General features: G+C 73.0%; 109 protein-coding genes and 1 pseudogene. 44 read left to right on the top strand and 66 right to left on the bottom strand.

Annotation, left to right across the window (positions count from 1 at the left end; all coding sequences use genetic code 11):
- The first annotated feature begins 1,379 nt into the window (after positions 1-1,379).
- Together ABT093_RS24430 and ABT093_RS24425 are read left to right on the top strand one after the other, a co-directional pair.
- Positions 1,380-2,024: a helix-turn-helix domain-containing protein gene (locus ABT093_RS24430; RefSeq protein WP_350567934.1), complete on the top strand. Its 645-nt coding sequence runs from the start codon at positions 1,380-1,382 to the stop codon at positions 2,022-2,024.
- Positions 2,021-2,506, top strand: coding sequence for a hypothetical protein (locus ABT093_RS24425; RefSeq protein ID WP_350567931.1), 486 nt, complete (start codon positions 2,021-2,023; stop codon positions 2,504-2,506). Before ABT093_RS24430 ends, ABT093_RS24425 begins: the two co-directional genes overlap by 4 nt.
- 125 nt (positions 2,507-2,631) lie before the next feature.
- On the opposite strand, the gene ABT093_RS24420 is transcribed toward ABT093_RS24425, so the two are convergent.
- From ABT093_RS24420 to ABT093_RS24395, 6 genes are all read right to left on the bottom strand, one after another.
- Complete coding sequence (locus ABT093_RS24420; RefSeq protein WP_350567929.1) at positions 2,632-3,894, bottom strand: AlbA family DNA-binding domain-containing protein; 1,263 nt, start codon at positions 3,892-3,894, stop codon at positions 2,632-2,634.
- A 405-nt stretch (positions 3,895-4,299) separates the two neighbouring features.
- A complete protein-coding gene (locus ABT093_RS24415; RefSeq protein WP_350567926.1) occupies positions 4,300-5,301 on the bottom strand; it encodes a hypothetical protein in 1,002 nt (333 codons plus the stop codon).
- An 80-nt stretch (positions 5,302-5,381) separates the two neighbouring features.
- Positions 5,382-5,639: a hypothetical protein gene (locus ABT093_RS24410; RefSeq protein WP_350567924.1), complete on the bottom strand. Its 258-nt coding sequence runs from the start codon at positions 5,637-5,639 to the stop codon at positions 5,382-5,384.
- A gap of 288 nt (positions 5,640-5,927) precedes the next feature.
- Positions 5,928-6,476 carry a hypothetical protein gene (locus ABT093_RS24405; RefSeq protein ID WP_350567922.1) on the bottom strand — a complete coding sequence of 183 codons (549 nt, stop codon included), beginning with the start codon at positions 6,474-6,476 and terminating at the stop codon, positions 5,928-5,930.
- Positions 6,476-8,923, bottom strand: coding sequence for a helix-turn-helix domain-containing protein (locus ABT093_RS24400; protein WP_350567920.1), 2,448 nt, complete (start codon positions 8,921-8,923; stop codon positions 6,476-6,478). Before ABT093_RS24400 ends, ABT093_RS24405 begins: the two co-directional genes overlap by 1 nt.
- 13 nt (positions 8,924-8,936) lie before the next feature.
- On the bottom strand, positions 8,937-9,575 hold the full coding sequence (locus tag ABT093_RS24395; protein ID WP_350567918.1) for a hypothetical protein: 639 nt from the start codon (positions 9,573-9,575) through the stop codon (positions 8,937-8,939).
- A gap of 302 nt (positions 9,576-9,877) precedes the next feature.
- On the opposite strand from ABT093_RS24395, the gene ABT093_RS24390 reads away from it, so the two are divergent.
- A complete protein-coding gene (locus ABT093_RS24390; protein WP_350567915.1) occupies positions 9,878-10,615 on the top strand; it encodes a TIGR02391 family protein in 738 nt (245 codons plus the stop codon).
- Positions 10,616-10,701: 86 nt separating this feature from the next.
- On the opposite strand, the gene ABT093_RS24385 is transcribed toward ABT093_RS24390, so the two are convergent.
- The 4 genes from ABT093_RS24385 to ABT093_RS24370 are packed head-to-tail and all read right to left on the bottom strand — an operon-like array spanning position 10,702 to position 12,348.
- Positions 10,702-10,869 (bottom strand): hypothetical protein, encoded by a 168-nt coding sequence (locus tag ABT093_RS24385; RefSeq protein ID WP_350567912.1) that lies wholly within the window; start codon positions 10,867-10,869, stop codon positions 10,702-10,704.
- 39 nt (positions 10,870-10,908) lie between these two features.
- Positions 10,909-11,643, bottom strand: a complete 735-nt coding sequence (locus tag ABT093_RS24380; RefSeq protein WP_350567909.1) for a hypothetical protein — start codon at positions 11,641-11,643, stop codon at positions 10,909-10,911.
- A gap of 4 nt (positions 11,644-11,647) precedes the next feature.
- Complete coding sequence (locus ABT093_RS24375) at positions 11,648-12,217, bottom strand: RNA polymerase sigma factor (RefSeq protein WP_350567907.1); 570 nt, start codon at positions 12,215-12,217, stop codon at positions 11,648-11,650.
- A complete protein-coding gene (locus tag ABT093_RS24370) occupies positions 12,214-12,348 on the bottom strand; it encodes a hypothetical protein (RefSeq protein ID WP_350567904.1) in 135 nt (44 codons plus the stop codon). The genes ABT093_RS24375 and ABT093_RS24370 overlap by 4 nt, the downstream gene beginning before the upstream one ends.
- A 311-nt stretch (positions 12,349-12,659) precedes the next feature.
- Between ABT093_RS24370 and ABT093_RS24365 the strand changes: the two genes are divergently transcribed.
- Positions 12,660-13,349, top strand: a complete 690-nt coding sequence (locus ABT093_RS24365; protein WP_350567902.1) for an HNH endonuclease family protein — start codon at positions 12,660-12,662, stop codon at positions 13,347-13,349.
- A 120-nt stretch (positions 13,350-13,469) separates the two neighbouring features.
- Here ABT093_RS24365 and imuA' read toward each other — a convergent pair whose 3' ends face one another.
- The 3 genes from imuA' to ABT093_RS24350 form a co-directional block, all read right to left on the bottom strand.
- A complete protein-coding gene (gene imuA' / locus ABT093_RS24360; protein ID WP_350567899.1) occupies positions 13,470-14,192 on the bottom strand; it encodes a DnaE2-dependent mutagenesis accessory factor ImuA' in 723 nt (240 codons plus the stop codon).
- Complete coding sequence (locus ABT093_RS24355; RefSeq protein WP_350567896.1) at positions 14,189-14,800, bottom strand: hypothetical protein; 612 nt, start codon at positions 14,798-14,800, stop codon at positions 14,189-14,191. The genes imuA' and ABT093_RS24355 overlap by 4 nt, the downstream gene beginning before the upstream one ends.
- A gap of 286 nt (positions 14,801-15,086) precedes the next feature.
- Complete coding sequence (locus tag ABT093_RS24350; protein WP_350567893.1) at positions 15,087-15,359, bottom strand: hypothetical protein; 273 nt, start codon at positions 15,357-15,359, stop codon at positions 15,087-15,089.
- Positions 15,360-15,536: 177 nt separating this feature from the next.
- Between ABT093_RS24350 and ABT093_RS24345 the strand changes: the two genes are divergently transcribed.
- From ABT093_RS24345 to ABT093_RS24325, 5 genes are all read left to right on the top strand, one after another.
- A complete protein-coding gene (locus ABT093_RS24345; protein WP_350567890.1) occupies positions 15,537-16,421 on the top strand; it encodes a hypothetical protein in 885 nt (294 codons plus the stop codon).
- Positions 16,422-16,646: 225 nt separating this feature from the next.
- On the top strand, positions 16,647-17,732 hold the full coding sequence (gene ku / locus ABT093_RS24340; RefSeq protein WP_350567887.1) for a non-homologous end joining protein Ku: 1,086 nt from the start codon (positions 16,647-16,649) through the stop codon (positions 17,730-17,732).
- A gap of 612 nt (positions 17,733-18,344) precedes the next feature.
- Positions 18,345-19,037: a hypothetical protein gene (locus tag ABT093_RS24335; RefSeq protein ID WP_350567884.1), complete on the top strand. Its 693-nt coding sequence runs from the start codon at positions 18,345-18,347 to the stop codon at positions 19,035-19,037.
- Between the two features lie 103 nt (positions 19,038-19,140).
- A complete protein-coding gene (locus ABT093_RS24330) occupies positions 19,141-19,941 on the top strand; it encodes a ParA family protein (RefSeq protein ID WP_350567881.1) in 801 nt (266 codons plus the stop codon).
- Positions 19,941-20,906: a hypothetical protein gene (locus ABT093_RS24325; protein WP_350567878.1), complete on the top strand. Its 966-nt coding sequence runs from the start codon at positions 19,941-19,943 to the stop codon at positions 20,904-20,906. Before ABT093_RS24330 ends, ABT093_RS24325 begins: the two co-directional genes overlap by 1 nt.
- A gap of 80 nt (positions 20,907-20,986) precedes the next feature.
- Here ABT093_RS24325 and ABT093_RS24320 read toward each other — a convergent pair whose 3' ends face one another.
- The 16 genes from ABT093_RS24320 to ABT093_RS24245 all read right to left on the bottom strand — a co-directional run bounded on the left by ABT093_RS24320 (position 20,987) and on the right by ABT093_RS24245 (position 31,984).
- On the bottom strand, positions 20,987-21,334 hold the full coding sequence (locus tag ABT093_RS24320) for a hypothetical protein (RefSeq protein WP_350567875.1): 348 nt from the start codon (positions 21,332-21,334) through the stop codon (positions 20,987-20,989).
- Positions 21,335-22,108: 774 nt separating this feature from the next.
- Positions 22,109-22,855, bottom strand: a complete 747-nt coding sequence (locus ABT093_RS24315) for a hypothetical protein (protein ID WP_350567872.1) — start codon at positions 22,853-22,855, stop codon at positions 22,109-22,111.
- 126 nt (positions 22,856-22,981) lie between these two features.
- Positions 22,982-23,449 carry a transcriptional regulator gene (locus ABT093_RS24310; RefSeq protein WP_350567870.1) on the bottom strand — a complete coding sequence of 156 codons (468 nt, stop codon included), beginning with the start codon at positions 23,447-23,449 and terminating at the stop codon, positions 22,982-22,984.
- Positions 23,450-23,605: 156 nt separating this feature from the next.
- Complete coding sequence (locus ABT093_RS24305; protein WP_350567867.1) at positions 23,606-24,262, bottom strand: hypothetical protein; 657 nt, start codon at positions 24,260-24,262, stop codon at positions 23,606-23,608.
- A gap of 305 nt (positions 24,263-24,567) precedes the next feature.
- Positions 24,568-25,068 carry an AAA family ATPase gene (locus ABT093_RS24300; protein ID WP_350567864.1) on the bottom strand — a complete coding sequence of 167 codons (501 nt, stop codon included), beginning with the start codon at positions 25,066-25,068 and terminating at the stop codon, positions 24,568-24,570.
- A 33-nt stretch (positions 25,069-25,101) separates the two neighbouring features.
- Positions 25,102-25,608, bottom strand: coding sequence for a hypothetical protein (locus ABT093_RS24295; protein WP_350567862.1), 507 nt, complete (start codon positions 25,606-25,608; stop codon positions 25,102-25,104).
- Positions 25,609-25,755: 147 nt separating this feature from the next.
- A complete protein-coding gene (locus tag ABT093_RS24290; protein WP_350567859.1) occupies positions 25,756-25,932 on the bottom strand; it encodes a hypothetical protein in 177 nt (58 codons plus the stop codon).
- 117 nt (positions 25,933-26,049) lie between these two features.
- Positions 26,050-26,520 (bottom strand): NUDIX domain-containing protein, encoded by a 471-nt coding sequence (locus ABT093_RS24285; RefSeq protein ID WP_350567856.1) that lies wholly within the window; start codon positions 26,518-26,520, stop codon positions 26,050-26,052.
- A 129-nt stretch (positions 26,521-26,649) separates the two neighbouring features.
- Positions 26,650-26,889: a hypothetical protein gene (locus tag ABT093_RS24280; protein ID WP_350567853.1), complete on the bottom strand. Its 240-nt coding sequence runs from the start codon at positions 26,887-26,889 to the stop codon at positions 26,650-26,652.
- Between the two features lie 81 nt (positions 26,890-26,970).
- Positions 26,971-27,708, bottom strand: a complete 738-nt coding sequence (locus tag ABT093_RS24275; RefSeq protein WP_350567851.1) for a hypothetical protein — start codon at positions 27,706-27,708, stop codon at positions 26,971-26,973.
- Positions 27,709-27,795: 87 nt separating this feature from the next.
- Complete coding sequence (gene dnaN, locus ABT093_RS24270; protein ID WP_350567848.1) at positions 27,796-29,004, bottom strand: DNA polymerase III subunit beta; 1,209 nt, start codon at positions 29,002-29,004, stop codon at positions 27,796-27,798.
- A gap of 46 nt (positions 29,005-29,050) precedes the next feature.
- Entirely contained in the window at positions 29,051-29,668 is a 618-nt protein-coding gene (locus ABT093_RS24265) for a hypothetical protein (protein ID WP_350567846.1), read from the bottom strand.
- Between the two features lie 126 nt (positions 29,669-29,794).
- Entirely contained in the window at positions 29,795-30,436 is a 642-nt protein-coding gene (locus ABT093_RS24260) for a hypothetical protein (protein ID WP_350567844.1), read from the bottom strand.
- A gap of 133 nt (positions 30,437-30,569) precedes the next feature.
- Positions 30,570-31,304 (bottom strand): hypothetical protein, encoded by a 735-nt coding sequence (locus tag ABT093_RS24255; protein WP_350567842.1) that lies wholly within the window; start codon positions 31,302-31,304, stop codon positions 30,570-30,572.
- An 80-nt stretch (positions 31,305-31,384) separates the two neighbouring features.
- Complete coding sequence (locus tag ABT093_RS24250; RefSeq protein ID WP_350567839.1) at positions 31,385-31,744, bottom strand: hypothetical protein; 360 nt, start codon at positions 31,742-31,744, stop codon at positions 31,385-31,387.
- A 45-nt stretch (positions 31,745-31,789) separates the two neighbouring features.
- A complete protein-coding gene (locus tag ABT093_RS24245) occupies positions 31,790-31,984 on the bottom strand; it encodes a hypothetical protein (RefSeq protein WP_350567837.1) in 195 nt (64 codons plus the stop codon).
- A 54-nt stretch (positions 31,985-32,038) separates the two neighbouring features.
- Between ABT093_RS24245 and ABT093_RS24240 the strand changes: the two genes are divergently transcribed.
- Positions 32,039-32,272 carry a hypothetical protein gene (locus ABT093_RS24240; protein ID WP_350567834.1) on the top strand — a complete coding sequence of 78 codons (234 nt, stop codon included), beginning with the start codon at positions 32,039-32,041 and terminating at the stop codon, positions 32,270-32,272.
- A gap of 15 nt (positions 32,273-32,287) precedes the next feature.
- On the opposite strand, the gene ABT093_RS24235 is transcribed toward ABT093_RS24240, so the two are convergent.
- The 16 genes from ABT093_RS24235 to ABT093_RS24160 form a co-directional block, all read right to left on the bottom strand.
- Positions 32,288-33,718: an ATP-binding protein gene (locus ABT093_RS24235; protein WP_350567832.1), complete on the bottom strand. Its 1,431-nt coding sequence runs from the start codon at positions 33,716-33,718 to the stop codon at positions 32,288-32,290.
- Between the two features lies 1 nt (position 33,719).
- Positions 33,720-34,553: a hypothetical protein gene (locus ABT093_RS24230; RefSeq protein WP_350567829.1), complete on the bottom strand. Its 834-nt coding sequence runs from the start codon at positions 34,551-34,553 to the stop codon at positions 33,720-33,722.
- Between the two features lie 119 nt (positions 34,554-34,672).
- The gene (locus ABT093_RS24225; protein WP_350567826.1) at positions 34,673-35,164 is read right to left on the bottom strand and encodes a hypothetical protein; all 492 of its coding nucleotides are present in this window, start codon (positions 35,162-35,164) and stop codon (positions 34,673-34,675) included.
- A gap of 14 nt (positions 35,165-35,178) precedes the next feature.
- On the bottom strand, positions 35,179-37,365 hold the full coding sequence (locus tag ABT093_RS24220; protein WP_350567824.1) for a hypothetical protein: 2,187 nt from the start codon (positions 37,363-37,365) through the stop codon (positions 35,179-35,181).
- 144 nt (positions 37,366-37,509) lie between these two features.
- Positions 37,510-37,692, bottom strand: coding sequence for a hypothetical protein (locus tag ABT093_RS24215; RefSeq protein WP_350567822.1), 183 nt, complete (start codon positions 37,690-37,692; stop codon positions 37,510-37,512).
- A 4-nt stretch (positions 37,693-37,696) separates the two neighbouring features.
- Positions 37,697-38,212 carry a hypothetical protein gene (locus tag ABT093_RS24210; protein ID WP_350567820.1) on the bottom strand — a complete coding sequence of 172 codons (516 nt, stop codon included), beginning with the start codon at positions 38,210-38,212 and terminating at the stop codon, positions 37,697-37,699.
- Positions 38,213-38,386: 174 nt separating this feature from the next.
- Positions 38,387-38,536 (bottom strand): hypothetical protein, encoded by a 150-nt coding sequence (locus tag ABT093_RS24205; protein ID WP_350567817.1) that lies wholly within the window; start codon positions 38,534-38,536, stop codon positions 38,387-38,389.
- Positions 38,537-38,656: 120 nt separating this feature from the next.
- Entirely contained in the window at positions 38,657-40,231 is a 1,575-nt protein-coding gene (locus ABT093_RS24200) for a coiled-coil domain-containing protein (protein ID WP_350567814.1), read from the bottom strand.
- A 104-nt stretch (positions 40,232-40,335) separates the two neighbouring features.
- Positions 40,336-40,971, bottom strand: coding sequence for a hypothetical protein (locus tag ABT093_RS24195; RefSeq protein ID WP_350567811.1), 636 nt, complete (start codon positions 40,969-40,971; stop codon positions 40,336-40,338).
- A 45-nt stretch (positions 40,972-41,016) separates the two neighbouring features.
- Complete coding sequence (locus ABT093_RS24190) at positions 41,017-41,277, bottom strand: hypothetical protein (RefSeq protein ID WP_350567808.1); 261 nt, start codon at positions 41,275-41,277, stop codon at positions 41,017-41,019.
- Between the two features lie 111 nt (positions 41,278-41,388).
- Positions 41,389-41,574, bottom strand: coding sequence for a hypothetical protein (locus ABT093_RS24185; protein WP_350567805.1), 186 nt, complete (start codon positions 41,572-41,574; stop codon positions 41,389-41,391).
- A gap of 138 nt (positions 41,575-41,712) precedes the next feature.
- The gene (locus ABT093_RS24180) at positions 41,713-41,976 is read right to left on the bottom strand and encodes a hypothetical protein (RefSeq protein ID WP_350567802.1); all 264 of its coding nucleotides are present in this window, start codon (positions 41,974-41,976) and stop codon (positions 41,713-41,715) included.
- Positions 41,977-42,227: 251 nt separating this feature from the next.
- Positions 42,228-42,359 carry a hypothetical protein gene (locus ABT093_RS24175; protein WP_350567799.1) on the bottom strand — a complete coding sequence of 44 codons (132 nt, stop codon included), beginning with the start codon at positions 42,357-42,359 and terminating at the stop codon, positions 42,228-42,230.
- A gap of 5 nt (positions 42,360-42,364) precedes the next feature.
- Positions 42,365-42,784 (bottom strand): hypothetical protein, encoded by a 420-nt coding sequence (locus tag ABT093_RS24170; protein WP_350567796.1) that lies wholly within the window; start codon positions 42,782-42,784, stop codon positions 42,365-42,367.
- Positions 42,785-43,156: 372 nt separating this feature from the next.
- A complete protein-coding gene (locus tag ABT093_RS24165; RefSeq protein ID WP_350567793.1) occupies positions 43,157-43,582 on the bottom strand; it encodes a hypothetical protein in 426 nt (141 codons plus the stop codon).
- A gap of 123 nt (positions 43,583-43,705) precedes the next feature.
- Positions 43,706-44,521 carry a hypothetical protein gene (locus tag ABT093_RS24160; RefSeq protein WP_350567791.1) on the bottom strand — a complete coding sequence of 272 codons (816 nt, stop codon included), beginning with the start codon at positions 44,519-44,521 and terminating at the stop codon, positions 43,706-43,708.
- Between the two features lie 435 nt (positions 44,522-44,956).
- Between ABT093_RS24160 and ABT093_RS24155 the strand changes: the two genes are divergently transcribed.
- The 14 genes from ABT093_RS24155 (at position 44,957) to ABT093_RS24090 (ending at position 66,408) form a co-directional block, all read left to right on the top strand.
- Entirely contained in the window at positions 44,957-45,703 is a 747-nt protein-coding gene (locus tag ABT093_RS24155) for a GntR family transcriptional regulator (RefSeq protein ID WP_350567788.1), read from the top strand.
- A 289-nt stretch (positions 45,704-45,992) separates the two neighbouring features.
- Positions 45,993-47,006, top strand: a complete 1,014-nt coding sequence (locus ABT093_RS24150) for a P-loop nucleotide/nucleoside kinase family protein (protein WP_502884306.1) — start codon at positions 45,993-45,995, stop codon at positions 47,004-47,006.
- Entirely contained in the window at positions 47,003-48,205 is a 1,203-nt protein-coding gene (locus tag ABT093_RS24145; RefSeq protein ID WP_350567782.1) for an HAD family hydrolase, read from the top strand. The genes ABT093_RS24150 and ABT093_RS24145 overlap by 4 nt, the downstream gene beginning before the upstream one ends.
- A complete protein-coding gene (locus tag ABT093_RS24140) occupies positions 48,202-49,056 on the top strand; it encodes an NAD(P)-dependent oxidoreductase (protein ID WP_350567779.1) in 855 nt (284 codons plus the stop codon). Before ABT093_RS24145 ends, ABT093_RS24140 begins: the two co-directional genes overlap by 4 nt.
- 823 nt (positions 49,057-49,879) lie before the next feature.
- On the top strand, positions 49,880-51,229 hold the full coding sequence (locus ABT093_RS24135) for a MarR family winged helix-turn-helix transcriptional regulator (RefSeq protein WP_350567777.1): 1,350 nt from the start codon (positions 49,880-49,882) through the stop codon (positions 51,227-51,229).
- Entirely contained in the window at positions 51,229-52,056 is an 828-nt protein-coding gene (locus ABT093_RS24130; RefSeq protein WP_350567774.1) for a DciA family protein, read from the top strand. The genes ABT093_RS24135 and ABT093_RS24130 overlap by 1 nt, the downstream gene beginning before the upstream one ends.
- A 43-nt stretch (positions 52,057-52,099) precedes the next feature.
- A complete protein-coding gene (locus ABT093_RS24125) occupies positions 52,100-52,429 on the top strand; it encodes a hypothetical protein (protein WP_350567771.1) in 330 nt (109 codons plus the stop codon).
- Between the two features lie 319 nt (positions 52,430-52,748).
- Entirely contained in the window at positions 52,749-52,928 is a 180-nt protein-coding gene (locus tag ABT093_RS24120; protein WP_350567769.1) for a DnaB-like helicase N-terminal domain-containing protein, read from the top strand.
- Positions 52,929-53,006: 78 nt separating this feature from the next.
- Entirely contained in the window at positions 53,007-54,821 is a 1,815-nt protein-coding gene (locus ABT093_RS24115) for a hypothetical protein (RefSeq protein WP_350567766.1), read from the top strand.
- A gap of 284 nt (positions 54,822-55,105) precedes the next feature.
- Positions 55,106-55,741 (top strand): hypothetical protein, encoded by a 636-nt coding sequence (locus tag ABT093_RS24110; RefSeq protein WP_350567763.1) that lies wholly within the window; start codon positions 55,106-55,108, stop codon positions 55,739-55,741.
- Positions 55,738-56,463: a DciA family protein gene (locus ABT093_RS24105; RefSeq protein WP_350567760.1), complete on the top strand. Its 726-nt coding sequence runs from the start codon at positions 55,738-55,740 to the stop codon at positions 56,461-56,463. Before ABT093_RS24110 ends, ABT093_RS24105 begins: the two co-directional genes overlap by 4 nt.
- A gap of 1,004 nt (positions 56,464-57,467) precedes the next feature.
- Positions 57,468-58,541, top strand: coding sequence for an L-type lectin family protein (locus tag ABT093_RS24100; protein ID WP_350567757.1), 1,074 nt, complete (start codon positions 57,468-57,470; stop codon positions 58,539-58,541).
- Between the two features lie 292 nt (positions 58,542-58,833).
- Positions 58,834-65,403: a hypothetical protein gene (locus tag ABT093_RS24095; protein WP_350567755.1), complete on the top strand. Its 6,570-nt coding sequence runs from the start codon at positions 58,834-58,836 to the stop codon at positions 65,401-65,403.
- Between the two features lie 165 nt (positions 65,404-65,568).
- On the top strand, positions 65,569-66,408 hold the full coding sequence (locus ABT093_RS24090; RefSeq protein WP_350567753.1) for a DNA/RNA non-specific endonuclease: 840 nt from the start codon (positions 65,569-65,571) through the stop codon (positions 66,406-66,408).
- Positions 66,409-66,698: 290 nt separating this feature from the next.
- On the opposite strand, the gene ABT093_RS24085 is transcribed toward ABT093_RS24090, so the two are convergent.
- A complete protein-coding gene (locus ABT093_RS24085; protein ID WP_350567751.1) occupies positions 66,699-67,103 on the bottom strand; it encodes a hypothetical protein in 405 nt (134 codons plus the stop codon).
- Positions 67,100-67,684: a hypothetical protein gene (locus ABT093_RS24080; protein ID WP_350567748.1), complete on the bottom strand. Its 585-nt coding sequence runs from the start codon at positions 67,682-67,684 to the stop codon at positions 67,100-67,102. Before ABT093_RS24080 ends, ABT093_RS24085 begins: the two co-directional genes overlap by 4 nt.
- Between ABT093_RS24080 and ABT093_RS24075 the strand changes: the two genes are divergently transcribed.
- Entirely contained in the window at positions 67,671-68,294 is a 624-nt protein-coding gene (locus ABT093_RS24075) for a hypothetical protein (RefSeq protein WP_350567746.1), read from the top strand. The genes ABT093_RS24080 and ABT093_RS24075 overlap by 14 nt on opposite strands.
- Before the next feature lie 324 nt (positions 68,295-68,618).
- On the opposite strand, the gene ABT093_RS24070 is transcribed toward ABT093_RS24075, so the two are convergent.
- The gene (locus ABT093_RS24070; RefSeq protein WP_350567744.1) at positions 68,619-69,899 is read right to left on the bottom strand and encodes an LPXTG cell wall anchor domain-containing protein; all 1,281 of its coding nucleotides are present in this window, start codon (positions 69,897-69,899) and stop codon (positions 68,619-68,621) included.
- A 229-nt stretch (positions 69,900-70,128) separates the two neighbouring features.
- Positions 70,129-70,389: pseudogene (locus tag ABT093_RS24065) on the bottom strand (glycerate kinase); the annotation flags it as partial.
- Positions 70,390-70,886: 497 nt separating this feature from the next.
- Between ABT093_RS24065 and ABT093_RS24060 the strand changes: the two are divergent.
- Both ABT093_RS24060 and ABT093_RS24055 read left to right on the top strand, forming a co-directional pair.
- On the top strand, positions 70,887-71,237 hold the full coding sequence (locus tag ABT093_RS24060; protein ID WP_350567742.1) for a hypothetical protein: 351 nt from the start codon (positions 70,887-70,889) through the stop codon (positions 71,235-71,237).
- A complete protein-coding gene (locus tag ABT093_RS24055) occupies positions 71,234-71,494 on the top strand; it encodes a hypothetical protein (protein ID WP_350567739.1) in 261 nt (86 codons plus the stop codon). The genes ABT093_RS24060 and ABT093_RS24055 overlap by 4 nt, the downstream gene beginning before the upstream one ends.
- Before the next feature lie 940 nt (positions 71,495-72,434).
- Here ABT093_RS24055 and ABT093_RS24050 read toward each other — a convergent pair.
- From ABT093_RS24050 to ABT093_RS24040, 3 genes are read right to left on the bottom strand one after another with little or no spacing between them, the layout of a single operon-like run.
- Positions 72,435-73,823, bottom strand: a complete 1,389-nt coding sequence (locus ABT093_RS24050; protein ID WP_350567736.1) for a tryptophanase — start codon at positions 73,821-73,823, stop codon at positions 72,435-72,437.
- Positions 73,824-73,883: 60 nt separating this feature from the next.
- Positions 73,884-74,936, bottom strand: a complete 1,053-nt coding sequence (locus ABT093_RS24045) for a methyltransferase (protein ID WP_350567734.1) — start codon at positions 74,934-74,936, stop codon at positions 73,884-73,886.
- A 43-nt stretch (positions 74,937-74,979) separates the two neighbouring features.
- Positions 74,980-76,005: a methyltransferase gene (locus ABT093_RS24040; protein WP_350567732.1), complete on the bottom strand. Its 1,026-nt coding sequence runs from the start codon at positions 76,003-76,005 to the stop codon at positions 74,980-74,982.
- A gap of 238 nt (positions 76,006-76,243) precedes the next feature.
- Here ABT093_RS24040 and ABT093_RS24035 point away from each other — a divergent pair, with 238 nt between their 5' ends.
- Together ABT093_RS24035 and ABT093_RS41015 are read left to right on the top strand one after the other, a co-directional pair.
- Positions 76,244-76,666, top strand: coding sequence for an NsdA family TPR-like regulatory protein (locus ABT093_RS24035; RefSeq protein ID WP_350567729.1), 423 nt, complete (start codon positions 76,244-76,246; stop codon positions 76,664-76,666).
- Positions 76,623-77,504: an NsdA family TPR-like regulatory protein gene (locus tag ABT093_RS41015; protein ID WP_502884305.1), complete on the top strand. Its 882-nt coding sequence runs from the start codon at positions 76,623-76,625 to the stop codon at positions 77,502-77,504. The genes ABT093_RS24035 and ABT093_RS41015 overlap by 44 nt, the downstream gene beginning before the upstream one ends.
- Positions 77,505-77,607: 103 nt before the next feature.
- On the opposite strand, the gene ABT093_RS24020 is transcribed toward ABT093_RS41015, so the two are convergent.
- The 4 genes from ABT093_RS24020 to ABT093_RS24005 form a co-directional block, all read right to left on the bottom strand.
- On the bottom strand, positions 77,608-77,883 hold the full coding sequence (locus tag ABT093_RS24020; RefSeq protein WP_350567722.1) for a hypothetical protein: 276 nt from the start codon (positions 77,881-77,883) through the stop codon (positions 77,608-77,610).
- Entirely contained in the window at positions 77,876-78,172 is a 297-nt protein-coding gene (locus ABT093_RS24015) for a hypothetical protein (protein WP_350567720.1), read from the bottom strand. Before ABT093_RS24015 ends, ABT093_RS24020 begins: the two co-directional genes overlap by 8 nt.
- Positions 78,169-78,546 carry a hypothetical protein gene (locus tag ABT093_RS24010; RefSeq protein WP_350567717.1) on the bottom strand — a complete coding sequence of 126 codons (378 nt, stop codon included), beginning with the start codon at positions 78,544-78,546 and terminating at the stop codon, positions 78,169-78,171. The genes ABT093_RS24015 and ABT093_RS24010 overlap by 4 nt, the downstream gene beginning before the upstream one ends.
- A 125-nt stretch (positions 78,547-78,671) precedes the next feature.
- Entirely contained in the window at positions 78,672-81,446 is a 2,775-nt protein-coding gene (locus ABT093_RS24005) for an ATP/GTP-binding protein (RefSeq protein WP_350567715.1), read from the bottom strand.
- 223 nt (positions 81,447-81,669) lie between these two features.
- Here ABT093_RS24005 and ABT093_RS24000 point away from each other — a divergent pair, with 223 nt between their 5' ends.
- Entirely contained in the window at positions 81,670-81,993 is a 324-nt protein-coding gene (locus tag ABT093_RS24000) for a hypothetical protein (protein WP_350567713.1), read from the top strand.
- Between the two features lie 7 nt (positions 81,994-82,000).
- On the opposite strand, the gene ABT093_RS23995 is transcribed toward ABT093_RS24000, so the two are convergent.
- Entirely contained in the window at positions 82,001-83,767 is a 1,767-nt protein-coding gene (locus ABT093_RS23995; protein WP_350567710.1) for a zeta toxin family protein, read from the bottom strand.
- Positions 83,768-83,831: 64 nt separating this feature from the next.
- Positions 83,832-84,257 (bottom strand): restriction system modified-DNA reader domain-containing protein, encoded by a 426-nt coding sequence (locus ABT093_RS23990; protein WP_350567707.1) that lies wholly within the window; start codon positions 84,255-84,257, stop codon positions 83,832-83,834.
- A gap of 203 nt (positions 84,258-84,460) precedes the next feature.
- Between ABT093_RS23990 and ABT093_RS23985 the strand changes: the two genes are divergently transcribed.
- The 6 genes from ABT093_RS23985 to ABT093_RS23960 all read left to right on the top strand — a co-directional run bounded on the left by ABT093_RS23985 (position 84,461) and on the right by ABT093_RS23960 (position 89,821).
- On the top strand, positions 84,461-85,213 hold the full coding sequence (locus ABT093_RS23985) for a hypothetical protein (protein WP_350567705.1): 753 nt from the start codon (positions 84,461-84,463) through the stop codon (positions 85,211-85,213).
- A gap of 374 nt (positions 85,214-85,587) precedes the next feature.
- Positions 85,588-85,896 carry a hypothetical protein gene (locus ABT093_RS23980; protein WP_350567703.1) on the top strand — a complete coding sequence of 103 codons (309 nt, stop codon included), beginning with the start codon at positions 85,588-85,590 and terminating at the stop codon, positions 85,894-85,896.
- A complete protein-coding gene (locus ABT093_RS23975) occupies positions 85,893-87,536 on the top strand; it encodes an alpha/beta hydrolase (RefSeq protein WP_350567700.1) in 1,644 nt (547 codons plus the stop codon). The genes ABT093_RS23980 and ABT093_RS23975 overlap by 4 nt, the downstream gene beginning before the upstream one ends.
- 105 nt (positions 87,537-87,641) lie before the next feature.
- Positions 87,642-88,106, top strand: a complete 465-nt coding sequence (locus ABT093_RS23970; RefSeq protein WP_350567697.1) for a hypothetical protein — start codon at positions 87,642-87,644, stop codon at positions 88,104-88,106.
- A 404-nt stretch (positions 88,107-88,510) separates the two neighbouring features.
- Positions 88,511-89,143, top strand: coding sequence for a hypothetical protein (locus ABT093_RS23965; RefSeq protein WP_350567695.1), 633 nt, complete (start codon positions 88,511-88,513; stop codon positions 89,141-89,143).
- Between the two features lie 114 nt (positions 89,144-89,257).
- Complete coding sequence (locus ABT093_RS23960) at positions 89,258-89,821, top strand: hypothetical protein (protein WP_350567692.1); 564 nt, start codon at positions 89,258-89,260, stop codon at positions 89,819-89,821.
- 134 nt (positions 89,822-89,955) lie between these two features.
- On the opposite strand, the gene ABT093_RS23955 is transcribed toward ABT093_RS23960, so the two are convergent.
- Positions 89,956-90,738 (bottom strand): hypothetical protein, encoded by a 783-nt coding sequence (locus tag ABT093_RS23955; protein WP_350567690.1) that lies wholly within the window; start codon positions 90,736-90,738, stop codon positions 89,956-89,958.
- Positions 90,739-91,050: 312 nt separating this feature from the next.
- Between ABT093_RS23955 and ABT093_RS23950 the strand changes: the two genes are divergently transcribed.
- Positions 91,051-91,344, top strand: coding sequence for a hypothetical protein (locus ABT093_RS23950; RefSeq protein WP_350567688.1), 294 nt, complete (start codon positions 91,051-91,053; stop codon positions 91,342-91,344).
- A gap of 181 nt (positions 91,345-91,525) precedes the next feature.
- Here ABT093_RS23950 and ABT093_RS23945 read toward each other — a convergent pair whose 3' ends face one another.
- Together ABT093_RS23945 and ABT093_RS23940 are read right to left on the bottom strand one after the other, a co-directional pair.
- Positions 91,526-91,783: a hypothetical protein gene (locus ABT093_RS23945; protein WP_350567686.1), complete on the bottom strand. Its 258-nt coding sequence runs from the start codon at positions 91,781-91,783 to the stop codon at positions 91,526-91,528.
- A 34-nt stretch (positions 91,784-91,817) separates the two neighbouring features.
- Entirely contained in the window at positions 91,818-92,441 is a 624-nt protein-coding gene (locus ABT093_RS23940) for a hypothetical protein (RefSeq protein WP_350567683.1), read from the bottom strand.
- Positions 92,442-92,531: 90 nt separating this feature from the next.
- Between ABT093_RS23940 and ABT093_RS23935 the strand changes: the two genes are divergently transcribed.
- From ABT093_RS23935 to ABT093_RS23920, 4 genes are all read left to right on the top strand, one after another.
- Entirely contained in the window at positions 92,532-92,681 is a 150-nt protein-coding gene (locus ABT093_RS23935) for a hypothetical protein (protein WP_350567680.1), read from the top strand.
- Between the two features lie 88 nt (positions 92,682-92,769).
- Entirely contained in the window at positions 92,770-94,152 is a 1,383-nt protein-coding gene (locus ABT093_RS23930) for a hypothetical protein (protein WP_350567678.1), read from the top strand.
- Positions 94,153-94,644: 492 nt separating this feature from the next.
- Positions 94,645-95,931, top strand: coding sequence for a replication-relaxation family protein (locus ABT093_RS23925; protein WP_350567676.1), 1,287 nt, complete (start codon positions 94,645-94,647; stop codon positions 95,929-95,931).
- Between the two features lie 114 nt (positions 95,932-96,045).
- Positions 96,046-96,675 (top strand): NUDIX domain-containing protein, encoded by a 630-nt coding sequence (locus ABT093_RS23920; RefSeq protein WP_350567674.1) that lies wholly within the window; start codon positions 96,046-96,048, stop codon positions 96,673-96,675.
- 34 nt (positions 96,676-96,709) lie between these two features.
- Here ABT093_RS23920 and ABT093_RS23915 read toward each other — a convergent pair whose 3' ends face one another.
- Positions 96,710-97,024, bottom strand: coding sequence for a DUF8825 domain-containing protein (locus ABT093_RS23915; RefSeq protein WP_350567671.1), 315 nt, complete (start codon positions 97,022-97,024; stop codon positions 96,710-96,712).
- 406 nt (positions 97,025-97,430) lie between these two features.
- Between ABT093_RS23915 and ABT093_RS23910 the strand changes: the two genes are divergently transcribed.
- The gene (locus tag ABT093_RS23910; RefSeq protein ID WP_350567669.1) at positions 97,431-97,610 is read left to right on the top strand and encodes a hypothetical protein; all 180 of its coding nucleotides are present in this window, start codon (positions 97,431-97,433) and stop codon (positions 97,608-97,610) included.
- 259 nt (positions 97,611-97,869) lie between these two features.
- On the opposite strand, the gene ABT093_RS23905 is transcribed toward ABT093_RS23910, so the two are convergent.
- Entirely contained in the window at positions 97,870-98,838 is a 969-nt protein-coding gene (locus ABT093_RS23905; protein WP_350567667.1) for a replication-relaxation family protein, read from the bottom strand.
- Positions 98,839-99,079: 241 nt separating this feature from the next.
- A complete protein-coding gene (locus tag ABT093_RS23900; RefSeq protein ID WP_350567665.1) occupies positions 99,080-99,967 on the bottom strand; it encodes a replication-relaxation family protein in 888 nt (295 codons plus the stop codon).
- Positions 99,968-100,338: 371 nt separating this feature from the next.
- Between ABT093_RS23900 and ABT093_RS23895 the strand changes: the two genes are divergently transcribed.
- Both ABT093_RS23895 and ABT093_RS23890 read left to right on the top strand, forming a co-directional pair.
- A complete protein-coding gene (locus ABT093_RS23895) occupies positions 100,339-100,500 on the top strand; it encodes a hypothetical protein (protein ID WP_350567663.1) in 162 nt (53 codons plus the stop codon).
- 37 nt (positions 100,501-100,537) lie between these two features.
- The gene (locus ABT093_RS23890; protein WP_350567660.1) at positions 100,538-101,215 is read left to right on the top strand and encodes a hypothetical protein; all 678 of its coding nucleotides are present in this window, start codon (positions 100,538-100,540) and stop codon (positions 101,213-101,215) included.
- Between the two features lie 179 nt (positions 101,216-101,394).
- On the opposite strand, the gene ABT093_RS23885 is transcribed toward ABT093_RS23890, so the two are convergent.
- Entirely contained in the window at positions 101,395-103,866 is a 2,472-nt protein-coding gene (locus ABT093_RS23885) for a Helicase associated domain protein (RefSeq protein ID WP_350567658.1), read from the bottom strand.
- A 118-nt stretch (positions 103,867-103,984) separates the two neighbouring features.
- The gene (locus tag ABT093_RS23880; RefSeq protein WP_350567655.1) at positions 103,985-104,251 is read right to left on the bottom strand and encodes a hypothetical protein; all 267 of its coding nucleotides are present in this window, start codon (positions 104,249-104,251) and stop codon (positions 103,985-103,987) included.
- Positions 104,252-104,656: the final 405 nt, after the last annotated feature.

Raw genomic sequence — 104,656 nt, 5'->3', positions numbered from 1 at the left:
CCCGACGCACACGCCGCGCTGCGCGACCACGCCGATGATCACCTCCCAGTTCGTGAGTGTTTTGACTGGTGTTCAGAGGTGTGCTATTCCGTTCTGTTGCTTGCGCCTTCGGCGCTGCGCGGCGCCTTTGGCGCCGGTACTGCCCCGGCCTTCGGCCGGGGGCCTCGGGCTCCGCCCGAGGCTGGCCCGCGCTGCGCGCGGGCAGTGGGCCGGCTGCGCCGGCCGGATCGGGCTGCGCCCGATCGGCGGGGGTGGCGGGCGCTGCGCGCGCGTGGTTGCGGTGAGTCAACTCCGCGCTTCGCTGCGGAGTTGGGTGGGTGTCAGGGTAGGGCCTTCGGCCCTTGGCGGGGTGGGGTGGGGTTCGGGCTTCGCCCGGGCTAACTGGGATGGTGGGTGGGGTGCTTCGCACCTTGGGGGGCGGGTTGGTGAGGGATGGTCGGGTAGTGGGGTCACTCGTTGGAGTGGCGCCGGGGGTGGGCTTCACAGGTCCCCGTGCATCAAAGCGAGTCGCCCGCTAAGCTCTGGAGATGCGGCAGGGTTCCGGGGCACCTAATAAATGCCCAGTGAATTCGGATTTTAACGCCGATTCATTGCAATTTCTTGCACGGTGAAGAATGGACCTAATGGCTCCTGACAGCCTATTTCGTGCGGGAGGACACGAAGGGAGCGCGAAATGTGAAGGCGTAAGATCGGCGAACGTGAATTCCGTGGGCTGGTTCTCAGCCACCAGCTGCGGTCCGTCCAGGAACAGAGCCTGCTTCTGGACGATGGTGGCCAGCGGGTGTGCGGATCCGGCGGGGGCGGGGTCCGGAGGAGCCCCTGCCGGGGCTTCCGCGCGGCTGGAAGCCCAGCACGTCGGGCGGAAGGGCAGTCCAGCCGCCGTTCGGCAGGGCGCAGCGTAGCGGGCGCGGCGACTACCGGATCGGCCGCAGGCCGATGCTGCGGCACGGGTTGGAGGCCGACGAGGGTGGTCTCCAACCCGGGTGAGGTGATGGTGTGTCGGTTCTTGTGCCGACGGCTGATCAGCGGTATCACGCGCGCGCACGTTCTGAGAGTTGGGGTGCTGCATCGTTGCAGGTCAGGGCGTTGTGTGGTGGTTTGAATGTCAGCCCAGGGCTGACATATCCGCGGCTCCTAGGTCAGGCAGTGCTGACGGATCGCAGGTGTTTGGTGGCAGTACTGCTACGGAACTGGTCGCGGGGGTCCGCGGGACTTATCCACCGGCGCTGCGGGTGATCGTGTCCCTCGGCACCGTCGTTCGGTCAGTCCTGGGCTGACATTGCGGTGACTTCCGTGCGTGTCCTGCCACGAATGCGTGGCTGTACTGCCACGTTCGTGTCAGGATGCTGACGTTCAACCCGATCAAGGAGAGCTACCGCATGAGCGCAGGGTCCACGGACGGCAGCTCGGCTGCCGAGCTGCCGGAGCCGAAGCCGGCGCGCGGCCGGCGGCGGCGTCCGAAGCCGCCGGCCACCTCGTACAACCGGATCCCGAGCTCCAGCACCGTCGAGCTGCCGCCCGGCCACGCCGCACAGGTCTTCCCGCTGCCCACCAGCACCGGGTTCGTGGGCGAGGCGTTCTCCATGGACTCGCTGGAGTTCATGCGGTGGGCCGCCAAGCGCTACGACAGCGACCGGTTCGTCCTAGTCGTGCTCCTCACCCTGATGGGCAGCCAGGAGCCCGGCGGCCTGGTGGACACCACGCACGGCCGGGTCGCCGAGTACCTCGAGTACAGCCGACCGCACATCACCCGCGTCTTCCACGTCCTGGAGGCCGACGGGGCCATCAGGAGCGTCCGCAGGGGCCTCTACCAGCTCAACCCCGCCGCTAGCCTGCGCGGGGGCCTGAAAGCCCCCCAGAAGGGCAAGCGGGCCGCCGTGGCGGGTAAGGGTGAGCGCGTGGAGCAGCTCGACCTGCTGCGCGAGATCATGGAGGACCCGGACGCCCCCGACGCCTTCAAGGCAATGGCGCAGCCGGGTGCTTCGCTGGAACCGCGGAAGCTCAAGGAAGGGACGACGTCATGACCGTCACCACCATCGGAGACGCGTGGGCACCGCGCCGGCCGCTGTGGGGCAGCTTCAACGGTCTGGCCTACGTACCGCGGCTCCCTCCCACCGCCTACACCCTGCTGCTCCACCTCCTGACCGAGCAGGAGCCCGGCGGCCTGGTGGCGGCCACCCACGACGAGCTCGGCAACGGGCTGGCCATGGGGCGCGACCAGATCAGCCGAGCCATGCCCTACCTTGTGGCCGCCCGGCTGGTCACCGTCGTTCGCCGCGGCCGCTTCCAGCTCCACCCCGCCATCGCGGCCTTCAACACGCCCAAGGAGCAGCAGCAGGCCATGCGGGCGCTGCCGCCGGAGATGCGGCTCGACGAAGGCGACTTCGAGGAGGAGTACGAGCGCCGGCTCGCCCAGCACCAGGAGGAGAAGGCACGCAAGGCCGAACAGCGCTCCAATAGGGTCTCCGACATCAGCCAGCGCCCCCGGCTCAAGGCTGTGAGGTAGCTCCCGGGAGGGGATCTGCACCCGTGGGGTGAGCGGCAGGCCGGAACGTCGGAACAGGGCCAGGACCATGGTCAGCTCCGTTCGACGTTCGGGCCCGCCGCTGCACACCCTTCCCCAGGAGGGAATCATTCCTGGTCGGTCAGGGCCTTGGCGAAGGTGTCCTCCGAGCCGAGCGAGCGGAGCAGGGGGCCGAGGAGCCTTCCCGTCACCGCACCTGGTGCGTCGCGCAGCTCCGCCAGGGTCGCACCGGTGCTCTCCTCGTACGTGTCCTCGCTGTACCTGTCGTTGCTGGAGAACCCCCACTGCTCGGCGTGCCTGCGGCGGCCGCGGAGTCGATTTGCTCCGACCGCAACAGCCCAGTTCCCGTGGTAGCCCCTGTCGTCGGAGATCAGGCGCATCAGCTCCAGCATGTGCCGGGTGAGGACGACAGCGCCCACGTCGAGGAGAACCTGCTCCTCATCCTTCGAATTCCGCTCGGACCCGTCGGACAGGCGGGACATGAACAGCCGTAGCCCTCCATCCTCGAAGAGCTGGACTTCGATCACGTCCTCGTCGCCCCACCTGCCCTCAGGGGCATGCGTGCGGTCTGACTTGAGGTTCGAAGAACTGAGAGCCACACCCCTTGCCCGCCGGCGTCCCCGGTGGGCAGCGCCCAAGTCCGGGCTGAAGCCCCGATTGGAGAGTGCGGTCCGTAGGGTCTGGTCTTCCCTGACACGGCGGATTAGCGCCTGGAGGAGCGTGTTCCAGTCCTGGGCACCGGTGATGGGCAGACACATGTCCCGTCGTCCGGCCGTGGGCCGGGCAACCAGGAAGAAGTGGGACTGGGCTCCGACGTCGCGCAGCGGGTCCTCGTCCATCTCCTTGCGCAGCAGCTTGACCGTGTCGGCTTCGGCGTCGCGCCGTCGTGCGTGGAGGGCGACGACTTCGGCGTCACCCATCTGGTACTTGGTCTTGTCGCCCCGGCCGAAGTAGCGGTTGTCGACCATGTGCGGTGCTACGGGGCTGGCAGGGATATGCACGACGAGATAGCCGGTCCCGTCGTCGGCCGCCGAGCTGATCTCCTCGGTGAGGACGGTGAGAGGCGGGTCGGGGATGGTCCGGGCCACCTGTTCGATCTTCTCCGGCAGCCCGTTCAGGGGCTGCGGGGCGAGTTCGAAGGTGCGGCTGTCCTTGTTCTCCTGCACGCCGATGATCAGGGTGCCGCCGTCGACGGCGAACGAGGACAGGTCCCGAGCGAGTTCCTTGTTGTCGCCCTTGTTGTTCGGAGCCTTCTTGAGGTCCAGATGGTGGCTTTCCTCGAACAGACCGCCGTCGATGGCGGCCTGAAGATCGGCCTCTGTCTTAGGTGTCCACCGGGGGTTGTCGGAGGAGAGGTAGATCGAAGTCACTGAGGTCCTGCTTCCGTGATCCAGAGCCGTCCCTGGCCGTAGCCCAAAAGGCTGAAGGCCAGGGTACGGAGCAGGGGCGACAAGGGGACTTCCGTTTACGGGAACGCTGCAAGCGCCCGTTACCCAGCCAGCGACACCGGCCGGTACATCGTCTGCGACGGCCACGCCCGCGCGGCCCGTATCCACGTCGTCGGCGGCCACATCGACCCCGGCCTCCCGAACGCCTCCTGACGCCCTGCAAGGCCGCTGACGGCCCTGCGCGGCAAGCGGCGCCCCACGGCCCGGATCAGGCCGCGTGAGCCCGGCAGAGGGCCCTGGAGGCCCTCGCCGAGCCCGGCTCCGCTCTCTCCGCAGGAACAGCGCGAGGCACCGACCACCACCAGGTGACCGGCGCCTCGCGGCTTGTCAGAGCCGGCTTCGCCGAACGACGGACCGGCCGGGCGGGACCTGCTCGGCCCCGCGCAGGGCCAGGGCCGCGGTGCGGGTGCGCTCCAACCAGTCCATGACCTGGCGCACCGTGGCGGCATCAAGGGCGCGGGTGAGGTCGCGGACGGCCCGGTGGTCGTCGTCGGTCAGGAAGTGGAGGCCGGCGCGCTCCAGGGCGGTATAGAGGGGCTGGGCGGCGGCGCCGGCGAGGCCTCGGTGGGCGGCATCGGTGGTCTGCCGGGCCTGGTAGGCAGCCTCGGCGGCACGGTCCGCGATGTCGCGGCGGTGGTGCTCGGCGCGCAGCGCCTGCTGGAGAACGGTGTCCAGGTCGGGATCGTAGCGCTCGGCGCCGGTCCGGGCGGTGTGGTCGTGCACGCGCTGCCACTCGGCCAGGGCGTCGGCCGCGGTGGCGAACGCGGCCTCGTAGCCGGCGTCGGCGTACCGATCGGCGGCGCGCTCGTCCTCCCGGGCCCGCTGCAGGGCCTGCTGGATGCTCTCCAGGGTCATCCCGGCCGCCCGCCGGCGGACCCGGCGGCGGACGTCGCCGAGCAGCCCGTGCTCCTGGCCGTCGTCCTCGTACTCGTCATGGTCGTTGGCGGCGGGGTGCTGGGCGAGGGCGGCGTGCAGGGTCGACCCGGCCTGCCAGGCCTCGGCGTGCACGACGGGTGCCGGTTGGCCGTCCGGCCCCGGGCCGAGGACGATCCGGCCGTCGATCAGGGCCGCCCAGCCGTCCAGGCCGTCGACATCGCGCTCGGTCCAGCCGCGGGCCAGGCCGGCGCCGTGGTGGAGGGTGCGGATGCCGTCGTCGCCGGACCAGCGCAGCCAGATCGCGCCGCGCACCAGCGGCGAGTCCAGAAGCGGGCGGCCCAGGTCCCGGTCCGCGGGCGCGGGCCGGCTCCGGGAGGCGGACAGCTCCAACCGCCCGGGCGCGGCGGGGTCGGGGCCGGTGGTGTTCGGGACCGGCTTCACGGAGTCCGGCATGGAGATGCCTCCCCTTCTCTGGGCTGTGCGTGTGGTTCAACGGCGGCCGCCACCGGACGGTGACGGCCGGACGGCTTCGCCTACCGGACGGCCATCGGCGGCTGGCCGCCGGCGATGCGGCAGGCGTCGCGGTCGATGTGGAAGCGCGGCCCGGCGTCGCGGTCCTGACCCGGCTCCGGGAGAGGGCCGAACCAGGTGATGCCCTCCCCGGTGATCCGGTCGCCGCAGTGGGCGCAGCGCCACCGCGCCGGCGTCAGCGCCCACGCCGCCTCGAGGTCCGCCAGCTCCTGGTCGGCGTCACCGCGGCCGTGGTCGTTTTGGTGGTCGTCGGTCGTCATCAGGCCTTGTCCCCTCCTTGGAATTCCTGGCGGATTTCGCGGTCGAACGCTTCCGGAGAATTAGGGTGCAAACCCGGCATCGGGGCGCCGGGAATGCGGTTCGGAATTTCCTCCTGCTCCGCCGCCGTGTCCGGATTCCCTGGATTCTCGCCTGCCGTAGCCGTGTCTGGCCGGTCGCGGCGGGCCGGTGGCCGCGATGCTCCCGGTGCGGGGCGCGGCCACCGGCCGGTGATCGTCCTGCATGAACTCGCGGTGTAAATAGGCGAGTTGGCCGATGGTGCTGTTCGGTCAGTTGAGGTCGAAGTCGTTGGGGTCGAACTCGAAGTCGTCGGGTCCGAATCCGCCGTAGCCGGCGCCGCCGTTGAAGTAGTCGGCGAGGGCCTGGCCGATCACGGCGCGCACGTCGCCCTCGTCCTCGGCGACGGCCAGGGCGGCGGCCTGCTCGCCCGTCAGGTTCAGGTGGATGTCGCGGGCTCGGACGGCGTCGGAGCCGCGGATCTCGAAACTGACGGCGCGGCCGACCCGGGCGCCGATCCCGGAGATCGTGCCGCGCTGGGCGAGCTGCTTGGCCTTGCGCTCCCGGCCGCGCTCGGTGGTCTGCACCTCGACGGCCTCGCGCTGGAGCTGGTCGACGTTCTGCTGCTTGGTGGGGTGGCGGGTGCCGTCGATCCAGCGCAGCACGGTGCGCGGCGCGACGCCGTAGGCGGCGGCCATCGCCTTGGTGTTCCCGCCGTACTTGCGCTCGCGCACCTGGCCGGCCTGCGTGGTGGACTGCACCGGCGCCTTCCGGGAGGGGAACAGCGCCTCGCGCACCCGGCCGAACAATCCGCCCGCCATCAGTTCCCGCCTTCCTCATCGTCGCCGCCGGTACCGGCGGCCCCGTCGTCGGTTCCGGTCTGCTCGGGGCCGATCGCCATGCCGTCGGTGGTGTAGTGGTGGACCAGCTTGGAGGGGTGCTCCCGGCGCTCCATCGCCTCGACCACGACCCCCAGCGGGATCGAGGCCTCGTGCTTGTGGCTGCCCGGGGCGATGCCCAGGCGCAGCGCCCCGGGGACCGGTGTGCCGTCGTCCTTGACCGGCAGCAGCTCCAGCGGTGAGGGGGCGTCGGTGGCGTAGAGGTAGGAGTCGACGTTGACGGCGAAGGGGGCGCGGCCGGTGAGTTGGAGGGTCTTGCGCAGGCGGCGGTGGGCGGCGATGCGGGCGGCGGCGATGATGTGGAAGCGGATCTCGGGGCGGTAGGACCAGGCGGCGGCGACCTTCTCCAGCCACGCCTGGTCGTCGAGGTGGCGGGCGGAGTCGGCCCACTTGCCGATGCCGCCCTTGTAGATGTTCTTGTACAGGCCGGCGAGGACCAGGGCGTCCGTACGGACCGGGTCGGTGCCGGTGTCCTTGTGAACGGCGTAGGCGGCGAGGAACTCCTCCGGGCCTTGGCCGTCGACCAGGCCGAGGCCGGCGTAGGCGCGCTTGTAGCCGGCCCGCAGGTGCCCGGTCCACTCCTTGAGCAACGGGACCGTGTGCGGGGACAGGTACGCCTGGGTAATGGTGGCGGGGTCGAAGCCGTAGGTGGTGGCCATGTAGGCCACCGTCGGGGTGGCGTACCAACCGGGCCCGGTCGGCGGGCGGCCGTGGAAGGTCGCCGGGTGCGGCAGCAGCTCGTCGACCGCCGTGGTGGTGAAGTCGCACCACCACAGGCCGGCGGTCTTCCCACCGTTCCAGTCCGGGCTCTGCACCAGCTCCAGCGGGCTGGCGGGCAGGCGCAGGGAGTCGGTGACGGACAGGTAGGAGGCGCAGACGTCGACCGCCACCGCCCACGGGCGCACGGACTCCTCGGCGGTGAGCTCGCGGGCCCACCACTTGTAGTCCTCCTCCTCGCACACCGCCTCACCTTTGCTGAGCAGCTCGCGGGTGAGCGGGTGGCGGGCCCCGGCGGCCGGTGGCACGCACAGGTCCCCCGTCGGGAGCGCGCCCTCGCGCAGGTGCGAGAACCACTCCCCCGTCGCCGGGTCCTTCACCCACTCCACGCGCGGGCGCACCGCCTCCAGCAGGGCCATCCCGGTGGTGGCGGTGGTCGCGCCGGGGGCGACGCCGAGGTCGGTGGTGAAGGCCCGGAAGCGGCGGGCGAACGTTGCCCCGTCGACGGTGCCGTCGGGCGCGGTGGCGAGCGGCAGGGCGAGGGCGCTGGTGGCCTGCTGGCGGGCGTCGCCCTGCCCGAGCCACGGCGCCACGACGACCCGGACCGACGTCTTCTGCCCGCCGGCCGAACCCGCGCGGCGGAAGGCGTGGAAGGTCGGCCCGACGTGCTCGGAGACCTCCATCCCGACCGCGGCGGCGGCCTTCGCCAGCTTCGCCTGCAGCGAGGCCAGGGCCTTCTCCGTACCGGGCAGGGCGGCGGGCAGGCCGAGCTGCTTGAGCGCGCCGGCGGTCAGGCAGACCGTGCCGTCACCGCCTCGCCCGGACGGATGGGCCCGCTCGATCCGCAGCGGCAGGCCGGTTCCCAGCCACGCGAACCAGTCGCCCAGCTTCATCCCGGCCGGCACCGGGAAGCCCGGGACGTCCAGCGCCCAGGTGCCGTCCTCGGCCACGTCCAGCGCGACCATCGGCCACCAGCGCGCAGCGGCAGCCGGAGCGGCCGGACGCGGCGCAGCCGGACGGGAGGCGGGACGGGACGTCGCCCGGCGCGCCTTGGCCGCGGCCGGGGCCGCGGTGGGCGTGGGCCGGACCGGCACCGAGGCGACAGGAGCAGGAGCAGTTGCGGGTGCGACCGGGACGGACGGGGCGGGGACCGGCTGCTCGGCCTGGGTGGTCGGGGCAGCGGGCGCAGCGGCGGGACGGCAGAAGCCGCCCAGGTGCATCGGGCGGCCCTGGGCCCGGTAGACGGACGGCTGCCCGCACTGCACGCACGGCGCGGCCGGGCCCATCACCAGTGAGCCGTCCGGGTGCTGGTCCAGCATCACCTGCTGCGGCGCCGGGGCGGCCTGCTGCTCGGGCGTGGCCGGGCCCTGCACCGGGGCGGGCGCGGAGGCGGCCTGCTGCCCGGGCGCGGGGAAGCGCGCGGCGAGGCCGTCGAGGAGGCGGGCGTAGGCCGGGGCGATGTCCGGGCCCGGGACGGCGCTGCCGTCCTCCCAACCCTGGACCAGGGCCGAGTTCACCCGCAGGGCCGCGGCGATCTGCGCCGGGGTGAGCCCGGCCGCCAGGCGCAGCCGCTTGCGCTCCGCCGGGACCGGCAGGCCGGTGCTCACGGCGGCGAGCAGCTCGTCGACGGAGTGGAACAGCTCGTCGGACATCGGGGTGTTCTCCTCAGCGTCCGTTGGGTCGGGTCGGGTCGAGGCGCGGGTCACCGAACAGGGCGTCGAAGACCGGCTCGGCGACACAGGCGATCAGGCCCCGCTCGGCGTGCCGCAGGGTGTAGCCGGCGCTGCGGCCGAGGCCGGCCGCGGCGAGCGGGACCTGCGGGCGGTAGTAGAAGGTGAGCTCCCGGCCGGAGTACTCGGTCGGTTCGGTCGCCCGCTCCGCCGGGGCGAACGGCAGGGTGAACGACGGCAGGGCGGCTACGTCGTCCTCGGAGGCCAGGCGCAGGACGCCGTCGTCGGTGGTCCGGAACGCGACGACCAGGTTGACGCCGTCGGCGCGCCGGTCGCGCGGCAGGCCGTGGCCCTCGAGGACCCGGCCCAGCTGCGTGGGGGACATGCCGGCCGCGATGCCCAGCGCGCGGCGATTGGAGTAGCCGCTGGTGGCGTCCGCCCGGGACAGCGTCAGCTCCTTGAACACGGCCAGGTGCTGGATGACGTGGCTGGTCCGGGCGACCAGAGCGGTGAGGTCGTCGAAGCCGGAGGCCCGCGGCGGCTCCACCAGCCTCCCCTCCCGCAGCGCGGCGAGCAGCGCCCGGCCCAGGTCGTCGGGCACCTCGACCTGCTCGCCGTCGAAACTGATCCTCACGACACCACTCCCAAACAGTAGAACCTAAACAAATAGTACGGCTGTACATTCTGGACGTCAAACAGGAAGGGGTGCACGCCGATGCCGCACGCCGGAGTCCGCCAGGAATCCGAAGCCGCGAGCTGGGGACGGGCGGCCAGGCGAGGCGTGGGCGAGCCGCCTCCGGGCCTCATGGACGGCCGTCTGTCCATCCCTCTGGCTCGCGGCATGCCGGGGTCTGCCCCACCGGGGCCCTCTGCCGTGACAACGGGAGGCGCCAAAAGTCGGGACGGGCTGTCGGTCCGAAGCCATACTGTGCGGCCATGAACATCACGCACTCCTCCCCGGTACCGGTAGAACAGATCCGCCAACTGCCCACCAGGGACGTCGCGCTGCTCCTGCTGCGTTACTACGTCGACAGCGGTCATCAGCACCTGCAGTTCGTCGGCCTCATCAACTCGATGCGGCAGGCGTTCCGCGATGAACGGGATGCCGATGCACTGCTCCATCGGCTGGCCGACGCCTGGAGCTGGTTGGAGTCGCGTGCCCTGCTGTCCCGGGACCACACACAGTCGGACGCCTTCCGACGCGTGTCCCGGGAGGCCCGGGAGCTGATACAGGCACCGGACGGCATGGCGCGGTTCGAAGCGGGCGAACGCCTCTCCGGGCCTCTACACCCCCGTCTTGAGGGCACGGTCCGCACGAACTTCAACCTCGGCGACTACGAGACCGCCTGCTTCGCCGCGATGAAGGCGGTCGAGGTGGCGGTCCGCGAGGCGTCCGGGCTCGACAACTCCCTCGTCGGAGTCAGGCTGATGCGTGCCGCGTTCCAGCCGCACCAGCACGGCAAGCCCGGCGGCCCGCTCGCCGACCCCGAAGCAGAAGGCGGCGAGCAGGAGGCGGCATCGGCCCTGTTCGCCGGCGCCATGGGTGCCTACAAGAACCCGACCAGCCACCGCACCGTCGACTTCGACGACCCGATCGAGGCAGCCGAGGTGATCCAGTTCGCAGACCTGCTCCTGCGACAGGTCGACCGGGCCGGGCGCCGCCGCACCCAGTAGCCGGGCGTGCCGCCAACCCGGTCCGGCCCGGTCACCCTCGCGGTGGCCGGGCCGGGCCGGACCGGACCGCGTCCCGCCCTGCGGGGTCAGCGGGCGTTGCGTCGCACGAGAACCTTGAGGACCTCGCGAGCGTCGCGGCGGCGGTCGGCGTTGCGGGCGGCGACGGCGGTGACGGCCGCGGCGGTGATCGCCACCGCGTACCAGGCGGTGCTCGCGGCGGTGATGAGGGCGGCGTGGTGCAGGGCGGGGGACACGGCTGTCTCCTGGTGGTGGGCTCGGTGTCGGCGGGCGGGTTACTGGCAGACGAGGTCGTGCAGCTGCTCGGTGATGGTCTCGGTGGGCAGGACGAAGGTGCCGAAGCGGTCGTCCTCGCGCACGGTGTCGAGGTCGTCGACGGTGCTGCGCAGTTTCGGGTCGGGCCGTACGAGGTCGGTGGTGTCCTCGGGCAGGTACTGGCTGTGCCAGGGGATGTTGAAGAGGTAGAGGTCGACCGGCGGCAGGCTGGGCGCCGGCGTGGCCGGGCGGGCGCGGTGGGGCTGGTCCATGAGCCGGGCGGTCTCGCGGTACCAGTGCTCGGCGTCCCGGAGCTCGCCGAGCGCGGCGTGGTGCAGGTAGAGGGCGTAGCCGGCGTTGCTCTCCCCGCCGCCGGCGGCGAACTGGAACCAGAACTGGGCGTTGACGGGGTGTCCGCTGAGGTGGAGGAGGGCGGCGAAGACCAGGGCCCCCCTGGGGTCCCCGCTGAGGCGCAGCGCGTCGAGGTGGTCGGGGGCGTCGTCCTCGTTGATGATGCAGGTGGCGAGGGTGCGCAGGTCGCGCTCGGCGTGCTGCTGGAAGGTCAGGTACTGCTCGTGCGGGCGGCCGGCCGGAGCGGGCGTGGCCGCGGTCTCGGGTTCGGGGGCGGGCGCGGCCTGCTGCTTGAGGGCGGCGATCTTCGCCGCGATGCGCCGGCGGCCGGCCTTCGGGTCGTAGCCGGTGAAGCGGGCGTAGGGGGCGGCGGTGTGGGTCAGGTGGTCGAGTTCGGTGTGCACCGGTCTACTCCTCGTCGGACTCGGCGGCGGCGAGCAGCGTGAGCTTGCGGAGCTTGCTGTGGGCCTGGTGGACGAGCACGCGCACGGTGCTCGGGTTGATGCCCATGACGGCGGCGGTGTCGGCGGTGCTGTACTCGAGGAAGCGGTTGAACAGCAGCGCGTCGTACTGGCGCTCGGGCAGGCGGCTGATGGCGTGGTAGATCCCGAGCCCGTCCTCCAGCGCCTCGAAAACGGGGCGGGTGGCGCGGTTGGCGGCGTCCATGAAGACGCTCTGCTCGACCAGCATGAGGACCTCGCCGCGCTGGCGGCGCTCGTTCTCGACCGCGAAGCGCAGCAGGCCCCAGGCGTGGCCGACGGGGTTGGGGTGGGCCAGGACCTGGTCCCAGTCGGCGCCGAGGTGGGCGAAGACGTCCTCGACCAGGTCCTGGATCTGCTCCGGCTCGCTCAGGGTGAGCTGGGCGCGGGCGTAGTCGAGGTAGCGCTGGTGGTAGTGCTCGAAGAAGGCGTCGAACTCTATCGACACCAGCGGCCGGTCATCGTCGCCGTGGTCGCCGCCGTGCACGTCCTGGTTCACGCGGCGGCCGCCCGGTCGAGCGCGCCGCGGTGCCGCTCGGCGGAGCCGGGGTGGTCGGCGACCGGCCGCACCCAGGCCTGGCCGGGTGTGGCGGCGGGCTGGGGGCTGACTCGACGGATGAAGGTGTTCACTTGCAGGACCTCTCATGCTCGGGTGCTGTCATTCCGTGGGGGCGGCGTGACGTCAAGTGACAGCTTTCCGGCATGCGGCCCGTTTCGTTTAGCCCCGGCACGAAGAAAATTGCGGAGCGTGTCAATCCGCCTACTGAGTGATCGCATTTGGGCGGGCACCTCCGGCTGCGGACGCACCGACGGCAGGTCGGCCGACGGAAGCGCGCAGACGTTCGGAGAGCGGCAGACCGCGCGTCAACCGAGAACCGCGGCGCGCCGCGCACGAGGTGACGGACCGCCGCCGTCCCGCAGCCGGCTGCTAGCCGTAGACCATGATCACCACGAACTGGTGGCGCCGCGGCGCCACCGCGCTGACCGCCGCAGCCCTCGCCCTGCTCGCCGTCCCGGCCCAGGCCGCCCCCGTACCCACCGCAGCGCACCGCGCCGGCGAGACGCTGACTGTGCCCTTGCTGGAGGCGATCGAGGCGCTGCCCGTCGCCGACGAGGACCGCACTGGCTACGTCCGGACCGCCTTCCGGCACTGGATTGACGCGGACAAGGACGGCTGCAACACCAGGAAGGAGGTCATCCTGCGTGAAGCCGTCGAGGCGCCGCAGATCGGCCCCGGCTGCTCGCTGACCGGCGGGACCTGGTACTCGATCTACGACGGCGTGGTGGTCACCGACGCCTCCGCCCTCGATGTCGACCATGTGGTGCCGCTCGCCGAGGCCTGGGACAGTGGGGCCTCGGCCTGGAGCGCGGCCGAGCGCCAGGCCTACGCCAACGACCTGGACGAGCCCCGTGACCTGGTCGCCGTCACCGCCCGCTCGAACCGCAGCAAGAGCGACAAGGACATCGCCGAGTGGCGCCCGATCGAGGAGGAGACGTGCGACTACCTCACCCGGTGGACCGTCTCCAAGACCCGCTGGCGCCAGAGCGTCGACACCAAGGAGAAGACCGTCCTGCGCGACCTGGGCGCCACCTGCCCCAACGAGCCCCTGACCATCACCCTCGCCCGCTGACCCCCAACCCGACACCCACACCCAGTAGGCCGTAGACCGGCACCACCGACACCGAAGCGGGGCGGCCGCCGCACCCCCCAGGGCGGCGGCCGCCAGCCGTGCGGCGGGTCCCCCCTACCGCTACCCGAAGGCGACAACGACGTCCGGCTTCTCCCCGCCGACGACGGTCTCGGGCACAGCGGTGGTGACGGTGCCGTCCCCGGCGGGCAGCCACAGTTCGGCGGCGCGGGGGCGGTGCGCGCCGCCGCGCCCGGTCGCGCGGACCTCGGCCCGACGACCGGTGAGCTGACCGAACCCGTCCCCGAGGCCGGACCACCGGGACGCGGTGACCTCCAGGCGCAGGTGGGCGCCGGGCCAGGGGCCGGGGGTGAGCAGGACGGTGCCAGTGCGCCGCAAGTGCGCGACGAGGCGGTCCAGGGCTCGCGGCGGCACGCCGGTGGGGGTGGCGGCGAGGACGACGGGGCAGGCGGCGGCGAGCGCGGTGATGACCTCGGCGGCGTGCTCGCCAGGGTGGTCGGCGACGACCAGGCGGCGCAGGTCGATGCCATAGCCGGCCGCCGCGGCCAGCCCGAGGTCGGGCAGGCCGACGGCTGCGGTCCAGGCGTGCGGGTCGGCGGTCGCCGGACCGGCGGCGAGCGCGAGCAGCAGCCCCGTGTCGGTGGCCTCGGTGATGGTGCCCTTCGCCAGGCCGCCGTGCGGCAGGAGGCCGGCGAGCGCGGCCAGGACCGGCAGCACGGCGGCCCGCGCCTCGCGGGCCCGGGCGGCCGGTGACGTCGCCTCGAGGAGGTCTGCCAGCTGCGGCCGACCGGCCAGCGGCGCGGCTTGCGCCGCCGCGGTGGTCACCCCGTCTCCGAAGTGGTGGTGTCTTCGGCGGTCGGCGCGGCAGCCGCCGGGGCGGTGCCACCGATGGGCGGGAGCGGCTGGACTGCGGTGCCGTCGGCGATCAGCCAGGCCGCCGCCTTGTCCTCGCCCCAGCGGGCGTGGGTGATCCACGGCCCGGGGCCGAGCCTGCGCCGGACCGTGAGCAGCGCCGAGCGCCACCCGCCTTCGGCGCGCACCCACGCCAGGCGCCAGGCCTGCTCGGCCGGATCCGTGGCGGCCGGGCCGGCGAGTTCGGGCGGCACGACGACCGCATCCCGCCAGACGCCGTAGTACGGCGCCCCCGCGGGCGGCCGGCCGGTGGGCTCGGGCAGGGGACGGATGCGGTCCTTATCGAACAGGAACCAGCCCCACCCCTCCGGCTCCTGGCCGTCGGGTGCCCAGCGGACATGCACCACCCACAGCGCGCTTCCCGGCGGGCGCCGCCACACCGTGAGCATCCCCGGACGCCACCGGCCCCCGTGGCGGATCTCCACCAGCCGCCACCGGCGCACATCCCGGTAGTACCCGGGCAGCGACATCAGCTCCCGCGGCGCCCGCTCGGCATCGCCCGGCGCGGGCTCGGGGCGCACGGGGCGAGAGAAGGGGACAGCCGACGTCATAGAACTATTGTTCGATAACTTCCTAGAGTGATCAAACGTCAGCTCCGACCCTCGCCGACCCGGCCCGCCGTGAAAAGGAGCAGCATCGGCAGGGAGAGGCGATCACGCAGCTTCGAACGGGTCTTCGCCCCCCAGACCGACCAGCGGCTGCCATACACCGGGAGGACCCCTGAGCACCACCGGCTGGCACCTGCCTGCTGCGCACCGGCTGCGACCGAGCCGTCCAGGCACGCCGGGCAGGCCTGGGGGCGGCCGGTCAACGAGTGTCGCCGGCCCAGTCCCAGCGGAGCGGGTCCGCAACGCGCGGCTCGTAGTGCGCCCGGCCGCCGGCGCCGTATCGGCCGATCTCCGTCAGCAGCGCGGCGCCGTCGGCGAGCTGCTCGGCGCTCCAGCCGGTCACATCCAGCAGCAGACCGTCCAGGGGCCCTCCGCACAGCTCCCGGTACGCGCGCCCCGGCCGCGGGCCGCAGTCCTCGCCGTGGTCCGCCCCGTACACCCGCCCCCGCATCAGCACCTCGTCGTCGTCCATGCCCGCCAGCATCGCAACCACCACCGACACACCATCGGCCACCGCCTGCCCGCGCGGCCCGCCCGCCGTAGAGTCCGAGACGATGACCGACCAGAGCGACTTCGACCGGATCGCCGACGAGCTCTACACCCTCGCCCCGGCGACTTCACCGCCACCCGCAACCAGCACGCCGACCGGTTGAAGAAGACCGACCGACCCCTCGCCGCACGCATCCGCGCGCTGCACCGCCCTACCCGGGCCGCATGGGCCGTCAACCAGCTCGCCCACCACCACGAAGACCTTGTCGCCAACCTCCTCGGCCTCGGGCAGGAGCTACGCGACGCCCAGGAGCAGCTCGCCGGCGACTGGCTCCGCGCGCTCGGCGAGCGGCGCCGGCAGCTGGTGCGGAAGCTACTCGGCCAGGCGCGGCGGGCAGCAGAGGACGCCGGGTACCCGCTGGGCCCGGAGGCCGCAGACGAGGTCGAGCAGACAGTGAACGCGGCGCTCGCGGATCCGGACGCCGCCGAGGCCTTCGCCGCGGGCCGCCTCGCTGCCGCCTTGGAGCCGGTGGCCTGGCCCGGCACCGCAGATGGCGGGCCGGGTACCGACGTGGCAGAGGCAGCGCCCAGGCCGGCTTCCCCGCGACGGGGGAGACCGACGCCCGCGCGCGACCCCCGGCCGTCGCCGGATGCCAAGCCGACGCCGGCGCGCCGGGCGGCCGATGGAGGGGATGGCGCGGGGAAGCGGGCCGAGGCCGAGCAGGCCCGACGCAACCGGGAACGCGAGCGTGTGCTGGAGCAGGCGCGCAAAGAGGCAGAGGCGAAGGAGCGGGCCGGGCGGGAAGCAGCCGACCGGCGCGACGGCGCCGAGCGAGTGCTCGCCCAGGCCGAGTCCGCCCGGCAGACGGCGCGCGACGAGGCCGAGCAGGCCCGGGAGGCACTCGCCCAGGCCGAGGAGCGCGTGCTGGCCGCACAGAAGGATGCCGGGCAGGCCCGGGACCTTGCGGATCGGGCGAGCCGGGCCGCCCTGGCCGCGGCCGAGAAGGTGCGCGCGCTGGAGTCCGGCGGCCGGCGGGATCGGTAGGAGTCGGCCGGGGGCCTGGCCCCAGGGTTGCGGTTGGTTTGGTGGCCGGCTGGTGGTGCAGGCGCCCGGTAAGGCGTCGTCGCTGCCTCCGAGCGGGGCCCAGCAGGGCGGCGACGCCCGTCGGCCCAGTCCCGCGTGCGCGTCACCGGGCGTGCGGTGACGCTGGCGGTGAGCCGTCTGCAGCCGACCGCAGGCGCGCGGTGCGGTGCGAGGAAGGAGGCCGTGATGGCCCGACCCGTGTGGACCGGAGTGCTGAGCTTCGGGCTGGTGACCGTCCCGGTCGCCCTGTACACCGCGACGTCCTCGCACGACGTGCGCTTCCACCAGCTGCAGCGCGGGACCTCCGACCGGGTCCGCAACAAGCGGGTCAACGAGCGCACCGGCAAGGAGGTCGAGTTCTCGGACATCGTGAAGGGCTACGAGGTCGCCGAGGGCGAGTACGTGATCGTCGAGCCGGAGGAGCTGGAGCAGATCTCCCCCGGGCGCTCGCGCACCATCGACATCGCCGGCTTCGTCGACCTCGCCGACGTCGACCCGATCTTCTTCGACAAGACGTACTACCTCGGCCCCCGCGGAAAGGAATACCAGAAGGTGTACGCCCTTCTCGTCGAAGCGCTCGACCACGCGGGGAAGGTCGGGCTGGCGATGTTCGCGATGCGCGGCAAGGAGTACCTGACCGCCGTGCGCTCTGAGAACGGCCTGCTGGAGCTGCACACCATGCACTTCGCCGACGAGGTCCGCGACGCCCGCACCGAGGTCGGCGACCTGCCGGAGAAGACCAAGCTCTCCGCCCAGGAGATCAAGACGGCCGAGCAGCTGATCGGCATGCTCGCGATCGACTGGAAGCCGGAGGAGTGGCACGACACCTACGAGGAGCAGGTGAAGAAGCTGGTGGAGGACAAGCTCGCCGGCCGCGAGATCGCCGTCTCCGCTGGCCCCGCCCCAGAGGCCACCAACGTCATCGACCTCATGGACGTTCTGCGCCGCAGCCTCGAAGGCGCCCGCAAACCCGCCGCCGAAGGGCCAGCCGGGCAGCCGAAGAAGACCGCCGGCCGGACCAGGACCGCCCGCACCGGCCACTCCCCTAAGGCGGCCGGCGGCAAGAAGAGCACCTCCACCAGGGCCTCCACCGGCAAGAGCACCTCAAAGCGCACCAGCGCCACGGGCAAGCGCCAGCTGTCCCAGCTCACCAAGACCGAGCTCTACCAGCGCGCCACCGACCTCGACATCCAGGGCCGCTCCACCATGACCCGCGACCAACTCCAGCACGCCCTCGAACAGACCAGCCACCGCCACCGCGCCGCCTCCTGAACCGAGGCGGGGAATGGAGACCAGGGTGAGCAGCAGGGAATCTCGGAAGAGGCGAGACGTCCCGGCCGAGGCCGCCGGGGGTGTCCAGCGCCAGGAATCGGGCGATCGCTCGTTCGGGGATCGCGCCGCCGGGGCACCCCGCAAGCACGGACCCGGCACAGCGGACGACCAGGACGTCGTGGTGCGCGAGACCTACGACGCCGCCACGGAGGCAGCCGGTACGGACACGACTCCTCGAAAGCGGCGGAACGCCGACAAGCGCGCCGAAGCGCCCACCGATGATCAGCAGGACACCAGGAGCCAGGCCGGGCATCGACGGTGATCGCGGATCCGGGCGGGTCCGCCTGTCGTCTTGTGCCGGCGGCTCGCCGGTTCCGATCTCCTCGGACGCCGTCAACAGCCCGAGGCGGGGCCGTACCCAAGGGGTAGACGTGGCCCGGCCGGGCCGGGTCGTCGTGGTCCGCCCCGGCACCAACGCCTCCTCGTCCCTGCCCGCCAGCATCGCAACCGGCACTGACCTTCGAGCGGCTCCGGTTCCAGCACCGGAGCCGGGACGTCGTTCTGCGGCGGCGGCCGCGGGCTGTTCCCGGGGCAGGACTGGTAGCCTCCGCCATGCCCATTCCTTGGAACGACGTCCTCTCAACCACCGGCACGGTCGCCAGCGCTTGTGCCGCCGGATTCGCGCTGCTGACAGCACGCAGGGCGAACCAGACCGCGAAGTCCGCGCACCGGACCGCCCAGACTGTGGCCGCCATCGAGGTGCAGCGCTGGCACAGCGAGCTGACCCCCCGTCTCAGCGTCACGTTGCTGGGCCGTCATGGGCAGTACGCGCTTCACGTCGGTCTGGACGGGCCGACGGGGCTGGACCGCCTGGACAGCATCACAGTCGTCATGGAGGACGAGACGGGCGTTGACCGAACCGGGCACGCTCTTCTTGGTGGCTCTGTCCCGTTGGAAGAGCTGCAGGCGGTCGTGTGGAGTCCGTTCCGGTTTCGGCCCCATACCGACGGAACCGACGAACACGGACGTTCCCCGGCGCCATTTCCTCTCCGACGTGGCGAGTGGAGGCCTCTCGCCGTCGAAGTTCCCCCGCCGCCACGCCACTACAACTCACCGCAGCTGTGGGAGTCGCAGTACGAGGACAAGCCGATCCGACTCCGCTTCGAGTGCCAGCGCGAGGGCCGCGACCCGTGGACCGTTCCGTACGAGATACCCGCCCACACCTGGCGCCAGCAGCTGCCCGGCACCGCGGGCGACGGCCTCGGCCTGGAAGAAGACCTCGGCCAGGCTCAGCCCGACCAGTGAAGACCTCCGAGCGCGCCTGGGCACCGCGGGTTCCGGTCCGGCCCGCCGCTCCGGATAGCCTGCCTTCCGTGTATCGGATTTTTGACGGTCAGAAGGGCCGGGCATGAGCAGAGTGATCGCGGTCTACAGCGAGAAGGGCGGCGTCGGCAAGAGCGCCCTGGCGGCCGGGCTGACAGCCGCGGCCCGCAAGCGGGCGTTGGATGTGGTCGCCGGGGACCTCGATCCCCGGGCCACGTTTACCTCCGAGCTGGGCATCTCCGAGGAGGAGGCGCCGGCCTTCACGATGAACGACCTGCTCGCGCTCGACCCGAAGGGTGAGACCGGGCTGGCGGCCGAGGCGTTCGCGCCGGCGTCCGACGCGTGGCCGGGGGTTCAGGTGATCGCGGCGGAGCGCGCTCTGGCGAACCGCGAGACGGATAACGTCGCCGTGGGGCTCGAGTTCCGGCTGCGGCTCGCCCTGAAGGGCGCCATAAAGCCTGGGTCGGTCGGCATTCTGGACCTGCCGCCGCGCGCCGGCGGCAAGCTCGTCACCTCGGCTCTCGTCGCGGCGACGGACGTCGTCATCCCGGCGACCCTCGACGAGGACGGCCGGATCGGCGCCAAGGAGGCCCTCGCGACCATCAAGCTGGTCAAGGATCTCGGCATGAACCCGGACCTTCGGGTGGTGGGCATCGTCCCCTCCATCGTCCCCGGCGGGCGGAGCACTCTGAAGGACGCCATAGGGGAGTATCTGGCGGAGACGTACGGGGAGCTGTACCGCGACGATCTCGCGATTCCCCGGCATGCGGTGCGCCAGCAGACGCGGTTCGCCTGTGTGCCGATCACCGCGACCTCCGGCAAGGAGGCCCAGGCCCTGGCGGATGCCTATGACCGAATCCTCACCGCATCGGGAGTGACCCTCTGATGGCCAACAAACTGATCGCCGCCGGCACAAGCCGACTGAAGAAGGCACCGGACTCCACCGTGGATCCCGCAGTGCCGGCCGAACTGCAGCAGCAGGCCGCGCCCTCCGCGCTCCCAGCGATCGTGGACACCCAGGGCGCGCCGAGCGTGTTCGCCGGCGGCCGGGTGCTCACCGCGGAGGACATCACTGGCACTCCGGAGGAGCAGCTCGCCTACGTCACCGAGCGGCTGGTCGAGATCGACGGTCTCGGGCGGCGGGCCGAGGACTTCGTGATGCTCAACAAGGGCGTCTTGCTGGAGGTCGCCCAGCAGCGGGAGCTGCACGTGGTCGCCGGCCACACGAACTTCGCAGTGTGGGCTTCCGGCGTTCTGGACGTCGACGAGAAATACGTCTTCGAGCTGATGCAGGACGCCGCCCGGACGCGGGCCGTAGCGGAACTGGGACCGGACCTCGCCCAGCATCTGAGCCGGGCCTCGGCTCGTAAGGCGGTGGCTTCGGTCATCACCTCGCACGACCTGAAGACGGCCCGCACGGTGGTCGAGCTGGGTGTCGCTGAAGCGGTCGAGCAGGGCAAGAAGCGCCCCACTGCGGCCCGGCTGGTCGAGCTCGCCGAGGAGTTGACAGCGGCGTCCATCCCCGGCCAGCACACGGGGTCAGAAATTTCTGACCCCGCCCCCAGTGAGCAGAGGTCAGAAATTTCTGACCCCCGATCCGAGGAGCAGCCGGGCGCGGCACAGCTTCGCGACTTGAGTCGCTCCGCGGCTGTGCTGCGGGAGCGGGTGGCTTCACTCATCGCTCCTCGCGCACTGAAGCCCGCAGTGGAGGCCGACCCGGTCGCGACTCACCGGCACCTGGAGGATCTCGAAACTGAGCTGCAGCGCCTCGCCAAGCGCCTGACGGCCGCCAAGAAAGCGGCGGCAGCGGCAGTCGCGGCGGCTCCGGTGGACGCGGAGATCGTGAGCTGACCGTCAGCGGCGTCTAGAAGCACGAAGGGCCCGCCTCCCCCGACAGTGTCGGGGGAGGCGGGCCCTTCGATTTGGTCCGGTCAAACCTGAACGAGAATCCCCGCGCGGTCGAGGCCGATCGCGCGAGCGACGGCGGCGAAGGTCGCCCCCCAGTCGCCCGCGTGGTGGACGGCGCGGTCGTCGATGTAGCAGGCCGCGCCGAGCTTGGTGCTGGTGACCAGGACCGGGCCGCCGACTGCCGTGTAGTACGCCCGCTCGGGGTTGGGGTCGACGAAGGCGTGGATCCCGCTGTACCAGGTGATCCAGTCGGCGACGTCCGGCAAAAAGCATCGCGGCCTTGCCGTGTAGACAAAGACCGCGCGGTGCCGGGCGAGCAGCCGCAGCGCTTCGATCGCGCCCGGCAGGGGCAGGCCGATGCGACCGCCCATCCAGCCGGCCGAGGCGTCGGCGAGCGTGCCGTCCAGGTCTACGCCGACGGGCCTGACTGGCGGGGCTGTCGGGGGTGGGTGCGATGACGGGCCGGTGCATGTGGTCCTCCGTCAGGTCAGCGGGCTAGAGGAAGGTGAGCTGGCTCTCGTCCGGCTCGGGGGTGTCCTCGGTGCGGGCCTGGGCGCGCGCTTCGCCGTGGGCTTCGTCGGCGCGGTCGCACACCAGCCGGCCGTCGGGAAGCTCGTCCCAGCCTCGGCCGACGGCGTCATCGGCGGCGGCCTCGGGGGAGTCGTGGTGGGGGATGAACTCGTCCTCGACGACGTCGCCGCAGACGCTGCATTTGGCGGTCCAGCACAGCGACGGGACCGCGATGCCGGCACCTGAGCGAGCCGCACCCTCGCGGCGCCAGGCGTAGCCGTGGTGGAGGACCAGGGCGTGGGTGGCGGGCTGGAGGGGGAGCCGTCGTCGAGGTCGGCGGAGACCGCGTTGTGCTTGGTGGCGGCCATCAGCGCGGTGACGAGGTCGGGCATCGGCAGCAGGGTGTCGGGGCCGGTGAGCCAGAGCTCCCAGGCCTGCTCCGGGGAGCCGGGGCGCAGCCTGTCGGCGGGGTCGGTGGTGAAGAGGCCTCGGCGGGCGGCCGGGGTGAGGGCGGGGGTGGTGGTCATGTCGGGGTGTCTCCTTCGACGGGTCGGCCCCGGCTCGCTGGGGTGCGGGCCGGGGCCGGGGTGGTGGCGAGTGGTCGGGTGGGGCGGGTGGCGGCGGGCTGCGGTCGGCTACAGCAGGCCGGCGGCGTGGGCCTCGGCCTCCTGGTCGATGTCCTCGTCCTCGTTGTCCTCGTCGGCCTGGTCGTCGGCGGTGGCCGGGCCGCGGAGTTCGGCGATGGCGAGGTCCCGGCCGATGGCCTGCCACGGGTCGCCGTCCTCCTCCTCGTTGTCGGCGGGCTGCGCCGTGTGCGCGGCGGGGGCGTCCAGGAGGGCGGTCAGTTCGCCGAGGGTGTGCACCGGGACCGGCCGCTGGTCGTCCTGGGCGAGCAGGTAGGTGCGGCTGTTGTAGCCGTCGCGGTCGGTCGGGCGGGGGACGGCCAGCAGGCGCGCGGTGGGCGTGATCTCGCACGTCGCGCTGCCGTCCTCCAGGCCGGTCCAGTTCTCGGTCTTGGTGAGGGCGCCGTGGCTGTAGTCGAGCCGGCTGGCGCCGGAGGCGGCTCGGTGCGCGGCGTCGGCGCAGGCGTCGGCGGCCAGCTGCTCCCGGGTCGGCGCCGGGGCCGCCTGACGGGCCGGGGTGTGGTGCTCGGCGCCGAGGCGGCGGCGCAGGGGGGTGAGGGCCTTGTGGGCGTGGTGGTCGGTGAGGATGGCGGCGAGGGTGCCGGTGGCGAGGGCGAGGGTGATGCGGATCTCGGTCGGGCGGGTGGTGAGGGTGCGGTAGGTGGTGAGGCCGGTGGCGGCGCCGGCGGTGACGGTGGCGATGCTGTCGGCGGTGTCGAGGGCGGTGCGGGCCAGGCGGGTGCGCAGGGTGTCGGTCACGGGTTTCTCCGCAGGGGAGTGGGGTGGGTGCCGGCCGGGCGGCCGCGCCGCGCACCACGGCGCCCCGCCTCCCGGGCCTGGCTGGCGCGGGGGCGGGGCGTGGTGGTGGGCGGCGTCAGTGCCCGGTCAGAGGGCCGCGATGATGAGGGCCGCGACGAAGAGCCACAGGACGTGGAAACTCTGGTCCAGCGCATAGCTGCCTCGGCCCAGGTGCCGGCCGGTGATGCCGTCCTCGGCGGTGGAGGTGTCGATGACGTCCGCGCCGAGGTCGTAGAACTCGCTCTTCCCCGTCACCTTCGCCAGCCAGGCCAGGGTGGTCCGCCTGTCGGCCCACCAGTGGGTTCCGGCATCGACGGCCAGGCCGAGCAGCAGGCCCGCCGCGGTGAGGTGGAGGTCGAGGACCAGGGCGGCCGGGAGTAGCAGCAGGGCTTTGGTCAGGGTGAGCGCGACCACGTGTTTGGTGCAGGCCCAGCGACCAGCGCGGCCGGGCATCCCCTTGCGGGCGTTCTGACACGAACTCTGGATCCAGTGATCGCCGACCTGGTGGCCGACGAACAGGGCGACGAAGACGGCGGCGAACGTGGCCGAGGGCATACTGGCGGTCTCCTTCTCGTGCGCGGGACGGGAGTCGGGGCGGCTGGTCGGGCTCCCGGCGGCCCGACTCGCCCGGCGAAGAGCTTCGCCGCCGGCTGAGCCCCGGCTAGTGCGACGCCCGCCGCTGCTGCGGCGGATCGCGGTTTGCGGTGCGGGCTACGCCTGGCCGAGGAGGAAGGTGATGGTCGAGGTGCCCTCGGTCCGGGTGGTGAGCGCGGCATGTGCGCGGTCGTACGGGACGTCGATGCCGAATGCCGTGTGGGCGGCGCGGCGGAGGTCGACCAGCGAGGCGCTGAAGCCGTGCTCCGCGACGGCCAGGTCGGCGGCGGCGAGGGCGAGCAGGTCCTCGCGCGTCGGGCCGGTCGGGGCCGCATTGGTGAGCCGGTCGAACGCGGCCGTCCACTGCCTGTCCGCTCGCTCGCGTACGGGGGTGGGCTGTAGGTGGCTCTCGCTGATCCGGCCGTGCCCGGCCAGCCAGTAGCAGACGGGGATCTCGAGGGCTTCGGCGAAGAGGATTTCGCGGCGGGTCGACTCGCCGAGGTAGAGCTGGTCGTCGGTGACGACCAGGACCTCGTCGGCGGTGGAGATCTTCGCCAGGTGCAGGGCGTCGAGCCGGGCCTTCAGCTTCTCGGCGTCTGCGGGGGCGGCCCACAGGGGGTGCTGCTGGCGCATGTCGATGGCGGGGGCGAGGACCATGCGGCCGGCGGCGGTCTCCTGGAGCGCGGCCTCGGCCATGTGCGGCCAGAAACGGGTGCTGCCGCAGATGGTGACGGTCGGCGGCAGGATGTCGCCGGGCTCGGGGGAGTAGGGCATCGGTGGGGCCTTTCCGGTGGAGTGGTCGGTGCGGAGGTCGGCGGGCGGCAGCTCGTGCGCCGCCTGCCCCCGGCCCGTCGGCTTGTCGGGCGCCAGGGGGGCTTGGGGCTGTGAGCGGCATACCCGGGCGAAGGGGAACGGGCGGAGCCCACGCCGGGTACCGGGCGGCGGTGACCAGAGTGAGGCCGCGGTGGCGGTGGTGCGGGCCTTGTCGAGCGCGGCCTGCTCGGGGGCAGCGCCCGCCAGCACGTCCCGCCCCCCGCGGCCTGGCCGGCTGGGGAAGCGGGGCGTGGTGGTGGGCAGCGTCAGCGTCCGGTGCGGTGGTGGTGGATCTCGTCGAAGCCCTCACGGGGGAGGAGTTCGCGGGCGGAGCGGGCCATGCGGTGCTGGTAGCGCAGGACGTCCTCCGGCACGCGCTGGTGGCCGGGCCTGCTCGAGTTCCGTGCAAGGCAGAGGTCGAGCGGGGCGTCGGTGAGGACCGCGATTGCGCGGCGGCCGTGGGCGTGGGCGAGGTCGACCAACTGGAGGCGGTGGTGGCTCTCACAGCTGACGTTGTCCACGAAAGTCGTCAGCCCGCGGCGCAGTCGCATGCTCAGGATCTGGTGCTGGAGGAGGAGGGCGTCGGCCGTCGCGCTCTGGTCGCCGGGTTCGGAGGCGACGGCGCGCAGCTGGTCAAGGCTGACGATCTGGTGCGGCGGCACGGTGAACAGCAGCGTGGACTTGCCCGAGCCGCTGGCGCCGATCATGACGACGACGTCACCGGGTTCGACGGGGGCGAGGGTGAGGGCGGTGGGGATGGTGGTCACGGTGGTCAGCTCCGGGGGTGGGGTGGTGGATGGTCAGCCGGCGGTGGTCGGGCGGCCGGGCCGGTTCAGGGGCGAGAGGGCCTGCGGCCTACGGGACCAGCGGACGTAGTCGACGCTGCTCGCCGCGTAGGTGTTGCTCAGGAGGCTGCCGGAGTCGTCGAGGCAATCGTGCAGGCGGTCCAGGCGGTCCCAGGCCAGCCGCAGCTGGCCGATGAGCCAGTCCCGGTCCTCGCCGGTGAGCGCCTGGTCGTCGGCGGCGATGGCGTCCAGGCGGCCGGTGTCCTGGAGGCCATCGGCGAGGAAGGCGTCGACCCGCGCGGCTTCCCCGGCGGTGAACTCCTCGCCGATCCGCCGGGCCTCGTCGGCGTGCGGGTCGGTGGCGTAGGCGGCGGAGCCGCGCCGGTCGAGCGCGATGCGGGCCAGCTCCCAGTCGGTAGCGTCGGGGAAGACGCTGTCCTTGCGGAAGGTGCGCTCGGGACGGGCGAACCGCTCGTGCACGGGAGCGGTCAGGGCGGACTCGATGGTGGTGTCGGTGGTCACGGTGTCCTCCGGTGTTCGGTGCGGCCGGGCGGCCGGCGCCGCGCACCACGGCGCCCGCCGCTCCGGCCTGGCTGGCTCGGGGCGGCGGGCGCGGTGGTGGGCAGCGTCACTGCCCGGGTCCTCAGCGGTCCTGGCTGATGCGGGTGGTCAGCTCCTGCGGTCGGTGGGGGTGCCGCCGCAGGTGTTGATCACGGTCTGGCCGCCGTGGATCGTCCCCCCGACGTTCACGTTGGTGCCGTGGATGTGTCCGGTCTGGTGGACGTCGCCGTTGACCGTGGCCTGGTCTCCGATGGTGTTGTTGGTGGTGGTGTCCTGGTCGGTCATCAGGTGTTCCTTTTCTGGTGAGTCGGTTCGGTGTCGGCCGGGTGGCCGCGCCGCGCACCACGGCGCGCGCCGCCCGGGCCTGGGTGGCCGGGGTGGCGGGCGCGGTGGTGGGCAGCGTCAGTGCCCGGTGGCGGTACGGACGGCGGCCAGGATCCGGTCGTGGTCGAAGGCGAGATGCTGCGCACTGGGCAGGCAGTCGAGCCGGATCCACTGGACGGATGCGGCGTCGTCCCCGGCGCGTGCCTCGGTTTCGGCGGGCACGCTGACGAGGTAGGCGACGCTGACGTACCGGCCGCGCGGGTCGCGGTCGGGCTCGTCGTACACGCCGATGAGCGTCAGGTCGGTGGTGTTGACCAGGACGCCGGTCTCCTCGTGGAGTTCGCGGACGGCGGCCGTCCGGGAGGTTTCGCCGATGTCGATGTGGCCGCCCGGCAGGGCGAGCAGGCCCTGGTGCGGCGGCCAGCCGCGCTTGATCAGCAGGACGCGGCCGTCGGGGCGAACCGCGACGACGTCCGCGGTGTAGCGGATCGTCTCGGCCCTCTCGTGTCCGGACTCGGTGGCCCCGTCGGTGCTGGTGGTGTCGGTCATGGACTCGCTCTCCAAGGGGTGGGCGGGTGTCGGCCGGGCGGCCGCGCCGCGCACCACCGCGTCCACCGCCCCGGCCTGGCCGGCACGGGGAGGGTGGGCGCGGTGGTGGGCAGCGTCAGTGCCCGGGCGTCAGTGGAAGGCGCTCCAGATGAGCAGCAGGATCACGGCGATCCCGATGAGGACGGCCTTCGGGGAGACGCTGGTGGTGGTCTGCAGGCGCCGTATCTCGGCGTGGATGGCGTCGCACTCGGCCTGGATTCCGGTGTGGGAGGGGGTGCCGGGGGTGAGGCCGGCCAGGATCGCCGAGCGGTGCTGGAGCTTCTCGTACAGGGCCGCGATCTGTGCGTCGCGGGAGATGGCCAGGGCCACGGTGGGTGCCTCTCGGTCGGCGGTGCGGAACAGGAATTGGGGGCGGGCCGGTGCGCCGGTGCACCGGCCCTCCCGGGTGGGTCAGCGCTGGTCGAAGGGCGAGCCCGGCGCCGGAACGGCCGCCCGGGGCCGGGCGGTCTTGGGTTCGGGAGTCTGGATGGTGATCTGCGGCTGCACGTCGGTGCGGTTGACCACCACCGGGCGCAGGCTGAACGACAGGCCGCGCAGCGCGAACAGCGACACCGCCGTGATGGCGGTGGCGGTCAGGCCGACGGCGACCGGGCGCCCGCTCGGCGGGGCGGCGGACCAGACCATGGCGAGCGTGGCGCCCGACCAGGCCGTCCAGCCGAGCCGGGCAACGGCGCCCTGGGTGAGGAAGGCGAGCAGCGCGGCCACCAGGCCGACCGTCTTCCACGCGCCGTAGGCGGTGTCCGGGGTGAGCGGGTCGGCGGTGTGGGCGCCGAGGTAGGTGTGGACGGGGGCGGTGATGGCGGCGCGCAGGCCGTCGCCGCCGGCGGGCAGGTCCTGCGGCAGGTGCACGGCGCCGATCACGGCGCCGGCCGCGTTGAGCAGGATGCCGCCGGCGGTGCCCAGCACCAGGACCGCGAGGACGGTCACGACGAGGTAGGCGCCGGCGCGCACCCACGGCTCGGCGCCGGTGAAGTCGTCCAGGGCGGCCGCCAGCTCGAGGCGGCGCCGGTCGAGCCAGCCGCCGGGGGCGGTCAGCGCGAGGACACGTCGCCGGGCCGACTCGCGGACGCTGACGCCCGGCTGCTCCGGCTGCTCCTGGGGGGCGGTGGGCTCGGTGTGCTGGTTCACGGGTGCTGCTCCTGAGTGGTCGAGGGGATGTGCGGGGGCCGGCCCGCCCCGGGTTGGTGCCGGGGCGGGCCGGGTGGTGCGCGGGGGTCAGCCCTGGAGGCGGATGGGCATCAGCAGGTGCCGGTAGTCGCCCGCGGTGTCCTCGCCGCTGTGGCCGAGGACCAGGACCGGCTTGGTGGAGGAGGTGAGGTGGAAGCGGGCCTCGGGGGTGGTCAGGGCCTTGAGGCAGTCGGTGAGGTAGCCGGGGTTGAAGGCGGCGTCGCAGCCGCGGACCCGGTCGCCGATCGCGCCGGCGGCGGTGCAGGGGATGCGGTCGGCGGCGTGGGCGTCGTCGCCGTCCCCCGCGTCGATGAGCAGCTGGTCGCCGTCGACGGCGAGACGGACGGGGCGCCTGTCGGAGGCGACCAGGGCGACGCGCTTGATCGCGGTCAGCGCCTCGTCGACGGGGACGGTAATGGTCAGCTCGGCGTCGTCCGGTTCGGGGAGCAGGTTGCGGAACTTCGGGAACTCGGCCTCCAGCAGGCGGGTGCCGACGCTCCGGCCCGGGACGGAGAGGGTGACCTGGCCGTCCGACCAGCCGATGGCGACCGGGTGCTCCCCGGCCAGCGTCCGGGCGGCGTCGGAGAGGACCTTGGCGGGGACCAGGACGGTGCGGGCGGCGCGGCCGGCCTCCTCGGCCGGGTCCGCGCCGTCCTCGCCCTTCTTCCTGCCGGTCCGGGTGGTTGCCGCCGGGAGGGTGCCGGTGGGCTTCACGGTGAGCTCGCGGACCGCGAAGCGGTAGCGGTCGGTGGCGGCCAGGGTGAGGCGGGTGTCCTCCAGGATCATCTGCACGCCGGTGAGGGCGGGCAGCGTGTGGTCGGTGCCGGCGGCGACGACGGCCTGGGCGACGGCGTCGGCGAGCGCGTCGCCGTCCACCGTGAACACGGTGTCCGGCGGCGCGGGCAGGGCCGGGTACTCGTCGACGGGCAGGGTCGGCAGGGTGAAGCGCGCCGACCGGCAGGTGATGAGCAGCCGGTCCCTGGACAGCTCGATGTCGACTTCGGCGCCCTTGGGCAGGGTCTTGGCGATGTCGGTGAGGAGCCGGCCGGGGACCAGCGCGGTGCCGTCGTCGGCGATCTCGGCGTCGGCCCGGGTGGTCGCGCACACCTCGTAGTCGAACGCGCCCAGGTGCAGCCCGTCCTCGCCGGTGCGCAGCAGGATGCCGGCGAGGACGGGCACCGGGGGGCGTGCGGGCAGGGCGCGGGCGGCGTGGGCGACGGCGTCGGCGAACGGGGCGGCGAACAGGCGAAGCTTCATCGGGTGCCTCTCGGGTTGTGGCGGTGCCGGTCGGGGTGGTGCAGGGTCAGGGCCGGTCGGTCAGGCCGAAGGGGTCGCAGGTGGGGTAGTCGGCGTCGAGCACCAGCCAGTCGCCGTCGTCAGTGACGTAGTCCAGGACCAGTTCGGCGTCGCCGCACCAGCCCGGCACGAGGACCATCACGGGGGCGTGGTCGGGCAGGCCATCCAGGACGGCGGCGAGGTCGCCGATGGTCAGGACGCCGAGCAGGCCGCGGCGGCTGGCCGCCGCAGGCATCGCCGTGTCGTCGTCGGCGGGGGAGGGGGTGGGCATGCCGAGGTCCAGAGGCCGGGTGTGGGGGTCGGGCGCGGCCGGGGTGGTCTTCACGGTGAGCGCTCCGTTCCAGACGGTGGAGCGCACCGGCGCGATGTCGCGCGCGTTCCAGGCGGGCGTGCCGGCCATGACGGGCAGGTGGTCGGGCAGGCCGGCCAGCACGGCGGCGAGGTCGCCGACGGTGAAGCGGGCGGCGCTGTAGGGGGTGCCCTCGATCCGCCAAGGGGCCTGGCGGTCGACCGGGGGGCGCTTCACGGCGGCGGTCTTGAGGGTCTCGGTGATGGCGGTGACCGCGGCGGCGCCCATCTCCTCGGGGCTGGCCGGGTCGGCGGTGACGGTGATGGTGGTGTTCACGACGTCCTCCACGGGGTCGCGGTGTCGGCCGGTCGGCCGGCCCCGTCCCCGGACGCGCCGCGCCCGCCCGGCCGGGGTGCGGCGGGGCGGGCGGTGTGCGGGCCGGGGGCGAGACCGGGCGGCCGGTCAGCGCACGTCGTTGTTGACCGTGCCCTTCCAGCCGGCGGACTGCTTGCCGATGGTGACCTCGGTGTGCCGGTGGAACATCGCGAGGACGGTGCCGGTCGCGGTGGAGCCGTCGCCGCCGGCGGTCGTCGACGTCCCGGACGCCGAGCCGGAGGTGACGGCGCGGAGCTTGCCGAGGAGGGCGGCGACGCCGATCGCCACGGCGGCGATGGTGACCGTCGCCCACATGAGGATCTTTCCGATCTGGTCGGCGTGCGGGGCGACCTCGCCGATCCCGGCGCCGACCATCCACGTGACGGCGCCGGCGGCGAGCAGGCCGCCCGCCCCGTACCGGAGGCCCTGGCGCAGGGCGAGCGGCAGGCCCGGGTCTGCGGGCGGCTGCGCCGGGGCGGCCGGGGCCGGGTCGGGCTGCGCGTGCGCGGCGGCCGCGGCGGCGGCGAGCGGGTTGTGCACGGGGACGGCGATCACCTTGCCGTCGACCAGGGCCGGGATCAGGGCCGGGGTGGCGGGGGAGGGCTGGAGCGGGACGGCGACGACCTGGCCGTCGAGGGAGGCCGGGACGAAGCCGTCCTGGAGGAGGTAGGCGTTGAGGTCGACCGCCGTGTCGGCGGCGGTGGCGGGGCCGGTGTAGATGCTGTCCACGGGGTGCTCCAAGGAGTTGGGGGCAGGGCTTGCTCGGGTCGGGGGCGCCGCGGCGCCTTCTGGGGCCGCCGGGCCCGCGCCGCCGGGTGGCGGGCGGGCCCGGCGGCCCTCGGAGAGGCCGGGAGCGGGCGGGCTACTGCCCGGTGGGGGCCCAGGTGCGGAAGGTCGGGCCCCCGGAGACGACGAGGTTCTCGACGGTCAGGCCCCGTCCCGGCATGGACCGGGAGCCGAGGACGATCACCTGGGCGCGGTCGACGGTCTGCGGCAGGGGGATCGAGCACGGCAGCGAGCCCTTGCCCTCGACGCGCAGGGCGATCCCCGCCGGGCGGCCGGTCGTGGCGATCTCGGTCACGAGGCGCGCGGCCTGCGGCACGGCCGAGTAGGAGCCGTGGCCGAGGGTGATGGAGATCAGCGGGCGCTCGGGGGTCGGCACGTACGGGCCGGCGGCGTCGGCGGCGTCGGCGGCGAGGCGCTCGTGCATCAGGGCGGCCGCGTCGCGCAGCAGGTCGAGGGTCTCGCCGCGGGTGGTGGCGGTGCGCTCGGCCAGGCCGTCGCGGATGCCGTAGCTGCGGGCGGCCCAGGACCGGGTGAGGTCGCTGGCGTGCTCGGCGGCCAGGAGGTGGTCGATCAGCGTGCTGGAGCCGGCGCTGGTCTCGGCGGCGATCTGGCAGTGCGCGGCGCCGTCGGTGGTCCACAGCCGCACGCGGGCCGGGGTGCCGTCGGCGTAGCGGCCGATGGCGATGGTGCCGGCGTCGGGGTCGAGGAGCTGGTCGGCCGGCGGGCGGGGCGCCGGGTCGGCGAGCAGGGCGCGCTCCTGGTGGTCGCGGGTCAGGTCGGCGTAGCGGGCGAGAGCGGCGGCGGAGGTCATGGTGTGGTGTCCCTTCGGTAGACGGGTCGTGCCCGCCGCCCTGTGGCGGGCGGCGGGCACGGTCGGGGTGGCGAGGATGGTCAGTTGGGGAGGCGGGTGGTGCGGCCGAGCGCGAGGATCTTGCGGAGCCGGCGGGCCGCCTCGGGGGACTGCTTGCCGCTGCGCGGCTGGCCGATCAGGTACGCGGCCTCGTCGGCGACGAAGACGATCTGGCGGGGCGGGCCGGGCTGCAGCTCGGGGCGCCGGGGCGCGGCGGGCAGGGCACTGAGAAGCCGCAGCTCCACCAGTGCCCGGTGGGCGGCGAGCGTGGTGGTGGCGTCCTCGAGGGTGTCGGCCGGGCGCAGCCGTACGCGCGGGTCGAGGGAGGCCTCGGCGAGGAACCGGTCGACGGTGCTGACCTGGCCGGTGATGAGCGGGGTGGTGGCGGGGCGGGTGTTCACGGGCGGGTCCTTCCGGGAGCTTCGCGGGCTGGGTGGGTTGGTGGGTCAGGAGGCGGCGTTGCTGAGCGCGGTGACCAGGTTGGTGAGCAGCTGGTTGATGGCGGGGCCGGCGCCGGTGGAGGCGAGGGTGAAGCCGAACGCGGCGACGGTCAGGCTGGGCCACAGGCGCAGGTAGCCGACGCGGTGGAGGACGACGGTGAGGATGCCGAGCAGGACGGCGAGGGAGACGGTGACGGCCACAATGGGCTCCTGGCGGCTCGTTGGCGGATTGGGCGGACGGGCAGGACGGACCTGGTGTTTGCTGTCCTGGCCTGGTGGTACGTCAGGTTCGGGCTGCGCCCCGCGCCGAGTGGTGCGGGGCTTGGAGACGAGGTGGTGGCGATGGCGCACGTGCACTACAGCTGTTGGAACTGCGGTGCGGATAACCGCGTGTACGGCGAGGGCTGTGACTGCTGCGACGTCGTGGAGGTCCCCGAGTCGTGGGTGTGCTGGGACTGCGACGCGGAGAACTTCTGCGACGACGACTGACCGCCGCCGCACCTGTCAGCCGCGCAGGCCGGTGAGCGCGTTGCGCACGCCGCCGAGGCTGACCTTGCGGCCGCCGTCGGCGTTGACGGCGGCGAGGATCTCCAGGTCGTCCAGGTCCTCGCCGTCGGTGTTCTCCAGGACGGCCAGCACGCGGTCGGTGATGGTGAGGCGGGAGGCCGTGCGCGGCTCGGGGGCGGATGCGGGGATGGCGGGGACCGGCGCGCTGCGCGCACCCCGACCGCCGCCGCCCCGGCCCCGGCCGCCTCCGCCGCCGGCTTCGGGTTCCTCGAACTTCTCCGGGCACGCGGCCTGGTAGGCCTCCATCCCGTCCAGCTTCCCGAGGTAGGCCTCGCCCGCGTCTTCCCAGGACTCCTTCTCCAGCGCGCGGTGCGGGCCGTCGCCATACAGGGCGAGCATCTCGGGGTCCAGGCCGTCGGTCGGCAGCACGGAGCCGACCTTGAAGAAGCGCATGCGGGCGGTGGGGTGCAGGCCGGAGAGGTGGTAGCCGCTGCCCTGGGTGCCGGGCCGGTCCTCGTCCGCCTCGGTGTCGTCGAACTGGGAGATGAGTTCGACGGCGCCCGCGTACTTGGGGATCTGGGCGAGTTTCTGCCCGGCCGGCAGCAGGCCGTCGGAGACCAGCTGGCGCATCAGGTTGCTGGTCCAGCGCAGGAGGATGACCTCGCCCTCCTTGAGCATGGAGCGCAGGGTGTCGGAGCCGCCGAGCTCCTCGAGGTGGCCGGCCTGCGCGAACAGCGCGATGCCCATCCCGAGCGAGCGGCCGGTGCGGCCGATGTCCTTGATGTAGAACGTCGCCTCGTCCCGGTACGGGGCGCCCTTCTCCAGCAGCCGGTTGGCCTCGTCCAGGACCATGTACATCAGCGGGTCCGGGCGGTCCATCAGGAACTTCGAGCGGCCCGCCGCCGCGTAGCGGACCTCGCGGGCCTTCATGACGTTCCAGAAGGTCCGCAGCTGCGCGATGGCGCCTTCCTGGGTGTAGACGCACCAGGCGCAGTTGCCGCGCGCCTCGGGCGCGGACTGGCCGCCCTTGAGGTCGGCGTAGAACACGCCGATGCCGGAGCGCTTCATCCCGGCGAGGATGATCTGCCCGCCGGTGGACTTGCCGGCGCCGGTGGTCCCGAACAGCAGCATGCGCTGCGCCGAGCCGCCCTTCGGGTCGTACAGGCGCACCTTGGTGCGGCGCCCGTTGTGGTGCAGGCCCACCCAGATCCGGCCGGTGGAGTCCATGACCAGGTACTCGGGGTCGGGCAACAGGACGTCGGCGAGGGGGTCCTCGGGGTAGATGGTGACCAGGCCCCGGCTGCCGTGGGTCTCGACGGCCAGGCGGGCGGGGTCCTTGATGTCCATGGCGTCGGCGAGGCGGGCCATGTCGTAGCCGATGACGTCGCCGGGCGGGGCCTGGACGGTCAGCTCGTAGATGAGCCCCATGTCAGCGCAGTTCCTTCGTGTCGGTGTCGATGATGCGCACCCCGGTGATGACCGTGCCGGGCATGCCCTTCGGCGCGATCTTCTGCACCCAGTGCGCGTACGGGTCGAGGACCGCCTGGTCGGCGGTGCCCACCCGCAGGCGCCGCACCCCGGCGCCGCGGCCGGGCACCTTCTCGACGCCGATCTCCTCCTCGTCCCAGTCCAGGAGCGCCGACAGCGCGGTGATGGAGATCGTCGGAACCGGCGTGCCCGGCACGGCGGCGCGGATCAGCGCCGTCAGCGCCTTCCCGCCGGTGCGCTCGACGTCGGTCAGCACGGTGCCGGGGGCGACACCGCCCTCGACGGCGACCCGCTGCGCCCACCAGGTGGACATCGGGTGGGTGGAGCCGGCCGGGAGCAGGGAGGCGGCCTGCTGCTCCTGGGCCTGCTGGACGGCCTCGGGGGTGAGGGAGCGTTCGCGGCCGGCCAGGACGCGGGCCGTGCGGGCCGGGCGCAGCTTCCAGACGGTCAGGGTCCAGGCGGCGTCGAGGGCGAGTTCCCACCAGTGCAGGCCGTGGACCAGGTGCTCGGTGACGAGCAGTCCGGCGACGCTCGCGGGGGAGACGAGGTAGAGGGCGGTGGCGGCGTCGCGGACGCGGCCCTTGGGCAGGGTCGCGGACCAGATCAGCCCCCAGGCGGTGGCGGCGCCGGCGCCGCCGAGGGTGAGGGCGAAGGGGAGGGGGGTGGTGGTGAGGGCGCCGGCAGCTAGTCCCGCCGTGGTGGCGATGGTGGCGGTGCGGCCGGCGTAGCCGCGGGCGACGGCGATGCGCCCGCGCAGCGGGCCGAGGGACATCATCGGGGGTAGCTCCTTCGCGGGTGCCGCCGGCCGGGCGGCGGGGATGCGGGGCAGGGGGGTGCGAAGGGGCGGCCGGTCACCGGCCCGTGGGGGGCGGCGCCGGCCGCCCCCGGGGTGGGTCAGCGGTTGGCGTAGAACTCGCGGTCGGCCATCTCGCCCTCCTTGGCGGCGATCGCCTCGTCGACCGGCCCGTAGTCGGCCTCGTGCGCGTCGGCGGTGGCCTGGAACAGGGTGGAGAGATCGGCGGTGGCGGCGGCCATGGCCTCGGCCTCCTCCAGGACGGAGAGCATCACGGTGGCGGCGTCGCGGTGCTCGGCGACGGTGTCCCGGTCGACGTTCATCGCGGCGGCCTGGTCGGCGAGGCGCTGCACCGAGGCGGCGCAGCCCTCGACGTACTTGTAGGTGCCGGTGACCTTCTCGGACAGGTAGGCCAGGCGCACCGAGGCGATGGCGAGCTGGGCGACGACGATGCCGTAGTTGACGGCGTCGAAGAACACCTCGACGACGGTGGCGGCCGCGCCCCCGGAGAACAGCGGCTCGGCGTCGTCGGCGGTGGGCGTGGTGTGGGCGGCGGGTGGGGCGCTGCTGGTGACCGGTACGAGGTCGGACATCGGGTGGGTTCTCCTTACTTCTCGTGGTAGTCGCGCTCGGCGGGCGCGGCGTGGCCCATGTCGCGCGTGGTGTCGGCGACCTGCTTGTCGCGGCGGGCCGCGTTGGTCCCGGCGGCGGCGATGGCCTCGGCGGCGGCCGGGATCGTCTCGGCGACCGCGTCGGCCCTCGCTTTGACCTCCGCGGCCTTCTCCATGAGGGAGACGACCATGGTTTCGAGGACCCCGGGAATTTTCAGGTCGAGGACCTTGGCGTGCAGGGCCTCCAGGCGGCCGGCGAGTTTCTCGCAGCCTGCCGCCGCCTCGAGCGCGTGGTCGGCGCCCTGCAGGATCTCCTCGGCCATGTCGGCGTCCGCGTCGATGACGTCGTAGATCGTCAGGTCCGAGTCGCCGGCGTACTGGGTGGTGCCGGTGCCCGTTCTGGGCACGGGGATGGTCACGGGTCGTCCTCCAGGGGCGGGTGCGGCCGGGGGCATGGGGATTGGGCGGGTGGTGCGGGGCCGGGTGTGAGGGGTGCGGTACGGGGCGCGCGGCAGCCCGGCCTGCCCGCGGCCGATGGCGGGGGCCGCCCTGTCGGGATCGGGCCGGTCGTAGCGGCGCACCCTGTGGTGCTCGCTGTGGACCCAGCCGGGCGGCGGACCGAAACCGGTACCCGCACCGGACCCGGCCGACCCGGACGCCCCGGTGGCCTGGCCCGCGGCGGTGCCCCGGCTGCCGGTGGAGTGGGCCCGCCGCGAGCGGCGGGCGTTCGCGCGTTCCGCCCGCTCGCGGGCCTTGCGCGCCTTGCGCTCCTGCTGCTCACGGCGCTTGCGGGCCCGGCGGTCGCCGGGGCTGCCCGGGGCGGTGGTGCCGGGCCTGCGCAGCCGCCAGGGCCGCGAGCCGCTCGCCCCGCCCGGGGTGAACACCCGCCGGGCCCGGCGCTTGGCCCGCGTGCCGGCCCCGCCCGGGGCAGTGCCCGCCGTGCCCGTCCCGGTCCCGTCGCCCGCCGTCGCGGGCCTCACGGCGAGTTCGGTGCCCGGCGCCGCCGGCTTCGACGTGCCCGTCGCGCCCCCGTTCCCCGTCGCCGTGTCCTTGGGCTTCCGGCCGTTCAGGATCCGGTCGACCGCCCGCTTGCGGACCGCGCCGCGGATGGTGGCCGAAGTGGCGCCGCTTCCGCCGTGGGCTCCGGCCGGCTTCCACGAGCCGGTGCTGATCCGGTCGGCGACCCGGCGCCTGGCCGCACCGCGGACGGTGTCCGGCCCGGCCGGGGTCCGCCCGGGCTTGCCCGGCCGGTCGTCCGGCCCCTTGCGGCCGGGGCCGGACTGCCTGTCCTTCGGGCCGTTCAGGATCCGGTCGGCAGCGCGCTGGCGGGCCGCTGCGCGGATCGTGTCCGGGGAAGCCGGCTGCCGCTGCGGCGTGCTCCGCCGATCGGCCGCGCCCTTCCCCTGCGGCCCCGGCTTCCTGTCCTCCGGGCCCTTTCCGCCGTTGTTCTGACGGCCTTTCCGGTCCCCGGAATTGCCGTCCGGGCGGCCCTTGCGGCCGGAGTCCTCCAGGGCCCTCCTACGGGCTTCCTGGACCCGCCCGGGCCCGGTGGTGCCCGCCGGGCCCGGGCGGCCGTCCTGGCCGCCTCCACGGCCCGCCCCGGGCTTCTTCGGCGGCGTGCCGCCGGGCCCGCTCTGCCCGGCGGAGCGGAAAGTCGAGGGCACCTGACCACTCGACCGCCCCGAATTCGGGAATGAATTCTGGCCCGACCCGCGCGAGTTTCTCCCGAATTCCGGACCGGGCTGGATACGGCCCCTCTGCTGGCCCGCGAGGGCGGCCGACCGGGCCCTTTCGAGCTCACTCCCGGGCTTTCCGGCAGGCGTTTTCTGCTGGTCCCGGACGGCCTTGAAATGCTCCGCGCGGGCCCGCAGGTAGCCGACGGCGTGGTAGGCGCCGCGCAGAGCGGCGACCGTGATTCCCGCCGCCAGCACGGCGGACATCGAGGCCACCTGGGCGAGCGAGCCGGACCCGGCGGCGGGGACCGTTCCCATTCCCTGAGCGGAGGTTTCCTCATTCCCGCCGAACGCGGGCCCCTCGGGAACCGAGAGGGACGCGGGCGGGGCGAATTCGGTGGTCAGCGGGGCGAGGGTCGGCAGGCCGCCGCCGGGGCCGTCCTCGCCCACGACCCCGGGCAGGGTCAGGCCGGGGAAGCCGAGCACGGTCCCCGTGGTGTCGTCGGCCATCCGGCCGCCTCCAATCGTTCGTCACTGTCCGTCACCAATCCGGGGTCCCTCGCGTGCGCGCACAGTGCGCGCACGTGGAGACCCCGGTTGACGGCGTCGCGCCGGATTCGGTGAGCGCGAAGAGTCACCCCGCCGACCGGCCCGTCAGGAGCCGGCACGGGCCTGCGTCCACGCGGTGAGCAACCGCACCAGGTCGGCCCAGGCCGCCTCGTCCCGGCCGGCCATCGCGCGGGCCAGGTCCCACAGCGCCTGCGCGCGATCGGGATTCGTCGCGGTCGCCGCGATACGCCGATTCCAGTGCGCGGCCTGCCCCGGCGTGAGCGGCATTTATTCACGCCTCCTTCAGGAAATCCAGAAACGTCGGAGCGGGCTTTTCCTGGGCGTTTCCGTCGCCGTTTCCGTTCTGCTGGTCGGTGAATCCGGCGGCGATTCCGTGCAGGTTTGCCGCCGTGTTCACCCCCTGCATTCCCTGCGTGCTCTTCAGTCCGGCCTTATGGGCCTTCTGGAGCGCCTTGGCGGCCGCGCGCTTCTCACGCTTGACCGGGAGTTTGACGTAAAGCCTGTTGTAGGCGCTGTCGATCTTCCCGGCCTCGTTCACCGCGGCCCGCAGGTGCTTTTCCAGCGCGGCCATCGGCCGGGTCGCGAGAAATGCGCGGACCTTCGCCTCCAGCGGCTTGTCGCCGTCGATTTTGATGGTCTCCAGGGCCGAGCGGTACTCGCTCAGCAGCCCCTGGACCTCGTTGGCCATCTGCCGCAACCGCTCGCGCTGCTGAGCGGCGTACAGGCCGGTGCCCTGCGGCCTGAGCAGGTGCTCCGACGTCCACCCGTTCTTGTGGTGCTGGGACATGGATCCTCCAGGTGATGGGTTTCTCGGACCCGGGCTCCGGCCGGATGTCCGGGTCGCTACGGTGGTGCTCGGCGCGCCGGGGGGCCGGACGCCTTGTCCGGCCGCCGGTAGCACCCCTGGTCGGGGGCGTGCCGGCGGCCGGCCGAGAGGCCCGGAACGGTGGGGATGGATCGGTCAGCGGCGGCGCAGCCGGGGGTGGCACCACCGGCAGGCGGGGCCGTGGTCGCGCCCGCGGGCGTGGACCAGGAGCAGCGGGGTGGCCACGGTCAGGGCGACGACCAGGGCGATCAGTGCCAGGCCGGCCAGGTAGAGCAGGGTGTTCATCGGGGGTAGCTCCTTCGCTGGGGTTGTGCTGGGTACGGTGGTGCTCGGCGCTTCGGCGCCTTCGGCGGTCACCAGGACGATGTGAGCGTCCTGGTGACCACCGGAGAAGCCGGCGTCCCGTCAGGCCGCCTCGTCGCCGGCCCGGGTGTCGTCGTGCTTGGTCTCCTCGGAGACCGGCATCTCGTCCTCCAGGGCGGAGGAGATGACCGCGAGCTCGAACTCCGAGTCGTCCGCGAGGCGCTTCTTCGCGGACCGGATGCGGTCTCCGACCCACGTCTCGCCCTTGCTGTAGCGCTCGCCGATCGCCTTCGGGTCGATTTCCGAGCCCTCCAGCATCAGCCGCGCGACCTCGCGCTCGGCCTGCTCGCGAAGCCGCGAGCGCACTTCGCGAGGAACCGTCCCACCGTTCTGCGAGGAGACTTCCGAGAGAGAACGCGAGGCGGTCGACCGCGACGTGCGAGCGGTCTGCGAGGCCAGTCGCTGCTGCCTCGCGGCGGCCCGCTCCTCCGCCCGGCGGCGCTTGTCCTCCGCCTCGGCGGCCTCCCGCGCCCGGCGCTCCTCCTCGGCCGCCTGCTGCTGCCTGACCTGCTCTTCCGCCAGCAGAACCTTGGCTTTCGCCTCGCCCTCGGCCTTGATCCGCAGCGCCTCGATCTCGGCTTCCGAGCGCCGCCGGGCCTCCTCGTTCTCCCACTCGAAACGCAGCCGCTCCGCCTCGACTTCCTGCTCGCGACGGACCCGGGCGTCCTCGTTCTCCCGTGCGATCCGGGCCTGCTCGGCCTCGCGAAGCGTCCTCGCGTTCTCCAGCTCCCGCTGCTCGCGAAGCCGCTCGATTTCCGCCTCGCGTTCGCGCCGCTCCTTCTCGGCTTCGCGCTGCGCCTTCGCGTCTTCGATCCCGGCCTGCTCGCGGAGCCGCTCGATCTCCGCCTTCGAGGCACGCTCGGCCAGCGCGGCCCGCTCCGCCGCTCGCTCCCGCTCGCGCTGTTCCTCGCGCTCGGCCCGCTGCGCGTCGAGCGCGGCCTGCTCGGTCTTCTCGCGTTCGGCCCGCGCCCGCTCCTCGCGTTCCTTCCTGGCCGCCTGCTCCTGGTCCTCGTAGGCCTGGATGAGCGCGCGCAGCGCCTCCAGGCGCTTGGCCAGGTAGGCGCGGTAGCCGGAGGACGCCTCCGCCAGGATGATCAGGAGGAACGGGGCCACGCTGTGGAGCAGCAGGCCGCCGGCGTCCGGGTGCTTGGGGACGAGCGTGAAGTGCCCGTCGGGGTACAGGCTCGTCCAGGAGTTCATCAGCCAGGTGCTGGCGCCGGCGAACCAGCGCAGCACGAACGGCCAGCCCTTGGCGCGGTCGCCGCCCTGCTCAGTGAGCACCCCGTCGACGTACAGCACGGTGATCAGCGCCAGGGAGGCCAGCGGGTCGAGCATCCAGGCGATCCAGCCGGGGATGTCGTGGCTCATCGCGAACTTGGTCACGTTGACGCAGGTGAAGACCAGCGCGCCGACGCCGATGGCGACCAGCGCGCGGGTGATCATCTCACCGAGGCGCTCCAGCTTCGCGAGCGACTTCTGGGCCGCCAGGTACTCCTGGCGGGTCACCACGTGGACTGCGGTGGTGGCGCTCTGCGGGCGGGCGGTGGCGGGTGGTGGGGGCGCGGGGCGGGCCTGGCCGGGCAGGACCGCGGTCCGCGGCAGATCGGTGATCGTCAACAGAGCCTCCGGGGGCTGAGGGTGGCGGCCGGCGCGGAGGGTCGGGCTCCGGGGCGGCCGCCACTGAGGGCGAGGAAAAGGGCGGCCGGCCCTGAGCGGGCCGGTCAGCTGTGGGTGCCGGCCTTCGCGGCCTCGCCGGCGGTCCCGGTCGGGATAGCCCGGCAGGCGCCGGCGTGGTCGTTGGCCAGGCGGCGCGCGCCGTCACGGAACCACACGAGGTGGCCGCCGCCGTCGCCGCACGTGATGCACTGCCAGGCGTAGCTGCGGCCGTCGTCGGCGCGGTGCTCGTCCGACACACCGGTCACCACGACCAGGCCGCCGCCGACGGTGCGGAACCGCAGCACCGTGTGCTCCGGCAGTTCGACCGGCTCCGGCGCGGCCGGCTCGGCGGCGCGCGCCCGCTCCAGCTCGGCGCGCAGCTCGGCGATGGTCCGGTCACCGGCGTCGATCCGGGACTGCGCGTCGCGCAGCAGCAGCTTCTGCATGCTGTGCGAGGCGGTCTGCGAGGCGATCGCCTCGGCGGCGGTCCGCTCGGCGGAGGCGAGGTCGTCGCGCGCGGTGGCGAGGTCGTCGCGCGCGGTGGCGAGGTCGGAGAGCGCGGTCAGCAGCTGCTCGTCGGGGTCCCGCTGCTGGTTCAGGACGTCCTCCAGCTGCTGGGTGGCGCTGGCGAGAGCGGCCGCGGCCTCGTCGCCGCGGCTGCGCAGGGCGGCGATCCTGCCGCTGGTCGTGACGATGATCATGTTGCTCCTTCGTCGTGGTGGGAGGGCGGTGGTTGTCTTCGACGGTCAGCGGCGGTGGAGCCAGCCGGCGCGGGCGGCGCTGCCGCCGTCGGCCCGCTTGACCGCCTGGACGTAGTCGACGACCTCCTGGCCCCGCGCGTCGCGGCCCCGGGCCGTGAGCGCGGCGGCCGCCGTGCCCGTGCGGAACGCCTGGGCGGCCTCCTGGTCGCCGGAGGCGACGGCCTGCCTGATCTCCTTGGTGAGCTGACGGTGGCCGGCGACCTCGGTGACGGTGTCGGCGACGACAGCGCGCAAGCGCTCGAACATAAGCGTTCTCCTTCTCCTTGTGGGGGCGGTGCGTCAAAGCCCGCCGCGCCCCGCCACCCGGGGCTTCGGGGGCGGGGCGCGGCGGCCTGCAGGGGCAGGTGGCGGTGCTGGTCAGAGCAGGTCGAGCGGGATGCTGCTGACCGACCGGCCGTCCACGACCACGGTGGTGACGGTGCGCAGGTCGTTGTGCTGCGGGCCGTCGCCGATGCTGATCGGCCCGGACGCGGTACCGATCTGCACAGCGATCCCGTTCACGGTCGAGTCGGTGACGGTGTTGCTGGTCTCCTGCTGCGCCATGTTCTGCCTCCTTGCTGGGGGCCGGGACGGTCCCGGCCGTGATCCGGTGCGTGGAAGTCGGGCACCGACGAACGCCGCCGCGACCGGCCCCGGGTGGTCCGGGGCGGAGCGGCGGCGAACGACAACCAACCGACTCGGTCAGACCGACGGGGCCATGAGGGCGAGGCCCTGGAGCGCGGCGACGGTCTCCGGGTGGGCGGCTTCGTCCAGGACGTGCCGCTGCTCCAGGAGCGCGCCGTCGGTGGCCGACTGCTCCAGGAGCGGGTCGGCCCAGCGCGCGACGTCGCGGGCGTCGAGCTCGTCCATGTAGGCGACGTACTCGGCCTGGTCGGCCTCCTCGTAGTCGCGGTGCATCTGCTGCAGCCCGGCCTGCCAGGCGTCGTACTCCTCGCTCGTCCTCACAGGTAGTTCCCCTCTCATCTTGTGGTGGTGGCTACTTCTGCTGTCCGCCGGCCTTCTCGGCCTGCGCCTTCGCGTGCATCTCGCGGGCCCGCCGCAGCAACTCGTCCATCTGCCGCTGCGTCCAGGCCTGGTCCTCCGGGCTGCTCACTTGCCGCCGCCCTTCTTCGAGGTGATCGGCGGGTCCTGCGGGGCCGGGGTGCCGGGGGTTCCGCCGCCGCCGTAGGAGCGGCACAGCGCGGGATCGGTGCGGATCACTTGTTGCCTCCCTGCTGCTGGCGGATCCGGTCGGCCTCCTGGCGGGCGCGCTCGGCGGCCGCGGCGGCCTCGTTGGCGGCGGCGATGCGGCGGGCGACCTCGGCGTCGCCCAGGTGCTGGCTGCTCATCGCGGTCAGCCGGCCAGGGGGAGGGCGCGGAGGGTGGCGACGGCGGCGGAGACGGTGACCGGCAGCGGCCGCACGACGCCGGCGGGGACGGGCTCGGTACCGGCGAGGTCGTCCAGGTCGATCACGACCGACCGGACCGCCTCGCTGGCGGCGGTCGCCCGGGTGCGGACCCGGCGGACCTTCTCCGCCAGCAGGACGAGCAGGCCGTCCAGGCCGCGGGCGTCGTCGGGGTAGAGGCCGGCGGCGACGTCGTCCCACACCGCGTCGGCCAGGTCCTCGTCGAGGTCCGCGGCGGCCGGGCTGATCTCGGCGAGCTGCTCGGCGGCGGCCACGAGCAGGCGGCCGGCGTACCGGCCGTACAGCTCGTCCAGGTCGTCGGTGGTGGTCTTCGGGATGCGGGCGGAGAGTGCCATGATGGGGGTCACGGTCGGGTGTTCCTCTCGTCTCAGCGGATGGTGGTGCTCGACCGGCCAGGCCCCCGGGGGCGCAATCCCCGGGGGCCTTCTTTGCTGTTCTGGCTGCTGTACGAGCAGGCCACGGCCCGGCGCCCACCCTGCAGATCGGGGCGGGCGTCGGGCCGTGGTCGTTCGTGCAGATGGTGGGTCAGGCGGGACGACGTCCGGGCCGGGCCTCCTGCGGTCCGGGAGCTGGACCGAGGTACTGCCCGATCAGGAATCCGGGGACGACGGCCGCGCACTCGTGCCACGACGGCCGGCCCCGCTCCGATGGGACGCGCGCCACGCCCTGCTCCGCCCCGGCGCCGGTACGGGCCAGGTAGGCGACCAGGTGGACACGCATCAGGCCGCCGCGCGCTGCGGGCGGGACTGCTCGGCGGCGGGTCGGCGAGGACGGGGGACCTGCTGGTAGCCGGCGGCGTCCGCGGCGCTGGCGGCGAGCTCGGCGATGTCGGCCGCGTTCGGGGCGGCAGCGGTGGCGAGCCGACCCGCCAGGCGTACCGGCGGCCGGTCGTGGAGGCGGGTCACCAGGACGTCGGCGGTGCTGTCCAGCAGGTCCAGGAGCTCGGTGAACGACAGGCGGCGGGACACCGTGAACTCGGCGGCGTGCAGCCACAGCTCACCGCACAGGTCGTCGACGGCGTCACTACCGGTGTCCAGGCCGGCGTCGTCCAGCAGCTCGAGGACCAGGTCGCGTAGGGTCCCCGAGTACCAGGTGTAGGCATCGGCGAGCAGCGCGGCGGCCTTGGGGGTGAGGGTGTCGGACATCGCGGTCTCCTCGGGGTCGGTCACGCGGGGCGGGCGGGGATGCGGTGCGGGCAGAGCAGCGGCCGCCGCCCATCCGCGATCTGCGGGTGGGCGGCGGCCGTGGTCGTTCGTTCTGGCAGCGGGTCAGGCGGCGCGCTTGCGGACCGGGCTCGCCGAGAGCACCTCGGCCGCGGTGGGGCCCTGCCCGATCGGGCGGGCCCCGACCGGCAGGGCCAGCGCGACGATCGGGCCGCGCGCGCCTTCCAGCGGCTTGGCCCGCCCGGCGTCGGCCTCCTTGACCAGCGGCAGCACGGCCTTCCACTCCTCCTTGCGGCGCTTGGGGAAGCCGGCGGCGGTCTCCTGGTCGAGCCGCTCGCGCTCGCCCTGCCGGACGGCCGCGGCCTCGCGGCGGCGGGGCTCGTACTCCAGCAGGGAGAGGTAGCGGCGGGCCAGGCGTTCCCCGTCGGGGCAGTGCTCGACACGACGCCGGTCCTCGTCGGTCCTCTTCTCCTTGCTGCTGGTGCAGGCGGCCGCCTCGCACCGGGCGCGGTGCGCCTCCAGGGCCCGGCGGGCGGTGTCCGCGGTGGGCTGCGCGGGGTCGAGCTGGTGGAGCGCCGGCGGCTTCGGCGCCGTGACCTTCTTCAGCACGGTGGTCGGGCGGCGGGTCTCCGCCCGCAGCGCGTCCTGCTGCTGGCGCCGGCGCCGGGCCAGCCACCGCTCGGGGGTGAGATCCGCCTTCACCTGCCGGTTGCCGCCGCGGCAGCGGTCCTTCCCGTCGCCGCGTTCGTGGCCGATCACCCTGAGGTCGGTGTCGCCGACGACGCGGCGCCAGGTGAGGCAGTCCCGGCAGACGATGGACAGCTGCACCCCGGGCAGCATGCTGACGTCAGCCGGGTTGAGCTTGCTGAGCTGGAGGGGCTCTCGGCCGTATGTGCGGCGGGAGCGGGTACGGGTCGACATCGGGATCCTCCCGGAACGGTCGAAGGCGAGGAGAAGGGGGAGAGGTTGCTGCTCTCTCCGCCCGCCAGGCCCGGCCCGAAGGCCAACGTCCTGGCGGACAGGCAGCGCAGCACGCTGCTCGTGGTTCTGGTGTTGCTCGATATGAGGTACGGCCGTCCGACGCTTGGGGGAGCTAGAGCATCGACCCCTGGACCTCGCCACCGCCCGAAGACGGGTGACGGCCGCTGTTTTGCAAGAAGCACATTGACGCGCGGGTTGGATTTACGCCCAGCCCGTCCGTCGCGGACCGTAACCAGTCCGGTGCAATCGAAGATAGGGACCCATCCCGAACGTGTCAAGACGGTTCGATAGTGTCGTGACACCCGTCAAGATGATGACGTTTGCTGCTTGACGCGATAGCCTGTGACGAAGCTGCCGCTCGATAGGAGACTGAACGTGAACGCCAGCACGATCGCGGCCGAGATTCGGGAAGGGATCTCGGCTGGGCGTTACCGCCACGGGACGCGCCTTCCCGCCGTGCGCAAGTTGGCTGAGGAGCGCGGCGTGAGTCAGCAGACCGTCGCCGCGGCCTACGCCCAACTGGCGGCTCTAGGTATGGTCCGTACCGAACCTGGCAGTGGCACCGTCGTCACCGCCGGCCGGACCGCCGAAGCCCACCTCGGAACGTTCGGGCCCCCAGACCTGAGCGTGCCTATCTGGAAGCCGACATCCGGTGGTGAGGCCAGCGAGGCCACCACCCTTGTCCGTCAACTGCCAGCTCCGCCGCATATGGCTGCGTGGGGGATCACCGGCACCGATGTCGTGGAGCGCACTCGAGTCCGCTCGGTAGACGGTGTTCCGGTCCAGCACAAGTTGACCATCGTTCCCTACGAGCTTGCCTCTCGTCAGCCTGAGGGCCACGAAGGGGTCCCGCCCCTGCTGGCTCCGGTCGGAGCTACTCGCATGTCTCCCCCGGCTGGGGTTCGCTTCGCTGACTGGCTCGGTTGGAACGTCCTGCGTACCGACACCGTGATCTCTGCCGAACCCATGGATCAGGCAGCAGCAGCAGCGCTCGGCGCGGCAGAGGGCACCCCGGGTTTTCGGATCCTGAGCATTGCTCGCGATCCACAGGAGTCCACGGTCTTTGTGACGGTCAGCACCACGCCTCTGCATCACTTGCTGACACTGAGCATGGCCGGCTGACCATCGGAAGTCACGCCGTAAGCGTGCGCTGGCCATGCGGATCAGGCGCACGGCCTGGGTGAAGGCTATTGGCCGGTGACTTCGATGGCTAACTGAAGGCGCCCCGACTGCTTCAGGATCTCTGTCTCTCATGGGATACATCACAGCGGCTAAGTAGCTGACGATGAATCACATGGGCGTCATCAGCTCCATCAACACGTCCATACACACGACTTCATATCTGCGTACACACGGGTTTTCGCTGGTCAGCCCTAGGCTGCCGGGCATGGTGATACTGGAGGGCGGGGGCATGGCCAAGGGACGTGCGGGGTGGCGGCCTGACCTGCTGCGTGCGCAGCGGGAGGCTCACGGGTTGACGCTGGAGAAGGCGGGGGAGCGGCTGCGTCAGGTCGCCGAGGAGGCGAGGCTCAAGGGCGTCCCGGCTGCGAATCCGCAGACGTTGTGGCAGCACGAGCAGGGTGAGGTCTACCCCGGTCCGCACTACCGGCGGGCCTACTGCCTGCTCTACCGGGCGACCGACCCGCAGCTGGGTTTCCGTGCCGCGCTCCCGGGCGAAGAAGCCGCGTTCCGGCTGACGCCGGCGAGCGACGAGCACAACGGTGAGCATGTTCTCGCTGTCGAGCGGGCGATTCACCGGATCGCGGCTGGCAGCGACGAGGCCGACCACCTGGGCGTGCAGCAACGGATCCTGGACGCCTGGAAGCGCCGGCACACCGGCGGTGACCCGCACCGGCCGGTCGTGATCCTAGTGGGTGGATACGCCGGTTCCGGGAAAACCGAGTTCGCCCGGTTCCTCACCCAGCTGACCGGCTGGCCACTGCTGGACAAGGACCCGCTGACCCGGCCGCTGGTGGAACGGCTGCTGGTCTCGCTGGGTGGCGATCCACATGATCGGCACACCGATCTGTACCGCGAGCAGGTGCGCGGTCTCGAGTACGACTGCTTGATGCAGGCCGCCTGGGCCAATATCGGCTGCCGGATTTCCACCGTGCTCACCGCGCCGTTCATCGCCGAAATGACCGACGAGGGCTGGATGCAGCGGCTCACGAACCGGTGCGCGTCGCTCGGCGTCGATGTCGCGCCGATCTGGGTCCAGTGCGACCCGGAGTCGATGCGCGAGTACGTCGGCTTCCGCTCCGCGGCCCGGGACGCCTGGAAGCTGGGGCGGTGGGACGAGTACTTGCAGACGATCGATGTCGACCTGCGGCCGGCCGTACCGCACCTGGTCGTCGACAACCGGCTCGGTGCTGCGATCTCCCTCGCCGACCAGGCCCGGCAGGCGATTCGGGAGGTGTACGCATGAGCACCGAACCCACGCGCGGCGTGATTCTGTACGGGCCGCCGGCTTCCGGGAAGGACACGGTCACCAGGGCGTTGAGCGACAGCGACCCGGCATTTTCCCTGTTCTCGCGGGTGAAGTGCGGGCCGGGCCGGTCGGCCGGGTACCGGATGGGCACTCCCGAGCTGCTCGAGGAGCTGCGGGCGTCGGGTGCGGTTGTGTACGAGAACTCCCGCTACGACAGCGTGTACGTGACGGACCGTCCCGGCCTGGACGAGGCGTTCGCGCACGGCGTGCCGGTGATGCACCTGGGGCAGGTCGACGGGGTGCGAGCGATGCTCGACGGCTACCCGGCCCAGTGGCTGACCGTCCTGCTGTGGTCTTCTAGAGAGGTGACCGAGGCGCGATCAACCGGTCGGGGCGACGCGGACACTCCGGCGCGGCTGGCCGCGTGGGACGCGACCCTGGCCGACCTCGACGCCAACCCCACCTTCCGCTTCGACCTGACCATCCGCACGGACGAGGTTGGGCCCGAGGCCGCCGCCAACCAGATCCGCCTGGCGCTCACCGCACCGCGCGGCGACCTGCTGCTGGTCGACTTCGACGACACGCTGATCGACCGGCTCACCGCGGTGACGACCTGGGTGGCCGGGTACTGCAAGCAACACGATCTGGGTCCGACGGTCGGGCAGCGGATGCTCGAGGCCATGCGGGTCCGGGCGGACCTGGACGTGATCGATGGCCTGTGCGCCGAGCTCGGTCTCCCGGACTCGCCGAGCGAGCTCTGGTCGCGGTACGAGCCGGAGCTCTCCGCCCTGGTGACGCCGTTTCCCGGCGTGATCGAGGCCCTGACCACCGTACGGGAGGCTGGCCACCAGGTCGTCGTCGTCACCAACGGCGGCGCCCAGATCCAGCACGCCAAGCTGCAGGCCTCCGGCATCGCCAACGCGGTCGACGCCATCTGCATCTCCGGCGAGACCGGCATCCGGAAACCGGCGCTCGGAGCCTTCGAGACCGCCGCCGCCAGCGTCGGACGAGACCTTCTCCAGGGTGGGTGGATGATCGGCGACAACGCCGATCTCGACGTCGCCGGCGGCCGGGCCGCCGGGCTCCGCACCATCTGGATCTCGCACGGCCGGGACTGGCCGGGCGGAGCCGGGCCGGACTTCATCGCCCGGACTACTGTCGAGGCCTTCGCACACGTGGCGGGAGGTGTGCGGTGACCGCGGCTCAGCCCGTCCTCGCGGTGCTGCATCCAGGGAGCATGGGCGCGGCCGTCGCTGCCTGCGCGGTGTCCACCGGCGTCGAGGTTGTGTGGTGCCCGTCCGGGCGCAGCGCCGCGACCGTACGGCGTGCCGAGCAGGCCGGGCTGGGGCCGGTGGCCAAGTTGGACGAACTGCTTGAGCGGGCCGAGGTCGTGCTGAGTCTGTGCCCGCCGGCCGCTGCAGAGGACGTTGCCCGCGATGTCGCCGAGCGCGGGTTCGCCGGGGTGTTCGTCGAGGGCAACGCGATCAGCCCGGCCAGGGCGCAGAGGATCGCGGACCTGGTGGGTCGAAGCGCTCAGGCTGTCGTCGACGGCGCGGTGGTCGGCTCGCCGCCCACCGGCGGCAAGCGCACCAAGTTGTTCCTCTCCGGGCCGTCCGCCGCCACCACCCGGGTCGCGGCACTGTTCGCTGGCACTGCCGTGTCGACGCCGGTCCTGGGCGAAGAGATCGGGCAGGCCTCCGCGTTGAAGGTCTCCTACACGGCCTATCAGAAGGCTTCCCGGGTGCTGGCCGCGCTCGCCTACGGCGTGGCTCAGCACCACGGCGTCGACCAGGCGCTGCTGGAGGTGGCCGGCGGGCGGCAGGGCAGCTACCTGGCCGAGACCGGCTACATCGCCAAAACTGCGGCTCGGGCGTGGCGCTGGGCACCGGAGCTGGAGGAGGCCGCCGACACGCTGCGTGCCGCAGGCCTTCCGGACGAGGTGATGCGCGCGGTCTCCAACACGCTCCGGCATTGGACGGATGCGAAGGACGACCAGGGGATCTCGGTGGAGGACGCCCTGGAGATGCTGAGGGGATCCAGCCGATGAAGGGCTTGTCGGGCCGTCGCATGGTCGGGGCGTCAGATCGACACGGTGTACTCGCCGTTACTCTGCGAGTTGTCCACAGGGGTAGGCTTGCCCCGACAGTGATCCAAAACGAACTTCGCCGCCCGGACCCGAGGGTCCGGACGGCGTTCAAGTGGGTCGGCGCCCCTGGCCGGGGGCAGTCCGTCCCGGTCGACCACGCAAGGGGTGGTGACGTGTTGAAGGGTACCCGTAGTGGCACCCCCTCATACGCGCGGCACCCCGCCGTAGAGGCGACCGGTTCGAGGTCGCTCCGGCGGGGTGCCGTCGTCGTATCCACGTACACCTCTCCCCCGAAGGGGGTCAGTGTGACTTAGTCGTCTTGGGGGCGCCGGCCTTTGGCGAGGCCAGCAACCCCGACCACTTCCGGTGGGGCCAACCACTGGACTGCGGTCTTTCGTGATCCGTCCGATTTGGCGATCGGACGAGGGCCCGGAACGGGCTCCGGCTTGGCGGCCGGGGCCCGGGAAGGGCGGTACTTCGGTTCTCCACGAACCAACACCCCCGAGGGGGCGCCGTTGCGTCCCCGCACGTAAGAGCAGGAGGCTCTGCCATTTTGCAGCAGGTCAGGACCCCTTTCCAGTCTTCACTGCCTAGGTTTGTTGATCTTGGGGTTTCCGGTGCGGGCCTTGACGCCGATTCCGCAGGGCGGGATCCGGGCGCTGCACCCTCCGTTTCCAGGGGATTCGTTGAGGGACCGGTTGTCGGACCGGTTGTCGGAGCCGCAGCCCACAGTCCCAGGACTGTGACACATATCACCTGTTCGGGTGAGGGTGTTGGTGTCGCCGTGGACGGCCCGTCGGGTGTAGTTCCGGCCGGGCTGCTGGTTCCCGGCCAGCGGTCCGCGGGTTGGCGGTCCAAGATCCCCACCGGTTTGTCGGCCCGGATGCGTGCGTTGGTGGTCGAGGGTGCGGGGATGGAGCGGTACCGGGAGGGCGGGTCCGATGGTGGCTCGGGGGCTGGCCGGGACACGCACCGGGTGACGTCGGCGATCGCGTTCGGGTTCGCGCGGGCCGGGGCCGACCAGCTCGCCCTGCGGGACGTCCTGCTCGCCTCTCCGGCGCCCGGTGGCGCGCTGCTACGGGACCTGTCCCGGGCGAAGGGCCACGACCACGCCATGCGGTACCTGGACGGGGTGTGGCGGCGTGCTGTTCGTGTGACGGGTGAGTCCGCGCCGATCCGGGAGCGTCGGGACGCGATGGCGGCTCTGGCGGAGCGTCGGATCGCCGTCGAGGTGTTCCCGTGGCGCGGGCAGGCTGGGCAGACGGACCGGGCGAACCTGCTGCACCGGCTGGGGCTGTGCGAGCGGGCTGGCGGGTTCGACCACGAGGTGTCTCAGCGTCAGCTGGCTCTGGGTATCGGGGTGGGGGAGTCGACGGTGAAGCGGTCGGATGCCAGGTTGGTGGCTGCTGGGTGGCTGTGGCGGGCCGAGCGGGGCGGGGCGGGGGCGTCCTCGAAGTGGGTGCTGGGCAGGCCCCGGCGGGGGTCGGCTGACGTGGTGTCGCCGGTTGACCCCAACCGCCAGGTGGGGCACGAGGCCCCCGGGTACCTGGATGGGGTCAACCGGCGACACACCCCCGCCACGACGCCTGCTGCCCCGTCTGATGCCCCCGCCGAGTTGGACTTCCGCCTCCTCTCCGACCTGATGACCCGGGACGCGTTCCGGGCCCGGGGTCTGGGCAAGACGGCCGCGGAGGTGGTGGCGGCTCTCGCGTACCGGGACGGGCAAACCGCGGTGGAGCTCGCGGCCAGCACCCGGCGGCATCGCGCGACTGTCCACGCCCGCCTGGCCCCGCTGATGGAGCACGGCCTGGTCGTGAAGACCGGCGAGCTGTACTACCTGGCCGACGGCCTTCTGGACGCCCCGGCCAAGCGCCCGCACGGCAGCCGCCTGCCGACCTGGAAGCCGGTGGGCCGCTGGGACGATGTCGCTGCTGACCTGGGTGTTTTCGGTGCCTCCTATCGGCAGTGGTGCCTGTACGCCTTCGACCGGATCGCCGCGGACGACGTGTACCGCCGGGTCCGCGAGCACGCGCGTCCGGCCCGACCGGCCACGGAGCTCACCGACCAGGACTGGGCGTTCCTGAACACCTGGACCACCGATCTCGAGGACACCGACCGGGTGGTGAGCGCCTGATGAGCCAGCCCGTCGCGAGCGGAGCCGACCTGGCCCGCACGGCCCTGCGAGCTGCCCGGAAAGCCGCCTCCAGCCGCGGTGACACCCCGGCGAAGCGCCCCGCCGCTACGCTTCGCCGCGCCGACCGGCACGGCCCCGGGCCCCGGGAGCCGCAGCCGATCGCGGAGGTGTTCCTCGCTCTGGTCGCCGCCCACGGCTGGACGCTGGGCACCGCCGGCGGAGGCCTGCGCGACCACTGGCCCACCATCGTCGGGCCGGACGCCGCCGCCCACTGGCACCTCGCCGGCTACGACCCCACCACCCGCCGCCTGCGCGTCACCGCCGACTCCCCGGCCTGGGCCGCCCAGCTGCGCCTCCACCACCGCCGCATCGTCAGCGCCCTCCACCAGCTGCGCCCCGGCACCGTGACCGCCATTGACGTCCGCGTCGGTCCTGCCCCCGCACCGCAGGCCGACCAGGACGTCGACGAGCGGCCCGCTCCCCGCCGCGCACCTGCGCCGCTGGCCCGGCCCCCGCTCGCTGACCACACCGTCTACCAGGAACTGCGCCGCGAACTGCGCGAGCAGGCCCTCGTCCGCCAAGCCGCGCTCGACGAAGCCGCCGCCCGGGCCGAAGCGATCCTGACCCGCCACTACAACCGGCTGCGCGAACCCGACCACCTCCACCGCGCCGCGCTCGAAGACGTCCCGGTCTCCGGCACTGACGAGCACGACCGCCAGCAGCGCGCACGCCACCGCGCCGCCCTCGCCGTCTCCCGCGCCACCCGGGCTGGGGCGGTCCCGCTGTGCCCGACCCGGCCGCCGAAGCCCCTCAGCGGCGCCGCGTGACCCCCGGTTGCCCACGCCACCACCCTGATCGAGAGGACCAGCCGTGACCAGCACCGACATCAACGCCCGGCTCGACTCGCTGCAGGTCGCCGCGACCGGCCTAATCACCGACTACTCCGACCTCGCCACCCGCGGCCGCCTCGCCGAACACCCGGACACCGTCGACCACCGACTCGGCCTGGTCGTCGAGATGCTCGCCGCAGTCCAGGCCGCCGTCGACACCGAGCGTGCCGGCGGCCAGTGGCCCGTCCTCCGGGCCCACCCCGGCGCCGAGCACGACCAGCGCACCGCCGACTACACCCACCATCGCTGCGACTGCCGGCACTGCCTCCACGGCGGACCCGGCGACAGCGACGACCCGATCTGGACGTGACCACCGGCCCGCCAGCCCGGGCCGGTGCCGGTGCCGGTGCCGCGCGACCCTACCGGCTCCACCACCCGCCCACCGACGGACACCAATGCCGGCGACGTCACGGACAAGGAATCACCCCCGCGAGCGCGGGGGTCAGCCAGGCCCGCCAGCAACGTCTCGAACAGCGGGCAGGGTGGCCGCGACACCCCGTCCGCCGGCCCCGCCCGGCCGCACCACCCCAGCAGCGAGGAGAGCGCCCGTGAGCGAGCAGGCCCCGGACGGCGGCCCCGCCTTCGAGGCGCCCCTCGACCTGCGGGCCGAGTAGCTTCTCCTCGGCGCAATGATGCGCTCCCCGGACGCGGTTGCCGACGTCGTCAAGACCGTGAGGACGGCCAGCTTCTACCGCCCGGCCCACGAACTCATCTACAACGCTGTGCTGGAGCTGTACGCGAACGGCGATCCCACCGACCCGATCAGCGACTCTAGGAGAATTGTTCGAATGCTGATTACCGGTGCGTGACGACCTGCCCATCGTCTGCGGTCGGCGACCAATGTCGCTACGGTGGTCCTCCTCACTGGGGCACAAGGGGAGTGCGAAATGGGTAAGCGTCAGCGTCGGCGGACCCGCGAACAGGGGCGTGACAAGGCAGTCGAGAGCAAGCGGCTCCTGTACCCCAGCGCGACAAATCCGCTGGTCGAGATCCATATCACGCCGGAGGCCCCGGAAGAACTGCACGAGATCTGCGCGTCGTACTGGGAGTTCGCGGAGCCCGGGGTATGGGCCCGTCCCGTCTCAGCGATCGGCTCGGGCGCATCCAAGATTGCTAAGGAGAACTCGTTCGCTTCGCTCCTCACGGTGACGTGCCCGGGCTGCCAATCCTCTCTGACCGTCACGACCCGGTCGGAGATGGCCGCAGTAGGTGTCTGGGGAAACGGCCTGTTCCCGACGATGCCAGTCACGGGGAAGTACCACTGCCTGGACTGCGTCAACGCATCCAAGGAAGCCCGGGCCCGCGAAGCCGAGCACGCCCGCGTCGTTGAGAAGGAACGCACCGAGCGACGAGTGAAGAACGCGTCACAGTGGCTGACGGGGGAGGCGGAGGTCGACGCGGCCAGCGACAGCCCGTCGGCGAGGGCTGCGCTCGTACTGCTGGCCGCCATCGGCATCATGCAGTCCGCCGACAAGGAGTCCGTGGGCCCGATGAACAAGGCGAAGTACACCTTCACCGGCACCGGGGACGGCGATGTGGAGGCTCTGAAGGAGCTGCACGGCAAGCGGTGGATGGTGCCGACCTTCCCTGCGACGGTGGGCGACTTCGGCTTCGATGAGAACGACCGTGTGACCGGCGTGTACGTGGCCCAGGCCCCATGGCGGTTGCCGGTCTGGCTTGGCATCGGCGGTGACGCCCAGACAATCGCCCGGGACACGGTGGAATTCATCCTGGAAGAGGAGATTGGGCTTGCCGGGCTGCAGGACCAGGTCCTCGATCTGGAGGCCGACCTCGTTGTCCGATACCTCGGCGGACTCCTCGCCCACAAGTACAACGAAGCCCCCATCCCCGACGACCGACTGCCCGAGGCATTCCAGACCGCCCGGGACGCTCTCGACGCCGGCTTCACCGTCGGGCAGATGGTCGCCGTCGCATGGAGCGCGGTATCCCGCTCGGCGGCGTGGGGTGCTCGGACTCCATGGGTCAAGCCGGGCATGGTCTCCTCCGCCGCCGTAACCAACCTGGCCAAGGGCGTCGGCTACGCGAAGGACCGACCAGTCGTTGAGTACGAGCTGCCCAACTGGATGGCCACGCCGGCCATCCTGCCGATCGGTCGGCATATCCTGCGTCGGATCGAGAAAGCAGAGGCCGACTACTCGGCCCTGCGTGCCCTCCAGCAGCGCATCAAGGAACGCCCGCCGGTCGAGTTCTACGACGAACTCGAAGACGCCTTCCCGAAGAGCGTCTCCGCACCCGTCGACGAAGGCCCAACCGACCTTCTCGACTTCATCGCCCAACGGGAACCGGCCGACGATCACAGCCCGCTTTTGACCTGTGCCCTAGTGTCCGCCGAAGGCGAGATCGAGATCACCACCCTCACCATGAACCGGATGAAGGAGATCGCGGGCGCTCCGTCCGGCGTTGATCGGATCTTCGTAGAGGGCACGCCCACCATCAATGCCTACTGCACCGACCTTGCCGAAAACGGAGTCCACGGCTTCAACGACATCGCTGGCGAGATGCTCAGGCTGATCGGCGGCGACCCCACGCCCCCACGGGGGACGATCGCCTTCTTCCAGGTCCGCCAGGGCTCCCATCAAGCGCTGAGCCTGGACACCGAGCACCAAGAACTGCTCGCCGTTGCTCATAGGGTCGCCACCCGGCACGTCAACGATGAATTCATCAGCCGGGAGGGTCGTTGATGCACAGCTAACTGCCCTGGACGTGCAGCCGGTCGGCTGCGGCACCGGCTGCACGTCCAAGGCAGCAGTGCTGGCGGACAACTCCGCAGGCCAGCCGCGCCCGCCGGCGTGCCAGGGCGGGAACCGCTCAGGTACCCGCACCTGCGCGGCCTGCCAAGCAGCAACTCACCGACCGCCGCACCGCCCGCCGGGCCCTGGTCCGCGAAGCCGTCGCCCAGCTCCCGGCCGGAACCGACCCCGCGCAGCGGTGCGCCGCGGTCGACGCCCACCTGCACCGGCACGCGATGCTGCGCGCCGAGCAGCAGGTGGTCGACCGCCGGCGGGCCGAGCGGAAGGCGCGGGCCGAGGCCGCGGAGGCGGCGCGCCGGGCGCTGCCGTGCGAGGACTGCGGCACCGAGCGGGCGGGTGGGCTGTGCGGGTCGTGCTGGGCCGCCCGCTCAATCCGGACCGTGGTGGGGGAGTGCGTGGACCTGGCCCTCGCCGCCTCCGCCGACCTCGCCGACCACCGCGACGTCAACGCGACCGCCCGCCGCACCGAGGCCGAGCTGCGCGCGGCGATGGCCGCCGCCCGCCCCGTCGGCGCCGACCGCGAGGACGTCCTCGGATCCAACCTAGAGACCGTCCGGGACGCCGTCGCCGCCTACCGCGCCGAAGCGCTCGCCCGGCTGGCCCGCACGCCGCTGGCCGACGCCGAGGCCGACCTCGCCCACGACACCGCGCTGCGCGCCAACCGCCACCGCCCCACCGCCCGGGCCGACGCCGAGGCGGCGGCCGAGCAGGCCCGCGCCACCACCGCCCGGTACCTGCTCCTCGAGCGCCTGGAGACCGTACGGGTGCTGCGCGAGCGCGCCGACCAGCTCCGCTCGACCGCAACCGCAACCGCCGCCGGCCCGGTCCGCGAGGCGGTGAACGCCCGATGACCCCGACCCCGACCACCGGCGCCGATCTCGCCCGCACCGCGCTGCGCGCCGCCCGCCAGACCGCCCGCAACCACGGCAACACCCCCGCCCCGCGAAGCACCCGCGCGGCCCGGCCGGCCAACACCGTACGGCGCGGCCCGCGCGAACCCGAGCCGATCGCCGACGTGTTCCTCGCCCTGGTCGCCGCCCACGGCTGGACCCTCGGCACCGCCGGCGGAGGCCTGCGCGACCACTGGCCCACCATCGTCGGCCCCGATGCCGCCGCCCACTGGCACCTCGCCGGCTACGACCCCACCACCCGCCGCCTGCGCGTGACCGCCGACTCCCCGGCCTGGGCCGCCCAGCTCCGCTACCAGACCCGACACATCCTCACCACCCTCCACCAGCTGCGGCCCGGCACCGTGACCGCCATCGACATCCGCGTCGCCCCCGCCCCCGCTCCCCAGCCGGACCCCGACGTCGACGAGCGGCCCGCTCCTCGCCCCGCACCGGCGCCGCCGGCCCGGCCCCCGCTCGCCGACCACACCGCCTACCAGGAATTGCGCCGCCAGATGCGCGAACAGGCCCTCGCCCGCCAGGCCGCGCTTGACGAAGCCACCGCCCAGCGGGAAGCGATTCTGACCCGGCACTACAACCGGCTGCGGGAACCCGAAGAATCCCACCGAGCCGCGCTCGAATTCCCTGTCAAGTTCTTCTGTTCAACAGCTGAGGGAACGAGCTGACGCTGGCCTCCTGGCCGGGGATCGAGAGCCTGGCCCCGACGACCTGGATCACCTCGCTCGCCCCCCTCCCGCCGCCGAGAAGCCCGCACCATCCTCGCCCTCCTCCTCAACCGCAAGCCCTGACCGTGCCGAAGCCCCAGGGCGGTCCTGACCGCCGGACGCCGCGAAGGCGCTGGCCACCACCTGGTGGTCGACACCTTCGGCCCGGCCCGCCCGAGGGGCTACCCCCCTGCGATCGCGAGGGGATGCCGGGCTGCCCACAGAGTCACGGCACCGCGGCTGCGGGCGGGGAACAGACCGATGGTGAGGCGTCCGTTGCGCGCTCACCAGAGGATCAGGCCGTCTACGGCCTCACCCGCTGTCTCGACCCCGCCACGCCGCGCCAGGTCATGAGCCGGCTGGAGCGCACCCGCGTCGTCGCTCTCGCGCTGCGCTGTGCCGCGCCGGCCCGGCCTGCCCGGCGCGAAGTGCGCCGAAGCCACCGGGGTGCCGTCGGACCGGACCTGCGCCGGACAGGAGTGCGGGTAGGCCTTCTCCCGAGCCGCGGCTCTGGTGGCTCTCCCGGTCCCGGCTCGCAGGCCGCCACCGCGGCGGCGGACGAACCGGAGGGCGCCGCAGTGCCGCCCCGCAGCTGTGTTCGCCTGAAGGCGGCAACGCGGTGCCGCTGTTTCCCGCCAGGTCGGCACGGGCCATGACCCGGGCCTCCGCGCACCGCACCCCAGGGCCCTGGGGGCCGTTGCGCCGTACTCGCCGGCAGTGCGGACGGGGCGGTTCCCTGCGTCTGTGGGCGCGCCGGTGTCAACCCGGGGTCGGGCGGGTTCACGCGCGAGGGTGGCTACACAGCTGGGTCGTATGGGAACGACCATTCCCAGGCCCTGTCAGATCTCCCTGAGAGTCGCCCGGACCGGTTATCGACCACATCGGTTCGCACACCGATTGAACAAGGGGTGGGGTGCGCCGAGTGCCCTCCGCCCCTGTACCGACGCGATGAGAGGAACCCCCTGATGCCCAAGACGTTTCCGATCAAGGAGCCGTTCTCCGGGAGCACGGTCCCGGAGGGCTGGAAGTTCTCCGGGGCCGCCGCCCTCGTCGAGGGGTGGCTGCGGCTGGTGCCGGACAAGACGTTCCAGACCGGAACGGTGCTGCTGGACCGGGCGTTCTCCAGCAAGCTCGGCATCCGGGTGGAGTTCGACCTGGCCGCCTACCACGACACCGGCAGCGAGCCGCCCGGCGACGGGATCTCGTTCTTCCTCATCGACGGTGCGAAGACCACGGGCCCCGGCGGTCCCGGCGGCGCGTTGGGCTACGCGTTCTACGAGAAGGGCACCAAGCCCGGGGTGACGGCCGGGTACCTGGGGATCGGCGTCGACCAGTTCGGGTCGTTCTCCAACCCCGTCGAGGCCGGCACCGGCGGGCCCGGGCAGAAGCCGAACAGCATGGTCGTCCGCGGCTCGGGCGACGGCAACAACGGCTTCGACTACCTGACGGGTGCCGACCTTCCCCACGACCTGTCGCTGACCAGGCAAGCGCCGGCGCGCGTGCACCTGACCATCCTCGACGGGAAGGTGACCGCCGGATTCCGCCCGCCGGGCGGCGTCCAGAAGCTGATCGCGGACTTCCAGATCCCGCACGGCACCGGGCAGGAACCGCTGCCCGACACCCTCAAGCTCGGCCTGTCCGCCGCGACCGGCGGATCCACCAGCAACTACGTGGTCCGCAACCTCGTGATCAGCCTGCCGCTGGCGTCCTCGCAGAAGCTCCGCAGCACCGCCTACCAGGACGGCGGGAAGTACGCCTACCCGTACGAGTTCACACTCACCGCAGGCCAGGCCGACGTCCGGCGCTGGAGCTTCTCCTTCGACGTCCCCCAGGGCGCCACCGTCAAGAAGGACTCCGGCGCCTGGTACACCGTCGTCCAGGACGGCAGCAACGGCGTCGTCGAGATCTCCTCCCCGGACGACGAGTCCCACGTCGTCTTCGCGAACAAGTCCCTGTCCATCGACATCACGGTGGACTACCCGGACAAGAACGACACCCACAACACCGTCGCCAACCTCCTCGCGCAGCAGAACGAGTAACACCCGCAAGCCCGCAGCCAGACGGGCCGACGGCCGGTCCACCGTGAGGTGGAGCGGCCGGCCCCACCCCCAGCACCACCACTCCGCGCAGCCCGGCAAGGCATCGCACAGCCCGACCGGAGCCGCTGCGGCCACAGCGGTACGCGAGGCGTGTCCCCGAAGCCGGTCGCCGGAATCCGGACCGCGGCTGGCCCGCCTGCCGAAGCCGCCGCGCTCCGCAGGCGCCCCCGCCCCGCCCGTCCGCACCACCTGACATATCGACACCCTCATCGGGAAGGACGCAACAGTCCTCATGGTCACCCTGCCCTCCGGGAAGACGCTGCAGCCCGGCTACATCGCCACGTTCGCCGGCACCGGGAAACCCGACGGCGACCTCGGCGACGGCCAGCGCGCCGACCTCGCCAGCCTGTCTTCGCCCACCGCACTGGCGCTGCGCCGTAGCGACGGTGCTCTGTTCATCGCCGACACGGGGCACCGCCGTGTGCGGAAGATCGATGCTTCGGGCAGCATCACCACCGTCGTCGGCACTGGGAAGCCGGGGTCCGACGGTGACGGTCCGGATGCCACCAAGGCCCGCCTGTACGAACCGCGAGGCCTGGCTCTGGGCCCTGACGAGAGTCTGTTCATCGCCGACACCGTGGCGCACGGTGTACGCAGGGTCACGTCGGACGGTGCCATCTCCACCATCGTGGGCACGTTGGGGGATGGGAACAGCGGGGACGGAGGCCCGGCCGGCAAGGCCCGGCTCCGCGAACCGACCGGGCTCGCGGCCGATGCCGCGGGAAACCTGTACATCGCGGACAGCGGAAACCACGTGGTCCGCAGGATCGGTCCCGACGGCAACATCACCAGGTACGCGGGCAACCCCGATTCCACCAAGCCGGTCACCGATGGAGCCCAGGCCCTCGACGTCTCCTTCAAGGGCGTGAAGCTGACCGCGCTGACCTTGGACGACGGCGGGAACCTGTACATCACCGGTAATCAGGGCAACAACAACGCTGGGAGGACATGGCGGGTCGACCTGCGAGGCATCATCACCGAGGTACGCGGCCTCGGCTTCCGACGGACGGTCTGCATCGGCGGCGACGGCGCGTACTATGCTGGCCTCAACGAAGGCCTGTACGTGCTGCCTCCGGGCTGGCAGAAAACGGTACCCGTCGTCGGGTCACGCAGCACCGCAGGGACCGACGCCGACCCCGGGCCTGCTCCCACGGCCCGGATCTGGCTGAGCTTCTTCTCCGGCCTGGTCGTCACGTCCGGCGGGGATCTGTACATGGCCGACACCAAGAATCACCGGGTGCGCGTGCTAGGGCAGGCCAGGGCCGCCGCGACGGCGGTGGTGCGGGTGTCGGATGCCGCGGCCGTTCCCGACGTCGTGCCGGTCGGGGAGAGCCGGCAGGTGGACTTCACTTGGAAGGTCACCCACACCGGGCTCAGGACGCCGGAACGCGAGACCGTCGTTCTGGCGCTGCCCGCGGGCGCCACGGTCAAGAGTTTCGACCCGAAGGCCGCCGGCAATCTGCTGGTGTCGGCGACCACGGACACGGTCACCTGGCAGTACAGCCACGACTGCCCCAAGGAGGCGTCGTACCGGGTCTCGGCTCTGCTGCCCGCCGTCCCCACGGCCGGCAGCACGCTGGCGGCCCAGGTGACCGTCGACAACGACACCCCCGGACCCGACTGGCAGCCGGGCCGCGCCTCCCGTGCCATCACCGTCACCGCGCTCGGCGACGGGGCGCTGAGCGTATCGGGCACGGACGCGCAGCCGCCGGCCGTGCCTGCCGACGGCACCACGCACCAGGCCGTGTTCTCGTGGAACGTCGAACGCGCGGGCAGCGGGTCACTGAACGGCGTGAAGGTGAGCGCCCTGCTGCCGGCCGGAGTGCAGGCGAGTGCCTGCACCCCGCAGCCCGACGACCTGGCGGCGAATCCGCTGACCTGGTCGCTGACGGGCACCGGTGTCTCGCAGCACTTCGCCCTCACCGCCGGTGTCGCCCTGGCGGCCGACGCCGGCGAAGCCCGGGTCCAGGTCACGGCGGCGTCCCCGTCCGGACAGAGCGCGTGGGCGCCCGTCGTGCTGGAGGCCGATCAGCCGGGCGCCCTGACGGTCACGGACCGGCAGGCGCTTCCCGCCTCCGTCGCGGCCGGGGCCACGACGAAGAACGTCCACCTGTCGTGGAGCGTGCGGCGCGCGGGCACCGTGCCGCTGGACGGGGTGAAAGTGAGCGCGCTGCTGCCGGCCGGGGTGCGGGCGAGCGCCTGCACGCCGGCGCCGGACAGCCTGACGGCCAACCCGCTGACCTGGTCCCTGACCGGCACGGACACCTCCCGGGACTTCGACCTCACCGCCGACCTCACCCCCGGCACCGACGCCGACGAGGCCCGGGTGCGGGTGACGGCCACCCCCCGCCGCGGGGACAGCGCGGCGGGCGACGTCGTGGTCAAGGCAGTGGCCTCCGGCGGAGTGGCCCTCACCCAGGCGGGCGTGTCGCCCGCCGCGGTGGAGGGCGGCAAGGCCGACCAGCGCGTGCTGTTCTCCTGGGACGTGGACGCCGCCGCCGGTGCCGCTTCGGTGCAGGGGGTGAAGGTGAGCGCGCAGCTTCCCCTGGGGGTGAAGGCGGTCGCGTGCACACCGGCGCCGGACAGCCTGACGGCCCGCCCGCTGACCTGGACCCTGGGCACCACCGGCGTCTCGCAGCGCTTCGCCCTGGTCGCCGACGTCACCCTCGCGGCCGGATCCTCCGCCACGCTCCAGCTCACCGCGGCCACCCCCTCCGGCAAGACGGCCAACGGGAGCGTCACCGTGTCCGCTTCGCCGGTGTCCACGCCGGTGGCGGGCGCGGTGGATGTGACACGTGCGGCGGTCTCGCCGACCTCGGTGAAAGCGGGATCGACGACCGTCGGGGCGCAGTTCTCCTGGGACGTGCAGCGGGCAGGCGGCGGCTCCCTGCAGGGGGTGACGGTCAGCGCCCAGCTGCCCGTGCAGGCGAAGCGGGTCTCCTTCACCCCGCCCGGGGCCACGGTCGACGGCCAGAGCGTCACGTGGAAGCTGACCGGCACCGATACGGTGCAGCGCTTCACGCTGACCGCCGACGTCACCCCCGGCGACCATGACGAGTCGTGCGCCGTGCAGGTGAACGCCCGGTCCGCCGACGGGGCGACATCGGATGCCACGGACATCGCCCTCGACGTCCTCCCGAAGGAGGCGCCGCCGGCCGGGGCCGTGACGGTGTCCGGAACGGGAACACTTCCACCGTCGGTGGAGGCGGGCTCGACGACCACCGGGGTGCTGTTCTCCTGGGACGTGCAACGGGCCGGCGGCGGGTCGCTCAGGAATGTGACGGTCAGCGCCCAGCTGCCCGTGCAGGCGAAGCGGGTCTCCTTCACCCCGCCCGGGGCCACGGTCGACGGCCAGAGCGTCACGTGGAAGCTGACCGGCACCGACGCGGTGCAGCGCTTCACGCTGACCGCCGACGTCACCCCCGGCGACAACGACACCTCGTGCGCCGTGCGGGTGGAGGTCCGGCCCCCAGGCGGCGGCACCGTCGGCAAGGACATCACGCTGCCGGTCACCGCGAAGGAGAAGCCGCCGGCCGGGGCCGTCACGATTTCCGGGGAAGGGGCAACGCCGTCCCCGGTCCCGGGAGGTGAGACGACCGCGGGGGTGGTGTTCTCCTGGCAGGTGCAGCGTGCCGGCGGCGGGTCGCTCAACGACGTGACGGTCAGCGCCCTGCTGCCGGCGCAGGCGAAGCGGGTCTCGTTCACCCCGCCCGGGGCCACGGTCGACGGCCAGAGCCTCGTCTGGAAGCTGACCGGCACCGACGCGGTGCAGCGCTTCACGCTGACCGCCGACGTCACGCCCGGCGACCATGACGAGTCGTGCGCCGTGCGGGTGGAGGCCCGACCCCCGGCCGGCGGCGGCACCGTCGGCAAGGACGTCACGCTGCCGGTCACGCCCAAGGGCCCGGCGAGGCTGGCGGTGCTGGCGATCCCCTCGTGGAAGGTGTTCCCGGCGCAGGCCGGCAAGGGCGGGCACGTCGCGTTCGCATGGAAGATCACCAACCGGGGGCAGGGGACCGCGCAGGGGGTGAAGGCCACCGTCACCCTGCCCGTGGGGCTGACCCCCGCCGGGGAGTACCTGGACACCGCGGGGGTGTGGGACAAGGACAAGCGCACCCTGACGTCGAACCAGGCGGGCACCCTCAAGCCGGGGGCGTACTGGTGGATCACGGTGGTCGCCCGCGTCGACCAGGACGCGCCGGGCGGGGATCTGGAGGTGCCCGCCGTGGTGTCCGCGACGGGTCTGGCCGCGACGCCGGCCACGACGGCGCGGGTGACGGTCAAGGACAAGGCGCTGGTGTGGACCGTCGCCCCCGACGACATCAAGGCCGCCTTTCTGAGCCTGGGCGCGCTCACCCACCCCGACGACCCCAAGCTCGGCCTGGTCGGCGGCATCGGCGGCGGCCCCGTCGGCGGCATCGTCCCCGGTATCGGCATCACCAGCCTCGTCACGAGCCTGCTGTCCGTGTTCGGGATCGTCTCCGGCCTCTTCGTGTCGATCTTCTCCTTCCTCGGCATCCTCTCGTTCTGGGGCGGTTTCGGCGGCTTCGGATCCGGGCCCGACGGGCCCGACGGACCCGACGGGCCCGAGCCCGACCAGCCGGAGAACGAGGACCCGGACGACGACGAGAAGAAGAACAAGATCACGCATCTGTGGTTCACCAGGACCACCCTGTCGCCGGCCAGGCCCGCCCCCGGGCAGAGCGTCACGCTGACGTGGGAGCTGTCCAACCGCGGAGGAGAGGACGCCACCTCGGTGGCCGTCCAGCTCCGTCTGCCCGACACCCTGGAGCTGACCGACGTCACGGGCGACGGCACCTGGTCGCGCGACGCCGCCTTCGCCTACGGGTCGCTGGGCACCCTCACGAAGGGCGCCAAGGCCACGATCACCGCCAGCGCCAAGGTCCGTGACGGCGCCGCCGACACCAAGAGCGCCACCGCCTGGGCCACCGGCGGCCACGCCACACCGGCCTTCGCCTCGACCCAGGTTCCCGTCCAGGCGTCCAGCGCCCTGCTGCTGTCGCCCGGCCAGACCCACCCCCAGCCCGCCCGGCCCGGACAGGACGTCACCTTCACCTGGCCCCTGCGCGCCGCCCCGGGCCACACCGCCGAGAACACCAAGGTCACCCTCACCCTGCCGGCCTCCGGCCTCGACAACCCCCGGATCACCGTCGACGGCGAGGACGTGCCCGCCACCGCCCCCACCCACACCTTCGACCACGAGCTGACCGACGCCGACGCCCCCGTCCAAATCGTCCTGACCGGGAAGATCCCCGACGGGCACACCCAGGACCTTACGGCGGCCGTCACCGCTACCGCCGACGGGCTGAAGACCCCGGTCACCGACACCGCGAAGGCCGTGATCAAGGCGAAGGGCACCGGCCTGCGCGCCACCGGGACCCTGCTGCCCTCCCCGGTCACCGCCGGCCTCGGCGCCACCTACGCCTGGGCCCTCACCAACGACGGCACCACCGACGTGACGGGCCTGAGCCTCACCGCCCAGCTGCCCGCCACCGCCGTGGCCAACGTCCGCCCGGCCCGCGGCGGCAAGGCCACCGGACCCGGGACCGTCACCTGGGACAAGAGCGCCATCAACAGCGGCGGCACCCTGAAGACCGGCGCCACCTGGATCGCCTCCGTCGACGTCGACATCACACCCGACGCCACTGGCACCCTGCCCGCCGCGACGGCCACAGCCACCGGCGACAACAACGCGAAGGACACCACCAACCCGGTCTCCGCCGCGATCACCACCCTCACCCGCCTCGCCCTGGCCGCCTCCGCTTCCCCCCTGAAGGTCAAGGCCGGCGAAACCGTCACCTTCATCTTCTCCATCACCGCGACCGGCCCCTCCACCCACGGCGGCGCCACCTTGACCATCAAGCCGACCGCCGGCCTGACCCCCACCCAGGTCACCGTCAACGGCGCCCGCCAGGACACCGCCCTCACCGGCGCAACGATCACCGTCCCGCTCCCGGCCACCCCCCGCAATCCCGACACCGCCGTGACCGTGGCCCTCACCGCCACCGCCGCCGCTGGCCCCCAGAGCGCCACCGCCACCCTCACCACCGGCACCCAGCAGGACACCGTGCCCACCGCCAAAGCCGGCGTCCAGGCCGGAGCCGACACCGCCCCGACCTCCCTGACACCCCGCCCGGCCGGCGTTCGGCACATCACCGCCGGCGCCTCCAGCGACCTCACCTGGACCGCCGTCAACGGCACCCAGACCACCGACACCGACGCCACCTTCACCCTGACCACGCCCCGCCAGCTCACCGTGCAGCAGGTGACGGTCAACGGCCACCCCGCCGACCTGAAGCGCAACGGCACCACCGTCACCGCGGCCCTGGGCAAACTGCCCGCCCACACCGATGTCCCCCTCACCGCCACCGTCCACGCCGCCGCCGACGCCACCGGCAGCGGCGACGTCGCCGCCGTCCTCACCGTTCCCCCGGGCGACAGCGCGAAGGCCACCACCGTGGTGCGCTTCACCTCCTCCACCATCCTCAAGGCCCAGGCCCAGCACTGGCCCGACCCGCCCACGCCCGGGCAGGAGGTCTTCTGGCAGTGGACCGTCGCCAACGACGGCACCTCCACCAGCCCCGAACGCTCCCTGACCGCCACCGCCTCCACCGACCTCACCGTCAAGGAAGCCGGCCCCAACGCCACGACCGACGGCCGCACCATCACCTGGCGCTCCCTGCCCGCCCTGCCGCCCGGTTCCGCCTGGACCCTCACCGCGCTCGCCACCCTGGCTGCCGGCGCCACCACTGCCGAACCCGCCATCACCCTCGACCTGTGACCCCGGCCTGCGCCTGCCCGGCCCACGATCCCGCCGGGCAAGCCCACCGCCGCGCGCACCCCGCCCCGCCCGCCCACCGCGCGGACGACCGTTCCCACCTGCCGGCAACCCTGCCGGCCGCCGCCCCGGCCACCCCGCGCCCACACCGAAGGAGACCTCCCGGCCATGACCACCGACCAGGCCGAACGCCCTTCCCCCGGCCTCACCCGGGCCACCCCAGTGCCCCGGCCCCCGCGCGACTCCCCCCGTCAGCGCCGGCGACGCTGGGCCCTCGGCTCCACCGCGACTGTCCTCGCCGCAGCCGCCCTGGCCTACCCCCTCCTCACAGGCCAGCCCGCCATCGCCGTCAAATGGCCCTACCCCTCCGGCGTGCCGTCGGTGCCCTGCGAGTCGTACATCGCGACCAACGCCGACTTCCACGACATCGTCTACGGCTTCGACTACCAGACCGACGACGCAGGCCGCCCCGTACACGCAGTCAACGCGAGCCCCCTGCGCTACGTCGGGAGCAGCTTTGACCGCACCGGTTGCTCCGGGACCGTCGGCAGATTCACCGGAGAACTCGACGGCACGCCCGTCGGCGGCCCGAACCCATCCGAGAGCTGGGACGGCGGCCATCTGGTCGGCGCCGCAGTACAAGGGGTCGACACCCGCTACAACATGGTCCCCCAGCTCCGCAAAACACTGAACCGCAGACCCGGCGTCTGGTTCCAGTTCGAGACCCTCGCACGGACCTGCCTGCAGGACGGCGCCACGATCCCACCCGATGGATACGACATCACCGTGAACTACCCCCCGGCGAACGCCCCCGGCACCACCCAGAACTCGGTCTTCCCCGAGAGCTTCACCGTCCACCTGCGCATCGACCACGCAGGCACCCAGACCGTCCTCGACAAGACCATCCCCTGGTACCCAGACGACAGCGAGAAGGCCGCACTCTACGCGGCGTACAACAAGACGTCCGAGGACGCCAAGTGCACCTACCGCTACGAGCCGAAGAACTGACCCCGGGCAGGGAGAAGCCCAGGCCTCGGGCCGGGAGACAGTCCGCCAGGCAGAGTCTCCACCGCGAGGCGGGTGTCTCCCCGGCCGGCAGAGCCGTCGGCCGGCTTCCGCGCCGCCAACGCGGCAGGTAGCCCGACAGGACGTCCGGCGCCAAGGTCGCCGGCATGCTCGGCAACGTTGCCGACGAACTCGAAGTCTGAGCCACAGCCCGACCACACGGGTGCGGCTGGCCGCGCACAGGGTGCCGACGCCAGCCGCGCTCGTCGCCCTCGGCTGGCGTCGGCGCGGGGTCAGGGTGCTGGAAGGCGGGAGACGTTGTGGGGCAGCCGGTCACTGTTGTCTGCCTCGCGCAGCCGGTCGGCCAGGACCGCGCCGGCGAGGGCGAGATGGGTGGCCCGGTCCTTCAGCGCGGAGTTCTCCTGCGTCAGGTCGTGGATCCGTTCCTTGAGCGTGGTCACCTCGTTGCGCAGCCGGGTCTCGGTCTCGGGGATTTGGGGCGTCTCGGTGCGGACGCGGTCGTAGAACTCGTTCTTCAGGTCGGCGTGCCGTTTGAGCAGGGCCATGCGGTGGACACCGGCTTCGGCGGCGAGGGAGACGACGGTCAGGGCTCCGTCGCTGGTGGTGGCCTGGCCGGTCAGGAGGCGGTCGATCGCGGCGCGGATGCGGGTGCGTTCGTCCTGGTGCTGCTGGTTCATGTCAGGTCCTCGGCGTGCTGGGCAGTGGTGTGGTGGGTGGCGGCGAGGTTGCGCAGGCGTTCGGCGTTGAGGGCCAGGCGTCGGCCGATGGGGCCGGGCGCGCAGGCCGCGAGGGTGACGAGTTCATCCGCCCGCTGGTGCAGGCCGGTGGCGTGGGTGTCGGTGCGCACGGCGTTGCCGCAGCCCGGCTGGCAGGCGAACTGGTTCGGTGTGACGGCGTCCGGTTCGGGGTCGCAGAGCGCGGTGTCGCGTTTGAAGACGCAGATGAGGTGGGCGTCGGGGTTGTCGAACAGGACCAGGCCGTCGCGGGCCAGGAAGGCGGCGGCCTTTTTGGGGTACTTCGCGGTGATGGTGCGTCCCTCGAAGCGGGGCGCGGTCGCTGCCGCGGTCAGGGCGCGGCGGGCGGCGGGGCCGGAGATCTTCTCCCCGGCGGCCATGCGGTCCTTGAGGCGGGCGGCGGTGTCGGCGGCGGCCCGTGCGGTCTCGATGTCCAGGGTGCTGGAACCACTCGACGACGACGGCGCGGTGCGTGCGCCGCGCAGCTGGGGGACGGTGTACGACGCGTCGTTGCTGCGGCGCACCAGCCTGCTGCTGGCGGAGCCGGGCAACGAGGCGATCGCGGTTCCGGGTGACGTGCAGCGCCTGGTGGACGCCGTGTACGCGGACGACTTCGGCGAGGGGCTGGAGGCGGCGGCGCGGCGTGAACTGGAGCGGATGGATGCCGAGCGGATGGCCTCGGCTGCGGCTGAGGGCCAGCTGGCCGAGTGGACAACGGTGTGTGCGCCGTTCGATGTGCGCGGCGACCTGTCCGTGCTCAGTGAGCGCCCGGTGGCCGAGGAACTGCTGACGACGCGCCTGGGCGCGGACAGCGGCCGTGCGGTGTGTGTCTACGTCCATGCGGGCGGGGAGCCGACGCTCGACGCCGACGGCAAGATCCCGCTGCCGGGCCGCGGCGGCGAGGTGCTGCGGCGTGAGGACATCGAGCGGATCGTGCGGCACACGGTGCCGGTTCCGGGCCGGTGGCTGCAGGGGAGAGACGCCGAGCATGAGGTGCCGCGGTCGTGGAGGAAGCGGCCGGTGCTGGCCGACCTGGTGCTGCTGCCGATGCGCCAGGACGGGCAGGGCCGGTGGCGGTGCCGGCTGGGCGGCAGGGAGCTGGAAATATCCGAAGTAGGACTTTCCGAGATCTAGCCACCTCGTGTGCGCACGTGTCGCTAGGTTGGGTGGAGCAGGGGCCCGGGGTCGTCGAACGGCCCTTCGGGGCATGGGTGTTGCCCGATCCTGGAGCCTGGGCAGCCGGCCGAGTACCAGCGGATGCTCCTCGACGGGAACACCCCGGCACCGTAAACCAGTTGAGCCGCGCCGCTGCCGCACGCAAGGACGAGAGGTCTGCGCGCCGAGGCCGCGCGAGAGGCAGGCCCGGCACTCCGTCCACCGCGAGGATGGGAAGGCGCCCGACCCTCGCGTGGGGCGGGGCCGGGCACCGGTTGGCGTCAGGTGCGGTTCAGACGCCGCTCAGGAGCGGCGGTCCCTGCGTCGGGTGCGGCGGAGCGCGGCGGCTCCGGCCCCCAGCGAGAGCGCCCCGGCGAGCAGGAGCGCCGGCGTCATGCTTCCGGTCTCGGCGAGTTGGTCGCCTCCGCCGCCGGGTCGCGGGGTGGGTGCGGGGTGGTGGCTCGGGCCTCCGGTGGGGGAGGGGGCGCCGGTGCCGCCGTGGCTCGCGGTGTGGGTGGGATTGGACGTGGACGTGGCGGTCGTGGTGGTGGCGGCGGTCGGAGATGGGGTCGGTGAGGGGCTGGTGGTGGCGGTCGGGGACGGCGAGGGCGATGGTGAGGGTGAGGGTGAGGGTGAGGGTGAGGGGCTGGTGGTGGCGGTCGGGGAGGGGGAAGGAGTGGCGCAGATGTGCTCCTCGATGCGGACCTCGCCGTCGCCGCTGCGCGCTCCGGTGGTGAAGGCCGCACCGGCGGGACCGAGGCTGGAGCCTCCGCCGCCCCCGCCGGCGTCGAGCGTGCTGCCCGTGGAGGAGCCGCCGGCTCCGCCGCCGTGAGCCCCGCCGCCGCCTCCACCGCCGGTTCCCATGTGGATGTCGCCGACGTTGACGGCCGCGTCGCCGCCGCGGACGCCGGCGGCGGCGCCGCCCGGAGAGCCGTCGTGGTCGGAGCCGGCGGTGGCGGTTCCGCCCGCGCCTCCCGCGCCGCCGTGGCCACCGGACTTGCCGCCCTTGCCGGCCTGGGCCGCCCCGGTGTCCGCGCCGTCGGTCCCGTCCTGTCCGCCGTCACCGCCGCGTCCGGTCCCGTTGTCGCTGAAGCTGCCGGCGCCGCCGCCTGCGCCGCCGGCGATGACCAGGGCGGTTCCGGCGGCCGTCACGGTGGTGGCACCACCGCCCCCGGCGCCGATGGCGCCATTGCCGGGGCGGTGCTCGGCGGTCGCGGACCCTCCTTGCCCGCCACCGCCGTAGCCGCCGTGGGCCACGCTGTCGGGAACGAGGAGGTCACCGCCGCTCCCCGCCTGGCCCACGTCGACGGTGAGGACGTCACCGGCGTGGACCTGGAGCGTCGCCCGGACCTCACCGCCCTTGCCGCCGGGCGAGCCGTAGACGGCGCTTCCGCCCGCGGCTCCGAACGCGTCCACCGCGATCTCGCAGACGCCCGCGGGAACGACGTACTGTTCGGGCGCGCCCGTGTAGGCGAAGGTGCGGGTCCCCGCGGCGGCCGCGGTGTACTGGGGGGAGCCGACGAGCAGGGCCGCCAGCGCGGCGGAGGTCGCGAGGCCGGCCTGTACGTAGTGAGCATTTCTCATACGAACCGTCTATGTGATCCGCGATTTCCGCCACAGGCACCACGCGGCGGCGTCCGGGTGAACCACGGAGCCGGCGCCTGCGGGCACCGGCCCTGCGGTCAGCCGGCCGTCCGCACGCGGGCCAGCCGGGCACCGGCGGCGGTGAGCCAGTGTGCAGCCCGTTCGCGGGCGTCGGCCGGGTCGCCGGACAGCTCCGTGAGGTCAGGGCGCCGGGGCCGGTGGCCTCGCCGGCCACGACCCGGGCGGGGGTACCGGCCCGCTGCGCGTGGGCGAGGACCTCGCCAACCGCCTTGCCGAGCAGGCTGGTGGCGTCGAAGCGACCCGCGCCGGTGATCACCAGGCCGGCCCCGGCGACGGCTTCGTCGAGGTCGGTCAGCTCGGCCACCGCCGCCGCGCCGGGGACCGCCTGGGCGGCCCAGGCGGCCACCAGGCCGTAGGCGGTGCCGCCGGCTGGACCCTCGGCACCGCCGGCGGAGGCCTGCGCGACCACTGGCCCTGGGGCTGGACCGCATTAGCGCCTATGCTCCGTCCGGCCCGTGCGTGCAGGGAGCGGCCTGCTACCTCGGCATCTGCCGCACGCTTCACGTCCGGCCCCGTACCGGGCAGACTGCCCTCTTCGGCGTGGTGAAGCCAACGGTAGCTGCCGTAGGAGGCGGTGGTAGCCGGTGGCGTCCCCGACCAGCGACTCCAGGTGAACGGAGTGCACCACCGCCAGCTCGTCCTCGGTGGGGTCCATGGTGTGCCGCATGGAACCGGACCGGCCGGGCAGGCGGCTGGCCAGGGGACGTACGGGCGGAGCGTCACCGGCAACGTGAGCGCCACCGCGCCGCGCTGGCCGTCGCCTGCGCCACCCGGGCCGGGGCGGTCCCGGTGCGCATCGCTCGCCCGCCGGAGCCTGAACCCGCCCGTGGTGCCGCGTGAGGCCGCCGACCGTCCGTACGTTCCGGAGCGGGTAGCCTCGCATCAGACGAGAGAGGGAGTGACGCCATGAGTCAGCCCGTGCACGACGGAGTCGAGCTGATCCCCCGGCCCGAGCAGAGTCCGGCCGCGCTGAAGGCCGCGCTGGCCGTCGTCGCCGCGGACCGTCTCCCCGAGATGATCGACGGGCAGACGAAGGCGATGGCCGAGGCCATCACGGCCGGGAGCGTCCAGCCGATCCGCTCGTTCGTGGCGCACTGGGCCGCCGTCGTGGAGATCGAGCGGCACCCCACCACCGCCCAGGCCTGGCACCGGGCGAACTACCTCGCCAACCACGCCGGCACCGTCCAGGAGTGCCGCGAGCACGCCACCACCGTCGCCGAGCTCTACCGCGCCGCCTACGCGGCGGTGAACGCGTGACCTGGAGCTGGGAGTACCTCCCCAGCGAGCAGCACGTCACCGCCGGCGCCCCGGCCGACTTCCTCGCCGCCGTCGAACAGCGGGCCGCCGAACTCGTCCGCGCCGCCGAAGCCCTCTACCTGGACGGCACCTCCTACCAGGGCAGCGGCGAGCCGATGCGCTACCTCGACGTCGCCGGCGGCCTGCTCGCCTACTACGTCGTTCCCCGCCTGGAGCTCGTCGTCGTCTGCCAGGTCACGCCCCCGCCCACGACCTGACCCCCTGGTCCAGGCGCCGGATCGTGGCCGCAGTGCGGGAGGAGCTCGCCGCCGTCGGCCAGCTGCCCGGTAGCCTGAGTGTGTCCGCCGTGCTCGGGTGGCCAGCTGCGGCACCGCCTGCGTGCCGAGGGCGGCAGCGCCCTGGTGGCCGACCCGGTCGGCTGGCTGCTCGCCAAAGGCCTGCCGCAGCAGCCGGCTGCAACCACCCGGTGTGCGACGACGGGATCCGCCTGGACATCCGCGCCGCCCGCGTGAACTGCGAGCAGCAACTTGCCGACCGCCGTACCGCCCACCAGGTCCTGGTCCGCGAAGCCGTCCGCCAAAAGCCGACGCCGCCCAGCGGCGTGCCGCAGTCGACGCCCACCTGCACCAGCACGCGATGCTGCGCGCCGAGGGAGTTCGCCGGGCCGAGCGGCGGGCGCGGGCCGAGGCTGCGGAGGCGGCGCGCCGCGCGTTGCCGTGTGAGGACTGCGGCACCGAGCGAGCGGGTGGGCTGTGCGGGTCGTGCAGGGCCCTGCGTTCCGTCCTCCGAGGTCAGTGAAGAGTATGTCCGCGTTCTCGAGGTCAGGGTGGTGCGCCACTCGGGGACGGCGCTGTCGATGATCTCCTGGAGACCGGCGAGCATGAGTTCGGTCATGGGGAGACTCCTTTCCGGCGGTGCACGATCCCGCCCGGAGGCCGGACGGGCACTTCCGGGGGATCGGGCTTCCATTGCACGCCCGCCGTCCCGCCGCCGGTAGCCCGGCGGAGGGTCCGGAACGTTGAACGTCGGCGGGCGTTGCGCTGCCCGACCTGTCCTGTCTGCCCCATCTGTCGCACCGGCCGCATGCGCGCACTGGGCGCCACCCCAGCCACGGCGAGGCTCCCCGGAGGAGCGGTCGGGCTGTCGGACGGTCCGACCGCTTCGCAGGGGAGCCTTGGACGTTCCCCGGAGGTGCCGTCAGGTAAGGGTGATGGGTTCGTACCGTGCCTGGAAGAAGCGCAGGTGGCGCGGCTCGTAGGTGAAGCGCAGGCCGTGGGCGATGGCGCGGCGTTCGCGGTGCAGGCCGATGGCGGCGTCGGCGACGGCGTCGAGGTGGGCGCGGGTGTAGACGCGGCGGGGGACGGCGAGGCGGACGAGTTCCAGGGCGGGGGCGCGGTTCTCGCCGGTCTCGGGGTCGCGTCCGGCGGAGACGATGCCGCGTTCGACGCCGCGGATGCCCGCGTGGAGGTATAGCTCGGCGAGCAGGGTCTGGGCGGGGAAGAGGCGTTGGGGGATGTGGGCGAGGATGGTGGCGGCGTCCAGGCAGACGCAGTGCCCGCCGATGGGGCGGACCACGGGGACTCCGGCGTCGATGAGGCGCTGGCCGAGGTAAGCGACCTGGGCGATGCGGGCGCGGATGCTGTCCTCCTGGACGGATTCGGCGATGCCCTGGGCGATGGCCTCCATGTCGCGGCCGGCCATGCCGCCGTAGGTGTGCATGCCCTCGTAGAGGACGACCAGGCCGCGTGCCTGCTCGGCGAGGTCGGGGTCGCGCAGGCCGAGCCAGCCGCCGATGTTGGCGAAGCTGTCCTTCTTCGCGGACATGGTGGCGCCGTCGGTCAGGTCGCACATCGCGTGCAGGATGTCGGCGATGCTGCGCTGCCCCCACCCGGGTTCCCGCTGTTGGACGAAGTAGGCGTTCTCCACGGCGCGGGCTGCGTCCAGGACGACCATGATGCCGTGGCGAGCGGTGAGTTCGCGGACGCGGGCGAGGCAGTCCATGCTGACGGGCTGGCCGCCGGCCATGTTCACCGGCGCCCCGACGCACACGTACGGGATGGTGTCGGCGCCGACCTCGCCGATCAGCTTCTCCAGCTTGGCCAGGTCGACGTCGCCCTTGAAGGGGCTCTCGTCGGCGGGGTTGTGGGCCTCGTCGACGATGACGTCGTGGAAGGTGCCGCCATTGAGCTCCTGGTGGGCGCGGGTGGTGGTGAAGTACATGTTGCCCGGGATGTGGTGGCCGGGGCGGATGAGGAGGCGGGAGAGGAGGTTCTCCGCGCCGCGGCCCTGGTGGACGGGGATGACGTGCTCGTAGCCGTAGTGGGCGCGCACCGCGTCCCGCAGTCGGTAGAAGCTGGTGGCGCCGCAGTAGGACTCGTCTCCGCGCATCATGGCGGACCACTGCAGGTCGGACATGGCGTTGGTGCCGGAGTCGGTGAACAGGTCGATGTAGACGTCCTCGGCCCGTAGCAGGCACGGGTTGTACCCGGCCGCGCGCAGGGCGCTCTCGCGTTCCTCGCGGGTGGTGGTGCGCAGCGGCTCGACCATCTTGATCCGCCAGGGCTCCGCCGGGTATACGGCCGTCATGGGTACCTCCTGCTGGGGAGTTGGGTCGGGGTCGGCGGTGTGGTGTGCGGTTGGCCGTGGCTACTTGATGGCGGTGACGATGCCGTGCGGCGTCCAGGAGGCAGCGGTGGTGCGGGTGATGGTGGCCGGGTCGAATCCGGCCTCGGCCAGCCACTGCTCGTACTGGCGCCAGGGGTAGATCATGCCGCCGCGGGCGGGCAGGGAGGCGAAGTAGACGCTGTCCAGGGCGGCCATGAGCGGGCCGTCGCCCCGGTCGTCGGAGAAGGAGTTGAAGATGACCACCTGGCCGCCCTCGGGCAGGGCCTTGTGGGCCTGCTGGAGCAGGGCGAGGTTCTCGTGGGGTTCCCAGATGACCAGTTGGTGGGCGAACAGCACGCAGTCCGCCGCCGGGAAGGGCTCCTGGAACATATCGCCCTCGCGTACGGTGATCCGGTCGGCGAGCCCGCTCTCCTCGATTCGCCGGCGTGTAAGGGGCGCGGTGGCGGGGATCTCCAGGATGGTGATCCGCAGGTGGGGGTGGGCGCGGGCGAGCGCGATGGAGTTCACCGCGTCGCCGCCGCCCACGTCGAGCACCGTCTCGGCTTGTGCGAAGCCCTCATGTGCCAGCAGGAGGGGGTTGGACAGTTCCGACCAGGCGCGCATGTAGCGGTAGAAGACGCGTTCGAGCTCCGGGTTCTCGGCGAACCGGTGGTACAGGTCACGGCCGGTACCGCGGATCCGGCGCAGCCCGATGTTGGTGTTGTGTCGCAGCGACTCGGTGAAGTCGGCCTGCGCCTCGTAGACGATGTGCGCCTCGAAGGCCACCACGTTGGCGAAGCGTGGCCACTGGCCGTCGGCGAAGAGCCCCTCGACGGCGGGGGCGTTGCGGTAGCGGCCGTCGTCGTCGCGGACGGTCAGGCCGAGCGCGGTCGTACCGAGCAGCAGGATGTCGGTGGCGCGTGCGGCGAGCGACAGTTCGTGGCCCACGTCCTCCCCGGTGCGGCCCGGGCGGTCGCGCAGCAGGTCGAACAGGCCGAGTTCGCACCCCGCGTTGAGGTACTGGAAGGCGGCGTGCCCGAAGAGCACCGGTGTCAGGTCCTCCAGGGCCATGGCCGGCGCCGGGTTCGTGGTCACGGGTGAGTCCTTCGGGAGTGGCGGCGGACGGTTGGGGCAGGGGTCAGGGCCGGATCCTGCGTGCGACGAGCGCACCGGTGGTGGGCGCCCCGTCCAGGGCGAGCACGCGCTCCGTCACCAGGCCCTGATCCCGTAGCCAGGCGGTGTACTCGCCCGCGGTGTAGTTGCGGCCCCAGGTCTCCACCAGCATGTTCAGGCTCATCAGGGCGGCCGGGACGGGGCCGCGCTTGTCGTCGTCGACGAACGACTCGCAGATGATCAGTTTGCCGTTCTCCGGAAGTGCCTCGGCGCAGGCGGCAAGGATCTTCCGGGCGTCCGTCTCGCCCCAGTCGTGCAGGATGTTCGAGAGCAGCACGGCGTCGTGACCCTTCGGGAGGGGTGTGGTGAAGAAGTCGCCGCCGACGAGGTCGATCTGCTTCTCCAGGCCGGCCGCGGCGATGCGGGGGCGGGTGAGTTCGCAGACGAATGGCAGGTCGAAGACGGTGACCCGCAGGCTGGGGTGGTGGCGGCACAGTTCGACGGCGAAGGCGCCCCCGCCGCCGCCCACGTCCAGAACGCGCCGGATGGCGGTGAAGTCCTGGGACTCGGCGAGCCGGCGGGCGGTGAACGCGGACAGGGCGTGCATGCCCTCCCAGAAGTGCTCCAGCATCACCGGGTCGTCCGGCGCGAACAGCGATTCCTGGCGCACCGGGTCCCAGCTGACGGGGTGGTTGCCGCGCAGGGAGTCCGCCAGCTTGAGGTAGGCGGGGTACTCGTGCCGGTCCACGACCGTCACCCAGCCCCCGAAGTAGTACGGCTTGCCGCGCACCAGGAACTCCTCGGACATCTCCGAGTTGCGGTATGTTCCCGCGTCGTCGCGCCGCAGCAGTCCGAGTGCGGTGCAGGCGGTGAGCAGCAGCTCGGCGGGCCGTTCGTCGATGCCGTGCCGTGCGGCGAAGCGCGCCACGGTGGTCGTGGTGCCGGACAGTTCGGTGAACAGACCCAGCTCGGTGGCCAGGGCGAGCGCTTTGAACGCGTGCACCCCGAACGTGAGGTTCAGCAGGGGCAGTGGCACGGCCTGGGTACTCATGGGGGTCCTCCGGAGAGCGTCGGACACCGCACGTACGCGGGCGGAGGTGTCCGCACCGGCCTTCTCAATGTACTGCGCGGTGGCCTGCGTCGCGCGACCGCGCGAACACAGGGCGCAGGCGTCCGCGCCCTTGCCCGCCGGGACCGGCAAGGCCAGGATGGGCGGGCAGACGGCGTGCGCGGGCCTTCGGGATGGCGCGGTGGGGCGGCGGCTGCGGAGTTTTGGCGAGGCAGTGACCATGACCGGAAGCCGCCCACCCAACCACCGGCTGCGGGCCCTGCTCGACGAAGCGGCGCTGAGCGGGGAGGGCCTGGCCCGGGCCGTGAACCGGGCGGGCGTGGAATGCGGCCTCGTCCTGCGCTATGACCGGACCTCGGTGAGCCACTGGCTCGCCGGCTCCCTCCCCATGGAACCGGTGCCCGGGCTGCTCTGTGAGGTGCTCTCCCGGTGGCTGGGCCGCCCGGTGGCCCCCGAGCACGCCGGCCTTGCCCGGCCCGCCGCCCCGGTCCCGGAGGGCGGTGACCGCCCGGCCGCGGCCGACGTCCTGGCCTTCCTCGGCCGAGCGGAACCCCGTCGGCCCGTGCCGCCCTACACGCTGACGGGCCTGGTTCCGCTGCATCCTATGGCGGGGGACGCCGAGCCGCCCCGGGAACCGGCCTGATCCACGGCGGGCTGGGGAAGGACCAGCTGCAGACCGCCGACCACCTGTCGACGGCGTTCCACAGCGCGGAGGAGTCCTCCGGCGGACAGCTCGTCAGCACCGCGTTGACCTGCGTGCTCGGCACGGTGGTGACGACTGGCTGCGGCTGCCCGCCGCCCCGCGGCTACGCCGGCAGCTACTGGTCTCGGTCGCCCGGCTCAGCTGCCTGGCGGGCTTCACCGAGTTCGACGCCGGTTCCCACGGACGTGCCCAGGCCTACTACCGGACGGCCGGGGAGCTCGCCGACGAGGCCGCCGACCCGGCCCTGCGGGCGAGGGCCCTGCGCGCCCTGAGCGTTCAGGCCTTCTACCTCGGCCACCACAACCACGCGCGGGACCTGGCCGAGGCGGCCGGCCGCCATGCCCGGGGACTGCCGGCCCGGGAGGCCGCCTATCTCAAGGGCCAGCAGGCCGTGGCCGTCGCCGGGGCCGGCGAGCACCGCCATGCGATGTCCCACCTCGCCCGGACCCGCCGTCTGCTCGACCACGCGGAGCCCCCGCCGGCGAGGAGCGCTCTCGACGCCGGAATGGTGAGCGCCCAGCCCGTGCACGGTCACCACGACGGCCGCCAGCCCATCCCGCGCACCCAGGACGGCGTCGCCGAAGCCGTGCCCCCCGTGCAGCGGATGGAGTTCTACCGGGAGATGGGGGAGGCCGACGACACGACGATCGGCGGGGTGTTGAAGCGCTGGTGGCTTCGCGCCGAGCTGTACCGCGACCCGGAGGGCGACCGCATCCACGCCGTCGTCCAGGCCGGCACCTCCGCGTCCGCGGTCCTTCGCCGTCCCGGGGCCCAGTGAGCGACGGCAACGAATTCCCGGACGACGAAGACCCCGTTTCCTCCTGAGCCCGCTGGTTGCAGGGTGGCCTTCGAGCCGGGTCGTGCTGTGGGGAGGTGGCGTGTCAGAGGGGGATGACGCGGGTGAGGCGAACGACGTGGTTGTGGGGGTCGATGACGTATTCGACCAGGCCGCGTCCGTGGGGGATCGGAAGCCGGCGCCAATCGCCGGCGCTGTCGCGGGCAGTGCTCTCCGGCAGCCACGGGTTCTCGGCGATCGCGACAGTGAGGGCGACGATCACGGAGAACAGGTCGACGGGCAGGCTGGGGTCGGACAGGGTGTCCTGGACGGCTTCGGACGGCAGGACCGGCCACAGGTCGTCCGGTTCTCCGTTACTCACCCGGCAGGTCCCCGCCCCGTTCGCGGCGCAGCCGTAGGACGTCGGCCATGGTGGTGGTGGGCAGGGTGCCGTTGCGGGCGGCGGCGATGGTGCGGTCCTGGGCGGGGTCGGTGTCCATCTCCGCTTCGCACCACCAGCGGTTCAGAACCTGTTCGGCCTGGTCGATGGGTGCTTGGCCGAGTTCGCGGTAGAACTCCATGCGGCGGCCGCCCTGCAGCGCGGCGGCGATGCCGTCGGGGGTGCGGGGCACACGGGGCTGCGGGGGCTGGTACACGGGTTGGACACTCATCGGGTTCCTCCTGCCTCTGCCTCTGCCTCTGGGACCACGGTATCCGGTGCCGGCCGGCCATTGGGCCGCGCCCGCGATGGCCATCCCCGGATCGGCTCCTCGCCGTAGCGGGTCCGCACCCTGCTGGGGTGCGGACCCGCGGCGTGTTCAGGAGCCGTCGCCCCGTACCAGCCGCAGCGCCGGCCGCGCGTTCTCCTGCGGCTGTTCGTCCGCAGGTCCGCGATGACCCGCCGGATCATGGCGCGCAGCTGCGCCTTGCGTTCGGCGTCGGCTTCCTCGTCGCCCTCGTAGGCGATCACGAAGCGGGCGCCGGTGGCTTCGTCTTCCCCGCTGTAAGTGCGGTACTGCGGCGTGAGGTCTGCTCTGTCCGGCACGGGGGCCTCCGGTGTTCGGGGGACCTCACCGTAGACGACCGGTCAGCGGTGGGGAAGGGCCGTGACGTCGGCGGGAAACGGGGGCCGCTGCTGCCGGACGGCCGCGTCCCGCCGACTGTCCGGGGTCAGAGGCGGAGGTGTGTGCGGCGGGCGGTGACGAGGGTGCGCCAGCGGTCGCGGACCTGGTCGGGGCCGTCGTACCAGCGGGCGGGGGAGGGGAACTGGAGCTCCTGGCCGGCCATGAAGGTCGCGATGTCGGTGTAGTAGGCGTAGTCGCGGCCGCGGGTCAGGTGGTCGAGGTCGCGGATCGCGATCGCGAGGGCGCTCTGGTTGTCGGGGTCGTCGAGGACGGCGTGGTGGAAGCAGATCGCGAGGGCGAGCGCGGCCTCGGCGGCGCGGACGCCGGAGGCGCGGACCTCCGCGCCGAGGACGTCGGCGCGCTCGGGGACGGTGTCGCCGGGGGTGCCGGCGTCGCGGACAAGGGCGGCGATGCGGGTGGTGAGGGTGGTGGCGCGCAGGTCGAGGCCGGCCAGGAGCTGTTCGGCGAGGTGGAGGTCGTCGTCGGCGGCCTGGGGGTCGGTGAAGGCGCGGACGAAGGCGAGCTGGGCCTGGGAGGTGGCTGCCTCGCCGGCGACACCGTGGTGTTCGGCGTCGGTGCGGGCGGCTTCGTAGGCGGCGGCGGCCTGGTCCATCTCGGCGTGGACCCACCACAGGTCGCCCAGGACGCGGTGCTGGCGGCCGGCCCAGCCGAGGTTCTGCGCGGCGGCGAGGGCGGTGGGGAAGTCGCCGTCGAGGCGGGCGAGGTGGGCCAGGCCCCGGCGGGCGGCGGGGGCGAGGCGGGTGGTGCCGGCGGCGACCTGCCGCATGCCCTGGCGGGAGGCGTCGGTGCGGCCGAGGTCGCGGTGGGCCTTGGCCCGGTAGTAGAGGGCGAGGTCGGTCAGGTCCGCGGGAAGCAGCCGGCTGTCGATGACGCGGGTGAGGCGGTCAGCGGTGTGGGTGCGGTGTTCGCGCTGGCGGGCGGCGAGCGTGCGCAGGGCCTCGACCAGGGCGTCGGCCGGAGTCTGCAGGACCGCGGTGCCGGCCGGCCCGTGCCCGGAGGCCTGCCCGGCGCCGGTGAAGGCGGCGGGTGCGGGTGGGGCGATCGGTTCCCACACGGAGTCGGAGATGTAGGCCCAGGCGGCATCGGCGAGCCAGCCGAGGCCGAGGCGGTGGTCGCGGGCGAGGACGAGGCCCTGGCGCAGGCAGCCGGTCAGCAGGGCCCGGCCGCCGGCGTCCCGCCCGGCGGTCCACTGGCCGCCGAGCGCGTCGAGGGCGCGGGCGGCGGCGTGCTGCCAGTCCTCCAGGGACCAGCGGTCGTCGGTGTGGTCGTCGGCGCGGCGGATCGTCGAGCGCACGACGGCGTGCAGGTGGTAGGGCCACAGCGCGGCCTCGTGCTCGCGGACGAAGGGCCGCTCGATCAGGCGCAGTGCGGCGGCCTGGCGGTCCAGGCCGGCGGCGGCCGTGGCGAGGGGGACGTCGAAGGCGTCCAGGAGGCTCGCGGCGCGCAGGACGTGGCGTTCGTCGGGGGTGAGGTCCTGGAGGGTGCGGGCGAGCAGGGCGGGGAAGTCGTGCTCGAAGTCGGCGGGTTCGGGGGTGCGGGTGCGGCGGATCTCCAGGAAGCGCAGCACGGCGAGGTCCAGGTAGAGGGGCAGGCCGTGGGAGCGGGCGGTGATGATCCGGCGCAGTTGGTCGTCGATGAGGGGCCGGCCGTCGGCGGTGAGGCGGCGGGTGAGGTAGTCCTCGCAGTCCTCGGGGCTGAAGTCGCCGATCAGGATCTGCCGGCTGACGGCCGTCCTGGCCTGGTTGCCCGGGCCGGCGGGTTCGGCTGTACCGGTGCCCGTCGGGTCGGCCGTCCCGGCGCGGTCGGCGCGGGCGGTGGGGATGTGGGCGGCGAGCTGTGGCCAGGCGGCGGGCCCGGTGAAGTCGAGCTGGCCCTGCAGTGCGGGATCGGCCCATTGGAGGCGGGAGCGGCCGGTGACGACGAACAGGGCGTTCGGCATCAGCCACACCACGCGCTGGATCAGGCGTTCCAGGTCGCGGTTGGTGCGGTCGCCGGTGTCCTCGAAGGTGTCGAGCAGCACGATGGGCACGACGGCCTTCTTCGCGGGAAGCCGGTCGATCTCGTAGGCGAGCAGGTGCGGGTAGTAGGAGAGCGCCTCCAGGTCCGGCTCGGCCTCCAGGAGGTCGGCCAGGCGGGGGCAGCCGGCCAGGGCGCGGGCGGTGGCGCGGCGCTCGCGCACCGCCCGGACGGCGGCGGTGGTGATCTGGCCGGCGGCGGATCCGATCGCGCCGGGCAGGCCCAGCTGCTGGGCGGCTTCCCCGAGGGCGGCCTGCAGCTGGCCGGGCAGGGCTCGTCCGGCGCGGCCGGCCAGGCCTGCGCGGCGCAGGTAGTCCTCCAGCGGCTCGCCGGGGTGGTTGTGCTCCCAGTAGCGGCCGAGCGCGAGGTCGAACGCGGGCAGCGGGCGGTCCAGGCCGGCCAGCGCTGTGCGCAGGGCGAGGACCAGGTGCTCGAAGTCGGTGCCGGCGGAGCGGGCGAGGTCGATGCGGATCGGCAGCAGCCGCGGTGCGGCTGGCCAGGTCGGCTCGCCCCACTGCGCGGGCCGGTCCTCGGAGGCGGCGAGCGCGGCCTCCAGCTTCCGCGACAGGGTGGTCTTGCCGATCCCGCCGACGCCGTGGAAGACCAGCACGTTGTGCCGGGGAGCCTCCAGGTCCTGGATGTCGAAGTCCGGGGCGCCGATCCGGGCCAGGTGCTCGGCGAGCGCGTCCGTCACCGTGCGCCACTGGGCCTCGCGGTTGGTGAACGCCTCGTCGGCGCCTACCCGCTCGTTCGAGCCGAACAGCGCCCGCAGGTTTCGCGCCACGTGTGCCCTCTCCCCCTGTGCCTGACCGGCCATCAACCTACGCCCTCGCCCGCCGACGGCGGTACCGGCCGCCCGGCCAGCCCAGCCGCCAGGGCGTTCTACCCGCCGGGCGGCCGGGCCGCTGGGCGCCCGGCCGCCCGGACGACCGGGCGCGGCACATGCGGCGGGCCCGGCGTGTGAGACTGGCGGCGACCGTGACGATCCGATCCGAGGTGGTGCCACCGTGCCCGACCCCCGTCCTGAGGACGGCCCCGCCGAGAACACCGGCCTGCCGGCCGGCTCCGGCCCGCAGGGGCCTGCTGGCGAGTGGGACCGGGCGGTGCGGGTCATCACCGCGGTGGTGGCCTGGTACAGCTCAGGCATCCGCGACCTGCGCCGCGCGGCGAGGGAAGGCGCCGACCCGGCGGCCCTGGACGTTCTGCTGGAGGCCCGGCAGCAGGCCATTGGCGATCTCCAGCGGCTGAAGGACGGCGTGGACGCCGGGGAGGCCGCCCGCCTGGCCGCCCACTACACCGCGGTCCTGGGGGAGCTGACCGGTGGGAGCTGACCGGCGCTCAGGCGGCGGGCACGGCGGGCAGCGGACCTGCGGGCGGCACGTCCAGCGGCAGGGGCCGCAGCCGCTCCGGCAGGAGCGGGCGGGCGAGCGCCGCGATCTCCTCCACCTCCCGGCGGTGCTGCGGCAGCGCCCGGCGCACCTGCGCCTGGACCGCGAGGAAGCGTCGTGCCTCCGCCTCGGTGTAGGGGCGGTTCCGCTCGACGTGCAGCGCCCAGCCCGGCGTGCCGCCGGACCGGCGGGAGCACAGTGCGCGCCCGTCGCGGCCCATCACCACCAGGTCGTCCACCATGTCGGAGGAGGCGGCCTGGTCGACGGCGGCGGCCACCGCCTCGAAGCACCGGTCGTGCCCGGCCGCCGTGGTGAACCGCGCCGGAGTTCCGTGGAGTTGCGCGTCCGCGTAGCGGGCGGCGGTGCCCTGGCGGCTGTCGGCGGCGCGCACCGCCAGGGCCAGGATCTGGACGCGGTAGCCAGCGCGGTGGAACGCTTCGGCGTCGGCCAGGACTGCGTGGGCGCTGCCGGGGGCGGTCTCGATCACGATGTCGCCGCGCCGCTCGCGCACGTACGCCTGGGCCATGGCGAACCAGGCCTTGTAGTCCGCGCGGATCGCGGCCCCTGCCTCGCGCGCCTCGCAGCGCAGCAGGTCGTAGTAGTCGGGGTGCAGCATCTTGAGGTCGTCGCCGGAGAGGTGGACCGTGCCGGGGCGCATCGCGCGCTTGGCCATGAGCGCGATGCTGGTCTTGCCCGCGCCGGGCTGGCCCACCACGAACACCGCCACCGGCCGCTCCTGGGCGACGGTGCTGCCCAGGAGCATCGGTGCGATGTCGAGGTCGAAGATCTCGCGGTGCTCGGCCGCGGAGAGCCGGTGGAAGTCGACGCCGGGCGGCCGGCGCAGGGCCTGCGCGATCCGGCGCACCGGTTCGGACAGCGCGGCGGCCCGGCGCGCGTCGCGGACAACCGCCAGCACGCGGTCGGCCGCAACCCGGTCCTCGGCCAGCGTCAGCGCCCGCTCGGTGCGGGCCAGTTCCCGCTGGAAGCCCGCGCTCTCCACGGCGTCCCACCACCGGGCCCGCTCCGAGGCCACCGCCCGCGCCGCGCCCGGCGCCTTCGCCCAGGCGCCGCCGACCAGGTCGTTGCCGTACAGGGGCACCAGACCCCGCCGCACCACGGTGACGCGGTCGGCCAGCATCTCCTCCTCGACCACCCGCAGGGTCGTCACCAGCGCGGCCGCGCACGCGTCGTGGTTCTCCCAGGACACGTACCGGCCCGCCCCGGTCGCAAGAGCCTGCTCGGTGTAGCGGGCGAGGACGCCGAGCTGGCTCCACGCCTCGGCGCAGGCCAGCGCCACCACCTCGATCCGGTACCCGGCCGCCCGGTAGGCCGCGGCCTGCGCGCGCACCTCGCCGGCGTCGGCGAGCGCGGTCTCCACCAGCGCGTCGAAGCGGCCCGCGCGCACCCGCTCCTCCACCGCGGCCTGCCATCGGCGGGTGTCCGCCCGCACGCCGGCCCCCGCGGTGCGCACGTCCTCCTCCAGCAGCACCGGGTAGTGCCGGTGCGCGGCCTTGTACAGGTCGGCGCCGATCCGCACCGCTCCGCCCCGCGCGTCGAGGACGGCGTGCAGCAGGTCCCCGAGGGTGGACTTGCCGCTGCCGGGCTGCCCCGCCACGAGCACCACCACCGGCTGCTCCTGGGCCACCGCCCCGGCGGTGGCCGCCGGAAGGACCACCCCCTCCAGCACCGCGCGGCTCTCCGCTTCCGAAAGCCTCACGTGCTCCCCCTTCATCGCTCTCCCCGCTCTGACGGCCTTGTCCGCTCTTGCCTGCCGCCCGTGCTCAGGACTGGCCGGCGAGCCGCTCGCGGAGCTCGGCGAGCGTGGCGCCGCTGGGAACGTGGACGTACTGCGCCCAGCCGGACACGTCGTAGCCGACCTGGGCCTTGAGCGCGGGGGAGGGCAGCCGGAACGTCCGCCCGTCGGGGATGTCGATCCAGCCGTCGGCGGTGACGGTGGCAGTGTAGGTGAACTTCAGTCGGCTCTGGGTGTGCCGCAGCTGGTCGCCGGGCCGTACGAGCCCGGCCTCGATCAGCGGCATCAGCGCGCCGGTGGGGCGCGCACCCGCAGGATCGGACGCCGGCCGCTCGCCGTCGAGCAGCAGCCGCCGCAGGACATCGTTCGGCGTGTCCACCAGGGGCTCGCTGTGCCGCTGGAGATAGGCGAAGACCTCGTCGTCGATCTGGATCGTGCGGCTGGGCTGCGCCACGAGTCCCCCTCAAGATCAATCTTGTATCTCTGAACACCAGAGAACAACAGATGTGGTGTCCAGTGTATTCCGTCGGCGTTGCCGAAACCGCGGCCGCCACCCGCAAGCCGCCACGTCGTTCAACAGCACCCCCGGGAATCGACCAACTGCAGCCAGTGTTCAATGGCACCGCCATCACCCAAGACGGGAAGGACACCCAGCACGTGGGACGCAGAAAGCCGGGCAAGCCGCGCCGCGAACGCGGACCGGTCGAGTACACCCTGCAGCAGCTCCAGCCGCCCGGCTACGACGAGTGGCTCTCCCCCGCCCCCGGCTTCGACCCCCAACGGGCCGCAGCCGACCCCAGGCTCAGCCCCCAGGCCGTCGACCTCATGCGGCGCCTGGGCCGGCTGCGCCCCGCCTACGGTCCGAAGATCCCGCTGCAGGCCGCGTGGCTGGACATGGCCCTGGACCGTGGCGTCCTGCGGCTGCGCCGTCCGGACGGCAGCATCGGCGACCTGCCCGCCGGCGAAATCGCGGGCATGCTCGGCGGCAGGGCCGAGGTGGCGGACGTGCGGGACGCGGTGCACGAGCTCCACGCCGCCGGCATGCTCCTGGTCGAGCCGGACAGCGAGGACGCCGTCCTGCGCGTCGTCGGCAAGCCCGTGAAGCCCGGCGATCCGTGGCTGTTCGGCGGCGACATCGCCAGCGACCTGGTGCCCAAGACCTGCATCCCGGGAGGCCCGCAGACCCTGGGCGACGAGGAGTTCGCCGCACTCGTCTACCTCTGCTCCCACCTCTCGGAGGGCACCGTCGGCACCGCGGAGGAGTACGCCACGTTCGAGGGCGTCGGATCCGTTGAGCGTGCCCAGGAGCTGTTCGACGCCGTCGCGGACCTGGTCGACGTCCGCGGCTGCCCGGCCTGCCCGACCGCCCACCTCTGCACGCGCGACCCCGGCGCCGACCAAGCGGCGTGAAGCCTGGCGCTGTCGACGCTTGCTGAACCTGAGGTGGCGATCGACGGTCTGCCGGACTCCGTGGCCGAGTCGACAGCTCCCGCTTCGCTCGGCGATTCACCTACACCTTCGCCCCCGCGCGTTCTGCGGCCAGGAGCCTCTATGCCCAGCGCAAGGTAAGAATTTCTGACCTCCCGGCATGTTCTTGAGTGAAAGATCGCTGTTCGCGGGCCTGTCTGCTGAGCCGAAAGAGCAGTCGGGGCCGTCGGCCGTCTCGGCAGTCGGCGCGCTCCTGGCCCGAATGTTTGCGTACTCGGACGGATGCGCAGCGTATGGTGGTGTCCGATTCGGTGTGGCGGGGTGCCGTACCGGATGTGGCTCTGGGGGGAGTTGAGTTGGCGGACGTCAACGTCGTTCCGCAGGAACTGCACGCGTCGGCGCAGGTGGCGAAGGGGCTCGCGGAGGAGCTCGGTGCGCCGGTGCAGGCCGCGCTGACCTCGGCCACGACGGTGAGCGGTCAGCTTGCCGGCTGGTCCGTCGCCGGAGGGCTGGGGCATCTGGGCAGCAGTTGGAGTGCGCCGCTGGCGGCGCTTCAGCAGCGGATCGTTGCGACGGGGACCAATCTCGATGCGAACGCCGCTGCCCACGGTCACACCGAGCAGGTGACGGCCGGCGTCTGGAAGCAGCAGGGGGCGAAGCAGTGAACGGCCTCTACGAGCTGTTGGTGAAGTTCGATCCGGAAGGGCTGCGCGGGGTCGCGAGGAACTGGAAGGCCTTGGCGCACACGGCGGAGACTGTGAGCTCACGTCATCGCAGTCAGGTGAACGGGCCCCTGCACCGACGATGGGAGGGGGCCGATGCCCAGGCGGCGTTCCCGTTCATGGCGCGCACCGAGCAGCAGCTGGACGTCGTTCGGGTGGAGGCGGAGGCGGTCGCGCTGACGCTGAACACGGTCGCCGACCGGATCTACCAGGCGCAGACGAACCTGATGAACGCGGTGCGTCGGGCGCAGGACTCCGGTCTGACGGTCTCGGCCGAGGGGAGGGTGGGTCTTGCGCCGGAGTCGCCGGGGGACCGCAATGATCCGGACGCGCAGAGCGCCCGCCGCACCCTCATGGGCCTCGGGGCCGGCTACCAGGCCCGGATCGACCAGGCGCTGAAGGACGCCGAGGCGGCGAGCAACCAGGGCAACATCGCCCTCGGCCGCTTGGGCGGGGAAGTTCTCGATGGCCGGCGGGCGAACGGGGCCGTCGCCGAGACGCGTGGTGATGTCGCGGCGGTGATGAATAACCTGGGTCTGGCCGAGTCCTTCATCCCGGACGGTACGGACCCGCGGAGGAACGCCGAGTGGTGGCAGGGGCTGACGCCCGGCCAGCAGGAGACGTACCTCGCCTTGAACGCGGCCAGGATCGGGAACCTGGACGGTCTGCCGGCGACCGCGCGGGACGAGGCCAACCGGCTTGTGCTCGACCAGAAGCTCGACGCCTTGCAGGCCGGGACCCCGGCATCGTTCGGCCTGGACCAGGCGGCGTACGACAAGCGCAAGGCGGCACTGGCCGAGATCAAGAAGAAGCTGGAGGAGAAAGCCGACGCGAGGGACGAGTCGCACCAGCTGTTCCTCCTCGGCATCGACCCCGAGGCCTACGGCGGGGACGGACGCGCCATCGTCGCCACCGGCAACCCGGACAAGGCCACCCACACCTCCGTCTTCGTTCCCGGGACCAACACCGAACTACCGGGCGTCCCCGGGCAGATCGACCACATCCGCAAGCTCCAGAATCAGGCCGGCTGGTATACGAAGGAAGGCGAGACCGTCGCCGTGGTCTCCTACCTCGGCTACGACACGCCGGAGAGCATCCCGAAGGCGGCGAATCCGATGCGCGGCCTCGATGCCGCCGACGACATGCGCCGCTTCTCCGACGGACTCAGGATCGCGCACGGCGAGCCGAAGACCCATCTCAGCTACATCGCCCACAGCTACGGCAGCTTCGCCGTCGGCGTCGCCGACAGCGAGAAGGGCGGCCTCCAGGCCGACGACATCGTGACCCTCGGCAGCCCGGGCATGGGCGTCCTGACCGCGGACCAGCTGACGGTTAACCCGGACCACCTCTGGATCGGGGAGGCCGCCGATGATGCCACCCGTCTGGTCGGCGGATTCTCCCTGGGTCCCAGCCCCCACATCGCGGGATTCGGAGGACACAACATCAACATCGACACCTCCGGGCACGGCGGCTACTGGGACGACAATTCAGAGAGCTTGATGAACCAGGGCAAGATCATCGCTGGTCAGAAGCCCACCACAGGCCCCAAGGAAGACCCGCTCTGGGGATCGATCCCCCACTGAGCCGACCCGGAGAAACCCATGGCCCGCCCGCCTTCCCGCCCGTCCGCCATCGCCCTGAAGTATTTCGCGGCGGCGGCCCTGACGGTCTCGACCCTTGGAGCCTGCATGGCGAACGACAGCACAGCCAAGGACGCTCCGCTCCCGGTCAAGTCCCGTGACGACGCACTCGCCTGGGCGCGGCAGATCACCGAGCACCTGGCCCAGAGCGCCGGGATCCAGATCAACGCCGAGCCGGTCGAGCCGTTCTTCAGCCCCTGCACCGGCAGGAACGGGGAATCCGCGCCCGACGACCGTTTCACCCTCGCCTACGCGGTCCACAGCTATGTCCCCAACGCCCAGCACAACGACGTCGTACGCAAAGTCAGGGACGTCCTCACGGCCGAAGGGCTCAAGATCTCCGAGTACCAGGAGACGCCCGCCACCCAACCGAACTCGACGGTCACCGCACGCCACCCCGAGAGCCGGTACGTCGTCGACGTCTCCAGCACCGCCGGCGACAACCGCATGATCTTGGGCATCACCACTCCCTGCCTGAAGCCTCCGACCACACCGACCGCATCCACCCCGTAGCTCCGTCACCGTTCACGCCACGAGCCGACCTGAACAGCTGGCTGAGCTGCGGGACCGGCATCAACCCGCCACGGTCGACCGCTGTACCGCAGGCGACGATCGGTGGGTGACGCGGACCCGAGTACGGGCTCGATCAGCGTTTGGGTCCGTGCTTCGCCGACCAGAGCGGCGTGCTCCTAGTCCGCGTTCGCACCGCCCATTCCCGTGGTCGACCGGGCCGCCAGGCAGGGTAGCTGCTCTCCCGGCGTTGCTCGCCTCTCACCGGCGGGTCCTGCGGAACTGCCCTTGCTTCCTCGGGATCGGCCGGACTGCTCCTCCAGCGGTTCGGCCTGAAGCGTCTCCTACGGGCGGGCGGGAGCGGGCAGACTACTGTCGAGCCGTCATCGACCGGAGAGGCCGCGCCCGTGTGGGATCCCGATACCGAGCTCCAGGAGCACGCCGAGCGGTACGCCGTCAGCCATGACCGGCACCCGTTCACGGACGCCTGGCCGTGGGCGGAGGCGGTCGTCGCCTGGTACCGCCGACGGCCGGAGCGGCTGACCTCCCGCGCAGAGGTCGTGATGGGCGAAGACGACTGGGCCCTGGTCGTCGCCGGCGTCGCCGAGTCGCTGCGGCTGCGGATGCGTACCGGCGAGATCGGCGACATCCGTGTGGACCTCCTGGCCGACGAGCTGCTGCTCTGGGCACAGGTCGGGCACGAGTTCCCGCAGCCCGGAGAGGCCGGATGGCCGGCCCCGGACGGGCCGTACGCGGACCGGTGGGACGCGCTGGCCGATGTGCTGATCGCGGGCGGTGAGCGCGGCCGGAGCGTGGTCAGGGCCGTGACCACCGTGCTCAAGGAACTGGAGGTCCTCGCGCGCTCCCGGCCGTACCTGCGCGCGTACTCCACCCTGATGGAGTACCGGTTCGCCGCGCAGGGCTGCGACACGGTGACGCTCGCCGAAGTGGCCCCGGCACTCGGGGTCGGCCCCGTCCCGGTCCAGAACGTCGCCTGGTACGCCGGGGTCGCCGGCCTGGAGGAATCGCTGGTGACCTGACCCGTTCCCGTGGCGGCGCCCGTGCAGGTGAAATCCGGCGTGGCCTCCCGCTCGCCCCAGGCCCCGGCGGACCACTCTGGAGGGCACACGGATTCAGCGACGAAGGGGCTGCGGGTGGCCGGCCGCGAGGCGGAACACGTCGAGCAGTTGAGCGCCGCCCTCGCCGTGCTCGGCGCCGATTGGCAGCCCGACCCGGTCGCCGACGATGCCACCCGCGCCGTCATGCTGGCCACCGCCCTGCTGGGCGCGGCCGAGGCGCACCTGGTCGGCGCCGAGATGGACGCCGAGCAGGCCGGCGCGGACATCGAGGCGCTGCGCACCGCGTACGGGCCGGTCCGGGGCGAGGTCGTGGCGGCCGCGATGCCCACCGCGGCCGACGCCGAGCGGCTGCTGGTGGTGCTGCGGATTGGCCTGCTTGTCGGGGACCTGAGCCGGGCGGCCGGGCCGGACGAGCAGGCCCCGGACATCGAGGCCCTGGCCGCCGCGCGCGATCTGGTCAGCGCCGCGGCCGCGATGGTCACCTATCACTACGCCCCGTCGTTCGACGACGGCTCGGGTGTTCCGCCGGTCGACGAGTCCCTGACGCTGGCGTTCGCGATGGCCGTCCAGGCCACCCGCCGCCTCGCCCGGATCGCGGGACTGCCGCCGGACGCCGACGACGCGCAGGGTGAGGAGTGACCGGGTAGAGGCGCGCCGCGTGGTCGGCGGTACCCCGAGCGGGCGCGCGGTCCAGCGCGGTTCCGGCCGGGGTGCCCCTCGCGCTCCGACACGAGGGGCCTCGGCCAGCGCGGCGTCGAGCGGGGCCGCCGAGCTTACGGCTGGTCGGCCGCCGGCTCGCGCTCCTGGCCCTGCTCCGCTTCTTCGACCGCTGTCGCAGCGCCTTCTTCGGCGGGCAGCAGGTCGGCGGCGAGGAGGGGGAGGCCGAGCCGGTGGGCGGCGGCCGCGCACAGCGCGTCCGGCATCGTCAGGTCGACGCCGGCGGCCGCGGCCTGGGCGGTGAGTTCCAGGGCGAGCGCGGTGTCGCCGGCCAGGGTGGCGCGGTGCTTGGCCGGGCCCGGCTGGCGCACTCCGACGACGGCGAGCTCCGCCAGTACGGCCTCGGCCCGGTCGTGGGCGCCCGCGCGGGCGAGGACGGTGACCAGTTCGGCGACGGCGGGCTCGGGCAGGACGGCCTGGCCGAGCCAGGAGGCCTCCCGGGAGCCGGGCCCGCCGCCGATCCACGCGAGGACGGCGCGGGCGGTGAACACCACCCGCTGATCGCCGCCGTGGGGTGAGATCCGGGTGCTGTCCGGAAGGGGACGCAGCGCGGCTGGCAGCGGGCCGGGGTTCTCGTCCTCGGGCAGGTGGCCGCCGGTGAGCATGCGGGCGGGGCCGGTCGGTAGGTGGCCGGTGAGGAGCGGTTCGACGGTGGTGCGGAGCCGGTCCCGTACGGCCCAGAGCGGTTCGATGGTGATGGTGCCGTCGTCGGCGGTCCGGATGGCGACCAGGGCGCCCTCGGTGATGCGTGCGGCGCGCTGGATCTGGGTGGGCAGGATGAGCCGGCCGCGCTGTCCGACCTTGGCCGTGGCGATGACGGGCCCTGTGGTGGTGGTCATGGGCGCACCGTAGCCCGCAGGACTCGCCCGTGTGGGCGCTATATGGATCTGCTCACCCGAAAGCGTTGCGGGACCTAGTTGCAGGACTGGCCCACATTCAGAGCTTCGGTGCACTGATCTCGCATCGGCCCACATATCCGGATCGGGGGTGGCCTTCGGGTCGACGGCCGCCACGATCGATCGGCACCTACCCCGACCGTCCCGCCCCCGCCCACCGACGACCAGTACGTCCGCACGACCCGCCAAGGGCCCGTCACCCCCACCGATCAGGGGGTGACGGGCCCTTCCGCATGCCCGCGCCGAAGGAGACCGATGCCGACGCTGCACTACACCCCCGCCGCCGCCCGGACCCTCGCCCGCCTGGAGAAGGGGCGCCGCGCGGACCCGCGCCGGCTGCGCCGGGTCCGCCAGGCGCTGGAGCACCTGGCCGCCGACCCGCATCACCCGGGCCTGCGCAGCCACCGCTACGCGCTCCTGCCCGGCCACCGCGGCACGGCGGCGTGGACGTCCTACATCGACCAGGGGCCGGGCGCCTGGCGGATCCACTGGGCCTGGGGCCGCGACGGCGGCGCGGTCACCGTGCTGCGGGTGGGCCCGCACCTGTAGGCGGAGCGTCGGAGGACGGGCCGACCGGGGTGGGACGGGGGCTGTCCAAGCCCTGTCCCACCCCGTGTCTCAGGTGTCCGATTCCACCCGTTTCGCTAGGACAGTCCCAGCCGTTTTCCCTGGTAGTGGCGCTCCGCGCTCGAGCTGGGACAGGGGCTGGGACACCCGGTTCGGCGGGCGGCTACCGGCCCGGGGCAGCGCCGTCGATCGCGGCGAGCAGCCGGGCGTGGACGGCTGCCGCCGCCTCCCGGGTCGCCGCGTCCTCACTCTTCAGCTGAGGGGCGATCAGTTCGGCGGCCGCGGCGAGGACCGGCACCGGCACGGTCGCTTCGCGCAGGTGGAGGAGCTGGGAGGCGGCGCGCTCGCCGGCGGAGGCCTGGGCGCGGGTGTTGGGGATCAGGGAGTTGAGGCCCCGGGGCAGGGGCTGGCTGCTGGTCACCCGGCCCATTCTTCCGTGCCCCGGGCACGGGTGATCACCACGGCCGGTCGTTGGGCTCCTCGTCCGGCAGGGGCCCGTGGTGGTGGCGGGCGATGGCCTCCAGCAGCGCCTGACGGGCCCGGCGCCGACGGACGTCCTCGGAGCGGCCGGCGTCGGCGGCCCACTCGGGCAGCGGCCGGTCCTGCGCGGCCGCGATGAGCGCGCGGCCCAGCTCGCCGATCGCCTCCTGCCAAGCGGCGAGCTGCCGGCCGAGCTCACCCACGAGGTCGTCGACGGCCGCCGCCGGATCGGCACCGAACGCCCGGGCCTCGGCGGCGGCCTCCGCCAGCACGTCCTCGTCCAGGCCGTCGAAGGCGTCCCGCCACCCCGCCGTCTCGGCTACCGCCTCGAACCGCCCCAGCACGCCGTGCAGCGCGGCGTCGACAGCCTCCGGCGACCAGAGCGGCGGGGTGCGCGGCGAGCGGACGGTGTCGGCGAGCACCCGGACAGCGCCAGGACCGAGCGCCCGCCGCGCCCGGCCGGGCCGGACCGCGCTCACCGGCCGAGGGCGACGGCGCGGCGCGGGGCCGGCGGCCGGGACAGCAGAGAAGTCGTCACACAGCAGCAACCGCCCCAGCGCCCCGGCGGTCACGGGCAGCAGCGGGTGCAGCAAGGGCACCCTTGCTGCACCCGGGGCGTGCTGCTCCCTTCCATGTAGCAAGGGAGGCCTTGCTACACGGCGGGACAGCGCTGCGCAGCACGCCGGTCCGTGCTGCGCGCCGCCCGCTGCGCATGCGCGGCGCGGGACAACCTGCTGCGCAGCGGGGACAGCATGCGGGACAACGTGCTGGCCGTGGGCGTGCGGGTGCGGGACAACGTGGCTGCGGGCTGGCCGGTGCGGGAATCCGGAGCGGTGTGAAATTTCCCGGCCCCGGCCGCCGGCGGGATCGGAGAGAATAGCGCCCCGGGGCGGAATTCGGGTGCCGCGCTCGGGCTACGATCACGCTATGGAAAACGAACCGGTGCGAAATAGCGGCGAGGTGGCGCTGTTCGAGCTGGACGGCGACCGGGCCGAGGGCTCGCGCTGCGAGGGGCCGGACTGCGAGAACACGCTGCCGGCGCGCACCGGCCGGGGCCGACGCGCGGCCTACTGCTCGCAGGCCTGCAAGAGCCGTGCCGACCGGGCCCGCGCCAAGGCCCGGACCGTCGCCCTGCCCGTCCAGGCCGCCCCGGACGGCGAGGCCATCGAGCCCGCAGGCTGGCCGCTCCCGCAGCAGCGGCAGCAGCTGCTCGACGTCGCCGACGCCGTCCGCCGGCACGTCGACACCTTCCTGGCCGCCGTGGATGACGACCCGAACGCCGCCTACGCCGATCTGGCCCGCGAGATCCCCGCGCTGGCCTCCCGGCTGCTCGCCCAGGCACAGGACGTGCGGGACGCGCTCCACCCGGGCGACGCCCCGGCCGCCGGAATTGCGCACCGGGGCGATTTCCCGGCACCTTCCGGGGACGTGGCCGGTACCGGTGAATCGCCCCGGGGCGAAAGTCCGGCAGACACGGTCCCCCACCCGGCGGCCGGTAATACGCCCCGGGGCGAATACACCACCGGCGGGACGGGGACGGCCGGCTCCCTCACCGCCGCCGACGCGAACGCGCCGCTGCGCAATGCGGTCGTCGACCCGTACGCCCGCTTCGGCGGGCCCGACCGGCTGGACGACCTGGCGGTGACCTTCGGCCCCGGCTGGGAGCTGGCGACCTGGACCGCACCCGGAGTGGAGCTGCTGCTGCACGACGGCACGGCGAAGGGCTGGACCTGCCGCCTGCCGGACGGCCCCTGGGGCCTGGGCGGCTGGATCGCCGTCCAGCACCAGGGCGACGGCCGCCCCGGCCAGTTCATCGCCGACCGCTTCAGCCGCCCCCGCACCTACCGCAGCGCCGACCTCGCCCTCGACGTCTTCCACCGCGCCGCAACCCCGGCCACCCCACCCTCCGGACCCGCACCGGCACCGGCGCCGGCCGCGCCCGACGGGATACCGGTGCCGGACCTGGCACTCGCGGCCGCCGCCGGCCGCACGCCGCCGACCCTGCGCGGCCTGGGCGACCCGCACCGCGACTACGCCCTCGGCGACGGCCTGGTCCACCTCACCTGGCCCGGCCACCCCGACGCCCAGGCCCTCGAACAGCGCGGCCGCCTGGCGGGATGGACCGAGGTCTACGACGACGCGGGCAACTGGATCGCCCTCATCTCCGGCCGCCCGGTCGCCGACGCCACCGACGGCATCCCGCTCCTGTCCGCGAACCCGAACGACGCCCTCACCCTGCTGCGCCTGGCGCTCGATCAGGGCCTCGCCGCCGCCGGTCCGGCCCGGCCGCTTCCTCCCGTCCACGGGTGATCCCGGTCACGGACAAACCGGGAGGACAAGGCCCTTGACCAGGGCAAACCGGACAGGACAAGGGGGCTGGTCAAGGGGTGCGGTCAGACCGCGGACAAGGGGGCGCTGTGCAGGGTCGGCGGCACCCGGGTCCTCGCCCGGGTGCCGGGGCCGGCCACCGCGCCGGTCCCGGCCGACCGTTGACGGAAGGCCACCTCGATGACCACCACCCCGCTTGCCCAACCCGACCCCCACGACGACGACGGCGGAGGCCAGGCCGCCGGCCACCACCGGCCGCGGCTCCCGGGCAAGGCCTCGCCCGACCAGGACAAGGGGCCCGCAGACACCTCCACGGGCACCTCCGCCCGCACCTCCACGCCCCTCCCGCCCGAATCCGGCGTTTCCGCAGGTCAGGCGCCAAGGACAAGGGGCTCGGGTGGTGGCGACAACCCCTCTGCTCTTGCTGTCGAAGACAGCAAGAGCACGCCCTGGAGGCGAGGGTCGACGGCCCCGGTGCGCGGCCGGGTGCTGATGGCGCTCGCGCTGTTCCAGCGGGCGACCGCCCGGGAGCTGTGGCCGCTGGTGGTACCGAACCAGCGCGGCGACCGCTCCGTGCGCGACGCGCTCGGTGACCTGGAGGAGGCGGGGAAGGTCCGCAAGGAGCTCACGCTGCGGGACGGCCGGCGCCTGTGGTGCCTGACTCCGTCCGGCCGCCGGGACGCCACCGCGCTGCTCCCGGCCGGGTCGAAGCTCGCCGCGGCCCGCCCGCGGCGCGAGAAGCCGTCGGCCGCGTACTCCGAGCACGCCCTGGACGTCGTCGCCGTCGCCGGGCACCTCGCCAAGGCCGGCTTCGGCCACTTCGCCGCGTACGCGACCGAGGTCGAGCACAAGCTGCCCGGCCGCCGCTCGCTGTTCGCCGACCTGGTCCTCACCGACCCCGGCGCGGACGTCCCGGTGCTCCTGGTGGAAGTCGACCGCGACAACGAGGGCAACGGCACCCTGGTCGCCAAGCTCGCCACCTACCGCACCTGGTGCCGACTCCCCGCCAGGGGCACCACCAAGCGCGCCTTCGAGGCCTCGCTGCACCGCGCAGGGGCCCGCACCCACGACCTGCGCCAGTGGACCGCCACCTACCCGCCCACCGGCCGCGAAGGCCTGCCCCCGGTCGCCCTGGTCCTCGGGGCCGGCCGCAAGCGCAACCGCCGACCCGGCACCCCACCGCTCACCGAGGAGCAGAAGAAGGCCAAAGCGAAAGCCGACCACGAACGCCTGCTGCGCCGCATCCGCGAGGTCGAGGCCGCCTCCGAACCGACCTGGCACGCACCCGCCTACCGCAGCGAGGAAACCACCGCCCGCGACTACCACCGCGCCCTGCCGGTGGTGGCCACCACCATGCCGCTGCTGCGCCGCTTCGGCGCCGACGGGCCGATCTGGTGGCGCTTCGGCGGCCGGCGCTGGGCCACCCTCACCGAGGCGCTCAACAACGAGGACGGCGACCAGCTGCTGGAGCAGCAGCAGGAGGACGCCCGCCGGATACGGCAGGAGGCGGAGGCCGAGCGCCGGCGGGCCGAGCGGGAGCGCCGCCGTCCGGCCTGCACCCGCTGCCGGGCGAAGTTCTCGGACGAGCGGTGGGTCGAGCAGGAGCGGGCCGACACCTGGGACGACGACGGGCTGTGCGCCGGCTGCCGCCAGGCCGACGTCGACGAGCGGGCCCGGCAGGAGGCCGAGCACGAGCAGGCCGCGCTCGACGCCGCGGCCGCCGAGGAGAAACGCGCCCGCTCCTGGTGGCGGCGCTCCTGACCCGCCTGCTCCTCGCCGCAGGGCTGCTGACCTGCGGCGGTGAGTTTGGGCACCTCCGTTGACCTGCGGTGGTGAGTTTCGCCGACCGGCCGGTGAGTTTCCCTCCCGGGCCCGGTGAGATTGCCAGGCCTGGCTCGACAACGAGAGCGGCCCGTTCGCCGCCGGCTGGCCGACCTGGGCACCGGATCCGTCCTGGCCGCTGCCCGTCCTGCCCGACGACGCCGACGACCCGGCCACTGGCCGGTGACCGCGCCGGCCCGGGTACGGGTGTGCGCGGTGCTCCTCCACGACGGTCGCCTGGCGCTGATCCGGCGAGAGCGCCCCGACGGCGTGCAGCACACCCTGCCCGGCGGCCTGGTCGAAGAAGGCGAAGACCCGGCCACCGCGCTGCGCCGCGAGCTGCTGGAGGAGCTCGCCCTGGACTTCGCCGGCTTGCCCGAGCCGCCGGTGCTGCGCTTCGTTCAGGAGCAGGAGACCGAGCGGCCCGGCGAAACCGTGGTCTTCCGCCGCCGGCACCTGGTCTTCACCGCCTACCTGCCCGACCGGCTCCACCACACAGTCGCCGTCGCCGAGCAGGACGACCCCGATCGGGCGCCGGTGGTCTGGATGCCGGTGGCCGACGCGGCCGGCCTCCACCTCTACCCGGCCATCGGCCCGGTCCTCGACCAGGCCACCCTGGCCGCCACCACAGGTGGTCCGCTGTCGCTCCCGCCGATGACCGGCGGCTCCTACCGGTGGCGCTGACCGTCGGGCTCGGCTCGGCCGAGCAGGCCGGCGGCTACGCGGCTTCGCCCTCTGCCGGCTCTCCGGTGTGCTGGAGCCAGCTGCGGGCGGCCACCCGGTCCTCGCCCGACAGCTTGGCCCAGAACTCGTCGGCCCACACCGCGTGGGCGGCTTGGCGCTCGGCCTCCTCCAGGCGCGCCGACTCCGCCAGCACCTCCTCGGCGAGGCCTTCGCGGGCCGCTTCCAGGTCACCGCTGAAGGCCGGCAGCGCGGCCAGGTGCGCGCGGCGCTCGGCCTGCACGGCCACCAGCGCCCGCTGTGCCTCGATCAGGCGGTCGGGGTACTCGAATGAGGTCTTCTGCTTGCCCACGGCCGGAATCGTACGCGCGACCGGATCCGTCGTCTGGCTGCGCCCCGCCGACACACCTTGACGGCCGTCCCGTCCACCTTGATGCCCGCCCCAGACCCCGGTGGGACTCCTTGATGGTCACCATCGAGCCGGCGTGGGTGTCAGCGTCGGCGAGCGGGCCGCGGCGGTTCCCGAGGCCGCGCCGGCGCGCTGGCAGCGGCAATCGGCACTGCGATCGGCCTGGCGCGCCAGGGGGCGGGGGAGGCCTCCACCTGCGGACGAGGGCCGCACCCGGTGGACTGGTGTGCGTCTGTGGCGCTCGTTCGGACGGTTCGGCCGTGGTGCGTGGTTGCCCCCGTGCCGGTCGGGCTACAGGTAGACGAGCGCGGCCCCGCGCTCCTCGTCCGCACCTGACTACGGAGCAGCCATGCAGAACCCCTTCTCTTCGAGCAGGATCCCGTCCACCTACTTCGTCACCACTGGCGTCGGCGATTCCAACGAGGGGGAGGCGGTGCTCAACGTCCAGAACGTCTCCGGACACGACATCACCATCCGGGCGGGCGAGTCGTTCCAGGTCCCCATGTACAACGAACAGCCGGAGGAGTAGCCCCTCTTGCCGGGGCCGCGTACAGGGCCCCATCCCGGCATGTTCCCCGGCACCGGCCTGGCTCCGCTCATCCCGCCCCGGTGCCCGGATCGGCGATTCTCGATTCACCTTGACCGCCGCCCCGGGCCACCTCGCCGATACCTTGGTGTTCGGCAAAGGCGCGGTAATTTCGCAGGTCAGAGCATTGGTGGGGCCGGGTGTGGATACCTTGATGCCCGCCCCGGGAGGTCCTGGGGCGGGCATCAAGATGGCGTGGTTGTCAGCGCTGGTCGGGCTTGGTGCCGGTGAGTTCCCACCAGGGCACGGGGCCGCTGTCGAGGTCGGTGAGCGGCCACCAGTTGTCGGCGCCCGGGCCGTCGGCCTCCAGGTCCTCCAGACTGGCGACCCCGGCCGGGACGCTCTGCAGCATCCGGGCGACCTGGTGGCTGCGGGCGGTGAGCTCCAGCTGCCGGCAGCGGTTGCCGAAGCCGGTGTCGCCGGTGCCGGTGAGGACGAACAGCAGCCGCGGGAAGGCCATGTAGCGGCGCTCCCACAGCGGCCGGCGCCCGCCCTGCACGGCCTCGATGGTGCCCGCCCGCATCCCGGCCGGCAGCGGCGCGGTCGACCAGTAGCGGGCGTAGGCGTGCAGCTTCGCCGCCAGCCGCACCCCGCCCATCGTGCCGCGGTCCAGCTCGACGAACGCCGTGTTGTTGACCAGTCCGTTGGTGGTGTGGCGGGTGTAGTGGACCAGGCCGTCCGGGCGCACCGTGCCCTCCTTGCCCTCGGCGAAGCGGTGGGTGACCTCCGGTACGAAGTCGAACGGCCCGTAGGCGTCCCCGCGCTCGCGGGCGTCGGTGAGGAACGCGAGGTGGGTGCGCACGACGGCGAGCTGGTGCCACACCGTGTACTTGAACGCGGTCTCGTCCCCGGGGGTGCGCGGGGCGGGGATGTCCGCCAGCTCGGGGAAGGCGCCGGCGATCCGAGCGCCGTGTTCGGTCAGGAACCAGCCCCTGGTCCGCCCGGACTGCGGCAGCACCAGCTCCGCGGCCAGGCCCTCCGCCCGCAGTCGGCGCAGCCGCGCCCGCATCTTCTCGACCCCCGCGTCCGGCGCGGTCAGCCGGCGCAGCTGCTCGGCGGTGGCGATGCGGAACTGGAACAGCGCGGCGAGCACCGCCCAGGTGATCTCCACCTCCCGCGTCTCGCTGTCCGGCTCCGCCCCGCTCCTCGCCCTCGTCCTGGACGAAGTCATCGCGATGTGCTCCTTTCGGCTCGGCGCGCAGCCCGGTGCCGCGCGCGGTCGCCGTAGGGAACCCCGCGTTCCTTGGTGGATACCTTGGTGAACAGCTCCTTTGGCCGCAACGATCACGTAACGGCCGGTCGTCAAGGAATCCGCCAAGGTTGGTGGATTCCCTTGACGACCGCTTCGGACACCTTGATGGAGCGGCCGCATACCTTGATGGCGGGGCCGGGAACCCGGAGAACCGCGCGCCCTACAGCTCCCAGGCCCCGCACCGGGGCCGTGTGTGGTCGGCGAGCGAATGCCACACGGCGGCGCCCGGGCCGTGTTCCTCGAGGTCGTCCAGCCGGGCCGCGCCGGCCTTCACGCCCGTCAGCATCCGGGCGACGAGAGGGTGGCCGGCGGCGATGGCCTGGAGGTCGCGGATGCGTTGCCGGGCGGCGCGCTCGCCGGTGTCGGCGAGGACGAACAGCAGCCGCGGGAAGACGGTGTAGTGCTGCTGCCAGGCCGGCAGGATGCTCAGGGCGTGCGAGGTGCGCCTCAGGTGCGGCGGGATCGGGCGGTGGTCGTGGAAGCGGGCGTAGCCGATCAGCTTGGCGGCGAGCTTCTCGCTGGCCATGGTGCCGCGGTCGACCTCGACGAAGGCCCGGTGCAGCGCCCGGTTCGGTCCGCCGGTCGTGTAGTGCAGCAGGCCGTCGGGGATGACGGCGCCGCCCGGGCCCTCGCCGTAGCGGTGGTAGACCTCTGGCAGGAAGTCCAGCGGCCGGCACTCGTCGCCGACCGTGCGGGCGCCGGCGACGAAGGCGGCCTGGGTGCGGGTGACGGCCAGGATGTGCCCGACCCGCAGCCGCGCCTCGGTCTTGTCCTCCGGCAGCGGCGGCGAGGCCACGCCTTCCAGCTCCGGGAAGCGGGCGGCGATCCGCGCGCCCCGCCCGGTCAGGTACCAGGCCCGCAGCTTCCCGGCCTGCGGGAGAACGACGTCCTCGACCAGGCCCTCCTCCTTCAGCCGGCGAAGGCGCCGACGCATCAGCTCCGGCCCGCTGCCGGGGGTGTGCAGGACGCGCAGCTGCTCGGCCGTGGCCATCCGGAACTGGAACAGCGCGGCGACCACGGCGTGGTCGATCTCGGGCGGCACAGCCATCACGGGGCTCCTCGAATGCCGGCGCCCGCCGCCCGGGTGGCGGCGGAACACCCGCAGGAAAGCCCACGCTTCTCACCGGATTTCTCACCGCCAAGGGCCCCAGCGATCACGATCCGACAACGGGCGCACCAACCGGCCCGACAACAGGTGGTGAGAACCGGTGCGCCAACCCGAGGCCGACCCACCCGCCCGCTGCGCCCCGCATTCGATAGAAGTCGCAGGTCAGGGGTGGTGGTGAGGGGGCGTCAAGGTGAAGCTCACCACCCCGACAACCCTCTCTTCTTCTTCTTTTGGTCTTGGTAGTTGGCAGTTGTCGTTGTCGTTCGGGTTCGGCGCCTGCGGCGGGCTCTTTCTTCTTCGGCGTCCGGCTGGTGCCGGCCGCGCGTGGGTGGGGCGGCGCGGGGCGCGGGCAGCCCTGGAAGGGCGCGGAGGAGGCGGAGACGGCTCTGCCCGAGGCCAAGAAGGAGACACCGAGCGATCCCTGGTGGCAGATCCGCCTGATCCACGCCCAGAAGTACCCGAAGCGACGCTGACCGGGAAGGCCGGCTCGGACCGGCTGGAGTGCCCGCAGTGCGTCAGCGGCCGGGTGGAGAAGCAGCTGCGGCCGCGGTGCTGCCCGCGCCGACCCAGCGGGAGCTGCTGGTCGCCCACCACCTCTCGGCCCGGCTGGCGGTGGTGGGCGGTACCTCGGGCGGGCCCGGGTCGTTGGGCAGGGACATGGAATGGACATCTCACCTCAAGGCGCTGAACGAAGCCGTCGAAGCCCGGAACCAGGCGATCACGGCGGTGCGCCTGACCGACGCCCATGTGGTGGAGCTGACCGCCCAGGCCGCCGCTGCAGGGGTGCCGGGCGCGTCCCTGGCCCGGGTGCTGGCAGGGCTCCAGCCCCTGCTTGCCCAGGAGCGTCCCCACGTCTGCGGCCCGAGTCCGGTCGTCCCACCGGTCCGGCCCGCTCCGGAACCTCCCGGTGAGCAGGGCTGGCCGGACGGCCTCGAGAGGTACACCCTCCAGCAGGCGTGGAATCAGGGTCTGCTGCCCTGGAAGGCGAGCACCACCAGGACATACCGTTCCCGCTCGCACCGGCGGGGCATCCCCTTCCCCGAGGGCGTGCAGGACAAGACGGGAACGCACCACTACACCAAAGAGGAACTCCGCGCTTGGCTCGCGGCGTGGACCGCGCAGGCCGGACCCGACAACCTGTCCCTACCCCAGCAACAGTCCGCGCCGGAGCCCGCCTCCGCCGACTGACCGCGGACTCGCACCCCCAGCCTCCACGGGCCCGCAGCCGCCCCGTGGGCTGTCGGCTGATGCAACACAGGGGTGCAACACGAGATTTCGCGTTGCACCCCTGACCTGGCTCTTCGCCCCGCCGGACGGCGACCCGCCCCGTGTTGCAGCGTGCGCGTTGCACCCCCGAACGGTCCGGCCTACTCCCAGCGCATCCCCAGCTCGGTCAGCCGGGCGGCCCGCTCGGCCGGGATGGTGGCCCGCCGCAGGCGGCTGTTGGCCACGAAGAGCCCCAGGGCCACGACGATCTCCGTCGACGTGCCGTCCTCACCGCCGGCCAGGAGCAGCGTCTCCTTGTGCTTGCGCGGCACGTTCAGGTGCCCCTCCCGCTCCCGGAACTGCGCGGCGGCCGCGAGGTTGCGCTGCTCCTTCTCCGTGTGGCTCACCTTCGGGGCCGGCTTCTCCTCCGGCGCGAGGGGCTCGAGTCCGAGGACGTGCTCCAGCGCCCACTGCTGCGCCGGGACGAGCTTGTCCCAGGCGGCCTGCTGGGCGTGGGCCCATCCGGCGAGGTCTTCGCCCTGGACGACGATGCTGCCCGGCTCGGCCCCGGCGAGTGTTCCGCCGGCCTGGAGGTGGCGCCGGGCGAGGATGAAGCACCGCCGCCAGTCCACCGGCCAGGACGGGCACCACCCGGGGTCGATCTCGTCGAGTGCGGCCTTCCGCTCGGCGGACAGCGCGCCGGTCCAGTCCAGTCCGGTCTCGCCGGCCTCCGCTCGGCGTTCCAGCGCCTCGGTGCGGCGTTGGGCGGTGCGCAGGTTCTTCATGATGGTCCCGACCGGGCGCCCGCCCCACACGGCGTCCGCGGGCGGGCAGGCGTGGCCGTGCTCGGCGGCGTAGCCGGCGACCGCGACCAGGTTGTCGGTGAAGGCGGAGTCGAACGCCGACCACACCATGCCGAGCCTGTCTAGTTCCTTCACGCGCTCGGCGTCCAGAACGCCGGCGGCCTTGTAGCGGCGCTGGTCGGCCACCCACGAGCCCAGCCGGTGCCCGGACGGCGCGGTGTAGGCGTAGGGCACCTTCACGTCCCCGAACGCCGTCTTGTAGGCGAGCAGCTCCTCCAGCCCGCGCCGGAACTCTTCCCGCTCGGGCTCCAGGACCCGGGTGCGGACGAACGCGGCGATGACCGCAGGGTCGCGCTGGGTGGAGAACTGGAGCAACTGCTCCCCGGCCTGGACGGAGCGCCGCTCGCCGGGGTCGCCGGCGTGCCGGGGCTCCCTGGGGGGCCGGGTCTCGGACTGGGGCAGGGCCAGGCGCTCGACGGCGGCCGCGTCGTGCGAGCGCAGGGCCATCAGCAGCTTCGCCAGCCCGTCGAACGCCCGCGACGACAGCAGCTGCTCCCCGCTCTCCCCGGGCCCCAGGATGACCGGGACGACGATGGTGGCCACCTTCCCGCTGCCCGGCTTCATGCGCAGGGCCCGGCCGACGGCCTGGACCAGGTCGACCATGGAACCGCGCACGTCGGCGAAGAACACCGAGTCGCAGTCGAAGGTGTCCACCCCCTCGCTCAAGACCTTGACCGAGGAGAGCACGTAGCGCAGCAGCCGCAGCCCGTCCTCGGCGAGCAGCGAGGAGAAATCGCCGAGGGTCTTCCGGCGCTCGGCGACGGTGTGCTCGGACTCCAGCCAGCTCGTGCCGATCAGCTCCGGCGCCGGGTGCAAAGCAGGATCCTGCTCCCACAGCACCTTCGCCACCTCGGGCAGGCCAGTGCTGAGCGCCCGCGCCTCCGCCACCATGTGGTGGAACGACAAGACCCGCGCGAGGTCCCACTCGGCTGCGGCGGTCAGCAGAGCCGTCTGCAGGGCCGCCAGACGGGCGCCCCGGTACTCCACCGACATCTCGCTCGCACCACGCTGCTCCAGGCCCTGGAGGGCGGGGTCGGAGACGTCGACGCAGACGATCCGGTACGGGGCGATCACCCCGTCCGAGATCGCCTGCCCGAGCGGGTAGTCGTGAGCGATCGGCCCGAAGCCGGACAGGCTCTCGTCGTCCATGCTCGCGATCAGCTCGGCCGACTCCATCCCGGCCGCCGCCACCCGCTCCCGGTCCCGCTCCTTGACCGCCCACAACCGGGGAGTGGCCGTCATGAACAGCCGACGGTCACAGCCGATCCGGGCGTTGTCCAGAATCGCCGCCCACGGCTTCCCAGCCTGACCACTGACCCGGTGGGCCTCATCGACCACCGCGAGCGAGAACGGCTCCAAGCCCGCCTGCTGCGCCTTCTCCAGGTGCCCCAGTCCCAGGCTCGCGTAGGTGGCGAACACGGTGACCCGCTCGGGGCCGGCCGTCCAGCGGATCAGCTCCGCCGGATCGGTGGTGCACGGGATGCCGGGCTGCTCGCTGCCCTTGAGGGAGCAGAGCCCCACCATCCGCCCGCCGTGTCCCTCGCGCTTCCAGACCCCCACCGTCTGCTCCAGCAGCGGCAGCGACGGCACCAGCACCAGCGTCCGCTCCGAGCGCAGCCGCCCGGCGACGTGCACGGCCGTGAGCGACTTCCCCGAGCCCGTCGCCGCCCGGATCTGGCACCGCAGCCCCTCCGGCGGCAGCAGACCCGACGCCGGAGGCGTCAGAAGTCGTACTGAAGCATCGCACGCCTCTTCCTGATTCAGGCGCATTTTCTTCGCCATTACTACTGTCTCCATTTCCGGAATTCATGCGATGCGGCAGGAAAGTCGCCACGGCCTTTTCGGGAAGGCCATCACCGGGAATCAGCCTGTTTCCCGTGGTGGCAGCTCAGCCTTCGGGCGTCCAGGGGCCCCGGCCGTCATGCAGGTCGTCGGCCAGCTTGTCGTGCAGGACATGGACGCAGGAAGTCACCCACTGGCTGAGCTCGGAGAGCCGCTCGTACTGGGCGATCAGCAGGGGCCCGGCGACGGCGAAGCTGTGCGGCTCCTGCTCCATGTCGTCGGCGATGCCCGGGAACATCCGCAGCACCCGCCACAGATCGACCGGCGCCGCCTTTTCGGGGGCCGGCAGCTCAATACCGTCAGCGTCTCGCACGATCACAGCATTCACCATCCATTCTGGAGTCACAGCCGGAGCCTTTTAGCGAGGCGCAGAACCCGGCCGATCCTGCAAGGTCGAGGGCAACGGTGCCTGTCCAACAATCCAGAGTCTAGCGGGCTACTGTCTTTGATTCACTGGAACGGGCGAAGCCCGCCCCCGCACCACCCCAACGAGTGACCCCGCCACCTGGCCACCCCCCTCCCAAGGCGCGAAGCGCCCAGCCCGCCGCTCCAGTCGGCCCGGGCGAAGCCCGAACCCCACGGCACCCCGCCAAGGGCCGAAGGGCCCACCCTGACATCCGCCCAACTCCGCAGCGAAGCACGGAGTTGACCCACAACCACCCACGCGCACGCTGCGCCCGCCACCCCCGCCGATCGGGCTGCGCCCGATCGGCGGGGG

This window comes from Kitasatospora sp. NPDC002551 (assembly GCF_040296005.1).
Taxonomy (GTDB): domain Bacteria; phylum Actinomycetota; class Actinomycetes; order Streptomycetales; family Streptomycetaceae; genus Kitasatospora.
The sequence above is the reverse complement of the archived record's forward strand: the minus strand, read 5'-3'. Positions and strand labels throughout refer to the sequence as shown.

Excerpts from the sequence above, each read along its gene's own strand:
- ABT093_RS24105 (WP_350567760.1), top strand. The coding sequence starts at position 55,738 with ATGACCCCGACCCCGACCACCGGCGCCGATCTCGCCCGCACCGCGCTG.
- dnaN (WP_350567848.1), bottom strand. The coding sequence starts at position 29,004 with ATGAAGCTTCGCCTGTTCGCCGCCCCGTTCGCCGACGCCGTCGCCCAC.
- ABT093_RS24205 (WP_350567817.1), bottom strand. The coding sequence starts at position 38,536 with ATGAACACCCTGCTCTACCTGGCCGGCCTGGCACTGATCGCCCTGGTC.
- ABT093_RS24035 (WP_350567729.1), top strand. The coding sequence starts at position 76,244 with ATGACCGGAAGCCGCCCACCCAACCACCGGCTGCGGGCCCTGCTCGAC.
- ABT093_RS24195 (WP_350567811.1), bottom strand. The coding sequence starts at position 40,971 with ATGATCATCGTCACGACCAGCGGCAGGATCGCCGCCCTGCGCAGCCGC.
- ABT093_RS24070 (WP_350567744.1), bottom strand. The coding sequence starts at position 69,899 with ATGAGAAATGCTCACTACGTACAGGCCGGCCTCGCGACCTCCGCCGCG.
- ABT093_RS23905 (WP_350567667.1), bottom strand. The coding sequence starts at position 98,838 with ATGACTTCGTCCAGGACGAGGGCGAGGAGCGGGGCGGAGCCGGACAGC.
- ABT093_RS24100 (WP_350567757.1), top strand. The coding sequence starts at position 57,468 with ATGCCCAAGACGTTTCCGATCAAGGAGCCGTTCTCCGGGAGCACGGTC.
- ABT093_RS24210 (WP_350567820.1), bottom strand. The coding sequence starts at position 38,212 with ATGTCCCAGCACCACAAGAACGGGTGGACGTCGGAGCACCTGCTCAGG.
- ABT093_RS24350 (WP_350567893.1), bottom strand. The coding sequence starts at position 15,359 with ATGGACGACGACGAGGTGCTGATGCGGGGGCGGGTGTACGGGGCGGAC.
- ABT093_RS23930 (WP_350567678.1), top strand. The coding sequence starts at position 92,770 with ATGGAAAACGAACCGGTGCGAAATAGCGGCGAGGTGGCGCTGTTCGAG.
- ABT093_RS24165 (WP_350567793.1), bottom strand. The coding sequence starts at position 43,582 with ATGTCCGACACCCTCACCCCCAAGGCCGCCGCGCTGCTCGCCGATGCC.
- ABT093_RS24230 (WP_350567829.1), bottom strand. The coding sequence starts at position 34,553 with ATGATGTCCCTCGGCCCGCTGCGCGGGCGCATCGCCGTCGCCCGCGGC.
- ABT093_RS24050 (WP_350567736.1), bottom strand. The coding sequence starts at position 73,823 with ATGACGGCCGTATACCCGGCGGAGCCCTGGCGGATCAAGATGGTCGAG.
- ABT093_RS23950 (WP_350567688.1), top strand. The coding sequence starts at position 91,051 with ATGCCGACGCTGCACTACACCCCCGCCGCCGCCCGGACCCTCGCCCGC.
- ABT093_RS24325 (WP_350567878.1), top strand. The coding sequence starts at position 19,941 with ATGGCCAACAAACTGATCGCCGCCGGCACAAGCCGACTGAAGAAGGCA.
- ABT093_RS24215 (WP_350567822.1), bottom strand. The coding sequence starts at position 37,692 with ATGCCGCTCACGCCGGGGCAGGCCGCGCACTGGAATCGGCGTATCGCG.
- ABT093_RS24060 (WP_350567742.1), top strand. The coding sequence starts at position 70,887 with ATGAGTCAGCCCGTGCACGACGGAGTCGAGCTGATCCCCCGGCCCGAG.
- ABT093_RS24400 (WP_350567920.1), bottom strand. The coding sequence starts at position 8,923 with ATGTCCGACGAGCTGTTCCACTCCGTCGACGAGCTGCTCGCCGCCGTG.
- ABT093_RS24085 (WP_350567751.1), bottom strand. The coding sequence starts at position 67,103 with ATGAACCAGCAGCACCAGGACGAACGCACCCGCATCCGCGCCGCGATC.
- ABT093_RS24160 (WP_350567791.1), bottom strand. The coding sequence starts at position 44,521 with ATGTCGACCCGTACCCGCTCCCGCCGCACATACGGCCGAGAGCCCCTC.
- ABT093_RS24310 (WP_350567870.1), bottom strand. The coding sequence starts at position 23,449 with ATGCCCTCGGCCACGTTCGCCGCCGTCTTCGTCGCCCTGTTCGTCGGC.
- ABT093_RS24425 (WP_350567931.1), top strand. The coding sequence starts at position 2,021 with ATGACCGTCACCACCATCGGAGACGCGTGGGCACCGCGCCGGCCGCTG.
- ABT093_RS24330 (WP_350567881.1), top strand. The coding sequence starts at position 19,141 with ATGAGCAGAGTGATCGCGGTCTACAGCGAGAAGGGCGGCGTCGGCAAG.
- ABT093_RS24115 (WP_350567766.1), top strand. The coding sequence starts at position 53,007 with ATGGGTAAGCGTCAGCGTCGGCGGACCCGCGAACAGGGGCGTGACAAG.
- ABT093_RS24320 (WP_350567875.1), bottom strand. The coding sequence starts at position 21,334 with ATGGGCGGTCGCATCGGCCTGCCCCTGCCGGGCGCGATCGAAGCGCTG.
- ABT093_RS24175 (WP_350567799.1), bottom strand. The coding sequence starts at position 42,359 with ATGAGCAGCCAGCACCTGGGCGACGCCGAGGTCGCCCGCCGCATCGCC.
- ABT093_RS24220 (WP_350567824.1), bottom strand. The coding sequence starts at position 37,365 with ATGGCCGACGACACCACGGGGACCGTGCTCGGCTTCCCCGGCCTGACC.
- ABT093_RS24185 (WP_350567805.1), bottom strand. The coding sequence starts at position 41,574 with ATGGCGCAGCAGGAGACCAGCAACACCGTCACCGACTCGACCGTGAAC.
- ABT093_RS24410 (WP_350567924.1), bottom strand. The coding sequence starts at position 5,639 with ATGACGACCGACGACCACCAAAACGACCACGGCCGCGGTGACGCCGAC.
- ABT093_RS24110 (WP_350567763.1), top strand. The coding sequence starts at position 55,106 with ATGCTGCGCGCCGAGCAGCAGGTGGTCGACCGCCGGCGGGCCGAGCGG.
- ABT093_RS24145 (WP_350567782.1), top strand. The coding sequence starts at position 47,003 with ATGAGCACCGAACCCACGCGCGGCGTGATTCTGTACGGGCCGCCGGCT.
- ABT093_RS24040 (WP_350567732.1), bottom strand. The coding sequence starts at position 76,005 with ATGAGTACCCAGGCCGTGCCACTGCCCCTGCTGAACCTCACGTTCGGG.
- ABT093_RS24290 (WP_350567859.1), bottom strand. The coding sequence starts at position 25,932 with ATGACCGACCAGGACACCACCACCAACAACACCATCGGAGACCAGGCC.
- ABT093_RS23955 (WP_350567690.1), bottom strand. The coding sequence starts at position 90,738 with ATGACCACCACCACAGGGCCCGTCATCGCCACGGCCAAGGTCGGACAG.
- ABT093_RS23900 (WP_350567665.1), bottom strand. The coding sequence starts at position 99,967 with ATGGCTGTGCCGCCCGAGATCGACCACGCCGTGGTCGCCGCGCTGTTC.
- ABT093_RS24090 (WP_350567753.1), top strand. The coding sequence starts at position 65,569 with ATGACCACCGACCAGGCCGAACGCCCTTCCCCCGGCCTCACCCGGGCC.
- ABT093_RS24225 (WP_350567826.1), bottom strand. The coding sequence starts at position 35,164 with ATGTCCGACCTCGTACCGGTCACCAGCAGCGCCCCACCCGCCGCCCAC.
- ABT093_RS24130 (WP_350567774.1), top strand. The coding sequence starts at position 51,229 with ATGAGCCAGCCCGTCGCGAGCGGAGCCGACCTGGCCCGCACGGCCCTG.
- ABT093_RS24405 (WP_350567922.1), bottom strand. The coding sequence starts at position 6,476 with ATGGCGGGCGGATTGTTCGGCCGGGTGCGCGAGGCGCTGTTCCCCTCC.
- ABT093_RS24365 (WP_350567902.1), top strand. The coding sequence starts at position 12,660 with ATGATCACCACGAACTGGTGGCGCCGCGGCGCCACCGCGCTGACCGCC.
- ABT093_RS24235 (WP_350567832.1), bottom strand. The coding sequence starts at position 33,718 with ATGGGGCTCATCTACGAGCTGACCGTCCAGGCCCCGCCCGGCGACGTC.
- ABT093_RS24285 (WP_350567856.1), bottom strand. The coding sequence starts at position 26,520 with ATGACCGACACCACCAGCACCGACGGGGCCACCGAGTCCGGACACGAG.
- ABT093_RS24095 (WP_350567755.1), top strand. The coding sequence starts at position 58,834 with ATGGTCACCCTGCCCTCCGGGAAGACGCTGCAGCCCGGCTACATCGCC.
- ABT093_RS24150 (WP_502884306.1), top strand. The coding sequence starts at position 45,993 with ATGGCCAAGGGACGTGCGGGGTGGCGGCCTGACCTGCTGCGTGCGCAG.
- ABT093_RS24415 (WP_350567926.1), bottom strand. The coding sequence starts at position 5,301 with ATGCCGGACTCCGTGAAGCCGGTCCCGAACACCACCGGCCCCGACCCC.
- ABT093_RS23910 (WP_350567669.1), top strand. The coding sequence starts at position 97,431 with ATGCAGAACCCCTTCTCTTCGAGCAGGATCCCGTCCACCTACTTCGTC.
- ABT093_RS24430 (WP_350567934.1), top strand. The coding sequence starts at position 1,380 with ATGAGCGCAGGGTCCACGGACGGCAGCTCGGCTGCCGAGCTGCCGGAG.
- ABT093_RS24390 (WP_350567915.1), top strand. The coding sequence starts at position 9,878 with ATGAACATCACGCACTCCTCCCCGGTACCGGTAGAACAGATCCGCCAA.
- ABT093_RS23885 (WP_350567658.1), bottom strand. The coding sequence starts at position 103,866 with ATGCGCCTGAATCAGGAAGAGGCGTGCGATGCTTCAGTACGACTTCTG.
- ABT093_RS24015 (WP_350567720.1), bottom strand. The coding sequence starts at position 78,172 with ATGAGTGTCCAACCCGTGTACCAGCCCCCGCAGCCCCGTGTGCCCCGC.
- ABT093_RS23970 (WP_350567697.1), top strand. The coding sequence starts at position 87,642 with ATGGCGAACGACAGCACAGCCAAGGACGCTCCGCTCCCGGTCAAGTCC.
- ku (WP_350567887.1), top strand. The coding sequence starts at position 16,647 with ATGGCCCGACCCGTGTGGACCGGAGTGCTGAGCTTCGGGCTGGTGACC.
- ABT093_RS24120 (WP_350567769.1), top strand. The coding sequence starts at position 52,749 with ATGATGCGCTCCCCGGACGCGGTTGCCGACGTCGTCAAGACCGTGAGG.
- ABT093_RS24305 (WP_350567867.1), bottom strand. The coding sequence starts at position 24,262 with ATGCCCTACTCCCCCGAGCCCGGCGACATCCTGCCGCCGACCGTCACC.
- ABT093_RS24190 (WP_350567808.1), bottom strand. The coding sequence starts at position 41,277 with ATGTTCGAGCGCTTGCGCGCTGTCGTCGCCGACACCGTCACCGAGGTC.
- ABT093_RS24335 (WP_350567884.1), top strand. The coding sequence starts at position 18,345 with ATGCCCATTCCTTGGAACGACGTCCTCTCAACCACCGGCACGGTCGCC.
- ABT093_RS24255 (WP_350567842.1), bottom strand. The coding sequence starts at position 31,304 with ATGACCTCCGCCGCCGCTCTCGCCCGCTACGCCGACCTGACCCGCGAC.